General features: G+C 64.2%; 110 protein-coding genes, 5 tRNA genes and 1 pseudogene (1 of these 116 cut by a window edge). 88 read left to right on the forward strand and 28 right to left on the reverse strand.

Annotation, left to right across the window (positions count from 1 at the left end):
* Both prfA and hemA read right to left on the reverse strand, forming a co-directional pair.
* A protein-coding gene (gene prfA, locus ACW7G1_RS04060) for a peptide chain release factor 1 (RefSeq protein ID WP_456978465.1) crosses the window boundary here: on the reverse strand, positions 1–805 show its 5' portion. 281 nt of this gene lie to the left of the window's left edge; the window shows 805 of its 1086 coding nt (coding positions 1–805); its start codon is at positions 803–805; the stop codon falls past the left edge of the window.
* Entirely contained in the window at positions 802–2100 is a 1299-nt protein-coding gene (hemA, locus tag ACW7G1_RS04065; protein WP_456978466.1) for a glutamyl-tRNA reductase, read from the reverse strand. The genes prfA and hemA overlap by 4 nt, the downstream gene beginning before the upstream one ends.
* A 95-nt stretch (positions 2101–2195) precedes the next feature.
* Here hemA and ACW7G1_RS04070 point away from each other — a divergent pair, with 95 nt between their 5' ends.
* The 54 genes and pseudogenes from ACW7G1_RS04070 to ACW7G1_RS04335 all read left to right on the forward strand — a co-directional run bounded on the left by ACW7G1_RS04070 (position 2196) and on the right by ACW7G1_RS04335 (position 44571).
* Positions 2196–3887, forward strand: coding sequence for a tetratricopeptide repeat protein (locus tag ACW7G1_RS04070; protein ID WP_456978467.1), 1692 nt, complete (start codon positions 2196–2198; stop codon positions 3885–3887).
* Complete coding sequence (gene lolB, locus ACW7G1_RS04075; RefSeq protein WP_456978468.1) at positions 3884–4549, forward strand: lipoprotein insertase outer membrane protein LolB; 666 nt, start codon at positions 3884–3886, stop codon at positions 4547–4549. Before ACW7G1_RS04070 ends, lolB begins: the two co-directional genes overlap by 4 nt.
* Positions 4549–5418: pseudogene (ispE, locus tag ACW7G1_RS04080) on the forward strand (4-(cytidine 5'-diphospho)-2-C-methyl-D-erythritol kinase); the annotation flags it as partial. The gene lolB and the pseudogene ispE, both read left to right, overlap by 1 nt.
* 135 nt (positions 5419–5553) lie before the next feature.
* Positions 5554–5630 (forward strand) — tRNA-Gln (locus ACW7G1_RS04085).
* Positions 5631–5672: 42 nt separating this feature from the next.
* Positions 5673–6638: a ribose-phosphate diphosphokinase gene (locus ACW7G1_RS04090; protein ID WP_456978469.1), complete on the forward strand. Its 966-nt coding sequence runs from the start codon at positions 5673–5675 to the stop codon at positions 6636–6638.
* A gap of 115 nt (positions 6639–6753) precedes the next feature.
* The gene (locus ACW7G1_RS04095) at positions 6754–7410 is read left to right on the forward strand and encodes a 50S ribosomal protein L25/general stress protein Ctc (protein ID WP_456978470.1); all 657 of its coding nucleotides are present in this window, start codon (positions 6754–6756) and stop codon (positions 7408–7410) included.
* Between the two features lie 75 nt (positions 7411–7485).
* Complete coding sequence (pth, locus tag ACW7G1_RS04100) at positions 7486–8067, forward strand: aminoacyl-tRNA hydrolase (protein ID WP_456978471.1); 582 nt, start codon at positions 7486–7488, stop codon at positions 8065–8067.
* Positions 8068–8102: 35 nt separating this feature from the next.
* Complete coding sequence (gene ychF / locus ACW7G1_RS04105) at positions 8103–9194, forward strand: redox-regulated ATPase YchF (RefSeq protein WP_456978472.1); 1092 nt, start codon at positions 8103–8105, stop codon at positions 9192–9194.
* Positions 9195–9263: 69 nt separating this feature from the next.
* Positions 9264–9349, forward strand: a tRNA-Tyr gene (locus ACW7G1_RS04110).
* Between the two features lie 62 nt (positions 9350–9411).
* Positions 9412–9485 (forward strand) — tRNA-Gly (locus ACW7G1_RS04115).
* Between the two features lie 35 nt (positions 9486–9520).
* Positions 9521–9596, forward strand: a tRNA-Thr gene (locus ACW7G1_RS04120).
* 45 nt (positions 9597–9641) lie between these two features.
* Positions 9642–10832: an elongation factor Tu gene (gene tuf / locus ACW7G1_RS04125; protein WP_456978473.1), complete on the forward strand. Its 1191-nt coding sequence runs from the start codon at positions 9642–9644 to the stop codon at positions 10830–10832.
* Positions 10833–10939: 107 nt separating this feature from the next.
* Positions 10940–11015 (forward strand) — tRNA-Trp (locus ACW7G1_RS04130).
* Positions 11016–11030: 15 nt separating this feature from the next.
* On the forward strand, positions 11031–11408 hold the full coding sequence (gene secE, locus ACW7G1_RS04135; protein ID WP_456978474.1) for a preprotein translocase subunit SecE: 378 nt from the start codon (positions 11031–11033) through the stop codon (positions 11406–11408).
* Positions 11409–11412: 4 nt separating this feature from the next.
* Positions 11413–12030: a transcription termination/antitermination protein NusG gene (gene nusG, locus ACW7G1_RS04140; protein ID WP_456978475.1), complete on the forward strand. Its 618-nt coding sequence runs from the start codon at positions 11413–11415 to the stop codon at positions 12028–12030.
* A gap of 101 nt (positions 12031–12131) precedes the next feature.
* Complete coding sequence (rplK, locus tag ACW7G1_RS04145) at positions 12132–12560, forward strand: 50S ribosomal protein L11 (protein ID WP_456978476.1); 429 nt, start codon at positions 12132–12134, stop codon at positions 12558–12560.
* Positions 12561–12564: 4 nt separating this feature from the next.
* Entirely contained in the window at positions 12565–13263 is a 699-nt protein-coding gene (rplA, locus tag ACW7G1_RS04150; RefSeq protein WP_456962239.1) for a 50S ribosomal protein L1, read from the forward strand.
* Between the two features lie 360 nt (positions 13264–13623).
* Positions 13624–14148 carry a 50S ribosomal protein L10 gene (gene rplJ, locus ACW7G1_RS04155; protein WP_456978477.1) on the forward strand — a complete coding sequence of 175 codons (525 nt, stop codon included), beginning with the start codon at positions 13624–13626 and terminating at the stop codon, positions 14146–14148.
* An 86-nt stretch (positions 14149–14234) separates the two neighbouring features.
* Complete coding sequence (rplL, locus tag ACW7G1_RS04160) at positions 14235–14609, forward strand: 50S ribosomal protein L7/L12 (protein WP_456962237.1); 375 nt, start codon at positions 14235–14237, stop codon at positions 14607–14609.
* Positions 14610–14891: 282 nt separating this feature from the next.
* On the forward strand, positions 14892–19055 hold the full coding sequence (gene rpoB, locus ACW7G1_RS04165) for a DNA-directed RNA polymerase subunit beta (protein WP_456978843.1): 4164 nt from the start codon (positions 14892–14894) through the stop codon (positions 19053–19055).
* Between the two features lie 96 nt (positions 19056–19151).
* Positions 19152–23381 carry a DNA-directed RNA polymerase subunit beta' gene (gene rpoC / locus ACW7G1_RS04170; RefSeq protein ID WP_456978478.1) on the forward strand — a complete coding sequence of 1410 codons (4230 nt, stop codon included), beginning with the start codon at positions 19152–19154 and terminating at the stop codon, positions 23379–23381.
* 277 nt (positions 23382–23658) lie between these two features.
* Positions 23659–24033 carry a 30S ribosomal protein S12 gene (rpsL, locus tag ACW7G1_RS04175; protein ID WP_036196058.1) on the forward strand — a complete coding sequence of 125 codons (375 nt, stop codon included), beginning with the start codon at positions 23659–23661 and terminating at the stop codon, positions 24031–24033.
* Positions 24034–24045: 12 nt separating this feature from the next.
* On the forward strand, positions 24046–24513 hold the full coding sequence (rpsG, locus tag ACW7G1_RS04180; protein ID WP_456962235.1) for a 30S ribosomal protein S7: 468 nt from the start codon (positions 24046–24048) through the stop codon (positions 24511–24513).
* 142 nt (positions 24514–24655) lie between these two features.
* Positions 24656–26746: an elongation factor G gene (gene fusA, locus ACW7G1_RS04185; protein ID WP_456978479.1), complete on the forward strand. Its 2091-nt coding sequence runs from the start codon at positions 24656–24658 to the stop codon at positions 26744–26746.
* Positions 26747–26815: 69 nt separating this feature from the next.
* Positions 26816–28006 (forward strand): elongation factor Tu, encoded by a 1191-nt coding sequence (gene tuf, locus ACW7G1_RS04190; RefSeq protein ID WP_456978473.1) that lies wholly within the window; start codon positions 26816–26818, stop codon positions 28004–28006.
* Positions 28007–28341: 335 nt separating this feature from the next.
* Positions 28342–28653 (forward strand): 30S ribosomal protein S10, encoded by a 312-nt coding sequence (gene rpsJ / locus ACW7G1_RS04195; protein ID WP_036196039.1) that lies wholly within the window; start codon positions 28342–28344, stop codon positions 28651–28653.
* A gap of 10 nt (positions 28654–28663) precedes the next feature.
* Positions 28664–29320, forward strand: a complete 657-nt coding sequence (gene rplC, locus ACW7G1_RS04200) for a 50S ribosomal protein L3 (protein WP_456978480.1) — start codon at positions 28664–28666, stop codon at positions 29318–29320.
* A complete protein-coding gene (gene rplD, locus ACW7G1_RS04205) occupies positions 29317–29928 on the forward strand; it encodes a 50S ribosomal protein L4 (protein WP_456978481.1) in 612 nt (203 codons plus the stop codon). The genes rplC and rplD overlap by 4 nt, the downstream gene beginning before the upstream one ends.
* Positions 29925–30221: a 50S ribosomal protein L23 gene (rplW, locus tag ACW7G1_RS04210; RefSeq protein WP_036196034.1), complete on the forward strand. Its 297-nt coding sequence runs from the start codon at positions 29925–29927 to the stop codon at positions 30219–30221. Before rplD ends, rplW begins: the two co-directional genes overlap by 4 nt.
* 10 nt (positions 30222–30231) lie before the next feature.
* Complete coding sequence (gene rplB, locus ACW7G1_RS04215; RefSeq protein WP_456962230.1) at positions 30232–31059, forward strand: 50S ribosomal protein L2; 828 nt, start codon at positions 30232–30234, stop codon at positions 31057–31059.
* 6 nt (positions 31060–31065) lie between these two features.
* A complete protein-coding gene (rpsS, locus tag ACW7G1_RS04220) occupies positions 31066–31332 on the forward strand; it encodes a 30S ribosomal protein S19 (RefSeq protein WP_456962229.1) in 267 nt (88 codons plus the stop codon).
* A 10-nt stretch (positions 31333–31342) separates the two neighbouring features.
* Positions 31343–31690, forward strand: coding sequence for a 50S ribosomal protein L22 (rplV, locus tag ACW7G1_RS04225; RefSeq protein ID WP_456962228.1), 348 nt, complete (start codon positions 31343–31345; stop codon positions 31688–31690).
* 2 nt (positions 31691–31692) lie between these two features.
* Positions 31693–32418 (forward strand): 30S ribosomal protein S3, encoded by a 726-nt coding sequence (rpsC, locus tag ACW7G1_RS04230; protein ID WP_456978482.1) that lies wholly within the window; start codon positions 31693–31695, stop codon positions 32416–32418.
* Positions 32419–32424: 6 nt separating this feature from the next.
* A complete protein-coding gene (gene rplP, locus ACW7G1_RS04235) occupies positions 32425–32838 on the forward strand; it encodes a 50S ribosomal protein L16 (protein ID WP_456962226.1) in 414 nt (137 codons plus the stop codon).
* A complete protein-coding gene (rpmC, locus tag ACW7G1_RS04240) occupies positions 32838–33053 on the forward strand; it encodes a 50S ribosomal protein L29 (protein ID WP_456978483.1) in 216 nt (71 codons plus the stop codon). Before rplP ends, rpmC begins: the two co-directional genes overlap by 1 nt.
* Before the next feature lie 9 nt (positions 33054–33062).
* Complete coding sequence (rpsQ, locus tag ACW7G1_RS04245) at positions 33063–33332, forward strand: 30S ribosomal protein S17 (RefSeq protein ID WP_456978484.1); 270 nt, start codon at positions 33063–33065, stop codon at positions 33330–33332.
* A gap of 16 nt (positions 33333–33348) precedes the next feature.
* Positions 33349–33717 (forward strand): 50S ribosomal protein L14, encoded by a 369-nt coding sequence (gene rplN / locus ACW7G1_RS04250; RefSeq protein WP_193985941.1) that lies wholly within the window; start codon positions 33349–33351, stop codon positions 33715–33717.
* A 14-nt stretch (positions 33718–33731) separates the two neighbouring features.
* On the forward strand, positions 33732–34046 hold the full coding sequence (gene rplX / locus ACW7G1_RS04255; RefSeq protein ID WP_456978485.1) for a 50S ribosomal protein L24: 315 nt from the start codon (positions 33732–33734) through the stop codon (positions 34044–34046).
* An 11-nt stretch (positions 34047–34057) separates the two neighbouring features.
* Complete coding sequence (gene rplE, locus ACW7G1_RS04260; RefSeq protein ID WP_456962222.1) at positions 34058–34597, forward strand: 50S ribosomal protein L5; 540 nt, start codon at positions 34058–34060, stop codon at positions 34595–34597.
* A 19-nt stretch (positions 34598–34616) separates the two neighbouring features.
* Positions 34617–34922 (forward strand): 30S ribosomal protein S14, encoded by a 306-nt coding sequence (gene rpsN, locus ACW7G1_RS04265; RefSeq protein ID WP_456962221.1) that lies wholly within the window; start codon positions 34617–34619, stop codon positions 34920–34922.
* 137 nt (positions 34923–35059) lie between these two features.
* The gene (gene rpsH / locus ACW7G1_RS04270; RefSeq protein WP_456978486.1) at positions 35060–35458 is read left to right on the forward strand and encodes a 30S ribosomal protein S8; all 399 of its coding nucleotides are present in this window, start codon (positions 35060–35062) and stop codon (positions 35456–35458) included.
* A 14-nt stretch (positions 35459–35472) separates the two neighbouring features.
* Entirely contained in the window at positions 35473–36000 is a 528-nt protein-coding gene (rplF, locus tag ACW7G1_RS04275; protein WP_456978487.1) for a 50S ribosomal protein L6, read from the forward strand.
* 94 nt (positions 36001–36094) lie between these two features.
* Positions 36095–36448: a 50S ribosomal protein L18 gene (gene rplR, locus ACW7G1_RS04280; RefSeq protein WP_456978488.1), complete on the forward strand. Its 354-nt coding sequence runs from the start codon at positions 36095–36097 to the stop codon at positions 36446–36448.
* A gap of 140 nt (positions 36449–36588) precedes the next feature.
* Complete coding sequence (gene rpsE, locus ACW7G1_RS04285; RefSeq protein ID WP_456962217.1) at positions 36589–37119, forward strand: 30S ribosomal protein S5; 531 nt, start codon at positions 36589–36591, stop codon at positions 37117–37119.
* A complete protein-coding gene (rpmD, locus tag ACW7G1_RS04290) occupies positions 37112–37327 on the forward strand; it encodes a 50S ribosomal protein L30 (RefSeq protein ID WP_456978489.1) in 216 nt (71 codons plus the stop codon). The genes rpsE and rpmD overlap by 8 nt, the downstream gene beginning before the upstream one ends.
* Positions 37327–37770 (forward strand): 50S ribosomal protein L15, encoded by a 444-nt coding sequence (gene rplO, locus ACW7G1_RS04295; RefSeq protein WP_456978844.1) that lies wholly within the window; start codon positions 37327–37329, stop codon positions 37768–37770. The genes rpmD and rplO overlap by 1 nt, the downstream gene beginning before the upstream one ends.
* Positions 37771–37798: 28 nt before the next feature.
* Positions 37799–39133 carry a preprotein translocase subunit SecY gene (gene secY / locus ACW7G1_RS04300; RefSeq protein ID WP_456978845.1) on the forward strand — a complete coding sequence of 445 codons (1335 nt, stop codon included), beginning with the start codon at positions 37799–37801 and terminating at the stop codon, positions 39131–39133.
* 403 nt (positions 39134–39536) lie between these two features.
* Positions 39537–39893, forward strand: a complete 357-nt coding sequence (gene rpsM / locus ACW7G1_RS04305) for a 30S ribosomal protein S13 (protein WP_456962215.1) — start codon at positions 39537–39539, stop codon at positions 39891–39893.
* Between the two features lie 10 nt (positions 39894–39903).
* Positions 39904–40296, forward strand: a complete 393-nt coding sequence (gene rpsK, locus ACW7G1_RS04310) for a 30S ribosomal protein S11 (RefSeq protein WP_456962214.1) — start codon at positions 39904–39906, stop codon at positions 40294–40296.
* A gap of 14 nt (positions 40297–40310) precedes the next feature.
* Positions 40311–40940 carry a 30S ribosomal protein S4 gene (gene rpsD / locus ACW7G1_RS04315; RefSeq protein WP_456978490.1) on the forward strand — a complete coding sequence of 210 codons (630 nt, stop codon included), beginning with the start codon at positions 40311–40313 and terminating at the stop codon, positions 40938–40940.
* Between the two features lie 57 nt (positions 40941–40997).
* Positions 40998–41996, forward strand: coding sequence for a DNA-directed RNA polymerase subunit alpha (locus tag ACW7G1_RS04320; RefSeq protein WP_456978491.1), 999 nt, complete (start codon positions 40998–41000; stop codon positions 41994–41996).
* 15 nt (positions 41997–42011) lie between these two features.
* Positions 42012–42386, forward strand: coding sequence for a 50S ribosomal protein L17 (rplQ, locus tag ACW7G1_RS04325; RefSeq protein WP_036196002.1), 375 nt, complete (start codon positions 42012–42014; stop codon positions 42384–42386).
* Between the two features lie 192 nt (positions 42387–42578).
* On the forward strand, positions 42579–43088 hold the full coding sequence (locus ACW7G1_RS04330) for a disulfide bond formation protein B (RefSeq protein WP_456978492.1): 510 nt from the start codon (positions 42579–42581) through the stop codon (positions 43086–43088).
* Positions 43089–43182: 94 nt separating this feature from the next.
* A complete protein-coding gene (locus ACW7G1_RS04335) occupies positions 43183–44571 on the forward strand; it encodes a class II 3-deoxy-7-phosphoheptulonate synthase (RefSeq protein WP_456978493.1) in 1389 nt (462 codons plus the stop codon).
* A 112-nt stretch (positions 44572–44683) separates the two neighbouring features.
* Here the strand turns inward: ACW7G1_RS04335 and typA are convergent, their stop codons facing one another.
* Positions 44684–46510: a translational GTPase TypA gene (gene typA / locus ACW7G1_RS04340; RefSeq protein WP_456978494.1), complete on the reverse strand. Its 1827-nt coding sequence runs from the start codon at positions 46508–46510 to the stop codon at positions 44684–44686.
* A gap of 148 nt (positions 46511–46658) precedes the next feature.
* Between typA and ACW7G1_RS04345 the strand changes: the two genes are divergently transcribed.
* The 4 genes from ACW7G1_RS04345 to prpC all read left to right on the forward strand — a co-directional run bounded on the left by ACW7G1_RS04345 (position 46659) and on the right by prpC (position 50770).
* Positions 46659–47159 carry a peptidylprolyl isomerase gene (locus ACW7G1_RS04345; protein WP_456978495.1) on the forward strand — a complete coding sequence of 167 codons (501 nt, stop codon included), beginning with the start codon at positions 46659–46661 and terminating at the stop codon, positions 47157–47159.
* A gap of 90 nt (positions 47160–47249) precedes the next feature.
* Complete coding sequence (locus tag ACW7G1_RS04350) at positions 47250–48455, forward strand: aminotransferase class I/II-fold pyridoxal phosphate-dependent enzyme (RefSeq protein ID WP_456978496.1); 1206 nt, start codon at positions 47250–47252, stop codon at positions 48453–48455.
* Between the two features lie 78 nt (positions 48456–48533).
* On the forward strand, positions 48534–49520 hold the full coding sequence (locus ACW7G1_RS04355) for a malate dehydrogenase (protein WP_456978497.1): 987 nt from the start codon (positions 48534–48536) through the stop codon (positions 49518–49520).
* 98 nt (positions 49521–49618) lie between these two features.
* Positions 49619–50770 (forward strand): bifunctional 2-methylcitrate synthase/citrate synthase, encoded by a 1152-nt coding sequence (prpC, locus tag ACW7G1_RS04360; protein ID WP_456978498.1) that lies wholly within the window; start codon positions 49619–49621, stop codon positions 50768–50770.
* Positions 50771–50900: 130 nt separating this feature from the next.
* Here the strand turns inward: prpC and ACW7G1_RS04365 are convergent, their stop codons facing one another.
* The 3 genes from ACW7G1_RS04365 to ACW7G1_RS04375 all read right to left on the reverse strand — a co-directional run bounded on the left by ACW7G1_RS04365 (position 50901) and on the right by ACW7G1_RS04375 (position 54507).
* Complete coding sequence (locus tag ACW7G1_RS04365) at positions 50901–51512, reverse strand: glutathione S-transferase N-terminal domain-containing protein (protein ID WP_456978499.1); 612 nt, start codon at positions 51510–51512, stop codon at positions 50901–50903.
* A 119-nt stretch (positions 51513–51631) separates the two neighbouring features.
* Positions 51632–52090 (reverse strand): cell wall hydrolase, encoded by a 459-nt coding sequence (locus tag ACW7G1_RS04370; protein ID WP_456978500.1) that lies wholly within the window; start codon positions 52088–52090, stop codon positions 51632–51634.
* Positions 52091–52470: 380 nt separating this feature from the next.
* Complete coding sequence (locus ACW7G1_RS04375) at positions 52471–54507, reverse strand: oxidoreductase (protein WP_456978501.1); 2037 nt, start codon at positions 54505–54507, stop codon at positions 52471–52473.
* A 184-nt stretch (positions 54508–54691) separates the two neighbouring features.
* Here ACW7G1_RS04375 and ACW7G1_RS04380 point away from each other — a divergent pair, with 184 nt between their 5' ends.
* From ACW7G1_RS04380 to ACW7G1_RS04395, 4 genes are all read left to right on the forward strand, one after another.
* Entirely contained in the window at positions 54692–56140 is a 1449-nt protein-coding gene (locus ACW7G1_RS04380) for a bifunctional 2-methylcitrate dehydratase/aconitate hydratase (protein WP_456978502.1), read from the forward strand.
* Positions 56141–56321: 181 nt separating this feature from the next.
* A complete protein-coding gene (locus ACW7G1_RS04385) occupies positions 56322–57449 on the forward strand; it encodes an OmpA family protein (protein ID WP_456978503.1) in 1128 nt (375 codons plus the stop codon).
* Positions 57450–57670: 221 nt separating this feature from the next.
* Positions 57671–58759, forward strand: coding sequence for an OmpA family protein (locus ACW7G1_RS04390; protein WP_456978504.1), 1089 nt, complete (start codon positions 57671–57673; stop codon positions 58757–58759).
* A gap of 196 nt (positions 58760–58955) precedes the next feature.
* The gene (locus ACW7G1_RS04395) at positions 58956–59735 is read left to right on the forward strand and encodes a hypothetical protein (RefSeq protein WP_456978505.1); all 780 of its coding nucleotides are present in this window, start codon (positions 58956–58958) and stop codon (positions 59733–59735) included.
* Between the two features lie 76 nt (positions 59736–59811).
* Here ACW7G1_RS04395 and kbl read toward each other — a convergent pair whose 3' ends face one another.
* Together kbl and tdh are read right to left on the reverse strand one after the other, a co-directional pair.
* Positions 59812–61005, reverse strand: coding sequence for a glycine C-acetyltransferase (gene kbl, locus ACW7G1_RS04400; protein ID WP_456978506.1), 1194 nt, complete (start codon positions 61003–61005; stop codon positions 59812–59814).
* A 192-nt stretch (positions 61006–61197) separates the two neighbouring features.
* On the reverse strand, positions 61198–62235 hold the full coding sequence (tdh, locus tag ACW7G1_RS04405; protein WP_456978846.1) for an L-threonine 3-dehydrogenase: 1038 nt from the start codon (positions 62233–62235) through the stop codon (positions 61198–61200).
* A gap of 178 nt (positions 62236–62413) precedes the next feature.
* Between tdh and ACW7G1_RS04410 the strand changes: the two genes are divergently transcribed.
* The 10 genes from ACW7G1_RS04410 to ACW7G1_RS04455 all read left to right on the forward strand — a co-directional run bounded on the left by ACW7G1_RS04410 (position 62414) and on the right by ACW7G1_RS04455 (position 75675).
* The gene (locus ACW7G1_RS04410) at positions 62414–64591 is read left to right on the forward strand and encodes a S46 family peptidase (RefSeq protein ID WP_456978507.1); all 2178 of its coding nucleotides are present in this window, start codon (positions 62414–62416) and stop codon (positions 64589–64591) included.
* A 55-nt stretch (positions 64592–64646) separates the two neighbouring features.
* A complete protein-coding gene (locus ACW7G1_RS04415; protein WP_456978847.1) occupies positions 64647–66794 on the forward strand; it encodes a S46 family peptidase in 2148 nt (715 codons plus the stop codon).
* Between the two features lie 47 nt (positions 66795–66841).
* Positions 66842–69043: a S46 family peptidase gene (locus ACW7G1_RS04420; protein ID WP_456978508.1), complete on the forward strand. Its 2202-nt coding sequence runs from the start codon at positions 66842–66844 to the stop codon at positions 69041–69043.
* Positions 69040–69681, forward strand: a complete 642-nt coding sequence (locus ACW7G1_RS04425) for a histidine phosphatase family protein (RefSeq protein WP_456978509.1) — start codon at positions 69040–69042, stop codon at positions 69679–69681. Before ACW7G1_RS04420 ends, ACW7G1_RS04425 begins: the two co-directional genes overlap by 4 nt.
* A gap of 54 nt (positions 69682–69735) precedes the next feature.
* Complete coding sequence (folC, locus tag ACW7G1_RS04430) at positions 69736–71073, forward strand: bifunctional tetrahydrofolate synthase/dihydrofolate synthase (RefSeq protein ID WP_456978510.1); 1338 nt, start codon at positions 69736–69738, stop codon at positions 71071–71073.
* An 84-nt stretch (positions 71074–71157) separates the two neighbouring features.
* Positions 71158–72165, forward strand: coding sequence for an SPOR domain-containing protein (locus ACW7G1_RS04435; protein ID WP_456978511.1), 1008 nt, complete (start codon positions 71158–71160; stop codon positions 72163–72165).
* Between the two features lie 19 nt (positions 72166–72184).
* Positions 72185–72775 (forward strand): CvpA family protein, encoded by a 591-nt coding sequence (locus tag ACW7G1_RS04440; protein WP_456978512.1) that lies wholly within the window; start codon positions 72185–72187, stop codon positions 72773–72775.
* Between the two features lie 74 nt (positions 72776–72849).
* Positions 72850–74319, forward strand: a complete 1470-nt coding sequence (gene purF / locus ACW7G1_RS04445) for an amidophosphoribosyltransferase (RefSeq protein ID WP_456978513.1) — start codon at positions 72850–72852, stop codon at positions 74317–74319.
* An 8-nt stretch (positions 74320–74327) separates the two neighbouring features.
* Positions 74328–75161 (forward strand): ferritin-like domain-containing protein, encoded by an 834-nt coding sequence (locus ACW7G1_RS04450; protein WP_456978514.1) that lies wholly within the window; start codon positions 74328–74330, stop codon positions 75159–75161.
* Positions 75162–75213: 52 nt separating this feature from the next.
* Positions 75214–75675, forward strand: coding sequence for a COG3650 family protein (locus ACW7G1_RS04455; RefSeq protein ID WP_456978515.1), 462 nt, complete (start codon positions 75214–75216; stop codon positions 75673–75675).
* A gap of 80 nt (positions 75676–75755) precedes the next feature.
* Here the strand turns inward: ACW7G1_RS04455 and lpxH are convergent, their stop codons facing one another.
* A complete protein-coding gene (lpxH, locus tag ACW7G1_RS04460; RefSeq protein WP_456978516.1) occupies positions 75756–76490 on the reverse strand; it encodes a UDP-2,3-diacylglucosamine diphosphatase in 735 nt (244 codons plus the stop codon).
* A gap of 91 nt (positions 76491–76581) precedes the next feature.
* Between lpxH and gltX the strand changes: the two genes are divergently transcribed.
* Positions 76582–77988, forward strand: coding sequence for a glutamate--tRNA ligase (gene gltX / locus ACW7G1_RS04465; protein WP_456978517.1), 1407 nt, complete (start codon positions 76582–76584; stop codon positions 77986–77988).
* A 37-nt stretch (positions 77989–78025) separates the two neighbouring features.
* The gene (locus tag ACW7G1_RS04470) at positions 78026–78514 is read left to right on the forward strand and encodes a transcriptional repressor (protein WP_456978518.1); all 489 of its coding nucleotides are present in this window, start codon (positions 78026–78028) and stop codon (positions 78512–78514) included.
* A gap of 6 nt (positions 78515–78520) precedes the next feature.
* Here ACW7G1_RS04470 and ACW7G1_RS04475 read toward each other — a convergent pair whose 3' ends face one another.
* Positions 78521–80734 (reverse strand): TonB-dependent receptor domain-containing protein, encoded by a 2214-nt coding sequence (locus ACW7G1_RS04475; RefSeq protein ID WP_456978519.1) that lies wholly within the window; start codon positions 80732–80734, stop codon positions 78521–78523.
* A gap of 85 nt (positions 80735–80819) precedes the next feature.
* On the opposite strand from ACW7G1_RS04475, the gene ACW7G1_RS04480 reads away from it, so the two are divergent.
* The 3 genes from ACW7G1_RS04480 (at position 80820) to ACW7G1_RS04490 (ending at position 82425) form a co-directional block, all read left to right on the forward strand.
* The gene (locus ACW7G1_RS04480; protein WP_456978520.1) at positions 80820–81227 is read left to right on the forward strand and encodes a MerC domain-containing protein; all 408 of its coding nucleotides are present in this window, start codon (positions 80820–80822) and stop codon (positions 81225–81227) included.
* A gap of 138 nt (positions 81228–81365) precedes the next feature.
* Positions 81366–81557 (forward strand): 30S ribosomal protein THX, encoded by a 192-nt coding sequence (locus tag ACW7G1_RS04485; protein WP_456962183.1) that lies wholly within the window; start codon positions 81366–81368, stop codon positions 81555–81557.
* A 145-nt stretch (positions 81558–81702) separates the two neighbouring features.
* Positions 81703–82425 (forward strand): hypothetical protein, encoded by a 723-nt coding sequence (locus ACW7G1_RS04490; protein WP_456978521.1) that lies wholly within the window; start codon positions 81703–81705, stop codon positions 82423–82425.
* A gap of 111 nt (positions 82426–82536) precedes the next feature.
* On the opposite strand, the gene ACW7G1_RS04495 is transcribed toward ACW7G1_RS04490, so the two are convergent.
* The 3 genes from ACW7G1_RS04495 to hutI are packed head-to-tail and all read right to left on the reverse strand — an operon-like array spanning position 82537 to position 85581.
* Positions 82537–83286 (reverse strand): ABC transporter ATP-binding protein, encoded by a 750-nt coding sequence (locus ACW7G1_RS04495; RefSeq protein ID WP_456978522.1) that lies wholly within the window; start codon positions 83284–83286, stop codon positions 82537–82539.
* 11 nt (positions 83287–83297) lie between these two features.
* The gene (locus ACW7G1_RS04500) at positions 83298–84332 is read right to left on the reverse strand and encodes a hypothetical protein (protein WP_456978524.1); all 1035 of its coding nucleotides are present in this window, start codon (positions 84330–84332) and stop codon (positions 83298–83300) included.
* Positions 84333–84387: 55 nt separating this feature from the next.
* Positions 84388–85581, reverse strand: a complete 1194-nt coding sequence (gene hutI / locus ACW7G1_RS04505; protein WP_456978848.1) for an imidazolonepropionase — start codon at positions 85579–85581, stop codon at positions 84388–84390.
* A 144-nt stretch (positions 85582–85725) separates the two neighbouring features.
* Here hutI and ACW7G1_RS04510 point away from each other — a divergent pair, with 144 nt between their 5' ends.
* Positions 85726–87072 (forward strand): formimidoylglutamate deiminase, encoded by a 1347-nt coding sequence (locus ACW7G1_RS04510; RefSeq protein ID WP_456978525.1) that lies wholly within the window; start codon positions 85726–85728, stop codon positions 87070–87072.
* Positions 87073–87107: 35 nt separating this feature from the next.
* On the opposite strand, the gene ACW7G1_RS04515 is transcribed toward ACW7G1_RS04510, so the two are convergent.
* The 3 genes from ACW7G1_RS04515 to ACW7G1_RS04525 form a co-directional block, all read right to left on the reverse strand.
* Positions 87108–87611: a methylated-DNA--[protein]-cysteine S-methyltransferase gene (locus ACW7G1_RS04515; protein WP_456978526.1), complete on the reverse strand. Its 504-nt coding sequence runs from the start codon at positions 87609–87611 to the stop codon at positions 87108–87110.
* Complete coding sequence (locus ACW7G1_RS04520; RefSeq protein WP_456978528.1) at positions 87608–89152, reverse strand: AlkA N-terminal domain-containing protein; 1545 nt, start codon at positions 89150–89152, stop codon at positions 87608–87610. The genes ACW7G1_RS04515 and ACW7G1_RS04520 overlap by 4 nt, the downstream gene beginning before the upstream one ends.
* Before the next feature lie 85 nt (positions 89153–89237).
* Positions 89238–90524 (reverse strand): alkaline phosphatase family protein, encoded by a 1287-nt coding sequence (locus ACW7G1_RS04525; protein WP_456978529.1) that lies wholly within the window; start codon positions 90522–90524, stop codon positions 89238–89240.
* Between the two features lie 149 nt (positions 90525–90673).
* Between ACW7G1_RS04525 and ACW7G1_RS04530 the strand changes: the two genes are divergently transcribed.
* The 3 genes from ACW7G1_RS04530 (at position 90674) to ACW7G1_RS04540 (ending at position 93455) form a co-directional block, all read left to right on the forward strand.
* The gene (locus ACW7G1_RS04530; protein ID WP_456978530.1) at positions 90674–91045 is read left to right on the forward strand and encodes a hypothetical protein; all 372 of its coding nucleotides are present in this window, start codon (positions 90674–90676) and stop codon (positions 91043–91045) included.
* Between the two features lie 106 nt (positions 91046–91151).
* On the forward strand, positions 91152–92843 hold the full coding sequence (hutU, locus tag ACW7G1_RS04535; protein ID WP_456978531.1) for a urocanate hydratase: 1692 nt from the start codon (positions 91152–91154) through the stop codon (positions 92841–92843).
* 81 nt (positions 92844–92924) lie between these two features.
* Positions 92925–93455, forward strand: a complete 531-nt coding sequence (locus tag ACW7G1_RS04540; protein ID WP_456978532.1) for a tetratricopeptide repeat protein — start codon at positions 92925–92927, stop codon at positions 93453–93455.
* A gap of 66 nt (positions 93456–93521) precedes the next feature.
* Here the strand turns inward: ACW7G1_RS04540 and ACW7G1_RS04545 are convergent, their stop codons facing one another.
* The 3 genes from ACW7G1_RS04545 to ACW7G1_RS04555 form a co-directional block, all read right to left on the reverse strand.
* Positions 93522–93947, reverse strand: coding sequence for a PepSY domain-containing protein (locus ACW7G1_RS04545; protein WP_456978533.1), 426 nt, complete (start codon positions 93945–93947; stop codon positions 93522–93524).
* 390 nt (positions 93948–94337) lie between these two features.
* Positions 94338–94556, reverse strand: coding sequence for a DUF4287 domain-containing protein (locus ACW7G1_RS04550; RefSeq protein ID WP_456978534.1), 219 nt, complete (start codon positions 94554–94556; stop codon positions 94338–94340).
* Positions 94546–94920, reverse strand: coding sequence for a DUF1428 domain-containing protein (locus tag ACW7G1_RS04555; RefSeq protein ID WP_456978535.1), 375 nt, complete (start codon positions 94918–94920; stop codon positions 94546–94548). The genes ACW7G1_RS04550 and ACW7G1_RS04555 overlap by 11 nt, the downstream gene beginning before the upstream one ends.
* Before the next feature lie 201 nt (positions 94921–95121).
* Between ACW7G1_RS04555 and ACW7G1_RS04560 the strand changes: the two genes are divergently transcribed.
* The gene (locus tag ACW7G1_RS04560) at positions 95122–95829 is read left to right on the forward strand and encodes a glutathione binding-like protein (RefSeq protein WP_456978536.1); all 708 of its coding nucleotides are present in this window, start codon (positions 95122–95124) and stop codon (positions 95827–95829) included.
* 31 nt (positions 95830–95860) lie between these two features.
* On the opposite strand, the gene ACW7G1_RS04565 is transcribed toward ACW7G1_RS04560, so the two are convergent.
* From ACW7G1_RS04565 to ACW7G1_RS04580, 4 genes are read right to left on the reverse strand one after another with little or no spacing between them, the layout of a single operon-like run.
* Positions 95861–96370, reverse strand: a complete 510-nt coding sequence (locus ACW7G1_RS04565) for a DUF2894 domain-containing protein (protein WP_456978537.1) — start codon at positions 96368–96370, stop codon at positions 95861–95863.
* A complete protein-coding gene (locus tag ACW7G1_RS04570) occupies positions 96360–97007 on the reverse strand; it encodes an OmpA family protein (RefSeq protein ID WP_456978538.1) in 648 nt (215 codons plus the stop codon). Before ACW7G1_RS04570 ends, ACW7G1_RS04565 begins: the two co-directional genes overlap by 11 nt.
* Before the next feature lie 5 nt (positions 97008–97012).
* Positions 97013–98641, reverse strand: a complete 1629-nt coding sequence (locus tag ACW7G1_RS04575; RefSeq protein WP_456978539.1) for a DUF802 domain-containing protein — start codon at positions 98639–98641, stop codon at positions 97013–97015.
* Between the two features lie 11 nt (positions 98642–98652).
* Positions 98653–99375 (reverse strand): DUF3348 domain-containing protein, encoded by a 723-nt coding sequence (locus ACW7G1_RS04580; RefSeq protein ID WP_456978540.1) that lies wholly within the window; start codon positions 99373–99375, stop codon positions 98653–98655.
* Between the two features lie 80 nt (positions 99376–99455).
* On the opposite strand from ACW7G1_RS04580, the gene ACW7G1_RS04585 reads away from it, so the two are divergent.
* The gene (locus ACW7G1_RS04585; protein WP_456978541.1) at positions 99456–100535 is read left to right on the forward strand and encodes a DUF2268 domain-containing putative Zn-dependent protease; all 1080 of its coding nucleotides are present in this window, start codon (positions 99456–99458) and stop codon (positions 100533–100535) included.
* A gap of 12 nt (positions 100536–100547) precedes the next feature.
* On the opposite strand, the gene ACW7G1_RS04590 is transcribed toward ACW7G1_RS04585, so the two are convergent.
* The gene (locus ACW7G1_RS04590; RefSeq protein ID WP_456978542.1) at positions 100548–101114 is read right to left on the reverse strand and encodes a DUF1697 domain-containing protein; all 567 of its coding nucleotides are present in this window, start codon (positions 101112–101114) and stop codon (positions 100548–100550) included.
* An 84-nt stretch (positions 101115–101198) separates the two neighbouring features.
* On the opposite strand from ACW7G1_RS04590, the gene ACW7G1_RS04595 reads away from it, so the two are divergent.
* Both ACW7G1_RS04595 and ACW7G1_RS04600 read left to right on the forward strand, forming a co-directional pair.
* A complete protein-coding gene (locus ACW7G1_RS04595) occupies positions 101199–102647 on the forward strand; it encodes a phytoene desaturase family protein (protein ID WP_456978543.1) in 1449 nt (482 codons plus the stop codon).
* Between the two features lie 73 nt (positions 102648–102720).
* Positions 102721–104373: a M28 family metallopeptidase gene (locus ACW7G1_RS04600; protein ID WP_456978544.1), complete on the forward strand. Its 1653-nt coding sequence runs from the start codon at positions 102721–102723 to the stop codon at positions 104371–104373.
* Between the two features lie 63 nt (positions 104374–104436).
* Here the strand turns inward: ACW7G1_RS04600 and ACW7G1_RS04605 are convergent, their stop codons facing one another.
* On the reverse strand, positions 104437–105795 hold the full coding sequence (locus ACW7G1_RS04605) for a Gfo/Idh/MocA family protein (protein ID WP_456978545.1): 1359 nt from the start codon (positions 105793–105795) through the stop codon (positions 104437–104439).
* A 163-nt stretch (positions 105796–105958) separates the two neighbouring features.
* Here ACW7G1_RS04605 and ACW7G1_RS04610 point away from each other — a divergent pair, with 163 nt between their 5' ends.
* Entirely contained in the window at positions 105959–106621 is a 663-nt protein-coding gene (locus ACW7G1_RS04610) for an HAD family hydrolase (RefSeq protein WP_456978546.1), read from the forward strand.
* Between the two features lie 302 nt (positions 106622–106923).
* Here ACW7G1_RS04610 and htpG read toward each other — a convergent pair whose 3' ends face one another.
* Together htpG and upp are read right to left on the reverse strand one after the other, a co-directional pair.
* Entirely contained in the window at positions 106924–108846 is a 1923-nt protein-coding gene (gene htpG, locus ACW7G1_RS04615; RefSeq protein ID WP_456978547.1) for a molecular chaperone HtpG, read from the reverse strand.
* 122 nt (positions 108847–108968) lie between these two features.
* Positions 108969–109604, reverse strand: a complete 636-nt coding sequence (upp, locus tag ACW7G1_RS04620; RefSeq protein ID WP_456978548.1) for a uracil phosphoribosyltransferase — start codon at positions 109602–109604, stop codon at positions 108969–108971.
* Between the two features lie 116 nt (positions 109605–109720).
* Between upp and ACW7G1_RS04625 the strand changes: the two genes are divergently transcribed.
* Positions 109721–111214, forward strand: coding sequence for an amino acid permease (locus ACW7G1_RS04625; RefSeq protein WP_456978549.1), 1494 nt, complete (start codon positions 109721–109723; stop codon positions 111212–111214).
* On the opposite strand, the gene ACW7G1_RS04630 is transcribed toward ACW7G1_RS04625, so the two are convergent.
* Positions 111167–111463 carry a GIY-YIG nuclease family protein gene (locus ACW7G1_RS04630; protein ID WP_456978550.1) on the reverse strand — a complete coding sequence of 99 codons (297 nt, stop codon included), beginning with the start codon at positions 111461–111463 and terminating at the stop codon, positions 111167–111169. The genes ACW7G1_RS04625 and ACW7G1_RS04630 overlap by 48 nt on opposite strands.
* Before the next feature lie 114 nt (positions 111464–111577).
* Between ACW7G1_RS04630 and ACW7G1_RS04635 the strand changes: the two genes are divergently transcribed.
* A complete protein-coding gene (locus ACW7G1_RS04635) occupies positions 111578–112666 on the forward strand; it encodes a hypothetical protein (RefSeq protein ID WP_456978551.1) in 1089 nt (362 codons plus the stop codon).
* Positions 112667–112737 lie beyond the last annotated feature (71 nt).

Raw genomic sequence — 112737 nt, forward strand, 5'->3', positions numbered from 1 at the left:
TGTCGCGGTTGGCGTGCTGGCTGCGCTCGGTCTGGCTTTCCACCACGATGCCGCTGGGCAGATGGGTGATGCGGATTGCCGAATCGGTTTTGTTGACGTGCTGGCCGCCAGCGCCGGAAGAGCGGAAGGTGTCGACCCGCAGGTCGGCCGGGTTGATCTCGATCGGCTCACCTTCGGGTTCCACCGCGATGATCGCGACAGTCGCCGCCGAGGTGTGGATGCGGCCCTGGGACTCGGTCTCGGGTACGCGCTGGACCCGATGGGTGCCCGATTCGAACTTCAGCCTGGAGTAGGCGCCGCGGCCTTCGACCCGGGCGATGACCTCCTTGAAGCCGCCGTGCTCGCCTTGGCTGGCCGATTCGACCTCGACCCGCCAGCCTTGGCGCTCGGCGTAGCGCGAGTACATCCGGAACAGGTCGCCGGCGAAGATCGCCGCTTCGTCGCCGCCGGTGCCGGCGCGGACTTCCAGGTAGAGATCGCCGTCATCGCGCGGGTCTTTCGGGACCAGGTGGGCGAGCAGCTCGGCGTCCAGCTGTTGCAGGCGTTCGGTGGCGGCGGTGATCTCCTCGTCGGCCAACTCGCGCAGTTCCGGGTCGTCACGCATGGCCTGGGCGGCGGCGAGGTCGGCGTTGGCCGCGGTCTCGTTGGCCAGTGCGATGGCAACCGGCTCTAGTTGCGAGAACTCGCGTGAGAGCTGGCGGAAACGCTGGTTGTCGCCGATCACGCCGGGATCGGCGAGCAGGCGCTCCAGCTCCTCGCGCCGTTCGACGAGGGCTTCGAGCTTGCGGCGCAGGCTTGGGGTCATGGGTTCTCGTCGTCTGGGGTGCTGCCGTCGATCGGGAACAGCTTGTCGGTGGCCCGTGCCAGCTCCGTGTCTCCGGTCCAGGCGGCCTCGCGCAAAGCGATGGTTGGGGCATGCAGCAGGCGATTGGTCAGGGTGTGGGCGAGGAAGTCGAGTACCGCGGAGGGTTCCTCGCCGGCAGCCAGCTGCGCTTTGGCTTTCGCCAATGCCTCGGCCCGGACCGCTTCGCCATGAGCGCGCAGGCGCTTGAGCGGTGCGGTACGGGTACGTCCGATCATCGATTCCATGAAGCGGGCGACCTGCACCTCGACGATCGCCTCCGCCTGGTTGGCCGCTTCGCGGCGCCCCTGGCGATTGTCCTCGATCGATCGCTCCAGATCATCGACGGTGTAGAGATAGACATCGCGCAGGCTGGCGACATCGGCAGCGATGTCGCGCGGCACCGCCAGGTCGAGCAGCAGCATCGGTCGATGCTTGCGCGTGGCCAGTGCGGTGGCGACTTGTTCGCGATGCAGGACCGGTTCGCGCGCGGCAGTGGCCGACAACACGATGTCGGCCTCGGACAGGTGCCGGTCCAGCTCCGCCAGCGGCAGGGCGACCCCGCCGTGGCGACTGGCCAGCGCTTGCGCGTGCGCCAGGGTGCGGTTGGCGACCAGCAGCCGCTTGACCTTGGCGTGCACCAGATGGCGCGCGGCCAGCTCGATGGTCTCGCCGGCACCGATCAGCAGCACGGTCGAGTCTTCCAGCGCAGCGAATGATTCCTGTGCCAGGCGCACTGCAGTCGAGGCAACCGACACCGGATTGGCACCTATGCGGGTGTCGGTGCGCGCACGTTTGGCGGTAGTGAAGGTGTGCTGGAACAACCCGTCCAGCCGGGTGCCCAGACTGCCGGCCGCGCGTGCGCTGGCCCAGGCATCCTTCACCTGGCCGAGGATCTGTGGCTCGCCCAGGACCAGTGAATCCAGTCCGGTGGCGACCCGGAACAGGTGCCGGACCGCGTCCGCATCGGCATGCCGGTACAGATAATCGTGCAGCGCATCGCCGGAGCCGCCAAACTCACCAGGACAATTGGCCAGCCAGTTGGCTACGGCTTGGCCATCGTCGGTGCTGACCGCATAGATCTCGGTCCGGTTGCAGGTCGACAGCAACGCGACTTCCTGGACCTGGGGCAGCGCGCGAAGGGACGCAAGCGCCGCCGGCAAGGTCTCAGCCGAAAACGCCACCCGCTCGCGCAGGCTGACCGGCGCGGTCTGGTGGTTGATGCCGAGAACATGCAAATTGGTTGTCGCCGAACTCATTGAAGATGCGTTACCGGTTCAGGTGCTTGCGATAAGCTGCTGGCTGCCGAAGGTCGGTATTCTACCGGCCCCGTGGAACGAGGACCCCGAATCCGATGCCAGCTGCCTTGCGCGCACTCGCCGCCAGTGCCGTCATCGTCGCCTTGCTGGGGCTGGTGGCGCCCGTCGGCCGAGCGTCCGAACCGGTCTTGGCGCCGGTCGATGACCCGGTCGTAGATACGCTGGAGCCCTTGCTGGCCGCCGAGTTTGCACTGCAGGCGGGGAAGCTGGACCAAGCCTCGCATTGGTATCTGGCAGCCGCACTGGCCGCCGATGATGTCGCCTTGACCGAGCGGGCGACCCGCATCGCATTGTTGGCCCGTGACGAGCAAGCGGCCGGTCGCCTGCTGGCACTGTGGCGCGATCAGGGGGCCGAGGGAGTCGACTTGCTGGCCGCCGAAGCGGCCCTGGCGCTGCGTCGAGGCAACGAACGCAGTGCGCGCGGGTACCTGGTTCGACTGCTGGCCACGCCCGGGGATGAGGGCTGGCGCCAGGCGCTGAGCGTGATCGCCGCCGGAGCGCGTGACCCCGAGCAAGCGGCCGAGGTCCTGGAGAAGCTGGTCAGGCAAGGCCGTATTCCCCCCCGTCTGCAAGCCTGGCTGGCGTTTGGTGGGCTTGCCCAGCGGCTTGAACAGCCGGCGCTGGCCAAGCGCATCGTCGCCGAAGTGGTCAAGCGGTTCCCGGGTGAGCCACGGGTGGCGCTATTGCATGCCAGCCAGCTGCGCGAGGCGAACCAGGACGACCAGGCGCGCGACGTGCTGGACTCGGTGGCCGCCCGGGCGGAAGGCGATGCTGACCTGCGGCTGGCGATCGCCTACGAATACGACGCGCTGGGAGATCTCGATGCCGCCGCCGCGACCCTGGCTCGCGGACCACAGGACGACCATACCTACGCGTTGCGTGCTTCGCTGCTCGCGCGCGGTCAGGACAGCGCGGCATTGACCGCGTTGTACGACGAACTGCGCGCCACGGCCAATGCGCCGGATCCGCAGCGGCGCCTGCTGCTGGGCCAGATGGCCGAGTTTCTTGATCGCTTCGATGAGGCGCTGGGCTGGTACCAGGATGTGCCTGGCGGCCCGCAGCGCTGGCCGGCCCGCCTGCGCAGCGCCAAGGTGTTGTATGAGATGGGCCGGGGCGAAGAGGGGTTCAAGCTGCTGCATGAGGTCCAGGCCAATGCACGAGCACCCGATGACATCCGTCGCGACGCCTATCTGCTGGAGGCGTCGTTGCATGACAAAGACCAGGACCCGGTGAGCGAGAAGGACGCATTCTCGCGCGGCCTGGCGGCTTTCCCGGATGACCTGGAGATCCTCTACGCCCGTGCCTTGAGCTGGGAACGCGGTGACGATATCGCCCGTGCCGAGGCCGACCTGCGCAGGATCCTGGTGATCGAGCCGGAATCGGTCGCCGCGTTGAACGCCCTGGGTTACACCCTCGCCGACCGCACCGAGCGCTATCAGGAGGCGCTGGAGCTGATCAATCGAGCGCGTGCAGCCCAACCGGACAACGCGGCGATCATCGACAGCTATGGCTGGGTCCTGTACCGACTGGGTCGGACCGAGGAAGCACTGGGTGAGCTGCGCCAGGCATTCGCATTGCAGAAGGATGCAGAAGTCGCCGCTCACCTGGCCGAGGTGCTGTGGGTGCTGGGCAAGCACGAAGAGGCACGCAAGTATTTCGAGGAAGCGCGTCAGCTGGATCCGGATAACCGCTCCTTGCAGCGGGCCCTCGAGAACACCGGCAAATGAGCCTGCGTCACGGCATTGCATCGTTGCTGATGCTGCTGCTGGCGGCCTGTGTCGCCGCGCCGGTGCGGCCGGACCTTGGCCCGGCACAGCTCGCCGCCGCCGAGGCCGCCCAGCAGGCACGCGAGCAGACGGTGCGTGCGCAGCAGGACTGGTCGTTGACCGGCCGTATCGCGGTGTCCAATGACGGCAAGGGCGGCAGTGGCCGGATCGACTGGACCCAGACCGGACCGCGTTACCACATCGCGCTCAGCGCCCCGGTCACCCGGCAGAGCTGGCATCTATTCGGTGGTGCCGGTGCTGCACGCCTGGAAGGCCTGGAAGGCGGGCCACGAACCGGCCCCGACGCCCGCATGCTGCTGTTGAGTATCACCGGCTGGGACATCCCGGTGGTGGCATTGGCCGAATGGGCGCGCGGTGCCCGGGCGCAGGCGTTGGGCCCCGCACGGATCCAGTACGGCAGCGATGGCCTGCCGTGGCGGATCGAACAGGACGGATGGGCAATCGAGTACGAATGGCCGCAAGCGGGCGCCTCAACCGGCACCGCTGCCCGGCCTTCCCGCGTCGACGCGGTTCGTGGCAATGCACGGGTGAAATTGATCATCGATCAATGGCATCAGGGCGGCACCGATGGCGTGGGCGGCGAGCTGCCGCCGGGGACTTGATGGGCGCCCCTGTGGCCGGTTTGGCGGCGAGCTGGAGCGCATGGCCGGCGCCGGCCAAGCTCAACCTGTTCCTGCGCATCCCGGGTCGCCGCGCGGATGGCTACCATCTGCTGCAAACGGTGTTCCGGTTGCTGGACTGGGGCGATACGGTCCACCTGCGTGTGCGCACTGACGGCCGGATCGTCCGTCACGGGGCATCGGCGGCCGGCGTGGACGAGGCGGATGACCTGGCGGTTATCGCCGCAAAACACCTGCAGGCGCTGGCGGGCACGCGGCTGGGCGCGGACATCCGGGTAGAGAAGAGGATTCCGGTGGGCGGCGGGTTTGGCGGTGGCTCGTCCGATGCGGCCACCGTATTGCTCGCACTGGATCATTTGTGGGATACCGGGCTGGGGCTGGAAAGGCTTGCCGCACTTGGTTTGCGGCTGGGTGCCGACGTGCCGGTGTTCGTGCGCGGCCGCAACGCCTGGGGCGAAGGCGTGGGTGAATTGCTGACGCCGGTCCCGTTGCCCCCCGCGTGGTACCTGCTGGCCGACCCCGGGGTCAGGGTGTCGACTGCCGAACTGTTCCAATCCCCGGAATTGACGCGCGATGCCCGGGCCGCGACAATGTCCGACTTCGTTTCGGGTGTACCGCTCGGGAACGCGTTCGAGCCAGTGCTACGCAGCCGCGAACCAGCCATCGAGGCCATGTTCGCAACGTTGGCGCGTCATGGCTTGCCGCGCTTGACCGGGTCCGGCAGTGGTTGCTTTGTCGAGTTCGCCGACCGCGAACCTGCACAGGCTGCGCTGACGGCGCTGCCATCGGGCATCAAGGCCTGGCTGGCACCGGGTGCGGTACGGTCGCCGTTGCATGTCGCTGTCGAGGCGGCCGCTGGATGCGGTCTGGATACAAGCGGTCTGGATACAAGTGGTCAGATACCAGTACGCAGTTGGCAGGACGAATCGGATACAGCGCGTTAGATAACGAGTCAGATACAACCAGTCACACACAACCAGTTTTACAGGGGCGTCGCCAAGAGGCCCAAGGCACCAGGTTTTGATCCTGGCATTCGTAGGTTCGAATCCTACCGCCCCTGCCAACCCTGAAACACACCCGCCGCAAGGCCGGAGCTACGCGGAACATGTCTGTCCAAACTGATCGCAACTTGCTGGTCTTCTCCGGCAATGCCAACCGCCCCCTGGCCGAGGCGGTCTGCAAGGAGCTGGGTATTCGTCTGGGAAAAGCGCTGGTCAGCAGCTTCTCCGATGGCGAAGTCCAGGTCGAGATCGAGGAGAACGTCCGCCGGCAAGAGGTCTTCGTGATCCAGCCGACCTGCGCGCCCAGCGCGGAGAACCTGGTGGAGCTGCTGGTCCTGATCGATGCGCTCAAACGGGCCTCGGTCAGCAGCGTGACCGCGGTGGTGCCGTATTTCGGCTATGCGCGGCAGGATCGCCGGCCGCGTTCCTCGCGGGTTCCAATCACCGCCAAGGTGGCGGCCAAGATGTTCAACTCGGTAGATTGCGACCGGGTCCTGACGATCGACCTGCACGCCGACCAGATCCAGGGGTTCTTCGACATCCCGGTCGACAATGTCTATGCGTCTCCGCTGCTGCTGGCCGACATCTGGCGTGCGCACGGCACCGACAACCTGATCGTGGTCAGCCCTGATGTGGGCGGCGTGGTCCGAGCCAGGGCCATCGCCAAGCGCCTGGACGATGCCGACCTGGCGATCATCGACAAACGTCGCCCGCGCGCCAACGTCTCCACGGTGATGAACATCATTGGTGACGTCTCCGGCAAGATCTGCGTGCTGGTCGACGATATCGTCGATACCGCCGGTACCTTGTGCGCTGCCGCTGCCGCGCTCAAGGAGCAGGGCGCGGTCAAGGTTGTGGCCTACTGTACCCACGCGGTGCTGTCGGGCCCGGCAATCAGCAACATCCGCAACTCCGAGCTGGACGAACTGGTGGTGACCGATACCATTCCGTTGACCGACGCTGCGCGCGAGTGTGGACGGGTGCGTCAGCTCAGTGTCGCCGAGCTGCTGGCCGAGACGATCCGCCGCATCGCCGGCGGCGAGTCGGTCAGTTCGCTGTACGTCGACTGATCCCATCGTGCAGTCACGGTATCCACCGTGTCTGCCACCAACGCTCACCTGGTCGCGGGTGAGCGTCCCTGCCGCCGCGAGGCGGATCAATGCAAGTCCAAAGTGAGTAAACACAATGTCTGAGCACACCATCAAGGCCACTGGCCGGAGCGTCGAGGGGAAGGGTGCGAGCCGCCGCCTGCGTCGTGCCGGTTCCATCCCGGCCATTATCTATGGCGGCAAGTCCGAGCCAATGCCGGTCCAGCTGGACCAGGAAAAGATCTGGGTCGCCAGCCAGAACGAGTGGTTCTATTCGTCCATCCTGTCGATCGATGTTGACGGCAAGTCCGAGAGCGTGCTGTTGCGCGATATGCAGCGTCACCCGTTCAAGCAGATCATCATGCATCTGGACTTCCTGCGTATCGACGCCAACGAGACCCTGCGTGCACCGGTGCAGTTGCACTTCACCAATGAGGACACCTCACCGGCCGGCAAGGCCGCCGACGTGATCGTGATGAAGGAGCTGACCCAGGTCGAAGTGGTCTGCCTGCCCAAGGATCTGCCGCAGTACATCGAAGTGGACCTGGGTGCGCTGGAGCTGGGCGACATCATCCATCTGTCGCAGGTCAAGTTGCCCGAGGGGATCGAGATCCCGAGCCTGGCGCTGGGTCCCGATTTCGACGTTCCTGTCGTCGTGGCGCGCAAGGGCCGGGTGGAAGTCGAAGAAGTGGTCGAGGACGAGGCCGAAGCGGCCGAAGTGCCGGCGGCCAAGGTCGAGAAGGACCAGGAGTAAGCCTGCGGTTCATCGGGGTGCCGGCTTTTACAAAGCGGTCTGCAGGCGCCCCGGTACGCGGCTTGTTCACCTTCGATGGCCTGTTTGCGCCTCATCGTCGGGCTGGGGAATCCCGGGCCCGAACACCTCCGGACCCGGCACAATGCCGGGTTCTGGTTTGTTGACGCCCTGGCGGCAAAGCTGGGTGTCAGCTTCCGCGTTGATGCCAGGTTGTTCGGCCAGTCCGTGAAGGTCGAGATTGCTGGTGAGCAGGTCTGGCTGTTGAAGCCCGCCACCTACATGAACCTGTCGGGCAAGTCGGTCACCGCAGCGCTGCGCTACTGGAAAATCGAACCCGACCAGGCACTGTTGGTACACGATGACCTGGATCTTCCGCCGGGTACCGCGCGGCTGAAGTTCGATGGCGGCCACGGCGGCCAGAACGGCCTGCGCGACACCATGCGCCTGCTGGGTCACGGGCAATTCCACCGGCTGAGGATGGGCATCGGGCATCCCGGGCACAAGGACCTGGTCACCCCCTGGGTGCTGGGCCGGCCGGGACGCGACGACGAGACGCTGATCCTGCGCGCAATCGATGATGCGATCGAGGTGTTGCCATTGGCGATCAGTGGCGATTTCAACGAGGCCATGAAGCGGCTGCATACGCCGCGCGCCTGAGTTCCACCCCTATCAACGAAAGTGAGTACAGCGTCATGGGCATCAAATGCGGCATCGTTGGTTTGCCTAACGTCGGCAAGTCGACCCTCTTCAATGCCCTGACCAAGGCCGGCATCGCGGCGGCCAACTTCCCGTTCTGCACGATCGAGCCCAACGTTGGCGTAGTGCCGGTGCCCGACCCGCGGCTGAATGCGCTGGCGGAGATCGTGCAGCCACAAAGATGCATCCCGACCGCGGTCGAGTTCGTGGACATCGCCGGTCTGGTTGCCGGAGCGGCCAGCGGGGAAGGGTTGGGCAACAAGTTCCTCGCCCACATCCGCGAGGTCGACGCGATCACCCACGTGGTGCGGTGTTTCGACAACGACGATGTCATCCACGTCAATAACAAAATCGACCCGATCGCCGACGTCGAGACCATCGACACCGAACTGGCGCTGGCCGACCTGGAGAGCGTCGAGAAGGCCTTGCAGCGTGCCGAGCGCACCGCCAAGACCGGCGACAAGGACGCCAAGGTACGGGTCGAGGTGCTGGCGCGGGTACGCGATGGCCTGGATGCCGGCAAGCCGGCCCGTGCGCTGGCGTTGTCCGAAGACGACCAGTTGGCGGTGCGCGACCTGTTCCTGCTGACCCTGAAGCCGGTGATGTACGTCGCCAATGTGCTTGAGGACGGCTTCGAGAACAATCCGCATCTTGATGCCGTTCGCGCACGCGCGGTGGCCGAGGGTGCCGAGGTGGTGCCGGTATCGGCGGCGATCGAAGAGGAGTTGAGCCAGCTCGACGATGCCGATCGCGACGAGTTCCTGACCGACCTGGGCCTGGACGAGCCGGGTTTGAACCGCGTGATCCGGGCCGCCTACAAGCTGCTGGGGTTGCAAACCTATTTCACCGCAGGCGTGAAAGAGGTCCGGGCCTGGACGGTGAAGGCCGGATCCACTGCGCCTCAGGCGGCCGCGGTCATCCATACCGATTTCGAGAAGGGGTTCATCCGCGCCGAAACCATCGGCTACGACGACTTCATCCAGCACCGGGGCGAGGCAGGTGCCCGTGACGCCGGCCGGTTGCGCAAGGAGGGCAAGGAATACCTCGTGCAGGAGGGTGACGTGCTGCACTTCCTGTTCAACGTCTGAATCGTGCAAAGTTTTATCCCGTTTCCCGTTGACATCCGTTCCAGACCCCGCCAGAATTGCGGGCTCTTTGGAGGGATACCCAAGCGGCCAACGGGGGCAGACTGTAAATCTGCTGGCTTACGCCTTCGGTGGTTCGAATCCACCTCCCTCCACCACAAGCAATAAATCGATAGACTTACCATCCGTCGACGCAGTACCCAAGCAGGTTTGGTCCGGCGCGGGAGTAGTTCAATGGTAGAACCTCAGCCTTCCAAGCTGATGGTGCGGGTTCGATCCCCGTCTCCCGCTCCATTGCTGCCGCGACGTTCATCCTGCTGGAACAACTTGCTCACGTAGCTCAGTCGGTAGAGCACCTCCTTGGTAAGGAGGAGGTCACTGGTTCGATTCCAGTCGTGAGCACCATATTTTTCAACGATCCACACCGTCCCATAACGAGAAGCGACAGTCATGGCCAAGGGTAAATTCGAGCGCACCAAGCCGCACGTGAACGTCGGCACGATCGGTCACGTTGACCACGGCAAGACCACGTTGACCGCCGCGCTGACCAAGGTCGGTGCCGAGCGTTTCGGTGGCGAGTTCAGCGCGTACGACGCGATTGACCGCGCCCCGGAAGAGAAGGCGCGCGGCATCACCATCTCGACCTCGCACGTCGAGTACGAATCCCCGAATCGCCACTACGCGCACGTCGATTGCCCGGGACACGCCGACTATGTGAAGAACATGATCACCGGTGCGGCGCAGATGGACGGCGCGATCCTGGTGTGTTCGGCCGCGGACGGCCCGATGCCGCAGACCCGCGAGCACATCCTGCTGGCCCGCCAGGTGGGCGTGCCGTACATCGTGGTCTACCTGAACAAGGCGGACATGGTGGACGACGCCGAGCTGCTTGAGCTGGTGGACATGGAAGTGCGCGAGTTGCTGAGCAAGTACGAGTTCCCAGGCGACGACACCCCGATCGTGATCGGTTCGGCGCTGAAGGCGCTGGAAGGCGACCAGAGCGATATCGGCATTCCGTCGATCATCAAGCTGGTGGACGCGCTGGACAGCTGGATCCCGGAGCCGGTGCGCGACGTGGACAAGGCGTTCCTGATGCCGGTTGAGGACGTGTTCTCGATCTCCGGTCGCGGCACCGTGGTCACCGGTCGTATCGAGCGCGGCATCATCAAGGTCGGCGAAGAGATCGAGATCGTCGGTATCCGTCCGACCGTGAAGACGACGGTGACCGGTGTTGAGATGTTCCGCAAGCTGCTCGACCAGGGCCAGGCGGGCGACAACGCCGGCCTGCTGCTGCGCGGCACCAAGCGTGACGACGTGGAGCGCGGCCAGGTGCTGTGCAAGCCCGGTTCGATCAAGCCGCACACCCAGTTCGAGGGTGAGGTGTACATCCTGAGCAAGGACGAGGGCGGCCGTCACACGCCGTTCTTCAAGGGCTACCGTCCGCAGTTCTACTTCCGCACGACCGACGTGACCGGCGCCTGCGAGCTGCCTGAGGGCGTGGAGATGGTGATGCCGGGCGACAACGTGAAGATGGTGGTCGAGTTGATCAACCCGATCGCGATGGACGAAGGCCTGCGTTTCGCGATCCGTGAAGGTGGCCGTACCGTTGGCGCCGGCGTGGTCGCCAAGATCATCAAGTAACGCAGTACGGCAGGTCGCATTGTTGCGAGCGACCTTGCCGGTACCACAAGCATCAATCCCGGCAGGGCGGCGTCAGCCGCCGTTGCCTTTTTCAGAACCAGTCAAATACGCCAGTAGCTCAATTGGCAGAGCAGCGGTCTCCAAAACCGCAGGTTGGGGGTTCAAGTCCCTCCTGGCGTGCCAAATGCGGAAGGTCGATTGAACAGCAAGGCTGAACAACACAAGTCCGCCGACGCCGGCGATATTCTGAAGTACGTGGTGGCGGTGCTCCTGGTCGTCGCCGGTATCTTTGCGTTCTACTGGTTCGAGCAGTTGCCGGGCGCGTTGCGCGCCTTGTTCGTGGCCGCGGGCCTGGTCGCCGGTGTGGCGGTCTTCCTGAGCAGCCACCTGGGTGGGCAAACCCTGCAGTTCCTCTCGGAGTCGCGCTTCGAGTTGCGCAAGGTGGTCTGGCCAAAGCGCCAGGAAGCAACGCGCACCACGTGGGTGGTGGTTTTGGCAGTCGTGATTCTGAGCCTGATCATGGCCGGGTTCGACGTGGTCATCCAGGCGGCCGTGAAATGGCTACTGGGACGGTGAGGAGATGACACAGGTGCAGACGCCAGGCAACAACGTGGACAACGGCGGCGACGACGCGAACAGCAACAAGCGTTGGTACGTCGTCCACGCCTATTCGGGTTTCGAGAAAACTGTCGCGCAGGCTCTGCGCGACCGGATCGAGCGCGAGGAAATGCAGGATCGCTTTGGCGATGTGCTGGTGCCGACCGAAGAGATCGTGGAGATGCGTGCCGGACAGAAGCGCCGCTCCGAGCGCAAATTCTTCCCGGGTTACGTGTTGGTGCAGATCAAGACGAACGACGAAAGTGGCATTCCGCGGATCGACAGCGAGTGCTGGCATCTGATCAAGGAGACCCCGAAGGTAATGGGTTTCATCGGTGGCACCGCCGACAGGCCGTTACCGATCGCCGATCACGAAGCCGCCGCAATCCTGGACCGGGTGCAGGAAGGCGTCGAGAAGCCGCGGCCGAAGGTGTTGTTCGAAGCCGGGCAGATGGTTCGCGTGGTTGACGGTCCGTTCAATGACTTCAACGGCGTGGTCGAGGAAATCAATTACGAGAAGAGCCGCCTGCGCGTCGCAGTGCTGATCTTCGGTCGCTCGACTCCGGTCGAGCTGGAATTCGCCCAGGTCGAGAAGGCCTGACGGCAACAGATTCGCCGGGACGAGTGGTTCGCCCCGGCAACAACCGCGAGGAGCCCGTGGTCGAAAGACTCACTGGCGTCCGCACTCGCAGGAGCTGAGCAATGGCAAAGAAAGTAGTTGGTTATATCAAGCTGCAGGTCAAGGCCGGTCAGGCCAATCCGTCGCCGCCGGTGGGCCCCGCCCTCGGTCAGCGCGGTCTGAACATCATGGAGTTCTGCAAGGCCTTCAACGCGGCGACGTCGAAGCTGGAGCCGGGACTGCCGACGCCGGTGATCATCACCGCGTACTCGGACCGCACCTTCACCTTCATCACCAAGAGCACCCCGGCCGCCGTGCTGCTCAAGAAGGCGGCTGGCGTCACGCTTGGCTCCAAGCGCCCCAACACCGAGAAGGTCGGCAAGATCAGCCGGGCCCAGCTCGAGGAGATCGCCAAGATGAAGGAGGCTGACCTGACTGCGGCCGACCTGGAAGCGGCGGTTCGTACGATTGCGGGTTCTGCCCGCAGCATGGGTTTGACGGTGGAGGGCTGAGACCATGGCAATGAGCAAGCGCAAGAAAGCAATCAAGGCCGCCATCGAGCCGGGCAAGTCCTACGCCTTTGGTGATGCCATCAAGATCGTCAAGACCGCGACCAAGACCAAGTTCGTCGAGTCCGTCGATGTCGCCGTACGCCTGGGCGTGGATGCCAAGAAGTCCGACCAGCAGGTGCGCGGCTCTACCGTGCTGCCAGCAGGTACCGGCAAGACCGTACGCGTAGCAGTGTTCGCGCCGGCCGGCGCCAAGGCCGACGAGGCACTCGCCGCCGGTGCCGAGGCCGTGGGCATGGATGACCTGGCCGAGAAGATGCAGGCGGGCGACTTGAACTACGACGTGGTCATCGCCACCCCGGACGCGATGCGTGTGGTCGGCAAGCTGGGTCAGCTGCTCGGCCCGCGGGGCCTGATGCCCAACCCGAAGGTCGGCACCGTATCGCCGAACCCGGGCGAGGCGGTCAAGAACGCCAAGGGCGGCCAGGTCCGCTACCGCACCGACAAGGCCGGCATCATCCATTGCACGATTGGCAAGGCCGATTTTGACGATGCTTCGCTCAAGGGCAACCTGGAAGCGCTGTTGATGGACTTGATCAAGGCCAAGCCGGCGACGGCCAAGGGCCACTTCCTGCAGAAAATTTCGGTCAGCTCGACCATGGGCCCCGGCGTTGCCGTGGACCAGGGAACGCTGATCCTGAAGTAACGCAAGAATTTTGAGGGCATCGCCAAGGCTTCGGCCGCGGCGATAGCCGTCAAAGACCGTAGGCGCGGTCAGCGCGTGACGACGACGGGCACGGAAGCTCCTCACTGGCAGGGAATCGCCGTCGTCACCAGCGGGACTGCTTAATCCGGTTTCAGGTGGAGTCGCCGCAAGGACTTCACCGAGCCGGGCCTGCGTAGATGGTTGCCGACCCTCCAGACGTGTTTTTGCAAGTGTTGTCTTGGAAACGGCTACCACCCGGAGTGCCGCTTGCGGCATTCCCGGCATCGGGCCAAACGATGCCGACCGAGGACCGCTCCCGTGCATTTTGTGCGGGACGGAGTTGAAGTACGGAGGAGTGCAATGGCTCTTAATCTGACCCAGAAGCAGGAAGTCGTTGCCGAACTGGCCGAGGTCGCCGGCAAGGCGCACTCGCTGGTCGCCGCGGAGTACGTGGGTCTTACCGTCAGTCAATTGACTGACATGCGCAAGAAGGCCCGTGAGTCGGGCGTGTACTTGAAAGTTGCCAAGAACACGCTGGTCTCCCGAGCAGTGGAAAATACCGGTTATGCCGTCATCGTCGACGAGCTGACCGGCCCGCTGCTGTACGCCTTCTCGCAGGAAGATCCCGGTGCCGCAGGACGTCTGATCAAGGAGTTCGCGAAAGCGAACGACAAGTTGAAGCCGCGCCTGGTGTCGTTGGGCGGGCAGTTGTACCCGGGCTCCCATGTGGATGTCCTGGCGTCACTGCCGACCCGCGACCAAGCGCTGTCGATGCTGCTCAGCGTCATGTCCCAGCCCGCCACCATGCTGGTCCGCTTGCTCAGCGAACCGGCCTCGCAGGTCACCCGCGTCGTCAACGCGGCTGGCCAGGCGAAGGCGGCCTGAGGCTAACAGTTCGGTTTACGTTTTCCAGTCTTGAAACGCAGTACGACAATCAAGTCGTTTCCAATCTAGATAATCGAGGTTTTACAATGTCCCTGTCCAACGAACAGATCATCGAAGCGATCGCTGAAAAGTCCCTCATGGAAGTGATGGAGCTGGTGAAGGCGATGGAAGAGAAGTTCGGCGTGTCCGCCGCTGCCCCCGTGGCCGCTGCCGGTCCGGCCGCGGCTTCTGCCGCCCCGGCGGAAGAGCAGACCGAGTTCACCGTAACCCTGAAGGCCACCGGTGAGAAGAAGGTCGAGGTCATCAAGGTGGTCCGTGCGATCACCGGTCTGGGCTTGAAGGAAGCCAAGGACCTGGTCGAAGGCGCGCCGAAGGATGTGAAGGAAGGCGTGTCGAAGGACGAAGCCGCCAAGCTGAAGAAGGACCTGGAAACAGCTGGCGCCACCGTCGAAGTAAAGTAAGCAGTACTTGCGTCGCCGGGTAACATGGGCGACCAGCCAAGGCTGGGGGCGAAAGCTCCCGGCCTTTGGCCGTTGTTGAGGCATCTGCGATACCAGGTAACGAGTTGGCAGTTGGAAGTAGCGGGAGATGGCGTGCTGGTGCCGGCAATACCAGCGACTTCCCACTGGCAATTTTGCATTGTTTTTGTATCCCCCTACTCACGTATCCCCCAGGCTCGCGGACGCGCGACCCGATGCACACCGAGGCGGTAGCTCACCATGACCACAGCTTCCAAGACGACCATGAGCTCCAAGGTCAACTATTCGTTCACTGAAAAGAAGCGCATCCGCAAGGACTTCGGCAAGAGCCGTTCGATCCTCGAGGTGCCGTTCCTGCTGGCGATCCAGGTCGATTCCTATCGCCGGTTCCTGCAGGAAGACGTGCCCCAGGCCAAGCGCAAGGAGCGCGGCCTGCATGCGGCGCTGAAATCGGTGTTCCCGATCGCCAGCTACAGCGGCAACGCGGCGCTGGAATATGTCGGCTACAAACTGGGTGAGCCCGCGTTCGACGAGCGCGAGTGCCGCCAGCGTGGCATGAGCTACGGCGCCCCGCTGCGCGTGACCGTGCGCCTGGTGATCTACGACCGCGAGTCGTCGACCAAGGCGATCAAGTACGTGAAGGAGCAGGAGGTCTACATGGGCGAGATTCCGCTCATGACCGGCAACGGCACCTTCATCGTCAATGGCACCGAGCGCGTCATCGTCTCCCAGCTGCACCGCAGCCCCGGGGTGTTCTTCGACCATGACCGCGGCAAGACCCACAGCTCGGGCAAGCTGCTCTACAGCGCGCGCGTGATTCCGTACCGCGGCTCGTGGCTGGACTTCGAGTTCGACCCCAAGGACGCGCTGTTCACCCGTATCGATCGTCGCCGCAAGTTGCCGGTGACCATCCTGTTGCGCGCGCTGGGCTACAACGACGAGGAAATGCTGGCCGAGTTCTTCGAGGTCAACACGTTCCACATCGATCCCACCGAGGGCGTCCAGCTGGAGCTGGTTGCCGAGCGCCTGCGCGGCGAGACCCTGGACTTCGACCTGGCCGATGGTGACAAGGTCATCGTCGAGGCCGGCCGCCGCATCACCGCGCGCCACGTCAAGCAACTGGAGGCGTCGGGTATCGATGCACTGGCGGTGCCGGACGAGTACCTGGTTGGCCGGACCCTGTCCCACGACGTGGTCGACACCAGCACCGGCGAGCTGATTGCTGCTGCCAACGACGAGATCACCGAAGAGCAGCTGGAGCTGTTCCGCAAGGGTGGTATCGAGGTGGTCGGCACGATCTGGACCAACGACCTGGATCGCGGCGCGTTCATCTCCAACACGCTGCGGATCGATCCCAGCAAGACCCAGTTGGAGGCATTGGTCGAGATCTACCGGATGATGCGTCCGGGCGAGCCGCCGACCAAGGATGCCGCGCAGAACCTGTTCCACAACCTGTTCTTCACGTTCGACCGCTACGACCTGTCGGCCGTGGGCCGGATGAAGTTCAACCGTCGCATCGGTCGCAAGGAAGTCACCGGCGCCTCGGTGCTGTATGACGCCCGCTACTTCTCGCTGCGCAAGGATGAAGACTCCAAGCGGCTGGCGGCCGAGGTCGGCGAAGGCTCCGACATCCTCGACGTGTTGAAGGTGCTGACCGAGATTCGCAACGGTCGCGGCATCGTCGATGACATCGATCACCTGGGCAACCGCCGCGTACGTTCGGTTGGCGAGATGGCCGAGAACACCTTCCGCGTCGGTCTGGTCCGGGTGGAGCGTGCGGTCAAGGAGCGCCTGTCGATGGCCGAGGCCGATGGCCTGACCCCGCAGGACCTGATCAACGCCAAGCCGGTGGCGGCCGCGGTCAAGGAGTTCTTCGGCTCCTCGCAGCTGTCCCAGTTCATGGATCAGAACAACCCGCTGTCGGAAGTCACCCACAAGCGCCGCGTGTCGGCTCTTGGGCCAGGTGGCCTGACCCGTGAACGCGCCGGCTTCGAGGTGCGCGACGTGCATCCGACCCATTACGGCCGCGTGTGCACCATCGAAACTCCGGAAGGCCCGAACATCGGCCTGATCAACTCGCTGGCGGTATTTGCCCGCACCAACGAGTACGGCTTCCTGGAGACGCCGTACCGCAAGGTGGTGGATGGCAAGGTCACCGACGACGTCGAGTACCTGTCGGCGATCGAGGAGAACGAGTACGTCATCGCCCAGGCCAATGCGCCGCAGGATGACAAGGGCGTGCTGAGCGAGCTGTTCGTCGACTGCCGCTACCAGGGCGAGTCGATGCTCAAGCCGCCCGCCGAGGTCCACTTCATGGACGTCTCGCCAATGCAGACGGTGTCGGTTGCCGCGGCGCTGGTGCCGTTCCTGGAGCACGATGACGCGAACCGCGCACTGATGGGCGCGAACATGCAGCGTCAGGCCGTGCCGACCCTGCGTTCGCAGAAACCGCTGGTGGGTACCGGTATCGAGCGCGCCGTGGCGCGTGACTCGGGCGTTACCGTGAATGCGTTGCGCGGCGGCACGATCGAGCAGATCGATGCGGCGCGCATCGTGGTCAAGGTCAACGAGGACGAGATCAGCAGCGAGACCGATGCCGGTGTCGATATCTACAACCTGATCAAGTACACCCGTTCCAACCAGAACACCTGCATCAACCAGACCCCGCTGGTCAACGTGGGCGATGTGATCGCCCGCGGCGACGTGCTGGCCGATGGTCCCTCGACCGATATCGGCGAGCTGGCCCTGGGCCAGAACATGCTGATCGCGTTCATGCCGTGGAACGGCTACAACTTCGAGGATTCCATCCTGCTGTCGGAGCGGGTGGTGCAGGAGGATCGTTACACCACGATCCACATCGAGGAGCTGACCGCGGTAGCGCGTGACACCAAGTTGGGGCCGGAGGAGATTTCCGCCGATATTCCCAACGTCTCCGAAGAGGCATTGAATCGCCTTGACGAGTCCGGTGTGGTCTACATCGGCGCCGAAGTGCGCGCCGGCGACATCCTGGTCGGCAAGGTCACGCCCAAGGGCGAGAGCCAGCTGACCCCGGAAGAGAAGTTGCTGCGCGCGATCTTTGGCGAGAAGGCCAGCGACGTGAAGGACAGCTCGCTGCGCGTGCCGCCGGGCATGGACGGCAACGTCATCGACGTGCAGGTCTTCACCCGTGACGGCATCGAGAAGGACAAGCGCGCCAAGCAGATCGAGGAGTCCGAGGTTCGCCGGGTCAAGAAGGACTTCGACGACCAGTTCCGGATCCTCGAGGCGGCGATCTACAGCCGTCTGCGCAGTCAGTTGATCGGCAAGGTTGCCAATGGCGGTTCCGGCCTGAAGAAGGGCGAGACCGTGACCAGCCTGGTGCTGGACGGCCTGTCCCGCAAGGACTGGTTCAGCCTGCGCATGAAGGACGAGTCGGCGGTCGAGGCGATCGAGCGCGCGCAGAAGCAGATCGACGTGCACGAGAAGGAATTCGAGCGTCGGTTCGCCGACAAGCGCGCCAAGATCACCCAGGGCGATGACCTCGCACCGGGCGTGCTGAAGATGGTCAAGGTATTCCTGGCAGTGAAGCGCCGGATCCAGCCAGGCGACAAGATGGCCGGCCGCCACGGCAACAAGGGTGTGGTCTCGACCATCGTGCCGGTGCAGGACATGCCATACATGGCCAACGGCGAGACGATCGACATCGTGCTCAACCCGCTGGGCGTACCGAGCCGAATGAACATCGGCCAGGTGCTGGAAGTCCACCTGGGGTGGGCGGCAAAGGGGCTGGGAGAGAAGATCCAGCGGATGCTCGACGCGCAGGCCAAGGTGACCGAGCTGCGCAAGTTCCTCGACGAGATCTACAACCACGACATCAAGCTGCACGGGCAGCGGGTCGATCTCAAGCAGTTCAGTGACCAGGAGCTGATGGCGCTGGCAGGCAACCTGACCGACGGCGTGCCAATGGCGACGCCGGTGTTCGACGGTGCCGAAGAGCTGGAAATCAAGAAGATGCTCGAGCTGGCGGACCTGCCGATCAGCGGTCAGACCACCTTGCATGACGGCCGTACCGGTGAGGCGTTCGACCGCCAGGTCACCGTCGGCTACATGCACATGCTGAAGCTGAACCACCTGGTCGACGACAAGATGCACGCCCGTTCGACCGGTCCGTACTCGCTCGTCACCCAGCAGCCGCTGGGCGGCAAGGCGCAGTTCGGCGGCCAGCGCTTCGGCGAGATGGAAGTCTGGGCACTGGAAGCCTACGGCGCGGCCTACACGCTGCAGGAGATGTTGACGGTGAAGTCCGATGACGTGCAGGGCCGTAACCAGATGTACAAGAACATCGTCGATGGCGAGTACGAAATGGTGGCCGGAATGCCGGAGTCCTTCAACGTGCTGGTGAAGGAAATCCGTTCGCTCGCGATCAACATGGAGCTGGAAGAGAACTGAGAAAAACGGAACGGGAACGCCGCGCACCGCGCGTTCCCCGTTCCGAGTCGGTAATCCCAGCCCCTTGACGATTTACTCCTCCACGGAGAAAGAAAAATGAAAGACCTGCTCAACCTTTTCAACCAGCAGCGTCCGGCGCTCAACTTCGACGCGATCAAGATCGCGTTGGCGTCGCCGGACCTGATCCGTTCGTGGTCCTTCGGTGAGGTCAAGAAGCCCGAGACCATCAACTACCGCACCTTCAAGCCCGAGCGCGACGGCCTGTTCTGCGCCGCGATCTTCGGGCCGGTCAAGGACTACGAGTGCCTGTGCGGCAAGTACAAGCGCATGAAGCACCGTGGCGTGGTGTGCGAGAAGTGCGGCACCGAGGTCACCCTGGCCAAGGTCCGCCGCGAGCGCATGGGCCACATCGACCTGGCGTCGCCGGTCGCGCACATCTGGTTTCTGAAGTCACTGCCCAGCCGCATTGGTTTGATGCTGGACATGACCCTGCGCGACATCGAGCGGATCCTGTACTTCGAGGCGTTCGTCGTCACCGAGCCGGGCCTGACCCCGTTCGAGCGTGGCCAGCTGCTCAACGAAGAGCAGTACATGCAGGCACGCCAGGAGCACAGCGATGACTTCGACGCCGCGATGGGCGCCGAGGCGGTCTACGACCTGCTGCGCACCCTCGACCTGCCGGGCGAGATGGTGCAACTGAAGGAAGACATCGCCGCCACCGGCTCGGAAACCAAGCTCAAGCGCCTGACCAAGCGGGTCAAGCTGGTCGAGGCGTTCCTGGAGTCCGGCAACAAGCCCGAGTGGATGATCATGACGGTGCTGCCGGTGCTGCCGCCGGATCTGCGTCCGCTGGTGCCGCTGGACGGTGGCCGCTTCGCGACCTCCGACCTCAATGATCTGTACCGCCGCGTCATCAACCGCAACAACCGCCTGCGTCGCCTGCTGGAGCTCAATGCGCCGGAAATCATCGTGCGCAACGAGAAGCGCATGCTGCAGGAGTCGGTGGATGCGCTGATGGACAACGGCCGCCGCGGCCGCGCCATCACCGGCACCAACAAGCGCCCGCTGAAGTCGCTGGCCGACATGATCAAGGGCAAGCAGGGCCGGTTCCGCCAGAACCTGCTCGGCAAGCGCGTCGACTACTCCGGTCGTTCCGTCATCGTGGTCGGCCCGTACCTCAAGCTGCACCAGTGCGGCCTGCCGAAGAAGATGGCGCTGGAGCTGTTCAAGCCCTTCATCTTCGCCAAGCTGCAACGCCAGGGCCTGGCCACCACCATCAAGGCGGCCAAGAAGCTGGTCGAGCGCGAAGAGGCCGAGGTCTGGGACATCCTGGAAGAGGTGATCCGCGAGCATCCGGTGCTGTTGAACCGTGCTCCGACCCTGCATCGCCTGGGCATCCAGGCGTTCGAGCCGGTGCTGATCGAAGGCAAGGCAATCCAGCTGCATCCGCTGGTCTGCACCGCGTTCAACGCCGACTTCGATGGTGACCAGATGGCCGTCCACGTGCCGCTCTCGCTGGAAGCCCAGCTGGAAGCGCGTGCGCTGATGATGGCGTCCAACAACATCCTGAGCCCCGCCAACGGCGAGCCGATCATCGTGCCGTCGCAGGACGTCGTGCTGGGCTTGTATTACATGACCCGCGGCCTGGAGAACAAGAAGGGCGAGGGCATGGCGTTCGCCAACGTGTCCGAGGTCAAGCGTGCCTACGACAACCGCGTGGTGGAACTGCACGCCAAGGTCAAGGTGCGCATCACCGAGTCGGTGGTCCAGGAAGACAGCGAGGCCGGTAAAGGCGAGCGCGTGACCAGGACCTCCATCGTCGACACCACCGTCGGCCGGGCGTTGCTGCAGGAAATCCTGCCCGACGGCCTGCCGTTTGCGTTGGCCAACGTCGAGTTGACCAAGAAGAACATCAGCCGCCTGATCAACTCCAGCTATCGCCTGCTGGGCTTGAAGGACACGGTCGTGTTCGCCGACCAGCTGATGTACACCGGCTTTGCCTACGCGACCCGCGCCGGTGTCTCCATCGGCATCGACGACATGCTCATCCCGGATGCCAAGAAGGGAATCCTGGAGGAGGCGGAAACCGAGGTCCTGGAGATCCAGGAGCAGTACCAGTCGGGTCTGGTCACCGCCGGCGAGCGTTACAACAAGGTCGTCGATATCTGGTCGCGCACCAATGAGCGCGTGGCCAAGGCCATGATGGACACGATCGGCACCGAGAAGGTCCAGAATGCGAAGGGCGAAACGATCGACCAGAAGTCGATGAACTCGGTCTACATCATGGCCGACTCCGGTGCGCGTGGTTCGCAGGCGCAGATCCGCCAGCTGGCCGGCATGCGTGGCCTGATGGCCAAGCCTGACGGCTCCATCATCGAGACGCCGATCACCGCGAACTTCCGTGAAGGCCTCAACGTCCTGCAGTACTTCATCTCGACCCACGGTGCACGAAAGGGCCTGGCCGATACCGCGTTGAAGACCGCGAACTCCGGTTACCTGACCCGTCGCCTGGTCGACGTGGCGCAGGACGTGGTGATCACCGAGGACGATTGCGGCACGCTCGATGGCCTGATGATGACCCCGATCGTCGAAGGCGGTGACGTGGTCGAGCCGTTGCGTGACCGTGTACTGGGTCGCGTCGTGGCCGAGGACGTGTTCCTGCCGGGCAATGACGACGATCCGATCGTCACCCGCAACACGCTGCTGGACGAGGCCTGGGTACAGAAGCTCGAAGACGCCAGCGTGCAACTGATCAAGGTGCGTTCAACCATCACCTGCCAGTCCTCGTTCGGTGTATGTGCCAGCTGCTACGGTCGTGACCTCGGTCGCGGACACATCGTCAACCATGGCGAGGCGGTTGGCGTGGTGGCGGCGCAGTCGATTGGTGAGCCGGGTACCCAGCTGACCATGCGTACGTTCCACATTGGTGGTGCGGCATCGCGAGCGGCGGCGATCGACAACGTCACCGTCAAGACCACCGGTTCGATCAAGTTCAACAACCTCAAGCACATCGAGCATGGTGCCGGCCACGTGGTGGCGGTATCACGCTCGGGCGAGTTGTCGGTGCTTGACGTCCACGGCCGTGAGCGCGAGCGTTACAAGCTGCCGTACGGCGCGACCATCGACGTCAAGGATGGCGCGGAAATCAAGGCCGGCCAGCAGGTCGCCCACTGGGACCCGCATAACCATCCGATCGTGTCGGAAGTGGCCGGTTTCGTCCGCTTCGTGGACTTCGTCGACGGCATCACCGTGATCGAGAAGACCGATGAGCTGACCGGCCTGGCGTCGCGCGAGATCACCGATCCGAAGCGACGCGGTTCCGCGTCCAAGGATCTGCGTCCGATCGTGCGCATCGTCGACAAGAATGGCGATGACCTGGTCATTCCCGGTTCCGACCTGCCTGCGCAGTACCAGTTGCCGCCGCGCTCGGTGGTCAACCTGCAGGACGGTGCGCCGGTGGGCGTTGGCGACGTGGTGGCCAAGATCCCGCAGGAAGCGTCCAAGACCCGCGATATCACCGGTGGTCTGCCGCGCGTTGCCGACCTGTTCGAGGCGCGCAAGCCGAAGGATCCGGCAATCCTGGCCGAGCGTTCGGGCATGGTCAGCTTCGGCAAGGAAACCAAGGGCAAGCAGCGCCTGGTGATCACCGATTCGGATGGCACCGAGCACGAGGAGCTGATTCCGAAGTACCGGCAGATCATCGTGTTCGAAGGTGAGCACGTCGAAAAGGGCGAGACCGTAGTGGACGGCGAGCCGACTCCGCAGGATATCCTGCGCTTGCTGGGTGTCGAGCCGCTGGCCGTGTACCTGACCAAGGAGATCCAGGACGTGTACCGTCTGCAGGGCGTGAAGATCAATGACAAGCACATCGAGGTGATCGTCCGGCAGATGCTGCGCAAGGTCGAGATTACCGACCAGGGCGACAGCAAATTCCTGCACGGCGAGCAGGTCGAGCGTCAGCGCTTCGTCGAAGAGCACGCCAAGGTCCTCGCGGCCGACGGGATTGTCCCGCAGTACAACCCGGTCTTGCTGGGTATCACCAAAGCATCGCTGGCGACCGAGTCGTTCATCTCGGCGGCGTCGTTCCAGGAGACCACGCGCGTGCTCACTGAAGCCGCCGTGCGCGGTACCCGTGACAACCTGCGCGGTCTGAAGGAAAACGTGATCGTGGGTCGTTTGATCCCGGCCGGTACCGGATTGGCTTACCACGCGCAGCGCCGCAAGAACGCGTCGGGACTGACCGACTCGGAGATGGAGGCGCTGTCGGCGCCGGTGGCGGCCGAAGCGGCCGCGACCGATGTCGGCGAGGAGTCGAGCGCTTCGTAATACCGTAGTGTCGTGGTGGCTCCCAGGAGCCACCCCAGATCACCAAATGAGGCGCAAGGAGCGCCTCGTGTTGGGCCCAGGGCAGGGCGGGATCAGGAATGTTCGCGGGGCCGGGAGGGTAATTTCCGGCTTCCGCGGTTTCGTGCTGAATGTGTTTGACGGCAACGTTGAACGCAGGCTATACTTTTCGGTCTCGGTAAGTCGAGCGAGCTCGGCTTTCCGTTCGTTTTCACAGAGGCGCGGCATTCTTGGCCGGCCTCTCACCAAAGAGCTCCAGATGGCGACGATCAATCAGCTGGTCCGCAAGCCGCGGCAGGCAGCGACATATAACAGTGCCTCACCGGCGCTCGAGAACTGCCCGCAGCGCCGTGGTGTGTGCACACGTGTGTACACCACCACCCCGAAAAAGCCGAACTCGGCAATGCGCAAGGTGGCCAAGGTGCGCCTGACCAACGGTTACGAGGTCATCTCGTACATCGGCGGCGAGGGGCACAACCTGCAGGAGCACTCCGTGGTACTGATTCGTGGCGGCCGCGTCAAGGATCTGCCAGGTGTCCGTTATCACACCGTGCGCGGTGCGCTCGATGCCGCCGGCGTCGCCAAGCGTCGCCAGCGCCGTTCCAAGTACGGCGCCAAGCGCCCGAAGTCCTGAGGAATTTGACTCATGTCGCGTAAAGGTTCCGCACCGCAGCGCTCGATCCTGCCTGATCCAAAGCATGGCAGCGAGACGATCGCGCGATTCATCAATATGGTCATGTACAGCGGCAAGAAGTCCGTCGCCGAGAGGATCGTCTATGGCGCCATGGACGTGATCGGGGAGAAAAACCCGAACGCGCTGGAAGTGGTGGAAAAGGCGTTGGCCAATATTTCACCGGCGGTCGAGGTCAAGTCGCGCCGTGTTGGTGGTTCCACCTACCAGGTGCCGGTCGAAGTGCGAGCGTCGCGCCGCGTCGCCCTGGCGATGCGCTGGTTGATCGACGCTGCACGCAAGCGCGGCGAGAACACCATGCCGCGCAAGCTCGCTGCAGAATTGCTTGACGCTGCGGAAAGCCGTGGCGGTGCTGTCAAGAAGCGTGAAGAAACCCACCGCATGGCAGAGGCGAACAAGGCGTTCGCACACTACCGCTGGTGATTCGGGAGCCTTGTTGATAACAAGGCATTCGAAAGCAACAAATCCAAGTCCGATGGCAGCCCAGGCTGCCTGAGCGAACCGGGTGCCGCCATCAGGCGGCGTCCGGCCTTCCAGAAATCGTAAACCTAAACGAGAGGGTACCGTGGCTCGCACCACTCCCATCGAACGCTATCGCAATTTCGGCATCATGGCCCACATTGATGCCGGAAAGACCACCACCACCGAACGCATCCTGTTCTATACCGGTGTCAACCATAAGCTTGGCGAAACCCACGAGGGTGCCGCCACCATGGACTGGATGGAGCAGGAGCAGGAACGTGGCATCACGATCACGTCTGCCGCGACGACTGCTTTCTGGAGCGGCATGGACAAGTCCATGCAGCAACATCGGCTGAACATCATCGACACCCCGGGGCACGTCGACTTCACTATCGAGGTGGAGCGTTCGCTCCGCGTGCTCGATGGTGCGGTGTTCGTGCTTTGTGCCGTTGGTGGCGTGCAGCCGCAGTCCGAGACCGTTTGGCGCCAGGCCAACAAGTATTCGGTGCCGCGCCTTGCATTCGTCAACAAGATGGATCGCACCGGTGCCAACTTCAACAAGGTCGTCGGTCAGCTGAAGGCCCGCCTGGGCGCCTATCCGGTGCCGATGCAGGTGCCGGTTGGCGCAGAAGATAGCTTCGACGGCGTGATCGACCTGGTCAAGATGAAGCGCATTCATTGGGACACCGAGTCCCAGGGCACCGTGTTCGAGTACGGCGAGATCCCGGCCGAGCTTCTCGAAGAGGCCACGGCGGCCCGCAGCTTCATGGTCGAGGCTGCCGCCGAGGCCAGCGAAGAGCTGATGGACAAGTACCTCAACGACGGGGAGCTGACCGAGGCCGAGATCATCGCTGGCTTGCGCGAGCGCACCTTGAAGGTGGAAGTGATTCCGGTCTTCTGTGGCACCGCGTTCAAGAACAAGGGCGTCCAGGCGATGCTCGACGGGGTGATCGAGTTGTTGCCCTCGCCAGTCGACGTGCCGCCGGTTCCAGGCATCGATGACGACGAGAAAGAGACGCATCGCGAAGCGTCCGATACCGCGCCGTTCTCAGCGCTCGCCTTCAAGATCATGACCGATCCGTTCGTGGGCTCGCTGACGTTCTTCCGGGTCTATTCGGGCGTGCTCAATTCGGGCGACCAGGTCTACAACCCGGTCAAGTCGAAGAAGGAGCGCGTCGGCCGTATCCTGCAGATGCACTCCAATGATCGCCACGAGATCAAGGAAGTGCGCGCGGGTGATATTGCCGCCGCGGTCGGCCTGAAGGACGTTACCACCGGCGATACGATGTGCGCGATCGATCACATCATCACGCTGGAGCGGATGATCTTCCCGGAGCCGGTCATCTCGATGGCGGTGGAGCCCAAGACCAAGGCCGACCAGGAAAAGATGGGCATGGCGCTGGGCCGTCTGGCGCAGGAGGATCCGACCTTCCGCGTGCATACCGACGAGGAATCCGGCCAGACCATCATCTCCGGCATGGGCGAGTTGCACCTGGACGTCCTTGTGGATCGCATGCGCCGCGAGTTCAACGTCGAAGCCAACGTCGGCAAGCCGCAGGTGGCTTACCGCGAGACCATCCGCAAGGCGGTCAAGGCTGAAGGCAAGTTCGTGCGCCAGTCCGGCGGCAAGGGCCAGTTCGGTCATGTCTGGCTCGAAATCGAGCCCGGCGAGACCGGCAGCGGCTACGTCTTCGAAAACGGCGTGGTGGGTGGCGTGGTGCCGAAGGAGTACATCCCGGCGGTCGACAAGGGCATCCAGGAAGTGATCGCCAACGGCCTGCTGGCCGGTTACCCGATCGTTGACGTCAAGGTGAGGCTGGTTGACGGCTCGTACCACGAGGTCGACTCATCTGAAATGGCGTTCAAGATCGCCGGTTCGATGGGCTTCAAGGAAGGCTTCCACAAGGCCAGTCCGGTGTTGCTGGAGCCGATGATGAAGGTCGAGATCGTGACGCCGGAGGATTACCTCGGCGACGTGATGGGCGATGTCAGTCGGCGCCGCGGCATCCTGCAGGGTCAGGAAGACACTCCGTCGGGCAAGATCATCGACGCGACCTTGCCGCTTGGCGAGATGTTCGGTTATGCGACCAGCCTGCGTTCAATGTCGCAAGGCCGCGCGACCTTCACGATGGAGTTCGATCACTACGCCGTGGCACCGAGCAATATCGCCGAGGCCGTGGTCAATAAAAACTGACGTATTGGCCGGCGCTTGCCGCCGGCCAGCTCCCAACAAGCTCATTAAACGATTTCAGAGGTAACAATCATGGCGAAGGGTAAATTCGAGCGCACCAAGCCGCACGTGAACGTCGGCACGATCGGTCACGTTGACCACGGCAAGACCACGTTGACCGCCGCGCTGACCAAGGTCGGTGCCGAGCGTTTCGGTGGCGAGTTCAGCGCGTACGACGCGATTGACCGCGCCCCGGAAGAGAAGGCGCGCGGCATCACCATCTCGACCTCGCACGTCGAGTACGAATCCCCGAATCGCCACTACGCGCACGTCGATTGCCCGGGACACGCCGACTATGTGAAGAACATGATCACCGGTGCGGCGCAGATGGACGGCGCGATCCTGGTGTGTTCGGCCGCGGACGGCCCGATGCCGCAGACCCGCGAGCACATCCTGCTGGCCCGCCAGGTGGGCGTGCCGTACATCGTGGTCTACCTGAACAAGGCGGACATGGTGGACGACGCCGAGCTGCTTGAGCTGGTGGACATGGAAGTGCGCGAGTTGCTGAGCAAGTACGAGTTCCCAGGCGACGACACCCCGATCGTGATCGGTTCGGCGCTGAAGGCGCTGGAAGGCGACCAGAGCGATATCGGCATTCCGTCGATCATCAAGCTGGTGGACGCGCTGGACAGCTGGATCCCGGAGCCGGTGCGCGACGTGGACAAGGCGTTCCTGATGCCGGTTGAGGACGTGTTCTCGATCTCCGGTCGCGGCACCGTGGTCACCGGTCGTATCGAGCGCGGCATCATCAAGGTCGGCGAAGAGATCGAGATCGTCGGTATCCGTCCGACCGTGAAGACGACGGTGACCGGTGTTGAGATGTTCCGCAAGCTGCTCGACCAGGGCCAGGCGGGCGACAACGCCGGCCTGCTGCTGCGCGGCACCAAGCGTGACGACGTGGAGCGCGGCCAGGTGCTGTGCAAGCCCGGTTCGATCAAGCCGCACACCCAGTTCGAGGGTGAGGTGTACATCCTGAGCAAGGACGAGGGCGGCCGTCACACGCCGTTCTTCAAGGGCTACCGTCCGCAGTTCTACTTCCGCACGACCGACGTGACCGGCGCCTGCGAGCTGCCTGAAGGCGTGGAGATGGTGATGCCGGGCGACAACGTGAAGATGGTGGTCGAGTTGATCAACCCGATCGCGATGGACGAAGGCTTGCGTTTCGCGATCCGTGAAGGTGGCCGTACCGTTGGCGCCGGCGTGGTCGCCAAGATCATCAAGTAAAGCCTGGTACCCAGTAAAGATTTGGTAATACCGCGTCATCCCGCTGGGTCGGGGTGGCGCCTACCGCGAAAAGAGGAGCAGGAAGCACCTCGTGTTCGCCCGACAGGGAAATGTCGCGTGACAAGATCGTTGGCAGTGCCGGATATTCCGGCGCTGCTTGACGGCATCATGGCACGCGCTTTATACTTTTCTGTCTGGCAGGCCGGGAAACCGGCCTGCCTTGCTTTTCCAAGGATTTCCGCCCTCGGATTGTCTACCGCGGGCGGGGTCGTTTCCATCGGGGTTCGGTGCACCTAGCCACCGGCCCGTCGCTCTTTAAACCAAGGAACACCGTCATGGCGGACCAAAAGATCCGGATTCGGCTGAAGGCATACGATCATCGTCTGATCGACCGTTCAGCCAGCGAGATCGTCGAGACGGCAAAGCGGACCGGCGCGCAAGTGCGTGGCCCGATCCCGTTGCCGACCAAGATCGAGCGCTTCACCATTCTTACTTCTCCGCACGTCGACAAGGACGCGCGTGACCAGTACGAGACCCGCACGCACAAGCGCGTGCTCGATATCGTCGACCCCAACGACAAGACCGTGGACGCGCTGATGAAGCTCGAGCTCGCGGCGGGCGTTGACGTACAGATCAAGCTGACCTGAGGACCTGACCATGACGGCGAAGAAATATTCGTTGGGCATCGTCGGCCGCAAGGCCGGCATGAGCCGGTTTTTCACCGAGGATGGCAAGTCCATTCCGGTGACGCTGATCGAAGCGACCCCGAACCGGATCACCCAAATCAAGACCCCCGATACCGATGGCTACAGCGCGGTGCAGGTTACCGTTGGCGTACGCCGTGCGGCGCTGATCAACAAGCCCGCGGCTGGTCACCTGGCCAAGGCCAAGGTCGACGCCGGCCGAGGCTTGTGGGAGTTCCGGGTTGCCGACGACAAGCTCGGTGACTTCAACGTGGGCGGCGAGATCAAGGCCGACATCTTTGAGGTCGGCCAGGTGGTCGATGTCCAGGGCGTGACCAAGGGCAAGGGCTTCCAGGGCACGATCAAACGCTGGAACTTCGCCATGGGCGATGCCACCCACGGTAACTCGCTGTCGCATCGCTCGCCGGGTTCCATCGGCCAGCGCCAGACGCCGGGTCGCGTGTTCCCGGGCAAGAAGATGTCCGGTCACATGGGCTTCGTGCAGCAGAGCACCCAGGGCCTGGAAGTGGTCAAGGTCGACGCCGAGCGCGGCTTGATCGCGATCAAGGGCGCAGTGCCAGGCGCGCCGGGCGGCGATGTGATCGTCCGTCCGACGACCAAGGGAGTATGACGATGGAACTTGCCATCAATAACAGCAGCGAGAAGTTGTCGGTGTCCGACGATATCTTCGGCCGCGAGTTCAGTGAAGACCTGGTCCATCAGGTCGTCGTTGCCTACCGCAACGCCGGTCGCAGCGGTACCAAGGCGCAGAAGACCCGTTCGCAGGTTGCCGGCACCACCAAGAAGTCGAAGAACCAGAAGGGCGGTGGCGCTCGCCACGGCGCGCTGACGGCTCCGATCTTCCGCGGCGGCGGCGTGACCTTTGCGGCCCAGCCGCGAAGCTTCGCGCAGAAGGTCAATCGCAAGATGTACCGTGCCGCAATGGCGTCGATCCTGTCCGAGCTGCATCGCCAGGGCCGGATCACGGTTGTGGAGAAGCTCGAGCTGGACTCGCCGAAGACCTCGGGCATGATCGCGATGCTCAAGGGCCTGGAGGCTGGTCGTCGCCCGTTGCTGGTCACCGAGGATGCCACCGAGAATCTGTACCTCTCGGCGCGCAACTTGCCGTATGTCGAGGTTCGTGACGTGCAGGGCCTGGATCCGGTTGCGCTGGTTGGCGCCGATACGGTCGTGGTCACCACCGAGGCGATCAAGAAGATTCAGGAGTGGCTGGCATGAACGACGCCAAGCTCTACAACGTGATTCGTGCGCCGCGTGTGTCCGAGAAGACCGCGCGCCTGCAGGAAGTTTCCAATCAATACGTCTTCGAAGTGGCGACGACGGCAACCAAGGCTGACATCAAGGTTGCGGTCGAGAAGCTGTTCGACGTCAAGGTCGAGGCGGTCAACGTGCTCAACGTGAAGGGCAAAGCAAAAGCCTTCAAGTTCCGCATGGGCCGTCGCCCCGACTGGCGCAAGGCATACGTGACGCTGGCCGATGGCCAGTCGATCGACGTTATGGCCAAGGCTTGAGGATCGACCCATGGCATTGATGACATTCAAACCCACTTCACCCGGCCGTCGCTCGATGGTTCGGGTGGTGACGCCCGACCTGCACAAGGGTGCGCCGTACGCGCCGTTGCTCGAGAAGAAGAGCAAGACCGGTGGCCGCAACCATCACGGCCGGACCACTACCCGGCATATCGGCGGTGGTCACAAGCAGCACTACCGCATCGTCGATTTCAAGCGCAACAAGGAAGGCATTCCGGCGCGCGTGGAGCGGATCGAGTACGATCCCAACCGCACCGCCCACCTGGCCCTGTTGTGCTATGTCGATGGCGAGCGTCGTTACATCATTGCTCCCAAGGGGCTGAAAGCCGGCGACCAGGTGATTGCGGGTCGTGATGCACCCATCCGCACCGGCAACACACTGCCGCTGAGCAACATCCCGGTGGGTTCCACCGTGCATTGCATCGAGATGAAGCCGGGCAAGGGCGCACAGATTGCACGCGCTGCCGGCGCCGGCGTCCAGCTGGTCGCACGTGAGCAGGGCTACGCCACGTTGCGTCTTCGTTCTGGCGAGATGCGCAAGGTTGCAGTCGATTGCCGGGCCACCATCGGCGAAGTCGGCAACGATGAGCACAGCCTGCAGAAGCTCGGCAAGGCCGGCGCGAAGCGCTGGCGCGGTATCAGGCCGACCGTTCGCGGCGCGGCGATGAACCCGGTGGATCATCCGCACGGTGGTGGTGAGGCCAAGGCTGGCCAGGGCAACCCGCATCCGGTCACCCCATGGGGTGTGCCGACCAAGGGCTACAAGACGCGGCACAACAAGCGTACGCAGCAGTTCATCGTTCGCGATCGCAGGAGCTAATCGGCAATGGCACGTTCACTGAAAAAAGGTCCGTTCGTTGACCACCACCTGATCAAGAAGGTGGAGGCCGCGGCCAACAACAAACGCCCGATCAAGACCTGGTCGCGTCGCTCGATGGTGTTGCCGGAAATGGTGGGTTTCACCATTGCGGTGCACAACGGCCGCAACCACATCCCGGTGCTGGTCAACGAGAACATGGTTGGCCACAAGCTCGGCGAATTCTCCCTGACGCGCACCTTCAAGGGTCACGTCGGCGACAAGAAGAGCCGATAAGGAGATGACCATGGAAGCTAAAGCCATCCTGCGCAGTGCGCGCATCTCCGCCCAGAAGGCCCGGTTGGTTGCCAACCAGGTGCGCGGCCTTACCGCCGAGAGCGCCGTCAACCAGCTCAAGTTCTCGGACAAGAAAGCAGCCGACCTGATCCGCAAGGTTCTGGAGTCTGCGATCGCCAATGCCGAGAACAACCAGGGCGCCGATATCGACGAGCTCAAGGTCACCACCATCATGGTTGACGAGGGTCCGACCCTGAAGCGCTTCATGGCGCGGGCAAAGGGTCGCGGCACCCGCATTCTCAAGCGTACCAGCCACATTACTGTGGTCGTGGGCGCCGGCAAGCAAGGCGGAGTCTGATTATGGGTCACAAAGTTCATCCCACCGGCATCCGCCTGGGTATCTCCAAGGATTGGAATTCCAAGTGGTTTGCCGGCAAGAAGCAGTACGCCGAGTACCTGATCGCCGACCTCAAGGTCCGCGAGATGCTGCGCAAGAAGCTGGCCCAGGCCGGAATTTCGAAGATTCTCATCGAGCGTCCGGCCAACAACGCCCGCGTGACCATCCACACCGCCCGTCCGGGCGTGGTGATCGGCAAGCGTGGTGAGGATATCGACAAGCTGCGCAAGGAAGTCAGCGACATGATGGGCGTCCCGGCGCACATCAACGTCACCGAGGTCCGCAAGCCCGAGCTCGACGCGCAGTTGGTGGCCGAGTCCATCGCGCAGCAGTTGGAGCGTCGCATCATGTTCCGCCGCGCTATGAAGCGTGCGGTTGGCAATGCGATGCGCCTGGGCGCGCTGGGCATCAAGGTCAATGTCGGTGGTCGGCTCAATGGTGCCGAGATCGCGCGTTCGGAGTGGTACCGCGAGGGTCGCGTGCCGCTGCACACCCTGCGCGCCGATATCGACTACGGCTTCGCAGAAGCCAAGACGACGTACGGCATCATTGGCATCAAAGTGTGGGTCTACCGGGGCGAGATCTTTGATTTCTCCCAGGTTGGCCAGGAAAAGCCGGACGACAGTCCGCGCAGTGATCGTGGCGAACGCCGCGACCGTGCGCCCCGTCCGCCGCGCGAACAGAGGTAACGGATCATGTTGCAACCAAAGCGAACCAAGTACCGGAAGGTACACAAAGGCCGCAACGACGGACTGGCATGGAGTGGCAACGCAGTCAGTTTCGGTGAGTACGGACTGAAGTCGACCGCGCACGGCCAGATCACCGCGCGCCAGATCGAGGCCGCACGTCGTTCCATCAGTCGCTACGTCAAGCGTGGCGGCAAGATGTGGATCCGCGTGTTCCCCGACAAGCCGATCACCAAGAAGCCGATCGAAGTGCGTATGGGTAAGGGCAAGGGCAGCGTCGAGTACTGGGTCGCGCTGATCCAGCCCGGACGCGTGATCTACGAGATCGAAGGTGTGGCAGAGGACGTGGCGCGCGAAGCGTTCCGCCTGGCCGCCGCCAAGCTTTCGGTCACCACCACTTTCGTGACGCGGACGGTGCGCTGATGGAACTCAATAAACTGCGAGAGAAGTCGGCTGACGAGCTCAAGGCCCATTTGACGGACCTGCACAAGGAGGGCTTCGCCCTTCGCATGCAGCAGGTCACCGGCCAGCTGACCAAGACCCACGAGACCCGTCGGGTGCGTCGTGAGATTGCCCGCGTCAACACCCTGATTGGGCAGGCTCAAGCGAGCCAGTCCGATTCGGGCGAGAAGAAGTAAGGACCCGCCATGACCGACAACAATACAGAGAAGGCGCTGCGCACGGTCGAAGGACGCGTGGTCAGCAACAAGATGGACAAGACCATCACCGTGCTCGTCGAGCGCCAGGTCAAGCACGCGTTGTACGGCAAGTACATCCGTCGCTCGTCCAAGCTGCACGCACACGACGCGGATAATTCCTGCAACGAGGGCGACGTGGTCCGGATTTCCGAGATTGCGCCGATGTCGAAAACCAAGAACTGGCGACTGGTGGAAATTGTCACCCGTGCGGCCGAATAACGAGGAGGGCTGAACCATGATCCAGATGCAAAGCTATCTCACCGTGGCCGACAACTCCGGTGCCAAAGAAGTGATGTGCATCAAGGTGCTCGGTGGCTCCAAGCGCCGTTACGCCGCGATTGGCGACGTCATCAAGGTGACCGTCAAGGACGCGATCCCGCGGGGCAAGGTCAAGAAGGGCGATGTCTATGATGCCGTCGTGGTGCGTACCCGCAAGGGTGTGCGCCGTCCGGATGGCTCATTGATCCGCTTCGACGGCAATGCCGCGGTCCTGCTGAACAACAAGCAGGAGCCGATTGGCACCCGTATCTTCGGGCCCGTGACCCGTGAACTGCGTTCCGAGAAGTTCATGAAGATCGTCTCGCTCGCCCCAGAAGTGCTCTGAGCGGAGGAATTGACATGAACCGTATCAAGAAGGGCGATCAAGTAATCGTCACTGCCGGCAAGGACAAGGGCAAGAAAGGTGATGTGGTGCGAGTGGCAGGGGACAAGGTCCTGGTGTCCAACGTCAACATCATCAAGCGCCACACCAAGCCGAATCCGCAAGCCGGCCAGGCTGGCGGCGTGATCGAGCGTGAGGCGCCGATCCATATTTCCAACGTCATGCTGTTCAACCCGGCTTCCGGCAAGGGTGAGCGCATCGGTATCAAGGTGCTGGAGGATGGACGCAAATTGCGTGTGTTCCGCTCCAGCGGTGAGGCGGTCGACGCCTGAGGAATGCTGAAATGACACGGCTTGAAAAATTTTACAAAGAAGAAGTGGTGCCGTCGCTGACCGAGAAGTTCGGTTACACGAACCCGATGCAGGTTCCGCGCGTCTCCAAGATCACCCTGAACATGGGTGTCGGCGAGGCGGCCACCAACAAGAAAGTGCTCGAAAATGCCGTCGCCGACATGGCGAAGATCTGCGGGCAGAAGCCGATCGTGACCAACAGCCGCGTGTCCGTGGCTTCGTTCAAGATCCGCGACGGCTGGCCGATCGGCTGCAAGGTCACCTTGCGCCGGGCCAAGATGTTCGAGTTCCTGGATCGCCTGATCAACGTCTCGCTGCCGCGCGTGCGCGATTTCCGTGGTGTGTCGGCCAAGTCTTTCGATGGCCGCGGCAACTACAACATGGGCGTCAAGGAGCAGATCATCTTCCCGGAAATCGATTACGACCAGGTTGATGCGCTGCGCGGCATGGACATCGCGATCACCACGACCGCGAACACCGATGCCGAAGCCCGCGCACTGCTGGAAGCGTTCCGCTTCCCGTTTCGTACCTAACTGATTCGAGGATCCACACATGGCAAAGACCTCCATGGTCAACCGCGACATCAAGCGGGCCAAGCTGGCCGCGAAGTACGCGGTCAAGCGCGAAGAGCTGAAGAAGATCATCTCCAGCGTCAGCGCTACGTACGAAGAAAAGGAAGAGGCAGTGGTCAAGCTGCAGAAGCTGCCACGCGACTCGTCCCCCAGCCGGCAGCGCAACCGCTGTGCCCTGACCGGGCGCTCGCGCGGCGTCTATGCAAAGTTCGGCCTGGGTCGCAACAAACTGCGTGAAGCCACCATGCGCGGAGACGTGCCGGGGCTTCGCAAGGCCAGCTGGTAATTGATTGTCAAACGGGGCCGATAAGTCTGCTAGACTTACCGGCTCCAAAAGTTCCACGCGTCACGGCGGTCCAGCCGCGGCGTCACAACTGAATTCGCAATTGAGCGGATATCGGTGCACTCATCAGGTAATTACACATGAGCATGACTGATCCCATCGCCGATATGTTCGTCCGCATCAGGAATGCGGCGGCGGTCGGCAAGCCCACGGTGAAGATGCCGTCGTCCAACATCAAGCTGGCCATCGCCAAGGTCTTGAAGGACGAGGGTTACATCCTGGCTGCCAACGTCAGCGACATCGGCGGCGGCAAGAACGAGTTGCAGATCGAGCTGAAGTACTACGAAGGCAAGCCGGTGATCGAGCAGCTCAAGCGCTTCTCCCGCTCCGGGCTACGCCAGTACCGCGGCAAGGACGACTTGCCCCGGGTCCTGAATGGCCTTGGCGTGTCCATCATCTCCACCTCGAAAGGCATCATGACCGACACCCAGGCGCGCCAGCAGGGCGTCGGCGGTGAAGTCCTGTGCTTCGTGGCTTAAGGGAGTAACGAACCATGTCCCGAATTGCCAAGAAGCCAATTGCCCTTCCCAAAGGTGTTGAGCTCAACGTCCAGTCTGACAGTGTCACCGTCAAGGGGCCCAAGGGCTCGTTGTCGATGGCCAAGCCGACCGATATCGAGATCAAGATCGAAGACGGCCACGCGCTGCTCTCAACCCAGGATGTCGAGCGTATCGCGCTGACCGGTACCCTGCGGTCGATCATTGCCAACATGGTGCAAGGTGTCTCCGAAGGCTTTGAGCGCAAGCTTGAGCTGGTCGGCGTTGGCTACCGCGCCGCGATGCAGGGAAAAAACCTGAGCCTGTCGCTTGGTTTCTCACATCCGGTAACGTTTGTCTCCCCCGACGGCATTACCATCACCACCCCGACCCAGACCGAAGTTCTGGTGCAGGGCGCTGACAAGCAACGCGTCGGTGAAGTGGCGGCCAAGATTCGCGGTTTCCGTCCGCCGGAGCCCTACAAGGGCAAGGGCGTGAAGTACGCCGGGGAAACCATCATTCGCAAGGAAGCCAAGAAGGCGTAAGTTCGCCGCGGACCCGTCCGCAAGTACCCGGTCATTCGTGGCAGGGCTTCTGAACAAAATCGCTCCCTTGGTAGTTTTTCGAGAACCCAGACTAATGAACAAGAATACTGCCCGCCTGCGTCGTGCCAAGTCGACCCGAAGCCACATCCGCAAGCTCGGCGTGCCTCGCCTGTCGGTGCTGCGTACCGGCCAGCACATGTACGCCCAGGTCTTTACCGCCGACGGTTCCGCGGTCCTGGCTGCGGCCTCGACCACCCAGGTCGCGGTTCGTGAGGGCTTGAAAGGCCTGAAGAATGCCGAAGCCGCCGCCAAGGTGGGTCAGGCGATTGCCGCCGCCGCCAAGGCTGCGGGTATCGAGAAGGTCGCCTTTGACCGCTCGGGCTATCGCTATCACGGCCGCATCAAGGCGTTGGCTGACGCCGCGCGCGAAGGTGGACTGCAGTTCTGATACGGCCCGCCCGTAACACTCCTGCCGACGCGGGTTGCGTCGGGCGTGCCGGCGGGTTTCCGTTGTCACGCACAGCCGGATCGACTCAACAACGATAAGCGGCCACGCCGCAAATTATTTTCCATTTTCAGGAATCAAACATGGCTAACGAACGTGATTCGCGCGGACGCGGCAGGCGCGAAGAAATAGACGACGGAATGATCGAGAAGTTGATCACGGTCAACCGCGTCAGCAAGACTGTAAAGGGTGGCCGCCAGTTCACCTTCACCGCATTGACGGTCGTCGGTGACGGCGCTGGCAAGGTCGGCTTCGGTTACGGCAAGGCCCGTGAAGTGCCCATGGCGATCCAGAAATCGATGGAATATGCCCGCAAGGACATGAAGCACGTCGACCTCAACAATGGCACCTTGTGGCATTCGGTGAAGTCCGGCCACGGAGCGGCTCGGGTCTACATGCAGCCCGCTTCGGAAGGTACCGGGGTAATCGCCGGTGGCGCGATGCGCGCCGTGCTCGAGGCGGTCGGGGTGAAAGACGTGTTGGCCAAGGCCATTGGTTCCCGCAACCCGATCAACCTGGTTCGCGCGACGCTGATCGGTCTCGGCCAGATGCATTCGCCCGCCAAGATCGCGGCAAAGCGCGGCAAGAAGGTCGAGGATCTGCAACATGGTTAAGTCGACTGATAACAAAACCGATGCGCCCAAGGGCGGTACCGTCAAGGTGCGCCTGGTCAAGGGACTGCGCGGGACCCAGGGACGCCATCGCCTTTCGGTGAAGGCGCTCGGGCTGCGCAAGATCAATGACATGCGCGAACTGAAGGACAGTCCCCAGGTCCGTGGCCTGATCAACACGGTCCATTACCTGGTCCGGGTCGAGGAGTAATCATCATGCGTCTCAATACACTATCGCCCGCAGAGGGTGCCCGCGAAGACCGCAAGCGCGTCGGGCGCGGTATCGGTTCGGGCCTGGGCAAGACCGCAGGCCGCGGCCACAAGGGTTCCTTCGCGCGTTCGGGTAAAGGCAAGATCCGGGCCGGTTTCGAAGGCGGCCAGATGCCAATGCATATCCGGTTGCCGAAGGTCGGTTTCCGTAGCAAGACCAAGAACGACACCGCCGAAGTGATGCTGTACCAGCTCGATCAGCTGGAGGCCGGCGATATCGATTTCGCGACCTTGCGTGCGGCCAAGCTGGTGCCGAGCACTGCCAAGCGGGCCAAGTTGGTCCTGAAGGGCGAAGTGGCCAAGAAGTTCGTATTCAAGGGTGTGCTCGCCACTGCCGGTGCCAAGGCTGCGGTCGAAGCGGCCGGCGGCAAGGTCGAGGAGTAAGTCGGGCATGGCGCGCAGCAGTAACGCGATGAGCGGCGTAGGCGGAGGGCTCGGGAAGTTCACCGAGCTTCGCCAGCGTCTGATGTTCGTGGTTGGTGCACTGCTGGTGTATCGCGTCGGCTGCTACATTCCCGTGCCCGGGGTCAACCCGGAAGCCATGCTGCGCCTGATGGAAACCCAGGAAGGCACCATCGTCGACATGTTCAACATGTTCTCCGGTGGCGCGTTGGAACGCTTCAGCCTGTTTGCGCTGAACGTGATGCCGTACATCTCGGCGTCCATCATCATGCAGTTGATGGTGCAGATACTGCCCAGCCTGAAAGCGATCCAGAAAGAGGGCGAATCAGGTCGGCGCAAGATCACCCAATGGTCGCGGCTGGGTGCAATCCCGCTGGCGGTTTTCCAGGCTTGGGGCATCGCCACTGCATTGCAGGCCGGAGGTGCGAGCCAGGGTATCCCGGTGGTCTACAGCCCCGGCGCTGGATTTGTGCTGACGGCGGTGATTTCCCTGACGGCCGGCACCATGTTCCTGATGTGGGTGGGCGAACAGGTGACCGAGCGTGGCATCGGCAACGGTGTTTCGCTGATCATCTTCGCCGGTATCGTCGCCGGGTTGCCTTCGGCCGTACTGAACATGTTCGAGCAGGTCCGCAACGGCGAGATGGGTACGCTGACCGCAATGTCGGTGGCCGCCATCGTGCTGGGCGTGACCTACTTCGTGGTGTTCGTGGAGAGCGGGCAACGTCGGATCACGGTTAATTATGCGAGGCGCCAGGGTGGCCGCAACGCATACATGAACCAGTCCTCATTCCTGCCGCTCAAGCTCAACATGTCCGGCGTCATCCCGCCGATTTTTGCCTCCAGCATCGTGATGTTCCCGGCGACCGCGGCCACCTGGTTCAGCCAGGGTGATTCCTCGTCGTTCATGCTCAAGGTCAGTCAGTGGCTGAACCCGGGTGAACCGTTGCATCTGTTGATCTATGGTGGCCTGATCGCGGGCTTTACGTTCTTCTATACTGCGCTCGTCTTCAACTCGCAGGAAACCGCTGACAACCTCAAGAAGTCGGGCGCCCTGATTCCTGGCATTCGGCCCGGCAAGGCGACTGCCGACTATGTTGACGGGGTCTTGACGCGGCTGACCGCGGCCGGCGCGGCGTATCTGGTGCTGGTCTGTTTGTTGCCGGAGTTGATGCGCGCGAAAATGGGGATATCCTTCTATTTTGGCGGTACCTCGTTGCTCATCGTTGTGGTGGTGGTAATGGACTTCATCTCGCAGATCCAGGCGCACTTGATGTCACACCAGTACGAGAGCTTGCTCAAGAAGGCAAATCTAAAGGGATCCAAGAGCGGCCTCGCCCGCTGATGGCTCCCTGGTCGTCCGGCACGGTGCCGGATGCCCGAGGCGACAAGGCGACCGGATTCAATGTCCGGATCGCTGATACAGGTAACACGGAGCACGGGGCTATCACACCCCGGTTCCAGCAGGGCGACTCGTGCGGTGTCTCGCGCGCGAGTGGGTTCGGACCGATCTGCGCGCCAGAGTAGCGCGCGGTGTCGGGGAGGGCGGCTTGACACCGCGCGCCTCGGCAGTTCGAACTCGTCGCCGGAGCATGGGCACACTCCCCATGCCGTCGCAACGCAACGCTTCGGCGTGGCGGGGCTTCCTATTAACCCGAGACCTTGATAAAATTTCCGATTCACTTTTTCAGTGAACCTCTCTACCGGGTTGTCAGGATCCGGTTGCCAAACCAGTTGGAGATCGCGTTATGGCGCGTATTGCGGGCGTCAACCTGCCTGCCCAGAAGCACGTCTGGGTCGGGTTGCAAAGCATTTACGGCATTGGCCGTACTCGTTCCAAGCAAGTGTGTGATTCAGCCGGCGTTACCGCGTCGACCAAGATCCGCGACTTGTCCGAGCCCGAGGTCGAGCGTTTGCGCGGCGAAATCGGCAAGTTCGTCGTCGAGGGTGATCTGCGTCGCGAGATCGGCATGTCGATCAAGCGCCTGATGGACCTGAGCTGCTACCGCGGCCTGCGGCATCGCCGTGGCCTGCCGCTGCGTGGCCAGCGCACCAAAACCAACGCACGTACCCGGAAGGGTCCGCGTCGGGCCATCAGGAAGTAAGGGGTAGATCATGGCCAAGCCAACCGCTACGAAAACGAAGAAGAAGATCAAGCGCGTCGTCACCGACGGCATCGCCCACGTCCACGCTTCGTTCAACAACACCATCATCACGATCACCGACCGCCAGGGCAATGCATTGTCGTGGGCGACTTCGGGCGGCGCGGGCTTCCGCGGTTCGCGCAAGTCGACCCCGTTTGCCGCCCAGGTGGCCGCCGAGAAGGCCGGCCGCGCTGCGCTGGACTACGGCGTCAAGTCGCTGGAAGTGCGCATCAAGGGCCCGGGTCCGGGTCGGGAGTCCGCCGTTCGTTCGCTGAACAACGTCGGCTACAAGATCATCAACATCATCGACGTGACGCCAATTCCGCACAACGGTTGCCGCCCGCCGAAAAAGCGTCGCGTCTGAGGAGCTGAAGAAGAATGGCTCGTTATATTGGTCCTACCTGCAAGCTCGCCCGTCGCGAAGGCGTCGACCTCGGTCTGAAGTCGCCGTCACGTGCACTCGATTCCAAGTGCAAGCTTGAGCAGAAGCCCGGTCAACATGGCGCGACGCTTCGTCGCGGCAAGATGTCCGATTACGCAAACCAGCTCCGTGAAAAGCAGAAGGTCAAGCGCGTTTATGGCTTGCTGGAACGCCAGTTCCGGAACTACTACAAGAAGGCTGCGGCCAAGCGGGGCAACACGGGTGAAATCCTGTTGCAGCTCCTCGAGACCCGCCTGGACAACGTCGTGTACCGCATGGGGTTTGCAGTGACCCGCCCGGCGGCTCGCCAGCTGGTCTCGCACCGCGGCGTTACCGTCAACGGCAAGTCGGTCAACCTGCCGTCCTACCAGATCAAGGCAGGCGATGCGGTGGCGCTGTCAGAGCGCGCGCAGAAGCAGTTGCGCGTGCAGGAGTCGCTGACCGTGTCGCAGCAGATGGACCTGTCGCCAGCCTGGATCGAGGTGGACGGCAAGAAGTTCACCGGCGTGTTCAAGGCGGTACCGGATCGTGCCGATCTGCCTGCCGACATCAACGAAGCGCTGATCATCGAGCTGTACTCGAAGTAATTCATCTGTTCTTGAGCTGCGGGCCCCAGGCCCCAGGCTCACAGGAGACTCCACAACATGACGGTTACCGCCAATCAGGTACTGCGCCCACGCGGTCCCCAGATCGAAAGCCTTTCTGGCAACCGCGCCAAGGTCGTCATTGAACCGCTCGAGCGGGGCTATGGCCACACCCTGGGCAACGCGTTGCGCCGCGTGCTGCTGTCGTCGATTCCGGGTTTTGCCATCACCGAAGTCGCGATCGAAGGCGTGCTGCACGAGTACACCACGGTCGAGGGGTTGCAGGAGGATGTACTTGAAGTCCTGCTCAACCTCAAGGACGTCGCCGTCCGCATGCACACTGGCGAATCGGCGACCCTGTCGCTGAACAGCCAGGGTCCAGGTGTCGTGACCGCGGCCGACATCAAGACCGACCACAACGTCGAGGTCATCAACGGCGACCACGTGATCGCCCACTTGACCAAGGACGCGTCGCTCAAGATGGAAATCAAGGTCGAACGCGGCTATGGCTACCAGCCGGCGACTGCGCGTCGCCGTCCGGACGAGGAGACCCGCACGATCGGTCTTCTGATGCTGGATGCGAGTTTCAGCCCGATTCGTCGCGTCGCCTATTCGGTCGAAGCTGCCCGGGTCGAGCAGCGTACCGATCTGGACAAGCTGATCCTGGACATCGAGACCAACGGCACGATCGACGCCGAGGAAGCCGTTCGCACGGCCGCCGAGATCCTGAGCGACCAGTTGTCGGTGTTTGGTGATTTCACCCAGCGCGAACGCGGTGCTCCGAAGACGGCTCCCACTGGCATCGATCCGGTCCTGTTGCGTCCTATCGACGACCTGGAACTCACCGTGCGTTCGGCCAACTGCCTCAAGGCCGAGAGTATTTACTACGTCGGCGACTTGATCCAGAAGACCGAAGTCGAATTGCTGAAGACGCCGAACCTTGGCAAGAAGTCGCTCACCGAGATCAAGGAAGTGCTTGCCCAGCGCGGCCTGTCGCTCGGTATGAAGCTCGAAAACTGGCCGCCAGCGGGTATCGCCTCGCACGGCATGATGGGCTAAACAGGAAACAAGACCATGCGCCACCAGAAATCAGGACGCAAGTTCAACCGTACCAGTGCCCATCGCGATGCGATGTTCACCAATATGGCCGCGTCGCTCATCAAGCACGGAGCGATCCGTACCACCTTGCCAAAGGCCAAGGAGCTGCGCCGCGTAGCGGAGCCGCTGATCACCCTGGCCAAGACCGATGGGGTGGCCAACCGCCGCCTTGCGTTCTCGCGCTTGCGTGACAAGGAAGCGGTCGGCACGTTGTTTGTCGAGCTGGGCCCGCGTTACAACGCGCGTCCAGGCGGCTACCTGCGCATCCTCAAGTGCGGGTTCCGCGCTGGCGACAACGCGCCGATGGCTTACGTTGAACTGGTCGATCGCCCGCAAGCAGTCGCGGAGTAATCGACCGGAGAATCGATGGGTGGCCTTCGCCGCCCTATCGATGACGTGAATACCCCGGCCTGCTGCCGGGGTTTTTGCGTTCAGCAGATATCACCGACGGTCGGCGTGCCACAGGGCTTTTTCGACCGTGCAGGTCGCGCTGGCGTGGATTGCACGTTGCATGGCGGCTGCAAATCCGTATTGTGTCGATCCATGACTATACCAACCACGTCCGTTTCGAAGTTCCGCCTCCGCTTCCTGCTCGGCTTTGTTGCTTGCGCCGGGCTGATCGGTTACGCGCTGTATACGCAGTTCCATGGTGGCTTGCTGCCGTGTCCCCTGTGCATCTTCCAGCGCGTCGCATTTGCTGCCCTGGGCCTGGTATTTATGGTTGGCGGCCTGCATGCGCCGGGTGGCGCCTTCGGGCGGCGCGCGTATGGCGTAATCGCGCTGGTGGTGGCAGGGGTGGGGATCGCGATCGCGGGTAATCACGTACGCCTGCAGCACCTGCCTGCCGATCAGGTGCCGGCGTGCGGCCCTGGCCTGGACTACATGCTCGAGGCAATGCCGATCAGCGGTGTCGTGCGTCGGGTAATGACCGGATCGGGAGAGTGCGCAGAGGTCGACTGGACGCTGCTCGGTTTGTCGATGCCAACCTGGAGTTTGATCGCATTCGTGGCGCTTGCACTGTGGGCGGTGTTTGTCGGCTTTCGGCGTTGGTGATGGATCGCCGGACGGCTGTTGGCTATGCGCATTGCAACCCGCGTCGTCGACGTGGATGATGCAATGCTGCCCTGCAATATAGCTGTCTGAGCCAATGCCGAGTCCCGACCGTAATATCCACCCCGTCAACTTGCCAGCCGACTGGACCCCTGCATCCTGGCGTGGGATGAAAGCGTTGCAGCAGCCGCGTTATGACGATGCCGACGAGCTGGCCGGTGTGCTGCAGGAATTGCGTGCGCTGCCGCCACTGGTAACGTCCTGGGAGATCCTCGCGCTCAAACAGCAAGTTGCCGATGCACAGGAGGGTAAATGCTTTCTGCTGCAGGGAGGTGATTGCGCCGAGACCTTCGATGCCTGCTCCTCCGAGGTGATTTCCAATCGGCTCAAGGTGCTGTTGCAGATGAGCCTGGTGCTGGTGCACGGGCTGCGAAAACCCGTGGTGCGCGTCGGGCGGTTTGCGGGGCAATACGCCAAGCCACGGTCGGCCGATACCGAAACCATCGACGGGGTGACCGTGCCCAGCTACCGCGGTGACATGGTCAACGCACCGGAATTCAATGCCGCCGCCCGGCGCCCCGATCCCCGCCGCATGGTCAAGGCGCATGCGCGCTCGGCGATGACGATGAATTTCGTGCGTGCGTTGATAGATGGCGGTTTTGCCGACCTGCGGCACCCTGAGTACTGGAATCTCGACTGGGTGGGGCATTCGCCTTTGGCGAACGAGTATCGACAAATGGTCGATTCGATCGGCGGTGCGGTGCGTTTCATGGAAACGCTGTCCGGCGGTTCGGTAAGGAACCTGGAGCGGGTCGATTTTTACACCTCGCACGAAGCGTTGTTGTTGCCGTATGAGGAGTCAGTGACCCGGCAGGTGCCGCGGCATTGGGGCTGGTTCAACCTCGGTACCCATTTCCCGTGGATCGGCATGCGTACCGCAGCGGTCGATGGCGCCCACGTCGAGTACTTCCGCGGCATCCGCAACCCGATCGCGCTGAAGGTCGGGCCGTCGACTACCCCGGACCAGTTGTTGCGGGTCATCGATGTGCTGAACCCCGAGAACGAGGCCGGCAAACTCACCCTGATCCACCGGATGGGCGCGGCGAATATTGCCGATAGCCTGCCGCCGCTGCTGGACACGATTCGACGGGATGGACGACGGGTGTTATGGGTTTGCGATCCGATGCACGGCAATACCGAAGCGACCACGAACGGCTACAAGACCCGCCGTTTTGCGAACATCGGCAGCGAGCTGGAGCGGGCGTTCGACTTGCATGCTGCCGCGGGCACGCGTTTGGGCGGCGTGCACCTGGAGCTTACCGGCGAGGATGTCACCGAGTGCATGGGCGGCGCACGTGATCTGACCGAGGTAGACCTGGAGCGTGCCTATCGCTCTACCGTCGATCCGCGCCTGAATTACGAGCAGGCGCTGGAAGTGGCGATGCTGATCGTGCGCAAGCAGGCGCGGTTGACCGCGGCAGGCTAGGCGCCTCGCCCCGACCCGTTCGGAACCATCATCACCAAAAAAGCCGCCCGGATTGGGCGGCTTTTTCATCGGCCCGGCACGAGAATGCCGGGCCGTACCGTGCACGGATGGGTCAGCCGCGGCTCGCGCGCTTGCGGTCGTTCTCGGTCAGATGCTTTTTGCGCAGGCGGATCTCCATCGGCGTGACTTCCACCAACTCATCGTCCTCGATGAAATCCAATGCCTGTTCCAGCGTGTACTTGATCGCGGGTGTCAGCTTGATTGCATCATCCTTGCCCGAGGCGCGCATGTTGGTCAGCGGCTTGGTCTTGATGGCATTGACCGTGAGGTCGTTGTCCTTGGAGTGGATGCCGATCAGCTGGCCTTCGTATACGTTGTCGCCTTCTGCAGCGAACAGTTTGCCGCGCTCTTCCAGCGGCCCCAGCGAGTAGGCAGGAGTGGCACCGGCGGAATTGGAGATCATCACGCCGTTGGAGCGCTTGGCGATCGCACCGACCGCGCGCGGACCGTAATGATCGAACACATGGAACAGCAGGCCGGTGCCCTGGGTCAGCGTCTTGAACTCATTCTGGAAGCCGATCAGGCCACGGGCGGGGATCATGTAATCGAGCCGCACGCGCCCCTTGCCGTCGGATTCCATGTTTTTCAGCTGGCCCTTGCGGATGCCCAGTTTCTCCATGACGCCGCCCTGGTGCTGCTCCTCGATGTCGACCACGAGTTGCTCGACCGGCTCCATCGTCTGGCCATCGATTTCCTTGATGATGACTTCCGGGCGCGACACCGCCAGCTCGAAGCCCTCGCGGCGCATGGTCTCGATCAGGACCGACAGGTGCAGCTCGCCGCGACCGGAGACGAGGAACTTGTCCGGGTCCGAGCCTTCCTCGACCTTCAGCGCGACGTTGTGCAGGGTCTCGCGCTCCAGCCGTTCACGGATCTGGCGGCTGGTGATGAACTTGCCGCCACTGAAGTCCTTGCGACCGGCAAACGGCGAGTTGTTGACCTGGAAGGTCATGCTGATGGTCGGCTCGTCCACGGTCAGCGCGGGCAGGGCTTCCGGCGCGTCCACCGCGCACAGGGTGTCGGAAATGCTCAGGCCCTGGACGCCTGAAATGGCGATGATGTCACCGGCCTCGGCTTCCTCGACCTCGACCCGCTCCAGACCCATGAACCCGAGCACCTGCAGTACCTTGCCCTGGCGCTTCTTGCCTTCCCGGTCAATGACGGTGATCGGCATGTTGGTGTGGACCTTGCCGCGCTGGATGCGCCCGACGCCGATCAGACCGACGAAGTTGTTGTAGTCCAGCTGGCTGATGAGCATCTGGAACGGGCCGTCCGGATCGACCTGAGGCGGCGAGACGTGCTGCATGATCGCCTCGTACAGCGGGGTCATGTCGCCGCTGCGAACGCTGTCGTCGAGCCCGGCATAACCATGCAGCGCCGAGGCATACACGATCGGGAAGTCGAGCTGCTCGTTGGTGGCGCCGAGTTTGTCGAACAGGTCGAACACCTGGTCGATGACCCAGTCCGGACGCGCGCCGGGGCGGTCGATCTTGTTGACCACCACGATCGGTTTGAAACCCATCGCGAAGGCTTTCTGGGTCACGAAGCGGGTCTGCGGCATCGGTCCGTCCATCGCATCGACCAGGATCAGCACCGAGTCGACCATCGACAGCACGCGCTCGACCTCGCCGCCGAAGTCGGCGTGTCCCGGGGTGTCGACGATGTTGATGCGGTTGCCATTCCAGGTGATGGCGGTGTTCTTGGACAGGATCGTGATACCACGTTCCTTTTCCTGATCGTTGCTGTCCATCACGCGCTCGGCGAGCATGGTGCGTTCGGAGAACGTGCCGGACTGCTTGAGCAGGCAATCGACGAGGGTGGTCTTGCCGTGGTCGACGTGGGCGACGATGGCGATATTGCGCAGGCGTTCGATGGACATGGGGACGGGCGCCAAGGGCGCTTCTTTCGATAGGGAAGTCGACCAGTATATCCCTATGCAATGGATGCGCGAGGATTGATTGAGCGTGGGTTAAACTTGGCGGTCTGGCGTTCACCTAGACACGCCCCCACAGATTCCGGAGTGATCCATGACCCTGACCGCCACCTTTGATACCGAACGCGGCCCGATCCGCGTCGAGCTTGCCGCCGACAAGGCGCCGCTGACGGTTGCGAATTTCGTCAACCTGGCCAAGCGCGGTTATTACGACGGCCTGAATTTCCACCGCGTCCTGAACGACTTCATGGTCCAGGGCGGCTGCCCGCAAGGCACCGGTACCGGTGGCCCGGGTTACCGCTTCGAGGACGAGGCCAGCAACGGCCTGGGTCACGAGCGCGGCGTGTTGTCGATGGCCAACGCGGGTCCGGGCACCAATGGCAGCCAGTTCTTCATCACCCACGTGCCGTGCCCATGGCTGGACGGCAAGCACACCGTGTTCGGCAAGGTGCTCGAGGGCCTGGACATCGTGGACAGCGTCAAGCAGGGCGACAAGATCAACGCGGTCACGCTTGAAGGCGATGTTGATGCCGCGCTGGCCGCCAAGGCCGACCGTGTCGCGGACTGGAACAAGACCCTGGACGCCAACGCGTAAGCAGGCGGCAAACCGATGGCGTGACGCCCGCGGCGGACCCTCCGTCGCTGGCGTCCACCGCATGATCCGATTTTTTACGAGGTTGTTGCGATGCCCCAGTTTGCCCGCCGTATTGGTCGCGCCCGGCCCAGTGCGATCATGCAGGTCTCGGAGAAAGCCAAGCGCTTGAAAGCCGAAGGCCGCGATATCATCAGCTTCTCGATTGGCGTGCCGAACTTCCTGCCAGGTGAGCATGTCTACCAGGCCGCCCGCGATTCGCTGGCAAGCGACAGCGGCCAGTACGGCAGCAATCGGGGCTCGGATGCCTTGCTGGATGCGTTTCTCGCGCACATCGGCAAGATCGGATTGACCGGCTATACCCGTTCCAATCTCGGCGTCGGCATCGGTGCCAAACAGGTGCTGTACAACCTGGCCGAGGCGCTGCTCGACGAGGGCGACACGATCGCCTTCGCTGTGCCGTACTGGACCAGCTACCTGGACATTGCGCAGATCGTCAATGCCAAGGTCGAACTGCTGCCGTGCCCGCCGGAGCAGGACTACAAGCTCACCCCCGGGCAACTGGAAGCCGCGCTGGAAAAGAAGCCGCGGGTCTTCCTGTTCAATAATCCGTCCAACCCCACCGGCATGGTGTACGGCCAGGACGAGATCTCGGCGCTGGCCGATGTGCTGGTGCGTTATCCCGACACCTGGGTCATCACCGATGACATCTACAACCGGATGGTGTTTGACGGGCTGGGCTACCACAACTTCGTCCACGCCCGTCCCGAATTGCGCGACCGGGTGATCTTCGTCGACTCGCTGTCCAAGACCTACGGCATGCCGGGCTGGCGGGTCGGCCTGTTGGCCGGACCCGAGTCGGTCGCCAAGGCGGTGGCGACGCTCAATTCCAACCACATCACCAGCATCCCCGAGGCGGCCCAGGTCGCGGCGATCGCGGCATTCACCGGTCCGCAGGACGTGCCGGAAGCCAAGTGCAAGGAGTTCCAGGCCAAGCGCGACCAGGTGATGCAGGCGCTGGATGCGATTCCGGGGTTGGTGTGTCCGCGCCCGCAAGGGGCGTTCTATGCGTTCCCGGACGTCAGCGTGGCGTTTGGCAAGACCCATGCGCCCAGCGGCCTGAAAGTCGATGATGACCTGTCGTTGTGCAGCGCGCTGCTGGAGGCCAAGGGCGTGGCCTGCGTGCCCGGGTCGGCGTTCGGTGAGCCGCGTGCCATGCGTATCAGTTACACCTGTCCGACGCCGCAGTTGGCGCCGGGTTTGCAGCGTATCCAGGAGTTTTTTGCCGAATTGCGCTGAGCCGCAGGGTGGGCCGTGGCCCACCATCTCCCACGCGGTGGGCCAAGGCCCGCCCACGATGCATTGAGGATCCAAACCATGAAACAACCCGTCCGCGTTGCCGTTACCGGTGCTGCCGGCCAGATCGGCTATTCCCTGCTGTTCCGCATTGCCTCCGGTGAGATGCTCGGCAAGGACCAGCCGGTCATCCTGCAGATGCTCGAGTTGCCGATGGAGAAGGCCCAGGCCGCGCTGAAGGGCGTGATGATGGAGCTGGAAGACTGTGCGTTCCCACTGTTGGCCGGCATGGTTGGCACCGATGACGCCGAGGTCGCGTTCAAGGATGCCGACATCGCGCTGCTGGTCGGCGCGCGTCCGCGCGGGCCCGGCATGGAGCGCAAGGACCTGCTGTTGGAGAACGCGAAGATCTTCACCGCCCAGGGCGCGGCGTTGAACAAGGTCGCCAGTCGCGACGTCAAGGTGTTGGTGGTCGGCAACCCGGCCAACACCAACGCCTATATCGCGATGAAGTCGGCGCCCGACCTGAAGCCGAAGAACTTCACTGCGATGCTGCGGCTGGACCACAACCGCGCGCTGTCGCAACTGGCCAGCAAGGCCGGTGTGTCGGTTGGCGATATCGAGAAGTTCACCGTCTGGGGCAACCACAGTTCGACCATGTACCCCGATTACCGCTTCGCCACCGTCAATGGCGCGTCGCTGCAGGACAAGATCAATGATGCCGACTGGAATGCCGACACCTTCATCCCGGTGGTGGCCAAGCGCGGCGCGGCGATCATCGAGGCGCGTGGCCTGTCATCGGCAGCCTCGGCGGCCAATGCAGCCATCTGCCACATCCGCGATTGGGTGCTGGGCAGCGATGGCGCCTGGGTGACGATGGGCGTGCCCTCCGATGGCAGCTACGGCATCCCCGAAGGCGTTATCTACGGCGTCCCGGTGACTACCAAGGCTGGCGAGTACACGCGGGTCGAAGGTCTGGAAATCGATGCCTTCAGTCGCCAGCGGATGGACAAGACCCTGGCCGAGCTCGAGGAAGAGCGGGCCGGCGTCGCCCACTTGCTGGGCTGAGCGCGCCACACCTGATGCGCAACGGGACCGGCACAAGCCGCGGGTCGTAATCATGCCGCCACTTCCAACCGGAAGGGGCGGCTACAAGAGGAACCGAGATGAGCGAGAACACCAACACCTTGCCAAAGCCGAAGAAGTCCGTGGCGCTGAGCGGCACTGCCGCCGGCAACACCGCGCTATGCACCGTTGGCCGCAGCGGCAACGACCTGCATTACCGGGGTTACGACATCAAGGATCTGGCGACCAGATCGACCTTCGAGGAAGTCGCCCACCTGCTGGTGCATGGCGCGTTGCCGACCACCGCCCAGCTGGCCGCCTACAAGACCAAGCTGCAGCGCCTGCGCGGCTTGCCGGCGCTGGTTACCGAAGCGCTGGAGCTGGTCCCCGCCAACGCCCACCCGATGGACGTGCTGCGTACCGGCTGCTCGATGCTCGGTACGGTATTGCCCGAGCGCGACACCCACGCAGCGTCCGAGGCGCGTGATATCGCCGACCGGCTGATCGCCAGTTTCGGTTCGATGCTGCTGTACTGGTGGCAGTTCACCCACAACGGCCGCCGGATTGACGTGGAGACCGGGGACGACTCGGTTGCCGGGCACTTCCTGCACCTGCTGCACGGCGCGCCGCCAAGCGCGCTGCACGCTGACGCGCTGGACAAGTCGCTGGTGCTGTATGCCGAGCACGAGTTCAATGCCTCCACGTTCGCCGGCCGCGTGATTGCCGGTACCGGCTCGGACATGTATTCATGCCTGACCGGTGCGATTGGTGCGTTGCGTGGTCCCAAACACGGTGGCGCGAACGAGGTGGCGATGGACATCATCTCGCGCTACGCCACCGCCGACGAGGCCGAGGCGGATATCCGCGCGCGGGTGGAACGCAAGGAGATCGTGATCGGCTTCGGCCACCCGGTCTACACCGTCGGCGATCCACGCAACCCGATCATCAAGGAGATCTCGCGCCAGTTGTGCGCCGAAGGTGGCAACCAGATCCTGTTCGACGTGTCCGAGCGCATCGAGAACCTGATGATGGACACCAAGAAGATGTTCCCGAATCTGGATTGGTACAGCGCGTCGGCGTACCACATGCTGGGCATCCCGACCGCGATGTTCACGCCGTTGTTCGTGATCGCCCGCACCACCGGCTGGAGCGCGCATGTGATCGAGCAGCGTGAGGACGGCAAGATCATTCGTCCCAGCGCGAACTACGTCGGGCCGGAGGATCGCGACTACGTGGAGATCAGCCAGCGCTGAGGGTTGTTGTGCAGTGCCCCGGCCAGTGCCTCGGCATGAAGCGTTACACGTGAAATGGAAACGCCGCGCAACCGCGCGGCGTTTCTGCTTCTGACCAGTCCAGGTTGGCAGCCAGTCCGGTCGGCTCAGCTCAGCTCAGCCCTTCGGCCTTGAGCGCCGCCTGTACGCCGGCATCGGCTTCCATCCGCGACTTGAATGCCGTCAGATTGTCCAGGCCTGACAGGTCAATGCCAAGTCCGTCGGCCCAGCGCAGGGTGATGTACAGATACGGGTCGGCGAAGCTGCGGAAACCCGTCAACCACTGCTTGCCGTCGAGCTGCGTATCGGCGCGCTCGAACAAGCCGCGCAGCCGCTTCTTCGCGGCGTCCTTGACGGCATCGTGCTGGCTGGCGTCCGCGTGGAACGCGCCTGGACTGAACAGCGGCACGAAGGCGGGGTGCAGGTCCGCATTGACAAACGCCAGCCAGCGAGTCGCCTGGGCACGCTGCCGGGCACTGCCATCGCCGGCCAAGCCGGCATCGGGGTAGCGATCGGCGATGTAGCCCATGATGGCTGCATTCTGGGTCAGCTGGAAATCACCCTCGACCAGAGCGGGTACGGCGCCGACCGGGTTGATCGCCCGGTATTCCGGCGACTTCATCGCTTCGGCGGTCATTACCTGGAATTCGAATGGCTGGCCGGTCCATTGCAGCGCAATGTGGTCGGCGGTAGAGCAGGCACCGGGCTTGGTATAGAGCTTCATGCGATCTCCGGAGTGGGAATAGGCGAAAGACGGACCGATGCCGTGGCACCGCCCCGTCTGTTGATTATCCGCCGTCGATCGTAATCCTGCGTTACCGGCCGCCCGCGAACCGGGCGCCGTCAGGAGCCCTGTGGGGCCAGGTTCTGTACCTTCAGGAAGGTGTGGTCACCGATGGTGGCGACCTGGTATGCATTGCGCCAGTTTGGGCTGGCGATCGCGAGCGCGGCAAAATGGCTTGCCCCGGGTACGATCTCGCGGCGCTCGCCGGCCGGCAACGCCCAGTTGCGCTGTGCTTCCAGTGCAATGGTGACCGACTCGGCCCAGGCCTCTGTATTGCTCAGGCGCATGTTGGGTGACACCAGGGAGGGCGCGAACTGCTTACGCGCAGTCACCACCTCGCACACACTGTCGCCCCAGATGCCGCTGTCGCGACGGCGCAATGCCACTTCGGCGACCGCCTGCTGTCCCTGGATCGACTGATCACGGGCTTCCAGGTACAAGGTGGTGCTCAAGCACAGCGAGTCTGCGCTTTGGGGTGACAGTACCGAGGCCAACCACAAAATCCAGGCCAGTTTCATGACGAACTCCTTGCTCCGTTGCGCCGACGTGCCTTGTCCACCGCGGTAAGGCGGAGGCATGGGCATCGCTGGCATCGCGTACTGGGGAGGCTGCGGCTCTCTGGCGCGCTTTGCCCCTTCACCTGACCTCGCTGAGTGCGGGCCGGCGTGGGTGTCACCTGCGTGGTGACTCGAAAGTTGCGGCAAGGTAGCGGTCATAATTTAAATCCAGCCTGAACAGCTATCCCCGTTCAGCTTGGAAAAATCATGATTCAGTCACGCAGGAATTGTCCAGAACCAGCACCAGCGACGTTCTGCGAGCGAATGCGGTCGTTGTCGCCAGGGGTCCTGTTCAGCTTTGTCACTTATGACAGCCGGCAGCAAAGCGACGTAAATGCGCGCTAAAAGGATGCGGCCAGCCGGCTTCCCTGTTCAATCGCCCGCTTGGCGTCCAGTTCGACGGCGCGGTCCGCGCCACCGATTACGTGCACCCGGCCTGGATGGCCGATCAACTGCGCTTGCAAAGGCTTGAAGGGCTCTTGTCCCGCGCACACCACGACCTGATCGACCACCAAGGTCTGCTCGACATTGCCGACGCGGATCCGCAGGCCCTGATCATCGACCCCGAGGTATTCCACCGCGTCGAGCATCTGGACGTGCTTGGTCTTCAGTGTGGCCCGATGGATCCAGCCGGTGGTCTTGCCGAGGCGGGCGCCCAACTTGCCGGGACTGCGTTGCAATAGCCATACCTCGCGCGCAGCGGGTTCCGGCTGCGCGCGGACAAGACCGCCCCGATTGTCGGTGTAGGCCAGGTCGACACCCCATTCGTCTCGCCAACGCGTCGGATTCAAGCTCGGAGATTCACCTTGGTGGATCAGGAATTCGGCAACATCAAAGCCGATGCCGCCGGCACCGATGATCGCGACCTTGCGTCCCACCGTCACGTGGCCACCCAGCACCTCCAGGTAGCTGACAACCTTGGGATGCCCGGCACCGGGGAAGTCCACTTTTCGCGGGACCACGCCGGTGGCCAGCACGACGTGGTCGAAACCGGCCAGCGCTTCCGCGTCAACATGCGTCTGCAAACGCAACGCCACGCCGGTCAGCTCGATCTGGCGCCCGTAGTAACGCAATGTCTCGTGGAATTCCTCCTTGCCCGGAATCTGCTTGGCGAGGTTGAACTGGCCGCCGATCTCGCTGGCGGCATCAAACAAGGTCACCTGGTGTCCACGCTGGGCGGCGATCGTCGCGCATGCCAGGCCAGCAGGACCGGCGCCGACCACGGCGATCTTCCTGGCCGCGGTGGTCGATGGATAATTCAACTCGGTCTCCGCGCAGGCCCGTGGGTTGACCAGGCAGCTCGCGCGCTGGTTGGCGAATACATGATCCAGACACGCCTGGTTGCAGGCGATACAGGTATTGATCTCGTTACCGCGTCGGGCCTGCGCCTTCGCCACCCATTGCGGGTCGGCCAGCAGCGGACGCGCCATCGACACCATGTCAGCCTCGCCGGCGGCAAGAATATGTTCGGCGGTTTCGGGCATGTTGATCCGGTTGGTGGTCACCAGTGGCACTGCGACCTCGGGCTTCAGGCGAGCGGTGATGCCGGCGAACGCGCCGCGTGGCACCGAGGTGGCGATCGTCGGCACCCGCGCCTCGTGCCAGCCGATGCCGGTGTTGATGAGTGTCGCGCCCGCAGCCTCGACCGCGCGTGCCTGGGCGACAACCTCGTCCCAGGCCAGTCCGCCGTCAACCAGGTCGATCATCGACAGCCGGTAGATCAGGATGAAGTCCGGTCCGCAGGCCTCACGGATACGGCGCACGATCTCCACCGCGAAACGCATCCGCCGCGCTGCATCACCGCCGAACGCATCGTCGCGCCGGTTGGTGCGCGGCGCGGTGAACTGGTTGAGCAGGTAGCCTTCCGAGCCCATCACCTCGACGCCGTCATAACCCGCATCGCGGGCGAGCCGGGCGGTGTCGACGAACGCGTCGATCTGGCGCTCGACCGCGCGGGCCGACAACGCGCGCGGAGTGAACGGGTTGATCGGCGACTTGATCCGCGACGGCGCCACCTGCAGCGGGTGGTAGCCGTAGCGGCCGGCGTGCAGGATCTGCAGGCAGATGCGGCTGCCATGGGCGTGCACGGCATCGGTTACCTGGCGGTGCTTGCGCGCCTGCCACGACCAGCCCAGCGTCCCGCCGAACGGCTTGAGCCAGCCGACGATGTTGGGCGAGAAGCCGCCGGTGACGATCAGTCCGACCCCGCCGGCGGCGCGCTCGGCAAAGTAGGCGGCGAGCTTCGGGAAGTCGCGCGCCCGGTCCTCCAACCCGGTGTGCATCGATCCCATCAGCACCCGGTTCGGCAGGGTGCAGAACCCCAGGTCGAGCGGCGTGAACAGGTGGGGGTAGAGCGGGTGCGGATCGGTGGGCAACATGGGAATACGTCGGCGTATGGATGCATCACGATGCCGGGAAAGCCGGTGCCCGGCAAGCCGCCGGAAGAGGCCGCGATTGCTCTGAGCCGGGAAAGACCGCATGGACGCACGGCAAAGGTCCATGCAAGCCGCGGCCATGCCGATCTGGCAAAATGGGCGGGTTCCCCAGATCGGATCCGTTTGCATGACTCAGCACGACATCCGTTCCACCGTCCGACCGACCCCCGACCAGCCGATGCTCGACATCGCCGAGTACGTCACCGGTTACCGGGTCGATTCCACCGAGGCCTATGACACCGCGCGTTACATGCTGCTGGACTCGTTGGCCTGCGCCGCACTGGCGATGGACCACGAGGAGTGCGTGAAGCACCTCGGGCCGCTGGTGCCTGGCGGGCAGATGAAGGGCGGCGCCCGGGTGCCCTATACCTCCCATGAGCTCGACCCGGTCCAGGCCGCCTACAACATCGGCGTGCAGATCCGCTGGCTCGACTTCAACGACACCTGGTTGGCCGCCGAGTGGGGCCACCCGTCCGACAACCTGGGCGCGATCCTCGGCGTCGCCGATTACCTGGGCCGCAAGGCCGAGGCCGAAGGTGGCAAGGCACTGACGGTCAAGGACGTGCTGGGTTACGCGATCAAGGCACACGAGATCCAGGGTGGCTACGCGATCAAGAACTCGTTCAACCGGGTCGGCCTGGACCACGTGATCCTGGTTCGCCTGGCCTCGACCGCGGTGGCCACCAGGATGCTTGGCGGTGACAAGGAAGCGATCTGGACCGCGGTTTCACACAGCTGGATCGACAACGGCATGCTGCGCACCTACCGCCACGCGCCCAATACCGGACCGCGCAAGAGCTGGGCTGCCGGGGATGCCTGCCGTCGCGCCGTCACCCACGCGCTGAACGCAGTGAAGGGCGTGGTCGGCTACCCAAGCGCGCTGAGCGTGCCGACGTGGGGTTTCTTTGACATTGCCTTCGAGGGCAAGCAGTTCGAGTTCGAGCGCCCGTTCGGCAGCTACGTGATGGAGAACGTGCTGTTCAAGATCAGCTTCCCGGCCGAATTCCACGCCCAGACCGCGGTCGAGTGCGCGATGAAGCTGCACGACCAGGTCAAGGACCGTATCGACGACATCGAGCGCATCGAGTTGCAGACCCAGGAAGCCGGGGTGCGGATCATCGACAAGACCGGCCCGCTGCACAACTATGCCGACCGCGACCATTGCCTGCAGTACATGGTGGCCGTGCCATTGATCTTCGGCCGCCTGGTCGCCGACGACTACAGCGATGCGGTGGCCGCTGATCCGCGTATCGATGCGTTGCGCGCGAAGATGGTGGTCAGCGAGAACGAGCAGTTCACCAGGGACTACTTCGACCCGGCCAAGCGCTATATCGGCAACGCGGTGCAGGTGTTCTTCAAGGATGGCAGCAGTACCGAGAAGGTCTCGATCGACTTCCCGATCGGCCATCGCAAGCGTCGCGATGAAGGCATTCCGGTGTTGATGAAGAAGTTCGAGGCGGCCGTGCGCGGCAAGTTGCCAGCGGCGAACGCCGACCGCCTGGTGGCATTGGCGGCAGCGCCCGATGAGCTGGAAGCAATGCCAATCACCGAGCTGATGGCGTTGTTCGCTAGCTGAATAGCGGCTGAGGAAGATAGGCCGTCTGCGGAACTTGGGCGGATGTTAGGCGTTTGTTAACACCCCCTTCACGTGGCCGAACTTAACCTCCCCTCGATGGCGTCATACCGGCTGCCGTCTTGAACGGTACGGAATCACGCAGAAGCGGTTTCCTGATTAGAACCAATACGGAGATACCCCAATGAATAAGAAACTTCTCTGCGCCGCCTTGCTCGGTGGCTTGACTATTGCTGGCGCGGCCAACGCGCAAGACTTTGATGATCGCTGGTACCTCACCGGCTCGGCGGGCATGAATATCCAGGACAGCAATCGGGATACCGCCAACGCCCCATTTGCAGCGATCGGTGTCGGCAAGTACCTGAATCCCAACTGGTCGATAGACGGCGAGCTGAACTACCAGAACCCGAATGTCGAGCGCAACCAGGACTTGAACTGGAGCCAGTACGGCATCTCGTTCGACGTGCGCCGCCACTTCCTGGCAGAAGGCCGCAACTGGAACCCGTACGTCGTGATGGGCCTGGGCTACCAGCGCTCCGAGGAGGAGTACGCGCCGCAGGACGTGGGTAGCAACAGCCCCAACGGTCCTTTCGAGCGCGAAGATGGCCACGTAGCCGGTAAGCTCGGTTTTGGTGCGCAGGGTGACGTCGGCCGGGTGAAGATCCGCACCGAGTTGGCTTACCGCATTGATGCCGACGACGACAGCATTGGCGCATTCATGACCGACGACGCGCCGCGTGACGACGGTGCTGACTGGTTCGGCGACGTGTTGGCCTCTGTTGGCGTAGTCGTGCCGCTGGGTCCGGAACCGGTTGCAGCGGTTGCCCCGGCGCCGGTTGCCCCGAGCTGCGCGGACCTGGATGACGACGGTGACGGCGTCAACAACTGCGACGACAAGTGCCCGGATTCGCAGGCTGGCCAGACCATTGGTCCGGACGGTTGCCCGGTGCCGGTCTCGATCGACCTGAAGGGCGTGAACTTCGACTTCGACAAGTCGACCCTGCGTCCGGACGCGGTTGCGATCCTGAGCGAGGCGGTGCAGATCCTGCAGCGTTACCCCGACCTGAAGGTCGAGGTTGCCGGTCATACCGACTCCAAGGGTACCGACGCGTACAACCAGTCGCTGTCGGAGCGTCGCGCCACTGCGGTGTACGACTACCTGAGCAGCAATGGTGTCGACGCCTCGCGCATGGTGGGCCCGAACGGTTACGGCGAGAGCCGCCCGATCGCGCCGAACACCAACCCGGACGGTTCGGATAATCCGGAAGGTCGTGCGCAGAACCGCCGCACCGAGTTGAACGTGCAGAACTAAGCACGTAACAGCTGCAGGTGGCGCTTTGCACCACCGATGTGACACGCGAAGCCCGGCCAAGTGCCGGGCTTCGCTTTTCCCGGTTGTGTTAATAAAGCGTCATGGGTGTGTATCATCAGGCGCCAGCGGTGCGACCAGCCTGCCGGTGTGCACTGCCGTTCCACCGGTTCGGGCGAGAGCTCGACAAATTCCCCTGTAGTCTTTAGTAAGGAGTGTGAGTTATGAAGATTCGCCTGTTGAGCACGGCGTTGCTTGCCGGCCTGGCGTTTGCCTCGGCAGCAAATGCGCAGGATTTCGATGATCGCTGGTACTTGACTGGATCGACCGGGTTCAATCTCCAGGACACCAACCGTGGCACGAACGATGCCCCGTTCGTGACGCTGGGCGTGGGCAAGTTTGTCAGCCCCACTTGGTCGGTTGATGGTGAGTTGAACTACCAGAATCCCAATTTCGACGCCAACCAGGACATGAACTGGAGCCAGTACGGCATTTCGCTTGACCTGCGTCGTCACTTCCTGGCGGAAGGTCGCAACTGGAACCCGTATGCCTTGTTTGGCCTGGGTTACCAGCGCGCGGAAGAAGAGTACGACAACTTCCCCAGTGCGAACTCGCCCGGTGAGCGCAAAGACGGCAACCTCGCGGCAAAGGTCGGCTTCGGTCTCCAGGGCGACGTGGGTCGCGTCGGCGTGCGTACCGAACTGGCCTACCGTGCCGATTTCGACGATCAGAGCGTGGCAGCACCCAATGAAGACTGGTTTGGCGACCTGCTGGCCTCTGTTGGCGTAGTCGTGCCGCTGGGTCCGGAACCGGTTGCAGCGGTTGCCCCGGCGCCGGTTGCCCCGAGCTGCGCGGACCTGGATGACGACGGTGACGGCGTCAACAACTGCGACGACAAGTGCCCGGATTCGCAGGCTGGCCAGACCATTGGTCCGGACGGTTGCCCGGTGCCGGTCTCGATCGACCTGAAGGGCGTGAACTTCGACTTCGACAAGTCGACCCTGCGTCCGGACGCGGTTGCGATCCTGAGCGAGGCGGTGCAGATCCTGCAGCGTTACCCCGACCTGAAGGTCGAGGTTGCCGGTCATACCGACTCCAAGGGTACCGACGCGTACAACCAGTCGCTGTCGGAGCGTCGCGCCACTGCGGTGTACGACTACCTGAGCAGCAATGGTGTCGACGCCTCGCGCATGGTGGGCCCGAACGGTTACGGCGAGAGCCGCCCGATCGCGCCGAACACCAACCCGGACGGTTCGGATAATCCGGAAGGTCGTGCGCAGAACCGCCGCACCGAGTTGAACGTGCAGAACTAAGCACGTAACAGCTGCAGGTGGCGCTTTGCACCACCGATGTGACACGCGAAGCCCGGTCAAGTGCCGGGCTTCGCTTTTCCCGATGACGTGTTTCCGATGTGCCGTGGTTGGTTGTCCGCGTTGAAGTGCACGCTTACACTGAGGCGCGTCCTGCGGGGTGCGTCCGGAGCCCCCGGTTATCCCAAGGAGATGAGTCATGTTGCGTGTTGCCGTCGTAATAGCGTTGTTGTCGTCCGCCGGCTTGGCGCACGGGCAGGATTCCATTGCCTGTGGGGCTCTGGTCGCGCCACAGGCGATGTCGGCGCAGCCGACCGTGATTGCACCGGTAATCGCCGAGTTCGGTGCGCCGCGTCACCAGTTGGGCGCGCCGACGGGGGTGTTGTCCGAAGCTTTGGGTGAATCGCTGGCGGTCGACCAGGTGCTGTTCCGCCTCCAGGTCGAGCGTTGCGGCGTTGTCGCCAGCGTGGCTCCGGCCCCGGCGCCGTTGAGTCCGCCTCTCGCCGAAACCGGATCCGCAATTGGTGTTGACGCGCCGGTCGCCACCGTCGTCCCGGCCGCCACCGACACCGCAATGCCGACGGCAACCGATCCGGCTGCCTATAAACCCCGCACCGAGTTCGACAATACGCCGTGGCGGTTCAACATGAACCAGAACGGGGAGCAGATGACAGCGGACGCCTTTGCGGCGTGGATGGAGTCCAAGGGCGTGCGCGTGGCCAAGGGCGCGGCACCCAAACCGGTGGCGGCAGTGCCGGTCAGCGGTGTTGCGGTGGATGGCTCGATCGTGGTGCCCGCCGGAGAAGCTTCTGCAGTGACGGCGCCCGAAACGGCAGCTTCCGAAGTAACCGATGCCAGCGCGACGCCAGCCGAAGCGCCCACCACTGAAACGGCGGTACCCGAAACGACATCGCCCGACGCCTCAACGTCGCCAGTTGAAGCGCCGACAAAGGCGGTTGAACCGGACGAGGGCGGTTAACCGTCGGAGTAATTCAAGCAACAGGCTTCACACTCGACAACGGCCGCTCATGCGGCCGTTGTTGCATTCGTCGGGATCAACCCTTGATGACGCCCAGCTCGCGACCGATGCCTGTGAAGGCGGCAATGGCCCGATCCAGGTGTTCGCGTGTATGCGCCGCGCTGATCTGGGTGCGGATGCGTGCCTTTCCCTGCGGTACCACCGGGAAGAAGAACCCGATCGCATAAATACCTTCTTCCAACAAGCGCTCGGCGAATTTCTGCGCCAGCGGGGCATCGTGCAACATGACCGGGACGATCGGGTGGGTGCCGGGTTGGATTTCGAAACCGGCGCTGTTCATCTGCTCGCGGAAGTACACGGTATTCGCGGCCAGTTGCTCGCGCAGGTCGCCGGCGGCATCCAGCATCTCGAACGCCTTGATGCCGGCGGCAACCACGTGCGGCGGCAACGAGTTGGAGAACAGGTACGGCCGCGAACGCTGGCGCAGCAGTTCGATGACCTCCTTTTTCGCCGTAGTGAACCCGCCCACCGCGCCGCCCATGGCCTTGCCCAGGGTGCCGGTGAAGATGTCGATCTTGTCCAGCACGCCCTTGACCTCGGCCGAGCCGCGGCCGGTGGCACCAAGGAAGCCGGTCGCGTGGCATTCGTCGATGTGCACCAGCGCCCCGTATTTTTCCGCTAGCGCGCAGATCTCGTCCAGCGGCGCGATGAAGCCATCCATCGAGAACACGCCATCAGTGGTAATCAGCGTGGTCTTGCAGCCGGCGGCATCGGCCGCCTGCAGCTGCTTTTCCAGATCGGCCATGTCGCAGTTGGCGTAACGGAAGCGCTGCGCCTTGCACAAGCGCACGCCATCGATGATAGAGGCATGGTTGAGGCTGTCGGAGATGACCGCGTCATCGGGCCCCAGCAACGGTTCAAACAGACCGCCGTTGGCATCGAAGCACGCCGCGTAGAGGATGGTGTCCTCGGCCCTGAAGAACGTGGCGATGGTCTGCTCGAGCTGCTTGTGCAGGTCCTGGGTTCCGCAGATGAAGCGCACCGAGGCCATGCCGAAGCCGTGGCTGTCCAACGCGTCCTTCGCGGCCTGGATCAGGTCCGGATGGTCGGCCAGGCCAAGGTAGTTGTTCGCGCAGAAGTTCAATACCGTCCGGCCATCGGCCAGCGTGATCTCGGCCGATTGCGGGCCGGTAATGATGCGTTCGGCCTTGAACAGGCCCTGCTCGCGGATTTCGTCGAGGGTGTCTGTGTAACGATCGGTCAAAGACATGGATGTCTCCGTTTTTGTAGGAGCGGCTTCAGCCGCGATGAGGTGTCGGGACAGGTCGCGGAAGCCGCAGAGACGAGCTGTGTCGCGGCCGTCCATGGCGCAGCGGAGCAGGCTTCGGATCGTCCGGCCCGGCCATCCTTGGCCGGGCTTTCGCGGACGCGTCAGATGCCGATAGGGCATCTGCCAAACGCGTCAGCTCACCCAGCTGAGCACGATCTTGCCGGATTTGCCGGCTTCCATCAGGTCGAAGCCCTGCTGGAACTCGTCCACCGGCAACTGGTGGGTCAAGGCCTTGCCGAGCGGGAAGCCGCCGAGCACCAGCTGGGTCATCTTGTACCAGGTCTCGTACATCTTCCGGCCGTACATGCCGTGCAGGGTGAGGCCCTTGAAGATGATCTTGTCCCAGTCCGCGCCGGCGCCCTGGGGCATGATGCCAAGCATCGCGATCTTGCCGCCGTGGTACATGCAATCGAGCATGTCGTTGAACGCGCGCGGGTTGCCGCTCATCTCCAGGCCGACATCGAAACCCTCCATGTGAAGGTCTTTCATCACGTCCTTGAGTGAAGTGTTGGCGACGTTGACCACGCGCGTCGCACCCATGTCGGCTGCAAGCTTCAGCCGGTAGTCGTTGACGTCGGTGACCACCACGTTGCGCGCGCCGATATGCTTGCAGATGCCGGCGGCAATGATGCCGATCGGGCCGGCGCCGGTGATCAGCACGTCCTCGCCGACGACGTCAAACTCCAGCGCGCAGTGCGCGGCGTTGCCGTAGGGGTCGAAGAACGCAGCCAGCTCGCTCGGTATCTGGTCCGGGATCGGCCACAGGTTGGTGGCCGGCATCACGATGTATTCGGCGAATGCGCCGTTGCGGTTCACGCCGATGCCGACGGTGTTGGGGCACAGGTGCTGGCGGCCGCCTCGGCAATTGCGGCAATGGCCGCAGACGATGTGGCCCTCGGCCGAGACGCGCTGGCCGACCTTGTACCCGGTCACGCCGGGGCCGACCTCGACGATCCGCCCGACGAATTCGTGGCCGATCACCAAGCCGGGCTTGATCGTGCGCTGGCTCCACTCGTCCCACAGGTAGATGTGCAGGTCGGTGCCGCAGATCGCGGTTTTCTCGACCTTGATCAGCACCTCGTTGGCGCCGGCTTCCGGCACCGGTACCTCCTCCATCCAGATGCCTTTGGTGGCTTCGCGCTTGACCAGCGCCCTCATGGTTTGCGGGATCGGGCGCTGGGTGGGTTGGGCTGCGATAGAGGGCATTTCGGACCTGGCGGAGTCTGACGAGTGAGGCGCCAATTGTACCGCTGCGGTGTTATTCATCCGTGGCGTGACCGTTGGCGGTTGCCGACAGCGGCCTGCTTTGCCTATGGTCAACGGTTCGACCATGAATACCGGGGCCAACATGAACCTTCGAATATTGCCCGTGGCGCTGATTGTCGCGTTCGCGTCCACTGCCGCAGTTGCCGACGAGGGCATGTGGCAACCCAGGCAAATGCCCGAGCTGGCCGCGCAGCTGAAAGCGCGCGGATTGCAGATGGACCCCGCTGCGCTGTCCAACCTGGCCGGCAAGCCGCTCAACGCGGTCATCAGCCTGGGCGGTTGCACCGCGAGTTTCGTCTCGCCCCAGGGTTTGGTGGTGACCAACCATCATTGCGGCTACGGCGCGATCCAGTACAACTCCACCCCCGAGCGCGACCTGCTGGCCAACGGCTTTGTTGCCGGGACCCTGGCCGAGGAGCTGCCCGCCGAGCCCAATGCGCGCATCTACGTCACCCAGGACATCCGCGACGTGACCGACCAGGTCACCGCCGATCTGGAGGGTCTGGACGGCAAGGCACGTTTCGACACCATCGAGGCGCGCAACAAGGCATTGGTGGCCGAGTGCGAGCAACCCGGTGGCCTGCGCTGCAACGTCTACAACTTCAATGGCGGCCTGCAGTTCTCGCTGATCCGGCAGCTGGAGATCCGCGACGTGCGGCTGGTGTATGCCCCACCGGATTCGATCGGCAAGTTCGGTGGTGACGAGGACAACTTCGAATGGCCGCGCCACACCGGTGACTGGAGCTTCCTGCGTGCCTATGTGGGTGCCGATGGCAAGCCGGCGGCGTACTCGAAGGACAACGTGCCGTACCAGCCCGAGAGCTGGCTGACGGTGTCGCAACAGCCGTTGCTCGAAGGTGATTACGTGATGGTGACCGGCTATCCGGGGTCCACCGATCGCTACCGGCTTCCGGGTGAGGTGCGCGAGGCGATCGAATGGCGCTACCCGACGATGATCGCCTACTTCGGCGACTACCTCGCGGCGATTGAGCGCAACACCAAGGGCGACAAGGCGGCGGCATTGAAGTACGCCTCCACGGTGGCGGGCGTCAACAACGTGCTCAAGCTGTATCAGGGAAACCTGGACGGGTTTGCCCAGATGGACGATCCGGTCGGGTTGAAGCAGGCCCGCGAGCAGGCACTGGAGGCCTGGCTGGCCGAACGCGGCGCGCAAGGCAAGGCCCCCTTGGCGGCCATCGACGCGTTGGAGAAAGAGCTGGCCGGCGCGCGGGCGACCCGGGACCGTGATTTGTGGTTCGACAGTGCGGTTGGCGGTGGGCTGGGCGGGGTGGCCGTGAGCCTCTATCGCAACGCGATCGAGCAAGCCAAGCCTGACGCCGAGCGCCGTGTCGGCTACCAGGACCGTGATGCGCCACGTATCGCCGGCCGCCTGACCGCGTTCGACAAGCGCTATGACCCCAAGGTCGACAAGGCCTTGATGGCGCTGCGCCTGACACGGTATGCCGAGCGCGTGCCGGCGGTGCAGCGGGTACCGGAGCTGGACCAGTGGCTGGGCATCGGCGCCGATGACAAGACCATTGCCGGCCTCGATGCCAAGCTGGACACCTTGTACGCAAGCTCCACGCTCGACGATGTTGACGCACGCCTGAAGTGGCTGGAGGCCGACAAGGCCGCCATTGAAGCTTCCGATGATGCGGCGCTGGATTTTGCGGTGGCGATGATGCCGGCGTTGCTGCGGATGGAGGCCGCCGACGAAGCACTCAGCGGCCGGGTCTCGGCGCTGCGACCGCAATACATGCAGGCGATGATCGATTTCAACCAGTCCCAGGGCACGCCGGTCTACCCGGACGCGAACAGCTCGTTGCGGATCACCTTTGGCACGGTGCGCGGCTATTCCCCGCGTGATGGCGTCGAGATGATCCCGTTCACCACCCTGGATGGCATCGTCGCCAAGACCACCGGCGAGGAGCCGTTCATCACCCCGCAGGCCGAGCTGGATGCGATTGCCGCAGGCAAGGGTGCGCAGTACCGGATGGAATCGCTGGGTGACGTGCCGGTCAACTTCCTCAGCGACGTGGACACCACCGGCGGCAACTCCGGTTCGCCCACGCTCAACGCCAATGGCGAATTGGTGGGCCTGCTGTTTGATGGCAACTACGAAAGCCTCAGCGCCGGCTGGATCTTCAACCCGGAGCTGACCCGTTCGATCCACGTCGACACGCGCTACATGCGCTGGGTGATGGACGAGGTCGACCACGCCGACCGCCTGCTGGAAGAAATGGGGTTGCCACATGACTGATCATTGCCGGGTGGGATGCGGGCCATCCCCGCGCGTCGGCTCGGCCGGCAAGTCGATGCGGCTGGCGTTGCTGGCCGCGGTCGCGGCATCGTGCGCGACTGTCGCCCATGCCGACGAGGGCATGTGGTTGCCGTCGCAACTGCCGCAGATCGCCACCCAACTGCGCGATGCCGGCTTTGAAGGCGACCCGGCGGCGTTGGCCGACCTGACCCGGCCGCCGATGAGCGCGGTGGTCAAGGTCGGTGGCGGCACCGGTGCCTTCGTGTCCGCGGATGGCTTGCTGCTGACCAACCACCATGTTGCGTTCGGCGTGATCCAGTACAACGCCAGCGCCGAGCGTGACCTGATCGAGGAGGGCTTCATCGCCGCCGACCGTGCCGGCGAGCTGCCGGCCAGTCCGGACTTCCGGGTCCGGGTGACGACCGGCTTCGACAAGATCACCGACCGTATCGTGGCCAATGCGAAGGGCAAGCAGGGACGTGCCTACTTTGATGCGATCGACGCGGCCGAGAAGGCGGTCGTGGCCGAGTGCGAGCAGGTAGCGGGTAACCGGTGCAGCGTCGCCAACATGCATTACGGCGCCGATTTCTACCTGATCACCCAGTTGGAACTGCGCGACGTGCGGCTGGTCTATGCGCCGCCCGATGCGATTGGCGGGTTTGGCGGGGAGGTCGACAATTTCATGTGGCCACGCCACAGCGGAGACTTCACCTTGCTGCGGGCCTATGTGGGTCCCGACGGTCACCCGGCCGCCTACTCGACCGACAACGTGCCTTTCACGCCGCCGGCCCACCTGCAGGTCGCGACCGAGCCCGTCGTCGCCGGCGACTTTGCGATGCTGGCCGGTTACCCGGGCCGGACCTACCGGCACCGGATGGCGTCGGAGTTCGAAAGTCAGGTCGAATGGCAGCTGCCGTCGCGGGTCGCTCTGTACGATGGACTGATCACGACCATCGAGGCGGCCATCGGCGGCGACGCCGACGCCAGGGTGCGTTACGCATCGACGCTGGCTGGCCTGGAGAACGGTCTCAAGCGTGCCCAGGGTGAACTGGACGGTCTGGCCGTGAGCAACGCGGTCGCCGTGCGCCGTGCCGACCAGCAGGCCATGCTGGATTGGCTTGACACCCAGCCGGATGCGGCGGCGACCCGGGCCGACATCGTGGCAGCGCAAGCGGTCCTGGACGAAGCCCGGGACGTGCGTGAGCGCGACCAGCTGTTGAGCACGATCATCCGGCGGACCCAGTTGCTCGATTCCGCCGTGACCTTGCAGCGACTCGCCCTGGAACGTGGCAAGCCTGACCCGCAGCGCGAGTCGGGCTACCAGCAACGCGACGAAGCCTTGATCGAAGGCGGACTGAAGCAAGTCCAGCGCCGTTATGTGGAGTCGGTGGAAAAGGCGGTCCTGGCGGACCTTCTGGCCCAGTACAACGCGTTGCCTGCGCAACACGTGGCCGAGTTCGACGCGGTGTTTGGCACCACGCCGGACGCGGTCAACGCCAGCCTCGACGCCATGTATGCCGGTTCCGGACTGGATCAGGAAGCTGCGCGGCTGGAGTGGTTCCATGCCGATCCGGCCACGGTGGCCGCGGCGGATGATCCCTTGCTGCAAGTCGCCGCGGCACTGATGCCGGCGATCATGCGCATGGAAGCCGAAGACAAGGCCCGCGCCGGCGAGTTGCTGCGCCTGCGTCCGGCCTACATGCGCGCGCTGATTGCCTATCGCCAGTCACGCGGCGAGGCGGTGTATCCCGATGCCAACTCCACCTTGCGGGTGAGCTACGGCCAGGTCAGCACGATGGAGCCACGTGATGGCGTGCGCTACCTGCCGTTGACGACGGTCGACGGCATCGTGGAGAAACACACCGGGCAGGCCCCGTTCGATGCGCCGGCGCCACTGCTGGAGGCGATCGCCGAGGGCGACTTCGGCAGCGCCATGGATCCGCAGCTGGGCACCCAGACGGTCAACTTCATGACCAACCTGGACACGACCGGAGGCAACTCCGGCTCACCGATACTGGATGCGCGCGGGCAGTTGATCGGCTTGCACTTCGACAGCAACTGGGAAGCGGTCAGTGCCAGCTGGATGTTCGATCCCCGCTACAAACGGGCGATCCACGTCGACCTGCGTTACATGCGGTGGTTGTTGGCCAAGGTCTACCCCGCGCCGCATTTGCTGGAAGAGATGAATTTGCCACGGGGCTAGACTTGGTATCGATTGCTGGATTTTCTATTTTTCTTCGGAGTGGGCGGATGCGTTATTCGGTGTTGGCCGCAGCGATTGCGCTGGCGGCGGTGGTGGGGTCGGCGACGGCCGGTGAGGGGATGTGGGTGCCGCAGCAATTGCCGCAGATCTCCGATGCGTTGCAGAAAGCGGGCCTGGAGTTGCCACCGGAGCAGTTGGCGAACCTGACCGGCGACCCGATGGGCGCGGTGGTATCGCTGGGCGGCTGCACCGCCAGCTTCGTGTCGCCGCAAGGGCTGGTGGTGACCAATCACCATTGCGCCTATGGCGCGATCCAGCTCAACTCGACGCCGGAAAACAACCTGATCCAGGACGGGTTCAATGCTGCAACCCCGGCCCAGGAGTTGTCCGCAGGACCCAACGCGCGCATCTATGCGCTTGATTCGATTCAGGAGGTCACCGCCCAGGTCCAGGCCGCGATTGACGCCGCTCCTGACGCGCTTGGTCGCGCCCAGGCGCTGGAGAACACCCAGAAGCAACTGGTTGCCGAGTGCGAGTCCGATCCGGGCTTTCGCTGCCAGTTCTACAGTTTCTCCGGCGGCAACAGCTACCGGTTGTTCAAGAACCTGGAGATCAAGGACGTGCGGCTGGTGTACGCGCCGCCCAACAGCATCGGCAGTTTCGGTGGCGACGTGGACAACTGGATGTGGCCGCGCCATACCGGTGATTTCTCGTTCTACCGCGCCTATGTCGGCAAGGACGGCAAGCCGGCGGCGTATTCGCAGGACAACGTGCCCTACCAGCCGCCGCACTGGCTGAAGTTCGCCAGCCAGCCATTGCAGATCGGTGACTTCGTGATGGTGGCCGGCTATCCGGGACGTACCGCCCGCTATGCCTTGGCCGAGGAGTTTGACCAGACCGCGCAGTGGACGTATCCGACCGTCAAGGCGCACTACCAGGCGCTGGTGGATCTGGTCGATGCGGCCGGTGCACGCGACGAAGCCATCAAGGTCAAGTACGCCAGCACCATCCGTGGCTGGCAGAACACCATGAAGAATTACGGCGGCCAGTTGGAAGGTTTCGAACGGATCGATGCCAGCAAGACCAAGCACGCCGAGGAGGCGGCGGTACTGGATTGGCTTCGCGGACAAGGTGCCGAAGGCGAGGGCGCGCTGGCGGCACACGCGACCTTGCTGGAGCTGAACGATGCCGACAATGCCACCCGCGGCCGCGACCTGGTGTTTGGTCAGTTGCGCCGCACCGGAGTGATTGGCGCCGCGGTGGGCCTGTACCGGTTTGCGATCGAGGCCGACAAGCCCGACGCCGAGCGCGAGGCCGGCTATCAGCAGCGCGACCTGGTGAGGTTTGAGGGCTCGCTGGAGCAGATGGAGCGCCGCTACGACGCCGGCATGGATCGCCAGTTGCAGCAGTACTGGCTGCGCGAATATGTCGACTTGCCGCCGGCGCAACATATCGCCGCGCTGGACGCGTGGCTGGGCGGCAATGACGAGGCGGCGGTACAAGCGGCACTGGACCGGCTGGCAAAGACCAAACTGGGCGACCTGGACACGCGCCTGGCGTTGGTGAAGGCCGACCGCGCCACTATCGAGGCAAGTGACGACCCGGCCTTGCAGCTGGCGGTGGCGGTCATGCCGGCAATACTGGCCAGCGAGAAGCAGGCCGAGACCCGTGATGGCGATGCGCTGTTGGCGCGACCGGCGTACCTGCAGGCGGTGGCCGACTACAAGGCGGCCCAGGGCGAATCGGTATATCCGGATGCGAACTCATCGCTGCGCATCACCTTCGGCAACGTGCAGGGCTACACCAAGCCCGATGGCACCCGCCTGCCGCCGTTCACGACCCTGGAACAGGTGGCCGCCAAGGCTACCGGTGTGGAGCCGTTCAATGCCCCGCAGGCGCAGCTCGATGCGATCGCGGCGAAGAACCATGGCGGTCTGGCCAGTGACGAGCTTGGTACGGTGCCGGTCAACTTCATGGCTGACCTCGACATCACTGGTGGCAATTCCGGCTCGCCGGTAATGGACGCGCGCGGTGAGTTGGTCGGTTTGGTGTTCGACATGAACTGGGAGAGCGTCAGCTCCAACTGGGTGTTCGATCCGGCCATGACCCGGGTGATCGCCGTCGACGGCCGCTATCTGCGCTGGATCATGCAGGAAGTATTCCCGGCGCCACAGGTATTGCAGGAACTGGGCGTGCCCGAGCAGGTAGTGGACAAAGTAGTGGACAAAGTGGTCAACCAGACGCCATGAAGATCCTGCTTGCCCGCCACGGGGAAACGCGCTGGAACGCGGAAGGCCGCTACCAAGGTCAGGCCGATATTCCCCTGTCGGAGATCGGGGAGAGCCAGGCCCGCGCGTTGGGCGAGCGGCTGCGCGAGGTGTCCATCACCCGCGCGGTGGCCTCGCCGTTGTCACGCGCCCGGCGCACCGCCGAGTTGGCGCTCGGTGATCGCACCGGGATGTTGGCGATCGACCCGGACTTCAGCGAGATCGCTCACGGGACCTGGGAAGGATTGCTGGCCAGCGAGATCGGCGAGCGTGATCCCGACCGGTTACGGGCATGGCGGGACGCCCCGCACGAGGTGCTGATGCCGCAGGGCGAGTCACTGCAGCACGTATTCGACCGCGCCTGGCGTGCGCTGCTCCGCGCGGGCGATGGCCTGGGCGACGACGACACCCTGTTGGTGGTCGCCCACGATGCGGTCAATCGGGTCCTGCTATGCCACGTGCTGGCCATTCCGCTGCGCCGGCTATGGGGTTTTCGCCAGGCACCGACCACGTTGAACCTGCTGGAAGGTCCGGATATCGAACATCTCGACGTGGTCCGCCTGAACGATTGCAGCCACCACACCGCGCTGTTCGGCGAGGCCGTGCATCGCGCGCTGTAAGCGCGGATCATGTCCATCCCGGGCCATGCCCACCCCGTCTTGCGACCCGCGGCAATGAACCTGACCCAATGGCTCGAGCGGATCGAGCGTCTGCATCCCAAGTCGATCGACATGGGCCTGGAGCGTGTGCAGCAGGTTGCCGGCCAGTTGGGTCTGGGGCGGCCAGCGCGCGAGGTCATCACCGTGGGCGGCACCAACGGCAAGGGCTCGACCGTTGCATTCATCGAGGCGATTGCACGCGCCGCGGACTGGAAGGTAGGTAGCTACACGTCACCGCACCTGTGGCGCTACAACGAGCGGGTACGCATCGACGGAGCCTTGGCCAGCGATGCCGACATCGTCGCGGCGTTCGAGGCGATCGAGGCCGCCCGTGGCGAGGTATTGCTGACGTATTTCGAGTACGGCACGTTGGCAGCGCTGTGGCTGTTCGAGCGAGCCGGGCTGGACCTGGCGATCCTCGAGGTGGGCCTGGGCGGACGGCTGGATGCGACCAACATCGTCGACCCCGACGTGGCGGTCATCACCACCGTGGACCTGGACCACCAGGACTACCTGGGCAATGACCGCGAGACGATCGGCCGCGAGAAGGCCGGGATTGCCCGCGGATGGAAACCGCTGGTGCTGGGCGATGACGATCCACCGTCCAGCGTGCTGCGCCACGCGTATGCGATCGGCGCCTCGACGATCCGGATCGGTTGCGACTTTTTCGTTGACGTCGCCAGCACTGATCCGGCTGATGATGATGCTGCAGTCGATGCGGCTGATGCCGACACCGTGCCGCCCGGGCATTGGCGCTGGCGCGAAGTGGGCTGTCGAATCGACTTGCCATTGCCGCGGATGGCGGCCGCGGTGCAACTGCGCAATGCGGCCGTCGCGATCGCAGCGTTGCGCGCGCTGGAGTCGCCGCCATCGGCGGCCGCGATGATCCGTGGCGTGGAAACCGCAGACCTTCCCGGCCGCCTGCAACGTTTTGAACGCGACGGCGTGGAGCTGGTGGTCGATGTCGGCCACAACCCGCAGGCAGCGCGCGAGCTGGCCGGGTGGTTGCGCGCCGCGCCGCTGGCGGCCGCCGCCGCCACCCACGCGGTGTATGCCGCGTTGGCCGACAAGGACGTGATTGCGGTGGTCGGGGCATTGGCCGAAGTGATTGATCACTGGCACTTGGCCGGGCTGGTCGAGCAGGCTCCACGCGGGATCGCGGTGGAGGATTTCGCCGCGCGCCTGGTGGGCACCGAGGCCGCCTCGGGCAGCCGCCACGCCAGTGTTCCGGACGCTATTTCCGCCGCTCGCAACCAGGCACGAGCGGGTGACCGGATACTGATATTCGGTTCGTTCCATACCGCAGCGGCGGCGTTGGCCGCCTTGGACCCGACCGCCACCGCACCAGTCTGAACACCACCGGCCAACGCGCACGGCTGCCTGGCGGCACACGCGTATAATCGGCCGGGCTCTTCACTTCGTTGCTTGCGAGATCCGATGGAACCTGCCTTGAAACAGCGCCTGATCGGCGCCGCCGTGCTGGTCGCGATCGCCGTAATCTTTCTGCCGATGCTGATCAAGGGCCCGGCGCCAGAGAGCGGCGTGTCCGATGTTCCGCTGGAGATGCCGAATGCGCCCGAGGGCGAGTTCGAAACCCGCGAGCTGCCGTTGGTCACGCCCGCGGCTGCCGATGGTTCCAGCGTGACCGGGCTGGGTGCCCGTCCGGTGGACCCTGCCGATGGCGGCAACTTGCCGACGGTGGATACCCGGGCGCCAGATACCGGGCCCGCTGACAGCGGCACCGTCGATGCCGCACCGGCCGCGAACGGTAATTACGCCGTCAGCTTTGGCAGCTATGCCAGCGCTGGCGACGCCAAGCGGGTTGTAGAGGCGCTGCGCAACGCACAGCTGCCGGGCTACCAGGAGACCACGACCACCGGTGATCGCACGCTGTACCGGGTGCGAGTCGGACCGTACCAGTCACGCGCCGCCGCCGAGGCTGGCCGCCTGGGTGCCTCGCGTGTGCGTGACGACGTCGGCTCCAAAGTGGTCGTATTGAACGCCGATGCCGCCGAAGCGGAAAAAAAGCCGATCGCCGCGACCGGGCCAGTTGCTTCGAAGCCGGCGCCACCGCCGGCTGAAGAACCTATCCCGGTAGACAGCAAACCCGCCGCCAAGCCTGCTTCACCTGAACCGGCTGCGACAAAACCGGTTGCCGCCGCCAAGCCCGCAGATCCTACCCCCGCAGATCCCACCCCAGCCGCCAGCGCGGTGGGCTTTGCCGTCCAGTTGGGGGCATTTGCCAGCCACGCGGATGCCACCAAGTTGCGTGATCGCGCGCGCGCGCTGGGTTTGAGTGCCTTTGTCGAAACCGTCACCACCGACAAGGGCCCGTTGAACCGGGTACAGGTCGGACCGGTGGCCGATCGCGCCGCGGCCGAGAAGCTCAGGGCGCAGGCGGCAGCCAAGCTGGGCATCACCGGTTTCGTCCATTCACACCCGTGAGGGCTGAGTGGTTGCTGCGATGAGTCCAATCGACTGGGTGTTGCTGGCAATTGTTGGCGTGTCCGCGCTATTGGGCCTGATGCGGGGCCTGATTGGCGTATTGGCGTCGCTGGCGGCGTGGGTGCTGGCGGGTTGGGCGGCATTCCAGTTCGGCGCGCAAGTCGCGTTGATGTTGGCTCGCGATGGTGAACCAGGCGCTGGCCACTTGTTTGCCGGCTATGCGCTGGCGTTCATCGTGGTGTTGCTGGTGGTTGGACTGGTGGGCTGGGCGGTGCGCAAAATGATCCATTCCGTCGGCCTGTCGGGACCGGACCGGATGCTGGGCCTGCTGCTGGGCATCGCGCGCGGGGCGTTTATCGCTTGCGCGCTGCTGCTGCTGCTCGGGCTGACCGAGTTGCCCCGCGAGAAGTCGTGGCAGGATTCCCAGCTGGTGCCGGTGTTCGTGCCGGGCGCGCAAATGATGCAGGCCTGGTTGCCGCAATGGGTCGCCAGCCAGGTGGACCTGCGCGGCGATTCGGACGCGCCGGCATTGATTTCCCCGGACCGGATGCAGGCACTGCCGGCGCTGCCAACGCCGGTCTTGCCTGGACCGGCGGACGACCCGGGATAATTCAGGGCAACCTTTCGCTCTCGCCAGAACTTCTGTCTTTCGCAACAAAACCCCAGCAACCAGGACTCACAGCCATGTGCGGCATTATCGGAATCGTCGGCCACAACGACGTCGCGGCTCAGCTTTACGACGGACTGATGGTGCTCCAGCATCGTGGCCAGGACGCGGCCGGCATCGCCGTCGCCGATGGCCGGCACCTTCGGTTGCGCAAGGGCAGCGGGCTGGTCAGCGACGTGCTCGACGACGTCTCGATGCGACGCCTGGTCGGTCACGTCGGCATCGGCCATTGCCGCTACCCGACCGCGGGAAGCGAGGGGGATGACGAAGCCCAGCCTTTCTACGTCAATTCCCCTTATGGCATCGCGCTGGCGCATAACGGCAACCTGATCAATGCCGATGACCTGCGCCGGGAGGTCTTCCAGCAGGACCGCCGCAACGTCAACACCGAGTCCGACTCGGAAGTGTTGTTGAACGTGTTTGCGCATGAGCTGGGTAACGGCGAGGCGCCCTCACCGGAAACCGCGTTCAAGGCGGTCACCGGGGTGTACCGGCGTTGCGTCGGTGGATACGCGGTGGTCGCGGTCGTGCTGGGCTTGGGGCTGGTGGCCTTCCGCGACCCCAACGGCATCCGGCCACTGGTGCTGGGCAAACGCACCGGCGTCAATGGCGATGAGTACGCGGTGGCGTCCGAGTCGGTGGCGTTCGACCTGACCGGTTTCCAGCGGGTGCGCGACGTGTTGCCCGGCGAAGCGGTGGTGATCACCGCTGACGGCGCACTGCATGCCCGTCAATGCGTGGCCCCCGGCGTGCATACGCCGTGCATCTTCGAGTACGTGTATTTCGCCCGGCCCGACTCGATGATCGACGACATTTCGGTGCACAAGGCACGGATGCGGATGGGCCAGAAGCTGGGCGAGAAGATCCTGCGCCTGCGACCGGACCATGACATCGACACGGTAATACCGATCCCCGATTCCTCCCGTGACGCGGCGTTGGAAGTGGCCAACGTGATGGGGGTGAAGTACCGCGAAGGCTTCATCAAGAACCGTTACGTCGGCCGTACCTTCATCATGCCGGGTCAGGAGCAGCGTGCCAGGTCGGTGCGCCGCAAGCTCAACCCGATCCCGCTGGAGTTCCGCAACCGGGTTGTGTTGCTGGTCGACGATTCGATCGTGCGTGGTACCACCTCGCGCCAGATCGTCCAGATGGCGCGGGACGCGGGTGCGCGCAAGGTCTACCTGGCTTCGGCAGCGCCGCCGGTGCGCCACCCCAATATCTACGGCATCGACATGCCGACTCGCGAGGAGCTGATCGCCCATCAGCGCTCCGAGGACGAGATCCAAAAACTGCTGGGCTGTGACTGGTTGATTTACCAGGACCTGGCCGATCTTGAGGACGCGGTTTCGGGGCCGAAGCACCGGCTGGAAAATTTCGACTCCTCGTGCTTCGACGGCGACTACGTGACCGGCACCGAGGCCGACTATTTCGAGCGGGTCAAACGCCTGCGCTCGGATGAGGCGAAGACCACGCGCCGGGCTTCGTGACCGCTAGCGTGGCCTCGCACGACCTGTTCCAGGCGGCGCGTGGCTGCCTGGATGCGGCCACGGCGCACGACAAGGTCGCCGCGACCGTGGCGGCAGGCGAAGCCTTTCGGTGTGGGACGTTGCTGATTCCGTCATCGCCGCCGCCGCCAATGCCGATCGGCATGCCCGGACGCCCGGTGCGGCCGGCGCTGGTGTCGCCGCGCCAGTTGCCCAAACGCGGCTTCGGCACGGACGCGGGGCGCGCGGCATTCATCCATGCCATCGCGCACATCGAGTTCAATGCCATCGATCTGGCATGGGACGCGGTGTATCGGTTCCGCGGACTGCCGCCGGCGTTCTACGCGGACTGGGTCGGCGTGGCGGTGGACGAGGCGCGGCATTTCACGCTGCTGCGCAATCGCCTGCAGGAGCTGGGTTACGACTACGGCGACTTCGACGCCCACAACGGCTTGTGGGAAATGGCAGTGAAGACCGCGCATGACGGCCTGACCCGGATGGCGTTGGTGCCGCGGGTGCTGGAGGCGCGGGGGCTGGACGTGACCCCGGGCATGATCGACAAGCTGCGCGGGCTGGGTGACCACGCCACCGTTGCCATCCTGGAGGTGATCCTGCGCGAAGAGGTCGCCCACGTGGCCGCCGGCTCGCGCTGGTTCCGCTGGTATTGCGCGCGCGCCGGAGTCGCACCGGCACCGAAGTTCCGCCAGCTGCTGAGTGAATATGCCCGCGATGTCCTGTACGGGCCGTTCAACCTGCAGGCGCGCAGCGAGGCGGGATTTGACGAGGAAGAGTTGGCGATGTTGCTGGACGCGGTGGAAAACCGGGCCGCAGTCACTGGGCGTTGATCGGGACCTGCTAGTTTCCGGGGTCACTCTGGCTGACCAACGGAAACCCTCCATGATGAAGATTCGCCCGCTGTTGTTGCTGTCGATCTCCGCCTGCACGGCGGCCGCCCTGCTGGGCTGCCAACCTCAATCGCCGACCCCGACGGACACCACGCCGGCCGCCGACAGCTCCGCGGATGCCGCCATCGACGCGCCGGCGGTGAATGAACCAGACCAGCCGATCACCCGGTTGCACGCACATGGCAACGAGCCATTCTGGTCGGTAAAGGTCGATGGCGACACGCTGATCTACACCACGCCCGAGATGCAACCGGGCAAGCAGCTGACCGCTGAGCGCAGTGACCACGCCACAGGTGTCACCTTCAACGGTACCGACGGTGGCAAGGCCTTCGTCCTGGACGTCACGGGCGGGCAGTGCCAGGACTCGATGTCGGGTGAGATGTTCGAATACACGTCCACGTTCCGCTACGACGGCAGGGAATTGACCGGCTGCGCAGGCGCAACTTCCGAATGACCCGTGACGCCGATGCCGTCCCATTGTGCTGAGGCGTCGGCCCTGGTTTCGTAGCCGTGTTCAGTGTCCTGGTTCTGGGGCTATCCCAGCGATTCCAGCGCATGGCCTTCGCGGGTCACGCGCAGCACCGAACCCTGTTCGTACCAGTCGCCCAGCACGATCCGCTCGCAGGCGCGGCCGGCAACTTCGCTTGAATGCACCGCCGGCCGATGGGTGTGACCGTGGATCATCGTGTCGATGCCGAAGCGGGTGAAGGTTTCCGCGACCGTCGCCGGCGCGACGTCGGTGATGGTCTCCATCGTCCCTTCCGACTTCAGCCCCGACTGGTGCGCCTTGCTGGCCGCTCGCGCCTGCTGCGCGAATGCCAGGCGGGCAGGCAATGGCTGGGACAGGAATTGCGCCTGCCATGCCGGGTTGCGGGTCTGGGCGCGGAACTGCTGGTAGGCGAGATCATCGGTGCACAGGGTGTCCCCGTGCAGCAGCAGGGTGGGGCGGCCATACAGCACCACCACGCTGGGGTCGGGCAGGATCGCCATCCCGGCGCGACGGGCATAGTCGTTGCCAAGCAGGAAATCGCGATTGCCATGCATGAATGCCACCGGGGTTCCCGCCGCGCTTACCGCGTGCAGCTCGCGGGCGACGAAGGAGCCGGTATCGGACGGGTCGTCGTCACCGACCCAGGCTTCAAACAGGTCGCCAAGGATATACAGCGCATCCGCGCCGGCGGCTTGCTCGCGCAGGAAACGGCCGAACAGCTCGGTGATCTGCGGGCGCTCGGCGTCGAGGTGGAGATCGGAGATGAAGAGCGTGGTCATTGGGGCATTGTAGGGGGCGAAACCGTCCGTCCCGCACGGTCGGCAGCGGCAGCGGCTAAAATCGACGGACTTCCCCCTGGAGTTGTCCCGCATGAGCTGCCGCACCCGCTTCGCCCCCAGCCCGACTGGTTACCTGCACATCGGTGGGGCACGTACCGCGTTGTACTGCTGGCTGGAGGCGCGTCGTCGCGGTGGCGAGTTCATCCTGCGGATCGAGGACACCGATCGCGAACGCAGCACCCAAGAGGCAATCGACGCCATCCTGCAGGCGATGCAATGGCTGGGACTGGATTTTGATGAAGGTCCGATCTACCAGACCCATCGGCTTGAGCGCTATCGCGAGGTGGCCGAGCAACTGGTCGCCTCCGGTCACGCGTATTACGCCTACGAGACCAAGGCCGAGCTGGAGGCCATGCGCGAGGCCCTGGTTGCCGCCAATGAGAAGCCGCGCTACAACGGCGCCTACCGCGACCAGGACGCGGGCTACCGCGAGGATCCCAACCGGGTAATCCGCTTCAGGAATCCGCGCGATGGCGTGGTCGCCTGGGACGACAAGGTCAAGGGCCGGATCGAGATCAGCAACACCGAGCTGGATGACCTGGTGATCTTCAGACCGGGCGGCTACGCGACCTACAACTTCGCCGTCGTGGTCGATGACCTCGACATGGGCATCACCGATGTCGTCCGCGGCGACGACCACGTCAACAACACCCCGCGCCAGATCAACATCTACCAGGCCCTGGGTGCGACCGTGCCGCACTTCGCACACCTGCCGATGATCCTGGATCCGGAAGGCGCCAAGCTGTCCAAGCGCACCGGCGCGGCGGATGTCATCGAGTATCGCGACGCCGGCTACCTGCCGCACGCGTTGCTCAACTACCTGGCGCGCCTGGGCTGGTCGCACGGCGACCAGGAGATCTTCTCGATCGACGAGATGAAGTCGCTGTTCGATCTAAAGGATGTCCACTCCAAGCCCGCACGGCTGGATCCGGCCAAGCTTGGCTGGCTCAACCAGCAGTATCTCAAGAGCGACGACCCGGTGGCCGTCGGCAGGCACCTGCAATGGCATTTGCAGCAGCAGGGACTTGACCTGGACAAGGGCCCGGCGGCGGCCGATATCGTGGTGGCCCTGCGTGACCGCGTGCAAACCCTGAAGGAGATGGCCGGGCGGGCCGCGGTCTGGTTTGGTCCGCTGCTCGAATACGACGAAGCCGCAGTTGCAAAACACCTCAAGCCGGCGGCACGTGCACCGCTTGCCGGTGCGCGGGAACGGCTCGCGGCGTTGCCGGAATGGACCGCCGACAATGTTGGCGTCGCCCTGCACGAGACCGCCACCGCATTGGAACTGGGCATGGGCAAAGTTGCCCAGCCGCTACGGGTGGCGATCACCGGCACCCAGGTCAGCCCGGATATCTCGCACACGGTGTACCTGGCCGGACAGGTCGAGGCACTGAAGCGGATCGATGCGGCGCTTGATAAAGTGGCGGTCGAGACCTAGATCATGCAACAACGAAAGGTCATATGAGGTCCTGGCCATGACCCGCGCCCCTGCCTGCACCGATCCGAAACACCACGTCCACGATGGCGATGCCTTCGTGCGCGAGGTCGAGCGTGTCTGCGCGCAACGCAACCTGCGGTTGACGCCGCTGCGGGCCAGCGCGTTGCGCCTGATCGCCGACGCCGGCCGGCCCATGAAGGCCTATGAGCTGCTCGACCAGATGAAGGCGACCCATGACGCCGCCGCACCGCCGACGGTCTATCGTGCGCTGGACTTCCTGTTCGAGCACGGCTTCATCCACAAGCTGTCCTCGATCAACGCCTTTGTCGGCTGCCACCACCCCGGCGGCGAGCAGCACGCGGTGCCATTCCTGATCTGCGACAACTGCCAGTCCGCCACCGAACTGGAAGACGATTCCATCGTGGAGGCATTGGAGAAGCGCGCCCGTGCCCTGGGCTTCCTGCCCCGCGCACAGACCCTGGAAGTCCACGGCCTGTGCGCCCAGTGCGCCAGGGAAGCGGCGTAGCTGCGCTCAGAAGAACGCGCGCACGCCAAACGCGATGCCGCGGCCGGGCAGCGGTGACAGGTCCTTCAGGAACGAGGTATGCGGGCGCGCTTCCTCGTCTAGCAGGTTGCTGCCGTCCAGGAAGATCTCCCATGCGTTGCCATGCGCGGTGTCCACGTGCCAGGCCAGGTGCGCGTCGACCAGGGTGTAGCCCGGCGTGGCAGTTTCATCCGTCGCCACATGGTCCTGCTTCATATAACGCACGGCACCCACGGAGGCGCGCCATGCATCGTGGTTCCAGCTCAGCTCGCTGCCGACGCGAGCCGGGGCGATGCGCGGCAGGTTGCCGTCCAGTGCGATCCGGGCAGCGTGACGGTGGGTGTGTTCGCCGTGAAATACGCGCAGATCGACATCGCGGCTGCCGCCTTCGTCCAGCTCGCCGCGCACGATGTCGCCAAACACGCGAAGGTCCCATGCACCGCTGGCGTTGTCGGCCAGCATGACCGTCGCTTCGGCCTCCATGCCGTGGAAGCGCGCATCGGCCTGGTTCCACAGGTGGACGGTGGTGCCACCATCGGTCAGCGTCGCGCCCGGATCGCGCAACGACTCCAGCGTGCTCAGGTAGATGAAGTCGTCGTACTTGATTGTGTAGGCGGCCATGCCCAACTGCACGCGTTCGCCGTGCCAGCGGAAGCCGAGCTCGAGCCGGTTCGCGGTTTCCACCTCCAGGTTGTGATCGCCGATCTCGATCGTGCCGGTCGCCACGTGCAAGCCGTTGGAGTAGAGCTCCTCGGCGGTTGGTACGCGTTGCGCGCGATCCAGGCCCAGCGACAGGTGGAACGTGTCGTTGACCTCCCACTTCACCGCAGCCGACGCGCTTTGGGCCTCGAACTTACGAGAGGTTCGCCGTTGCGGCGCCAAGGCCTGCGCGGCGGAATCAATCCGGTTGCGGTCGTGGCGGGCACCAAGCTCCAGCTTGACCGGGCCGAAGTTGCGCTCGCCGATCCAGAACAGGCCGGTGTCGCGACCCTCGGTGGCCGGCACGAATGCCTCCGCGCCTACCGCGTTGAAGTCGCGCTCCGACAGCTGCACTCCGAACGCGCCACGCCATGCGCCCCATGGCTTGTGTACCACCTCCAGGCGTGCTTCCTTGCTGGTGTTGTCGAATACCGTGCCGACATCGTGGCCTTCGAATTCGGTATGGGTGTACTCGGTATCGGCGAACTTCAGCCGCAACGACTCGAACACGCCGACGTCGTCCAGGCCGGCACGCAGCTCCGAGCGGCGCTGGTCCATGACGATGCGGACGGCGTCTTCGCCGTGCTCATCTTCGTCATGCGCGTGGCCATGATCGTGGTCATGACCGTCATCGCCACCATGGGAATGGCCCGGCACGCCGTAGCGCGTGTTGAACAACGAGTGGCCGATACCGATGAAGCCGCGCTCACCGATCCATGACACGCCCAATGCGCCGCTGTCAGTACGTACGGCGCTGTTGGGCAGGGTGCCGGCAGTGGACGGGTCCGGGATTTCGCCTTCCTCGGCGAGATGGCGCGCACTTTCGGGGAAACCGGGAATGTCGTAGTCGCCGGTCTCGCGATGCAGCGCGTCGACATGAAACACCAGATTTCCCGATGCCGACGTGCCATCCAGCCGCAGCATCCCGGTCTTCTCGTCGTTGACGCTGCCGGCGCGCAGTTCGGCGCGGCCCTGCAGCGGTGCGGTGGTGACCGTTTCGGGGATGCGGCCGTCGATCACATTGACCGCCCCGCCGATGGCGCCGCTACCGTAAAGCAGGGTGGAAGGGCCTTTCAGGACTTCGATCTGCTCGGCGAGGAATGGCTCGATACTGACGGCATGATCGGCACTGAGGGTCGACACATCGCCAGCGCCAAGCCCATCACTGAGGACCTGGACCCGGGCGCCATCGAAGCCGCGGATGATCGGCCGGCCGACGCCGGGCCCAAAGTAGGACGACTGCACGCCTGGGAGCTTGTTCACCGTTTCCCCCAAAGAGTTGGCCTTGGCGGCATCGAGTCGCTCACCGGCCAATATCTCCACGGGGTGAACCAGATCCTCGGCAGTGGCGGGCAGCAGGTTGGCGCGCACTTTCACGGCGGTCAGGTCGGTCGGCTGGTGGTCGTGGGCGGGCACGCTTGGCGGCTCGGCGGCGAACGCTGGCAGGGCGATGGCCAGTGCGGCAACCAGTGGCAAATGACGAGGAAATGAGCGTTTGGGCATAAGAATCGGCTACAGTGGCGTGGACGGGGATCCGTAATGTTATATTATAACAATACGAACTCATCCCCCATAGGTCACGGTCCCCATGTCTCCACAAACCCGCCGCATTCTCGATCGCCTCGGCGCTTACGGCTCAATCCTGTGTGCCATCCATTGCGCACTGTTGCCTGTGGTGATCGCCTTGTTGCCCGCGTTGGGGCTGATCAGCATGGGCAACGACCGCTTTGAACAGGCATTCGTGGTCTTTGCAACATTGTTGGGGCTGTTCAGCCTGATCCAGGGTTATCGACGCCATGGCGTCGTCCGTGCGTTGGGGTTGTTGATCCCCGGCTTGCTGGTGCTGTGGCTGGCGGTGTTGTACGCGCCGCTGCACCACAGCCTGGTCCCGCACGCGATCGCAATGACCTTTGGCGGTACCCTGGTCGGGTTGGCACATGTGGCCAATCTGCGGCTGAACCACGGTCACGTCCACGACGCCAGCTGCGCGCATTGACGGTTCGCTGGCGATAATCGGCGTGTTACCCTACGCAGCTTCCCGCGCCACGTGCGGCCCTGGTGCTCCACGCCGGCGCCCGCGCCTCATGGGCGGGTTTATCGCTAGTTTTCCATCTATACATCCGGGAGCAACATCATGGGCAAGGGCGACCGTAAAACCGCCAAGGGCAAGCGCTTCAACTCCAGCTACGGCAACTCCCGCTCGGCCGTAACCAAGGCCACCGGCACCGCCGCCGCGCCAGTGGTGAAGAAGTCCGCTGCCAGCAAGGCTGTCAGCAAGGCCGCAACGAAGAAAGTCGTGGCCAAGAAGACCGTCTCCAAGGAGTAAGCATCGGCGTATTGCCGTTGTGACTGAAAAGCCCCGCATTGCGGGGCTTTTTCATGGCACGGCACCGGACCCATGACGATATACACGGGAAGCCACGGACACCGAGGGGTTAGGTTCGGTGGACGTCAAACGGAACGCAGACCCCATGTCGAATGCCAGCCAGAAGTACCTCGCCATCTATTCCGGTGTACTCACCGTAGCCTTCGGTGCCATCGTGCTCAGCGGTGCCACTTCGATCCGCAGCGAGAAGTTCGACGTGATCGACGTGCAGCGCATCAACGTGCGCGAACCCGATGGAACGCTGCGAATGACGATCTCGAATATGGACCGGTTCCCGGGGCTGTTCATTGATGGAAAACAGTATCCGCATGAGCGCGAGGTCGCCGGAATGCTGTTCTTCAACGATGAAGGCACCGAGAACGGTGGACTGGTCTTTGCGGGAAGCAAGGACGCCGATGGCGAGGTCAGTCACGGTGTCCACCTGAGCATGGACCAGTACGAACAGGACCAGGTAGTCACGCTCAACAACATCGAATCGGGTGGACGCCGGCGCAGCGGATTGACCGTGAGCGATCGTCCCGACCGCCCGCTCCTGCAAGACATCAAGGCGCGCGCGATGCTGGACGCAATGCCCGAGGCCGAGCGCGAGGCGCTGATGAACGAGCGTCGAGCCGACAATTACTACGGTGCCAACCGCCTGTTCGCGGGCCGCAATGGTGACCAGGAGTCGGTGCTTAACCTCATGGACGCGTCTGGCAATACTCGACTGCGCCTGAAGGTGGCGCCGAACGGCGGCGCCTCGATCGAATTCCTGGATGCCGAAGGCAAGGTCACCGGGTCGGTCACGCCGGAGACGCTGCGGGACTGAATGACGGCGGTGACCGTGTATCAAGCCAATAAGCATCGGCGTATTGCCGTTGTGACTGAAAAGCCCCGCATTGCGGGGCTTTTTCATGGCTGGGTAGTGGCTGGCGAGGGCTCATGCAAGTGCCGCCACCATCGCCTGCTCCAGGGACTGGGCCGGATCGTTGCGGATTGCCGCCAAGGCGTGACCGTCCCAATCGCAATGCAGACGGCCGTCCACCAGCAGCACGGCGCGGTCGATGAAACGCTCGGCGACATCCAGTGAGTGAGTTGCCAGCAGTACGGTCGTACCGTGTTCGCGGGTCAGCTTTTGCAGGTGCAGCTTGAGTGTCCAAGCACTTGGCGGGTCCAGTCCGTTCAGCGGTTCATCCAGCACCAGCAAGGGCGGTTCGCCGAGCAGGCCCAGGGTGATGCCGAGCTTCTGCCGGGTTCCCAGCGAGTACTGACCAATGGGACGGTCGAGCACCGGCGATAGCTTGAGTGCGTCGGCGAGCAGCATGCTTGCGACCGGAATGCCGTCCAGTCCACGCGCACCGGAGAACAGCCGCAGGGCTTCGCGGCCGGTCAATAACGTCGGCAGAAGGGTCGGGTCGACCGCGAAGCCGAGCCGCGACTTCGCACGTCGAGGGTCAAGGGCCATGTCGATGCCGTCGACCAGCACCTGGCCGGTAGTCGGTGCCTGCGCGCCGACCAGACATTGCAGCAAGGTGCTCTTGCCCGAGCCATTGGGGCCAATCAAGGCCACGAACTCGCCGCATGGAAGCTGCAGGTTGATGTCGTGCAGGACTGGCTGGCGCGGATGGTAACCAAAGTACAGCCGATTGAGCTGCAGGGCCTGCGACCGGTCGGAGGGCGTGCTTGTCATCGTGTATGGAGTCATCGTGTATGGATTCTCGAATCCAGGAACAATCGCCACGCCGCCGGTAGCGCGGGAATGGCCACCAATACGACCAACACCGACCAGCCGACCAGCAAGGCCCACGAGTGCGCTGCCCCGGAAACCAGCACGCCGCATGTCGACGCACACGCACAGGCGAACAGTGGATAACGCCGCGTCGCGCGACGTTGGCGCGATGGACCTGCGGGGGTTGCGCGCAACAAGGTGCCGGCCGACGCCGCAATCCGAACCGATGCACGCAGCACCAGTCCAAGCCAGGTGGCGGATAACGCGAATACCAGCAGTCCCAACAGGACCAGCGGTGATCCTCCCACGGGGAGCAACAGCAATGCCGCGCATACCGGCATCGCGCTTGCGCCGGTCCGCCAGCGGAGCCGCACCTCGCGCCGCTGCCAGTCGGACAGGTGTGGCAACTGACGGTCCTGCAACCACTCGGTGTTGAAAAATGCCCGGCGGGTACGGACATGGACGTGAACGAACCCGGCAATGGCCGCGCGTGGTCGACGTAGCACTACGACCAGCGCCGCCGCGGCGCCAACGATGGCCGCCAGTGCGGCGCTGCAGCTGACGAAGCCGATATCGCCATGCGCACCCAGCGCGCTGAGCGCGCCCACGGCCAACGCAAGAGCCAGCAAGTAGAAGGCCGTAACGGTGCCGGCGACGATGCACAGCGTAATCACCCGGCTGCGGGGGTCGATGGGCATGGCCGCCCACCATCCGTCGCGTAGTTGCGCGGCAACCGCCTGCAGTCGCATGTTGACCAGCACGTAGCTGCCGATGCCGACGATCGATGCGCACAGCAGCGGCCAGTTCAGCAGTGGCGTCAACAGAGACTGGCTTGCGGCGGCAAAAGAGGTGTCGTTGGCGCGGGACCAGCCGGCGCCCAGCGCGGTGGCAAACCCCAGTCCCAACCCGATCAGCGCTACTGGTACCCACACCGACGCCAGCCGGCGGCGCAGGACGATCGCGGATTCGGCAAACCAGGGGTGCCACGGAGGGATCAGGGACGACATGCGGGCTTGGATCACAGGGAACCGGGCGGCTTGGAAAGCGACTCGAGTCCGCCGGTCACGTCAGTCGTATCCCGCCGACATGGACCGCTTGCGCCAGATCACCACCCAGCCAGTAGCCCAGCTCGGAAGGATGGTTGATCCGCCATTGCACGAAGTCCCCCCGGGCGCCGACTTCCAGCACGCCGCGATCGTGCAGGCCCAAGGCGCGCGCCGCGTGCACGGTGGCGCCGCGTAGTGCCTGCTCCGGTGTCAACCGGAAGTGGGTACAGGCCAGCTGCATCGCCTGGCGCAGCGACATCAGCGGCGAGGTGCCGGGGTTGCAGTCGGTGGCGACGGCCATGGCCACGCCGTGTTCGCGAAGGGCATCCAGCGGGGGCAGGGTGGTTTCGCGTAGTACATGGAACGCGCCCGGCAGCAGCACTGCGACTGCCCCGGCATCCGCCATCGCACGGATGCCGGCGTCACTGCTGTGTTCGATATGGTCGGCCGACAGGCCACCGAACTCGGCCACCAGTCCGGCACCGCCCAGGTCGCTCAGCTGGTCGGCGTGCAGCTTGACCGGCAGGCCGAGCGCGCTCGCAGCCTTGAACACGCGGCGAGTCTGTTCCGGGTTGAAACCGATGCCTTCGCAGAATGCATCGACCGCGTCGACCAGTCCCTCGGCGTGCAGCTGCGGCATCCACTCGATCACCGCGTCGATGTAGTCATCGCCGCGGCCCTCGAACTCCGGGGGCAATGCATGCGCGGCGAGATAGGTGGTGCGCACGGTGATGCCCAGGGTGTCGCCGATCTGCCGGGCGACCCGCAGCATCTTGCGTTCGTTGTCGAAGTCCAGCCCGTAGCCGGACTTGATCTCCACGGTGGTCGCGCCATCGGCCAGCAACGCACGCGCGCGCGGCAATGATTGTCGTAGCAGCTCGGCTTCGTCAGCCGCTCGCACCGCGCGCACGGTGGACAGGATGCCGCCGCCTGCCTGGGCGATCTCCTGATAGCTGGCACCCTGCAGGCGCAACTCGAACTCGCGCGCGCGGTCACCGGCAAACACCAGGTGGGTGTGGCAATCGACCAGGCCGGGGGTGATCCAGCCATCGGCCTGGACGACCTCCCGGGCCAGCATCGATGGCTCGCCTGGCAGCTCGCTGCGCGCACCGGCATAGGTGATGAGACCGTCCTTCCAACCCAGTGCGCCGTCGGTGATCTCGCCGTAACCGGTGTCGCCCATCAAGGTCGCCAACGAGGCGCCAATCATCAGCCCATCCCATCGGGAGTCGGAGTCGGCGTGGTCATCGGGGCAGGGGCGTGCGTGCGGCGTCGCGTGATGTGTGCTCATGGCCCCATTGTAAAGAGACCGCCAGCGGTCGCCAGATCCGTGTCGACGCGCCACAATCGGGGCATGAGAACGATTCCAAACGCCAGGATCTGGCACCCCGATGGTTGGCGGGATGGCGTCAAACTCGACGTCGACATACACGGCCACATCACCCGCAGGCAACACGGCGGTACCACCGACCAGCGCGTGTTGCCGGGAGTTGCCAACCTGCATTCGCATGCGTTCCAGCGCGCGATGGCGGGCATGGCCGAGCGTCAGACCAACCCTGACGACTCGTTCTGGACCTGGCGCGAGGCGATGTATCGCTTCGCCGGCCGCTTCACGCCCGAAGCGCTGCACGCGGTGGCGGCGCAGTTGTACAGCGAGATGCTGGAAGCGGGCTACACCACCGTTTGCGAGTTCCACTACCTGCACCACGCGCCCGATGGCAAGCCCTATGCGGACCCTGCGGCGATGTCACATGCGTTGATCGCTGCCGCGCACGACGTGGGCATCCGCATGACCCTGCTGCCAGTGCTGTACATGACCGGTGGCTTTGACGGACGCGCACTCGACGCACGGCAGAAGCGGTTTGGCCACGACGTGGAAAGCTACCTGCGACTGCTGGACACCCTGCGTACCGAGCAGAACTCCATGCTGAAGGTCGGCTGCGCGTTGCACAGCCTGCGCGCGGTGCCGGAGCAGGCGATGAAAGAGGTCATCGCGGCATTGCCGGGTGACAGCCGCATCCACATCCATATTGCCGAGCAGACCGCGGAGGTCGATGAGTGCCTGCAGGTGCGCGGCGCGCGGCCGGTGCAATGGCTGCTCGACCATGCAGGCGTCGACCGGCGCTGGACCCTGGTGCATGCGACCCACCTGGACGACGCCGAGTTGGCCGGCATCGCCGAATCGGGCGCCACCGTTGCACTGTGTCCGACCACCGAGGCGAACCTCGGCGACGGGCTGTTCCGGCTGGCCGACTACATCGATGCCGGAGGCCGTTGGGGCATCGGGTCGGACTCCAACATCTCGGTATCGCCGGTCGAGGAACTGCGCTGGCTGGAGTACGGCCAGAGGTTGTCCACCCGGCGGCGCAATATCGCCGTGACCAGCGCGTCCCCGAGCGTGGGTGAAACCCTGGTGCATGGCGCGGTCGCCAGCGCCGCCGACTCGACCGGCCATGCGATCGGTCGCCTGGCCGAGGGTGAGTTTGCCGACGCGGTGGTGCTGGATGTCGGCGCGCCGCAATTTATCGGTGCCCGGGACGAGGACGCGATTGATCGATGGGTGTTTGCCGGCAACCGCCCGCTGGTGCGCGAGACCTGGGTGGACGGCCGATGCGTGGTCGAGAACGGTCGCCACTTCCATGCCGACGCCATCCTTTCGCATTGCCGGAGCGAAATCGAGCGGATGCTCGCCGACAATTAGCCGACTGGTCGAGCAAGTCGATCGAACAAGTCGGGTCAGGCGGAGGCAAACAGGTCGACGCGTGGCAGCACCCCCTCCAACTCAAGCAGGAATTGCTTGGTCGGCAGGCCGCCGCCGAAGCCGGTCAGGCTGCCGTCAGCGCCGATCACACGGTGGCAGGGCAGCACGATCGGCAGCGGGTTGCGGCCGTTGGCGCCGCCGACGGCACGCATGGCCGTTGGCCGGCCGACGCGGCCGGCGAGTTGCGCATAGCTGACGGTCTCGCCATAGGGAATCGTCGCCAGGGTGAACCAGACTTCACGTTGGAATTCCGTGCCACGCGGTGCCAGCGGCAGGTCGAAGCGCTCGCGTTCGCCGCGGAAGTACTCGTCCAGTTGCGCATGCGTTGCGTCGAGTACCGCATGCTCGCCTTCCGTCCAATCGTCGGTGCGCTTGATGTGATGGCGCGATTGCTGGAACTCGACCAGTCGCAGGCCGTCGTCGTCGGCGGCCAGCAGCAGCGGGCCGACCGGACTGTCGATAGTGGTGTAGGTGGTCATGGGAGGGCTCCGGGTTCGGGCACGGTGTCGCGCCACAGGTGGATCACCGAGTACGCGCGCCAGGGACGCCACGCCTCGGCGCGCGCGAGCAGGTTGCGGGCGGTCAGCGGCGTCGCGTCATCGCTGGCCACGCGGCGCAGGATCAGGTCCTCGGCGGGGAACGCATCGGGGTGGCCGAGCGCACGCATCGCGATGTAGTGCGCGGTCCACGGCCCGATGCCCGGCAACGCGACCCAGCGTGCGACGAAATCCTCCAGCGTGCGTTCGGGGCGGAAGTCAACCCGGCCATCGAGCAGCGCGCGGGCCAGGTTGCGGATCGTTTCAGCCCGTGCACGGGTAACGCCGATCGTAGACAGGTCGGCATCGGCCAATGCTTCGGCGGTCGGGAAAACGTGCTCCAGACCCGGCGCGAACGGCGCGTCCAGCGGCTGCCCGTACCGGTGCGCCAATCGCGTGGCCAGCGTGCGTGCCGCGGCCACGCTGACCTGCTGGCCGAGCACCGCGCGCACCGCGATCTCGAAGCCGTCCCAGCCGCTGGGCAGACGCAGGCCGGGACGTTTTTGCAGCAATGGCCGCAGCTTCGGATCGGCCGACAAGGTGGCGGCAATGGTCTGCGGGTCGGCGTCCAGATCGAACATCCGCCGCAGTCGCGCGACGATCGACAGCAGCCGCGTCGAACCGACGCCGTGGACCTGCAGTCGCAGCGCGTGGGCGCCACCCGGCCAGGCGCTGATCCGCAGCCAGCCCGGCGGCGCCAGAGGGGTGTCGTCGGGCGGCGCGATCACCCGTGCATAACTGTTGCCATCGACCACTTCCACGCCGGGCAGCGCGCGGGTGCCAAGGAACGCCAGCATCGACGCGAAATCGTAGGGCGGGCGGTAGCCCAGCCGCAAGGTCAGTACCTGGTTGTCATTGTGGTTGTCGTTGTCACGCGGAAGCTTACGCAGCTCGCGTGGCGCCATCCGGTAAGCCTCGCGGAACGTGGTGTTGAAGCGGCGCAGACTGCCGAACCCAGCCGCCATCGCGACTTCGGTGACCGGCAGCGTGGTTTCGGTCAACAGCTGTTTGGCGAACAACAGCCGCCGGGTGGCGTGCACCCCAAGCGGCGCGGCGCCCAGATGCTCGACAAACAAACGCCGCAGTTGCCGCTCGCCCAGACCGACGCGGTCGGCCAGCGTCGCCAGCGGCGCATCGGCCAGCGCGCCCTGCTCGATCAGCCTGAGCGCGCGTGCCACCGTCGCATCGCCACGGTTCCAGCCGTCGTCACCGGGGGATAATTCCGGCCGGCAGCGCAGGCAGGGCCGGAACCCGGCGGATTCCGCCGCCGCGGCACTGCGGTAATAGTTCACGTTTTCGCGCTTGGGGACCGGCGCCGGGCATACCGGGCGGCAATAGATCCCGGTGCTGGTGACGGCGGTGAAGAACAGTCCGTCGAAACGCGCGTCGCGGCTCAGTCGCGCCTGCTCGCAGACCCGCACGTCAGGCGTGCCTGGCGCTTCGGCGATGGCGGTGGGGATTACGTCAGCATTTGGCGAGGACATGGGTGCAGGCTAGCACCGGAACCGGCCGCAGACTCGCCGGATTCGGACATCAATGATGCCGCGACATCCGCCTCCCCGCATCGGTTTACTTCGGCGCCGGCGCGGCCACCTTCAACGTGCTCATCGCGTCGTCATCGCCGTCATTTGCCGCCGGCTCCAGGCCGACCAGCTTCATCAGCAGCGGGTACACGTCGACGTTGTCGAACGCGGGCACCTTGGCGTGTTCGCGGAATGCTGGGCCGTGGGCGATGAAGATCGCCCGCATCGATGGCAGTGCCGGGTCGAATCCGTGAGAGCCGCGGGTGTCCGTCTGCGGGCGGTTGGCGATCCATTCGCGTCGACGCGCATCCCACCCTTCGTCCATCTGGCACACGATCGCCGGTATCCGTGGGTGGGTGCCGTAGTGCCAGCGCGCCGGCAGCTCGGCCTTGCGCCAGCACTGGTAATGATCGTGCTCCTTCAACAACCGGGCCTCGGCCATCGCGGTGCGACCGGGCAATGGTGCGAAACCAACCGACTGGCCCGCAGACACCATCTTCGCGTCGTCCGGGTCCACCATGTCCTCGATCGCCACGTGATGGTCCGGTGCCACCGCCGCCATGCCATGGTCGGATACCACCACAAGATTCACCTGCGACGCCTGGCCGCGCGCGGCCAGGCCGTCCAGTAATCGACCGATCGCCGCGTCGACATCGCTGATCGCTGCACGCACTTCCGGCGAGTCCGGCCCGTGCCCGTGGCCGGCGCTGTCCACGGCTTCGAAATACAGCGTGACAAAACGGGGCCGGCTGGATGCCGGCTTCGCCAGCCAGCCCAGCACCGTGTCAACGCGCACGTCCATCGCCAGGTCCCCGTCGAACGGCAACCATTGCGTCGCCTGGACGCCGGTGATGGCCGCCTCGCTACCGGGCCAGAACAACGTTGCCGCCGGCAGCCCGGCGTTCTCGGCCGCGACCCACACCGGCTCGCCGTCTTCCCACCAGCGTCCATCGCTGACCGCTTCCCGATTGCCGAGGCTGAAATCCCCCAGCGCGGCATCGTGCATGGTGTTGTGGACAATGCCGTGATGATCCGGACGCAGGCCGGTGACGATGGAGTAATGGTTGGGGAAGGTAAGGCTGGGGTAGGACGGGGTCATCCATTCCGCCTGCACGCCTTCGCCTGCCAGCCGGGTCAGGTTCGGGGTGATGCCCAGATCCAGGTAATCAGCGCGGAAACCGTCGATCGAGACCAGTACGACCGTGGCTGGCGGAGCGATGGCCGGGTCATCGGGACGCGTGGCCTGCGAGCCGGGGAACGTGCCGCAAGCCACCAGTGACAGGGCAGAAAGAGTGAGCAGGACGGCCCGTGCCGTCGATTTGATCGAATGCATGAGTCAATCCTAGCGACGCGATGTTGCAACTCGAAGTGCCGAAAGGCTGAAAACCCCATGAATACGGGTCGTGCCATAACCGCATACACAACACGGCGGGCGTAGGGTAAAGGCTGATTCAGCCCCTCCAGCAACCTCGTGGTGACGTCATGAAAATCCTGGCCCTGAGTGTATTGATCGCCCTGCCGGTCTGCGTCGCACAGGCCGGCGAGCCGGTCCCTGCCAGCGCTCAAGCCGTGGCGGCGCAGGCCGAAGTGAGCGAGCGTGATGCCCGCCACAATTGCATGCGTTATACCGGCAGCCATATTGTCCAGAGCAGAACCGAGCGTGCGAAGCGCGTAGCGCGTGCCGATGACACAGATGCAGATCACGAGCAGATGGATCATAAGCGCGTCGCCTCGCTGGAGCCGGAGGATTGCGTGAATGCCAATGGCCGCGTCTATAGCCGCTCCGACCTGAGCCGCACCGGTGAGGTGGATCTTGCCGATGCACTGCGCAAGCTCGACCCCGCCATCCGCTGACCCCGGCACGCAGAAAAACGGACTTCGTTACTCGGCGCCAGCGCCCGGCCGCCTGTCGGGTGCGGTGCGATAATGGGACTTTCCGTCTTCGTACAGGAAGTTGCCGATGTCCACCCCCGCTGCTCACACACGTGTCGACCCCAGCCGTGTCATCCGTGCCCCGCGTGGCAATCAGCTCAACTGCAAGTCGTGGCTGACCGAAGCCCCGTACCGGATGCTGCAGAACAACCTGGACGCGGAGGTCGCCGAGAACCCGACCGAGCTGGTGGTCTACGGCGGCATCGGCCGCGCCGCGCGCGACTGGGAGTCGTACGACGCGATTTTGGAATCGCTGCGGAACCTCGAAGACGACGAGACCCTGCTGGTGCAATCCGGCAAGCCGGTCGGCATCTTCCGCACCCACCCCGACGCCCCGCGCGTGCTGATCGCCAACTCCAATCTCGTCCCGCACTGGGCCACCTGGGAGCACTTCAACGAGCTCGATAAGAAGGGCCTGATGATGTACGGCCAGATGACCGCTGGCAGCTGGATCTACATCGGCAGCCAGGGCATCGTCCAGGGCACCTACGAGACGTTCGTGGAGATGGGTCGCCAACATTACGGCGGCGATCTCAAGGGTAAGTGGATCCTGACCGCCGGCCTGGGCGGCATGGGCGGCGCGCAGCCGCTGGCGGCCAGTCTGGCCGGCGCCTGCAGCCTCAACATCGAGTGCCAGCAGAGCCGCATCGACATGCGCCTGAAGACCCGCTACGTCGACGAGCAGGCGAGCGACCTGGATGACGCGCTGGCCCGTATCGCCAAGTACACCGCCGCCGGCGAAGCCAAGTCGATTGCGTTGCTGGGCAACGCCGCGGAGATCCTGCCGCAGCTGATTGAGCGCGGCGTGCGCCCCGACGCCGTCACCGACCAGACCAGCGCCCACGACCCCGTGCACGGCTACCTGCCGATTGGCTGGAGCGTGGAGCAGTGGCTCACCGGGCAGAAGCAGCACCCCGAGAAAGTTCGCGACGCCGCCAAGCAATCCATGCGTGTCCACGTCGAAGCGATGCTCGCATTCGAGAAGATGGGTATCCCGACCTTCGACTACGGCAACAACATCCGCCAGATGGCGTTCGACGAAGGCTGCAGCAACGCCTTCGACTTCCCCGGCTTCGTTCCCGCCTACGTGCGCCCGCTGTTCTGCAAGGGCATCGGCCCGTTCCGCTGGGTGGCGCTGTCCGGCGACCCCGAGGACATCTACAAGACCGACGCCAAGGTCAAGGAACTGATCCCCGACGACGCCCACCTGCACAACTGGCTGGACATGGCCCGCGACCGGATCGACTTCCAGGGCCTGCCCGCGCGCATCTGCTGGGTCGGCCTTGGCCTGCGCGACAAGCTCGGCCTGGCGTTCAACGAGATGGTGCGCAACGGCGAGCTGAAAGCACCGGTGGTGATTGGCCGCGACCACCTCGACAGCGGCTCCGTCGCCAGCCCCAACCGCGAGACCGAGTCGATGATGGACGGCAGCGACGCCGTGTCCGACTGGCCACTGCTCAACGCCATGCTCAACGTCGCCGGCGGCGCGACCTGGGTCAGCCTGCACCACGGCGGTGGCGTCGGCATGGGCTACAGCCAGCACAGCGGCATCGTCATCGTCTGCGACGGCACCGAGGCCGCCGACAAGCGCATCGCGCGCGTGTTGTGGAACGACCCGGCCACCGGCGTGATGCGGCATGCGGATGCGGGTTATCAGATCGCGAAGGCGTGTGCGAAAGAGCAGGGGTTGAAGCTGCCGATGCTCGGCCGGGAGGATTAAGCCGCAACCCGCTCCAGTACGATGATGCCGTTGCACTCATTGCGCCCACGGGGCGCTGTCATCACATCAGGGGGAAGGGGAATGAAGAAGTGGATCGTAGCGGCCTCGGTGGCCGTGGTTTTTGTCATGGGCATGGGCGTGGGTTACGGCGCGAAACGCGAGCCAGCGCCGGCGGACTACCACGACAAGGATGCACGTGAAGCGGCGCATACGCTGCTCGACATCGCCCTCGCGCAGGCAGGCGAGAACGGCAGCTGGGAGCGCATCGGGGTGGGCCGGGTTTATTACCTCGGCGGGTTCAAGGCAGAAGGGCAGGCGATCTTCGACGCGCTGCTGACTGGCAAGCACGAGGACAGCGACGTGTTCCGTATCGCCCGCGTCTACCAGGAAGCAGGCGAGTGGGAGAAAGCACGGCCGCTGTTCGACCGCTACCTGCTCGACAACCCGAAGGACGAGAAGGACCTGGCCGAAGTCGGCACCTACTACCTGCTCGAGGGTGACCGCGCGACGGCGGAGCAGTTGTTCGACCGCTCGTACGCGATCGAGCGCAAAGAGCTGTGGGCCACGCTCGATATCGCCGGCGCCTACCTGGGGGTTGCACCTCAACACTGATCGGGCGACCCGGGGCTGTCGACTTCCGACAGCCCCGCCGTCACTTCCTGGGGTTTCCCACGTGCGTCAATCCTTCGCGGTGCCGATGACCTCGCCGGTGGCCGGATCGATCTTGAGTTCGACATCCATACCCTGCGGATCGTCGGCCTCGGCATTCCAGATGCCGTCTTCGTAGTCGACGTCATGCACGTTGACGTAGCCGGCCGCCGCGAGCTGCGCGCGCACGTCGGCTTCGCTCATTTGCGCGACCTGGGTGTCAGGGTAGATTTTGCCGGTCGCGGGGTCGATCCGCACCTCCGTCCGGTTGCCGTCGGCGCTGCGCGCATCGGCCTTCCATACGCCATCTTCGAACTCCACGTCATTGACCTTGGTGTAACCCTCGGCCGTGAGCTGCGCGCGTACGTCCTGCTCGGTCAGCGCGTCCTGTGCGATCGCAGCGGTGGATGCGCAGGCGGCGGCCAGCGCCAAGGTCAGAACAGTGAGCTTTTTCATACATCCTCCGGGCTAGTGGAATCACCGGTTGAGCATTCACGCGCGCGGATCAATCCGAGGTGAAGGTCCTGGGCAGTCGATGCGCCCGATTCATCTTCAAGCCGGGGTCTACGTACCGGTCATGCTTGACTGCGTAACGTAGTACGGAGGCCAACCGGACGCACTTCGAGGTCGGGCACAAAGTACGCCAGACCATCGATGAGCTGGGCGGCACCATGCGGAACAGCTGCCGGCGCCCGACAGCAGCATCGGGCAACTGGCATCAGCGAAGAAGAAGCAGCTGAAGAAGCCATAGATCATCCGCCCACCGTCGGATGGCATCGGATTGGTCCTCGGGGCCGGGGTGGCGCTAAAAATGGCTGGCGATGCCGGTGTTCCGGGTATCGCTGCTCAGGCTTGTTGGCCGTGGGCACGATGATAGGCAACAAGCGCATTGGCGTGCCCATGGCCCATCTCGTGCTCCGACTTGAGAAGGGCGACCATTTCGCCGTGCTTCTTGCCTTTCATCGCATCCACCACCGCCAGCCAGTGACTGATGGGTTTGCCATAGTTCTTCTCTATGGACGGAAAGTAGGACGCGGGGCCTTTTACCTTTTGATCATCTGGCATTTTCGGATCCACCCAGCTCTACAACGGGTTGGAACCCGCCATAGATCATCCGCGCGCCGTCGAACGGCATCGGGTTGGTCTCTGGATCCATCCGCGGGTCTTTCATCATCTTCTCCATGCCAGCGTCGCGGGTCGGTTTGTCGGGCCATTCGATCCAGGAGAAGACGATCGTCTCGTCTTCCTTGCCCTGCACCGCGCGCTGGAAGTCGGTCTGCTTGCCGGCCGGGACGTCGTCGCCCCAGCACTCGACCACGCGGGTGGCGCCGTATTCCATGAACACCGAATCGCCGGTTTTGGCGTGGTCGATGAATTTCTGCTTGTTCGCGGTCGGAACCGCGATGACGAAGCCGTCGATGTAGGACATGTCGTGTCTCCTTCTTTGCGGGGGGTGTCGTGAAACGACGAACGACGGGGCGGGAAATCGACACCCGTCAGTACCGGCAGGCCACTTTGCCGGATCGTCATGCCGACGCAGACATGGCGACGGTCCGTTCCATCCGGGGCTGTGCCAATCCCGACCGATCGTCCTAAGCTGGGCCATTCCATACATTGACCAGGAGCCGCCGTGCCCGACCTGTCCGCCTTCCCGATCACCCGCCGTTGGCCGGCGCAACATCCCGAGCGCATCCAGCTTTACTCGCTCAATACGCCCAACGGGGTGAAGGCCTCGATCATGCTCGAGGAGACCGGGCTGCCGTACGAGCCGCATCTGGTCGACATCATGCAGGACGAGAGCCACACGCCCGGGTTCCTGTCGCTCAATCCCAACGGCAAGATCCCCGCGATCATCGATCCGGACGGGCCGGGCGGGCAGCCGCTGGGATTGTTCGAGTCCGGTGCGATCCTGCTGTACCTGGCCGACAAGACCGGCCGCTTCATCCCGGCCGATCCGGCGCAGCGTTGGGAAACCATCCAGTGGGTGTTCTTCCAGATGGCGTCGATCGGGCCGATGTTCGGCCAGCTCGGGTTCTTCAACAAGTTCGGCGGCAAGGACATCGAGGATCCGCGTCCGAAGCAGCGCTACGTCGACGAGTCCAAACGCCTGCTGGGCGTGCTCGATGCGCGGCTCGACGGCCGTACGTGGCTGATGGGTGACGACTACACCATCGCCGACATCGCCACCCTGGGCTGGGTGAACAACCTGATCACGTTCTACGAGGCGCGCGAGCTGGTCGGCTATGACGGCTTTGCCCATGTCGATGCCTGGTTGCAGCGTGGACTGGCGCGCCCGGCCGTCCAGCGTGGGCTTGCGATCCCGTCGCGCGGGGAATAAAGCCGGTCTGAGCGGCGATGCCGGACCGTCCCTAGGTGCGCCGGGGTTTCGTGCGTTTGCGCGGGCGCGTCTTGCCGCTGCGGGCGGGGGTGGGTGGTTCCAGCACGCCATCCTCCTGCAGCTGCTCCATCCATGACAGCGCATCGACGTAGCCGATGAAGTGCTGCAGATAGCCCGGTGAGGCGTCGTGCATCAGGCGCATCGCGCGGTGTAGCAGGGCGCTGGAATGCAGTGGGCCGGCATCCTCGGGGACCGCAGCCAGGGATCGGCGCAGTTGGCTGTCGGTGCGGACGCGATTCCACAGTTGCTGGAACTCGGCCAATGCCGGTAGCGCTGCGTGGGTCGGCGGTGCCGGGGCTGCCGCGTGGTCCGGGTGGGGAAGCGGTTCGGCGGGTCCGCGAGTCGCGTCGATATGGTCGAGCAATGCGCGCAGCGGGCTGGGTGCCGGGACGTCGGCGCTTTCTCCCGGGCCCGCGTGGTCGGCACCCTGCTCGCGCCGGGCGTTGAGCTGCGGGCGGACGTCGGTCGCCTTATCCGGCATCGGGCGCGGAGCTCGTGTTGGACCGGGGAATCGGGGCGATTTCCACGCGGCGGTTCCTCGCCCGCCCGGCTTCGTCGGCGTTGGAGCTGACCGGTTGCTCGGCCCCGAATGCGGCGGCGAACACCGAGGAGGCCGGTACGCCATCGGCGATCAGGCTGCGGGTGACGGTCATGGCACGCGCGGCGGACAGTTCCAGGTTGTCGGCGAAGCGGCGGTTGCTGCCCAGCACCGGCCGGTCATCGGTGAAGCCGCTCACCATCAGGATCTCATCGCGCGATTGCAGGTAGTCCGACAGCGGCGCGGCAATACTCCGCAGGATGTCGCGGCCTTTGGGCTGGAGCTGGTCGGAGTTGAGCGCGAACAGCACGCTGCCGCTGATCCCGATGCGGCCGTTGATGACGGTGACACGACCGGTAGCCAACGGTGCGGCAAGGGCCTGCTCCAGGGTCTTTAGCCGTTGCGCTTCGGCCTGGCGTTGCCTGACCGCTTCGTCCAGCTGGTTGGACAGCTGCAGCTGCACGCCGATGACGCCGGCCAGGATCAGCACGAAGGCACCCAGCAGCACCGCCATCAGGTCGCCAAACGCGGCCCAGGTGGTCGAGGTGGATTCGTCATCCAGTTCGATCTCGTCGCTCATCCGGTTTACGCCTCGGCTGCTGTGCGCGAGGTGGCGAGGTGTTGCAGCTCGCCGATGATCTGCTTCTGCGACAGCAGGCTCAGGTCGACCACCTCCCGCGCCTGGGCGACGTAGTAGGCCAGTTGCTCGTCGCTGCGGCTCATCGACTTGTCGAGTGCGGTCTCGATGTGCTGCAGGCGCTCGGCCAGGGCGTCGGTCGACGTGCCGAACACCTGCACTGCTGCGCCGAAGGCATCGCCGAGGCTGGCCACTTCGACCGCCCCGGCGCTGACATGCGCCGCCGCGGTGGACTGCTCGGTGGAGGCGTGGTTGACGGCATTCAGCAGCGTTTCAAGCGAGCCCAGCAGACGGGTGCGCTCTTCGACCATGACGCCGAACGCGTCGGTCCATTGCGCCAGCCGGTGCTGGTCGCGCGACTCCATCTGCGTTTGCAGCTGTGCATGTGCCTGCTGCAGGACGTGGACGAGCGCGCCGGCACGATCATCGAAGTTTGTCGCGGCAGTGGCGAGCGCCTGCTCGTTGCGAGCCGCAAGCTGTTCATTGAGGGTTTGCTGGCGTGCCAGCGTGCCGCCCAGATCTGCGACGAGGGTGTTGTTGGCTTGCCGCTGCTCGGCCACGGCGGCGGTCCAGTGCTCGGCGACGGCGCTGGTCACTGTCTCGATGCCGGTCGACAGCCCGTCCAGTTGCTGCTGTACCGCTTGGCTGACCTGGGTGTGCAGCGATGCGGTTTCGCGCGCGAGGCCGGCCATCGTGGTCGTCACCACCGGTTGCAGCGCGGCAACGACGGCTTGGGCGTTGTCGCTGACGCCGGTCTTCAGGGTCTGCTCCAGCGAGGCGGCCAGGCGCTCATGGGACGCCTCGGCGCGGGCGTGGAATTCCTGTTGCTGGGTGGCCAGCCGTTCGCTGGCGGTGAGGTTGTGCTGCTCAAGGCTGGTCATCATCGACTGCAGCCGGTCGACCAGCGTCGGCATCAAGGCGGTCTGTTGTTGCAGCAGTTGGAAAGCTTCGTCACGCCGCCAGGCTTGTGAGTGCGGGCGCAGGGTGGTCGCGACTTCCACGTCGAGCTGCTGCACCGCTTGCAGCCGTTCGCGCCGGCACAACGCGGACAGCAGGCCGAGCATGGCCGAGCTGGCCACGCCGGCGATCGAGGTGCCGAACGCAAAGGCCAGGCCCTTTACCGGTGCGCCGAGGGAGCCACGGATCGCCGCCAGATCGCTCGCGCTTTCCAGCGCCAGGCCAGTGCCGCGCAGGGTCGCCATCATGCCCATCAGCGTGCCAAGCATGCCCAGCAGCACCAGCAGGCCGACCAGATACGGTGTCAACGCCGGGCCCGGCAGCGGCACGCGCTCACCTTCAATCCGCAACCGCACCGCATTGCGCAGGCTCGGGTGGAGACGGCCGAGCCAGTCGCCAAGGTCGGAGACGGCGCTGCCGGCGTCTGCCACCGCGCGTGTCAGCGTGGCGCTGGCGTGGCGGTAGCGATGCAACTCCAGCGCGCCGGCGAGGTAGCAGGCGCCGATCATCATCGTGACGCCGACCCCGAGCAGGTTGGAGCCGACATAACCCGCGCCGATCCAGCCCACAGCGAGCAGACCAAGCAGGAACACGACAAACAGAAGGGCATTTTTGGGCATTGGGGTTCCAGCTATCGGGTGCGAAGCGCTGCAAGCAGGCCTTCAACAGGGTGAAAACGCAGTTCCAGTTCGGCCAGCAGCAGGCCCTGCATGTCCTTGTGGAACCTCTCCAGCCAGGCGCCGGGCTGGACGGCACTGCTGACCGCGGAGGCTTCCGGGTCGGCCAACGGGCTCTGGCCGGCCGCGTGCAGGCGGAAAAAGTGTTGTCCCAGCAGGGCCGGCACGGTGGCCAGCAAGGTGTTCTCGCGTGGGCTCAAGGTCTGCTCCATGACCGCATCGACTTCCGCGAGCCGGGCCAGATCGACCGTCTCGTGCGTGAGCCGGTCGCGCAGCTGGCCGCGCAGGCGACCGGTCGCCGCCTGCATCGTCCGCTGCATGTCGAGATAACGGCCGCCAACGGCGGTGTAATCCACCAACGCATCGTCCACGCCGGAACCGGATGCGCCCGTGTCGACCGCAGCCGATGCCTGGTCAATGGCCTTCACCAGCGCGGTGCGAACGCGCGTGCATTCGCTTGCCTCGCTGCCGTCAAAATCCGGCACCTCGGTAGCGGCGGCGGGAACCCGGCCATCCAGTGCCCGGGACAGGCCAACCGCGCGGTTCCAGTCGATCCATTGACTCAATCGATCCGACAACGTGTGCCTGGACGGCTGGATGTCGGCATCGGTGAGACGGACCAACAGGCGGATGAATGCCGGGCCGGGAACGGGCGTCCGTGGCGGTGCCTTGGCCATGTTTTGCTGCGGCATATTCGCTGCGGCATGACCGCTTCGGAAAACGGGTAATTTTACATGCTTCCAGCACGGAGCCAGGAATGAACAGGTTCTCCGGTACCGGCGGGTTTCACGTGGCAGGCAACGGTGCCGGTATCCTGCTCGGCTCGATCATGACTCAGGAGGATTTGATGGGCCAGCCAGCAATCGTGTCTCCGGTGAGCACACCGCGGCACAGGGTGAAGTCAGGTGTGTTGGCGGTGCTGCTGGCGGCGGGATTGCCGCTGCCTGCGCTTTCGGGGGAGGCTGGATCGGGCGATAGCCCGGCCGAGGTGCACAGCGACGACGTCACCCGCTTTTTCCAGACATTCGATGCAGCCCACGGCAAGCCCGATGCCGAGGCGTTGCGACGCGGGTACCTGGACGTGGGCAGCGACGCGTTGCGCGACTTCAATGACATCCGGATCGGGTCGATGGAGCGATTGGCCCAGGCCATTGTCGACAAGCCGGCGCTGTTCGACAAAGCCCGCACCTGCGCGACGCGCTTGCCGGAGATAAGCAGTCGGGTGGTCGGCGCTTTGGCAGAGCTGGGGACGGTATTGCCGTCGGCAAGTTTCCCACCGGTTACCGTCTTGGTTGGTCGTGGCACCACCGGCGGCGTCACCACGCCGGCGGGAGTGGTCATCGGGCTGGAGACGTTGTGCAATGCCGATTGGATGCAGACCGATATCGGCGACCGGTTCGTGCATCTGATCGCGCATGAGTATGTGCACGTGCAGCAACACGGCGCCGCGGTTGAGGTTGCCGAGCCCACGCTGCTGTATCAGGTGCTGCTGGAGGGTGGGGCGGAATATGTTGGCGAGTTGATCTCCGGGCAGGTGGCCAATGCCCACCTGCAGAGCTGGGCGCGTGATCGCGAATGCACGCTTGGGCGCGAGTTCCTCGCCGACAAGGACGGTGTCGAGATGTCGCGCTGGCTCTATAACGGTCCTGGCGACGACAACCGGCGGGGCGACCTGGGGTACTGGATCGGCCATCGGATCGCCCGCGCGTACGTCACTGCTGCAGATGACCGGAAGCAGGCCATCGTCGAGCTGCTCGATGTACGTCCGGAGACCGCCGCTGCGTTGTTCGAAGCGAGCGGTTGGCAGCCTGAGTGCGACTCTGCGGTAGCCGGGTGACCGGCGCCGGGTTCACTTCTTGAACCGTTCACTGGAACCGTTCACTGGCCCCGCCCATGGCGCGCCCAGGGACGATCCCGCTATCCCAACTAGCTTGCCTATGGTGTTCATGTTTCGCGCCGTACCGGTTTTCGCGGCAGGAATCTTCAGCTTCGAATCTGCCATGCCGTCACCGTAGTGCACGTAGATCTCGCGCTTGCCGAGCGCGAGATCGTCGCTGTTGCGTCCGCTGACCTGGTCCAGCGAATCGGCGGGCGGTGCCTTGTCGAGGAAGATCGCCACCGTGCGGTTGGGTGCGGCGTTGGGGAATGGGTTGGCGGCCAACACCGCCGCCATCTCGGCGCCGGTGCGCAATGCCACGCCGATTGGTTTTCCGGCATGGCGCTGCAGGCTCGCCTCCAGCGTTTTCTTCGCCTGCGAGGCCGTTGATGCGGTGTCAAACACCACATTGCCGCTGGCGATGTAGGTGCGTACGTTCTCGAACCCGGCGTCCTCGCACAGGGTGCGCAGTTCGGTCATCGGCAGCTTGCCGGTGCCGCCGACGTTGACGGCGCGCAGGAGGGCGACGTAGGTATTCACGCACGCAGCATAACTGCCCTTCACGCTATCGTGGCTTGGGCCGCTATTCTCGTTCCACGGCGGGATAACCATCAGGAATGGCCCATGAGCGCAACAAGACCCATTGGCATCGTCGGCGGCGGCGTGGCCGGGCTTGCGACAGGCATTGCATTGCTGCGCCGGGGCCTGCCGGTGACGATATACGAAGCTGCCGATCGCCCGGGCGGGTGCTGCACGACCACCGAACTCAGCGGCTACACGTTCAACGACGGCGCGATATACGTGGCGGTGCCCGAGATACTCGATCATGGCTTCCAGCGGCTCGGCCTGGATCGTAAGGCGCTGCTGCCACTGCGCCAGATCACCGCGATGCAGACCACGACGGTGCCGGACGGTACGACGGTGTCCTTCGCGCATGGGTTGGAGTTGCGAATCGATGGGACCGGTGGGCCCGAACGCACGGCCGCCGGGGCGCGCGAACTGGAAGCGCTGGTCGCGCGCTGGGAGCCGATGCTGCGGCTGATCGCCGACGAGTTGGTGGTGCAACCGTTCTCCCTGGTGCGATTGCTGCGCAAGGGTTGGCGCGAGCTGCCGAAGCTGCGCGGCACCGTGGGTTCGCAACTGGAGAAGATGGTCGATGATCCCGCTCTGCGAGCCGCACTCGGCGGCATCTCGCTGTACACCGGGCTGCCGCCCGCGCAGACGCCGGCGATGCAGATGATCGGACTGGTCGGGATGCTGACCGATCGGTTCTGGTTGCCCGAGGGCGGCATGGGCAGGATTCCCGACGTGCTCGCCGATACCTTCGTGGGCCTCGGTGGCCAGTTGCGCGTCGGGGCGCGTGTCGAGCGCATCGTGGTGAAAGACGGGCGCGTGCGCGGCATCGACGTGGTGGGACAGGGTCGCTTCGAGCACGATGCCGTGGTGTCGACCACCAGTGGCATGACGACGGCGACCACGCTGCTCGATCCCGATTGCGTACCCAACGGCATGCGGCGCAAGACCGAAAACGCGCCGTTGTCGCAGCGGGCCTTGTCGTTGCAACTTGGCCTGACGAACGTCATCAACGTGCCCAGCCACTTCATGTATCGGCTGCCTTGGCTGCAGGATCAGCAGCAGGCGTTGGTACCAGTAACGGGTGTGCCGCAATGGCTGAGTTACACCGTGCCCACGGTCACCATGCCCGAGCTCGCGCCGCCCGGCGGCAGCATCATCGAGCTGTATCCGACCATCGACCAGACGCTGCCGGTCGCGGAGTGGAACGACGAACGCGCCGCTTCGATCGCCGATGCCGCGATCGAGGCGCTGTCGCGCTTGCATCCCATCGACATTGCGGTGAAGCGCGTGCGCAGTCCGGCTGATTTCCGCCATCGCATGCATCTGTACGAAGGTGCGATCTACGGACTGTCGCCCGGGGCTGATGCGGGTGCGCAGTTTCCGCATCGCACCGCAATTGCGGGGCTGTTCCAGGCAGGTCAAACCACCTGGCCCGGCTTCGGCGTGGCGACGTCATTGATGAGCGGCGTGCTTGCAGCCGAAGCGCTTGCCGGATGATGGGCTCAGGGATAAACCCAAAGCAACCAGTGCTAGCATCAGCCGGTCAACCGCCTCCGCACAGGTAGCTACCTTGAAACGATTGCTCCTTTCCGCGCTTGTCCTGCCCGCGTGCTCGTTCGCATTTGCCGCGGACCTGCCGACATTCAATCCGCAACAACTGTCGGATGAAGTGAAAGCTTTCTCTTCCGACGCGTTCGAGGGTCGGGGACCCGCGACTCCGGCGGAAGCCAGGACCGTCGACTACATCGTCAACGGGATGAAAGCGGCCGGCCTTGAGCCCGGCGGCGACCTGAAGGACGGCGCACGCGCGTGGACCCAGGCGGTGCCGCTGGCACGCAGCAATATCGTTGGCGTACCAACGCTGACGCTGACCGTGGACGGCAAAGCGCGTGCACTGACCCAGGGCGAGGAAATCGCGATCCGCGCACCGATGGATGGCTCCATCTCCGTTGACGTCAAGGACGCGCCGCTGGTGTTTGTCGGCTATGGCGTCAGCGCGCCGGAGCGCGACTGGGACGATTACAAGGGCCTGGATCTGCACGGCAAGATTGCGGTGGTGCTGGTCAACGACCCGGACTTCGAGACCGGCGAGGGCGACTTTGGTGGCCCGGCGATGACCTACTACGGCCGCTGGACCTACAAGTATGAAGAGGCCGCGCGGCGCGGTGCCGTCGGCATGCTGGTGGTGCATGAGACGGCGCCGGCGTCCTACGGCTGGGACACGGTCAAGAACTCCAATACCAACACCATGTTCGATATCGTGCGCGACCAGCCGGCGGAAGCGCATGTCCAACTGGAAGGCTGGATTCAGCACGACCTCGCGGTCGAGATGTTCGATCAGGCGGGGCTGGACTTCGCCGAGCTGAAAAAACAGGCGCAGACGCGCGCGTTCCAGCCGGTGGCGCTGGAGGGCGAAAGCCTGTCGGCCAACTTCAAGGTCGACTCCGAAGTCATCACCTCGCAGAACGTGGTCGGCCGCCTCGAGGGCAGCAAATACCCCGGCCAAACCGTGATGTACAGCGCGCACTGGGACCACCTGGGCGTCGGTGAGCCCGATGCCACCGGTGACCGCATCTACAACGGCGCGGTGGACAACGCTACCGGCGTGGTCGCCTTGATTGCATTGGCGCGCGCTTTTACCGAAGCACCGCAGCCTGAGCGTTCGGTCGTGTTCCTGGCCGTGACCGCCGAGGAAAAAGGCCTGCTGGGGTCAGAGTATTACGCCGCCAACCCGCTCTATCCATTGGCCACTACCGCAGGTGTGTTGAATACCGATGCGCTGAGCCCGCACGGCCCGTCACGCAACTTCACCATCTCGGGCAACGCCAAGCTGGGTTTGCTGGATGCCATGGTCAAAGACGCCAAGGCGTTTGACATGGTCTATACGCCCGATCCCAAGCCCGAGGCCGGTTACTTCTTCCGCTCCGATCACTTCTCGTTTGCCAAGCGTGGTGTGCCGGCGGTGTCGTTCGGCGCGGGCAACGACCTGATCGACGGCGGCGTAGAGGCAGGCAAGGCATTCGAAGACCAATACACGAGCCAGCACTATCACCAGCCATCCGACGAATGGCAGGCCGACTGGCCCTTCACCGGCATGGCGCGCGACCTGCAGTTGTTGTACGTGGTGGGCAGCGACCTGGCCAACTCGCAACAATGGCCGGACTGGAGCAAGGATTCCGAGTTTCGCGGCGTCCGTGACGAGACGGCCACGCAGCGGAAATAAAATCCGTGTCAGCCCTTTCCCGATTGCCGCGCGCGGGTTGGCGTGGCAATCGGGGGAGTGAAGTCAGTAACCGGTATCCAGCGCGAAGATCGGTTTGCGGTTCTTCCACCGGCCCTCGGTGAAGTCCGGGAAGTCGAGGGTCTCGAAGTTCCCGGCAATCGATTGCTCCGACAATGGGGTGATCGCGCTCCAGGTGACGGCGTCGTAGATGTCGATCGGCATCGCGTCGCCGGCTTTCAAAGCCTCCACGAAGCCGTTGAGTACGAACCAGTCCATCCCGCCGTGTCCCGCGCCAGCCGCGGTCTCGGCATATTTCTTCCACAGTGGATGGTCGTACTTGCGGAACCATTCCTGGGCGTCGTCCCATTTGTGTGGTGGGCTTTTGCCCTCGATGTGGACGCCGTTGTTGACGTCCATCCACAATCCTTCGGTGCCCTGCACCCGGAAGCCGAGCGAGTAGGGACGCGGTAGCGAGACGTCCAGTTGCAACACGATGGTCTCGCCGTTCTCGCAGGCGATCTGGGTGGTGACCACGTCGCCACGGGCGAACTCGAGTGTTGCGTTGGGATGGTTTGGGCCGGCCTTGTCGACGATGTAGTCGTGCAGGCCACGGGCCTTGCTGGCGAACGAGTTGATCCGGGTAAACCGGTTGCCACGATTGATATTGGCAAAGTGCGCGCACGGCCCGATGCCATGGCTGGGATACAGGTCGCCGTTGCGGTCGATCGAATGCTGCGTCCGCCAACGCGCCTCCGACCAGCCCTTGTCGCCGTACTCCACGCCACTGTCGTACGGCTCGTCGGGGTTGCCGGAGTTGAAACCCACCCCGCGCAGGTCGTGCTGGTAGCCGCCCTGCAGATGGACGATCTCGCCGAACACGCCCTGGCGAGCCATGTTGAGCGCCGCCATCACATCGCGGCGGTAGCAGACGTTCTCCAGCAGCATGTAGGGCGTGCCGGTTTTCTGCTGGGTGCGCAGCACGTCCCAGTGCTCCTGCAGGGTGATGCCGGCGACCACCTCGCAGCCGACTGGTATTTTTGCCTGCATCGCGTCGATCGCCATGGGCGCGTGCCACTCCCAGGGTGTGGCGATGATCACACCGTCCAGGTCATCCATCTCCAGCAGCCCGCGGTAGGCATGCACATCGCCGTCGGCGCCAAAGGTCTTCGGCTTCGGCTTGCCCGCCTTCTCGATTGCCGCAACGGCGCGGCCCAGCATGATCGGCTCGATATCACACAACGCCACCAGATCGACATCATTGCGTCCCAGCAACGAACCCATCAGGCTCTGGCCGCGCAAGCCGGTACCGATCATGCCCAGCCGCAGTTTTCTGCGCGGCCGGGCAAAGGCGGGCGTCCAGACCCCGGCAGCAGCCAGGGTGCCGCCGGCGATGCCGGTAATCAGGAATTCGCGACGTTTCATGCTTTGGGTACCGTTTTTTGGTGCGGTCGACAATATAGCTTGTCGACACCCTCGTGAAATTGGCCTCCATCCGTAAAGCCGGAGCTGCTGCCACGCCTGGATGGCGAGCAGACACCATGTTTACGGGTACCCGGGCAGGGTGGTGGAAACACAGGTGAGCCCCATGCTGAAGTCCGAACCTCCCAGCGATGTCGTATTTCTGCTGGACGTCGACAATACCCTGCTCGATAACGACGGCTTCAAGGCCGATCTTGACGCACGCTTGGTGCGTGACTTCGGGGCCGACGACGCCGCTCGCTACTGGTCGCTTTACGACAGCGTCCGCGAGGATCTTGGCTATGCCGATTACCTCGTGACCTTGCAGGCCTTCCGTGAGGGTCTGGACGCGGATCCGGACCTGCTGCAGATGTCGGACTTCCTGCTTGAGTACCCGTTTGCGCAGCGCCTTTACCCCGAAGCGCTGGAGGTGGTCAGGCATCTGCACACGCTCGGCACGCCGGTGGTGCTGTCCGATGGCGACGTGGTGTTCCAGCCGCGCAAGGTCCAGCGTTCGGGCCTGTGGGACGCCTTGGACGGTCGGGTGCTGATCTACCTGCACAAACAGCACATGCTCGATGCGGTGCAACGCCGGTTTCCGGCGCGCCATTACGTGATGGTCGATGACAAGCCGCGACTGCTGGCCGAGATGAAGCAGGTCATGGGTGCGCGCCTGACCACGGTGTTTGTCCGCCAGGGCCATTACGCCGATGAAGCGATCGGAAAGACCTTCGTGCCGCCACCCGATATCGTGATTGATCGGATCGGCGAGCTTGTCGGCGCCCCATGAAAAACCCGCCGGAGGCCGGCGGGTTTGGAGGTCGCTGGATCCCCGCTTTCGCGGGGATGACGGGGGTCATCTCGGGGATGGACGTGGGTCATCTCGGGGATGACGGGGTCATTTCGGGGGTGACGGGTCATTTCGGGGGTGACGGGTCATTTCGGGGGTGACGGGTCATTTCGGGGGTGACGGGTCATTTCGGGGATGACGGGTCATTTCGGGGATGACGGGTCATCTCGGGGATGACGGGGCCATTTCGGGGGTGACGGGTCATCTCGGGGATGACGGTGGGTCGTTTCTCGGGATGTTGGTCAGCCCAGCAACACCCGGTTCATCCGTTGCACGAATGCGGCAGGATCAGGCAGCGGGGCGCCGGCGGCGATCTCGGCCTGCTCCAGCAGCAGCGTAGCCAGGTCCTGCGCCTTGGCATCGTCGGTTTCCGCCTCGACCCGCTTGAGCAGCTCGTGCTGCGGATTGATCTCCAGCGTCGGCTTGCTTTCGGGCAGTTCCTGGCCGGCTTCGCGCATCAGCCGGGCGAAATGCGGGGCCATGTCGTAGTCGGCCAACGCCAGGCAGGAAGGCGAGTCGGTGAGACGGGCGGACACGCGCACGTCGCTGACGCGGTCGCCCAGCAGGGTCTTGAGCCTGGCCACCAGCGGTTCGGCGGATTTGACGGCCGCGTCCTGCCTGGCCTTGTCATCCTCGTCCAGCGGCAACTCGCCCTTGGCGACGTTCTGCAACTTCTTGCCGTCGTACTCGTGCAGCGAGCCGAGCATCCACTCGTCGATGCGGTCGGACATCAACAGCACTTCGACGCCCTTGGCCTTGAATGCTTCCAGCTGCGGGCTGCCGAATGCGGCAGCATGGCTCTCCGCGGTGATGTACCAGATGGTGTCCTGGTTGGCGGTCGGGTTGTCGGCCATGCGGGCGATGTAATCATCCAGCGAGACCGTCTGTTGGTTGCCCTCGGCCTTGGTGGAAGCGAAACGCAGCAGCTTGGCGATGCGCTCGCGGTTGCCGACGTCCTCGCCGATGCCTTCCTTGAGCGTGTTGCCAAAGGCCTTGTAGAAAGTGGTGAACTTATCGGGCTCGTTGCGCGCCAGCGATTCGATCAGGTCCAGCACACGCTTCACGCAGTTGGCCTTGATGCGCTCCAGCTGGCGGTTGTGCTGCAGCAACTCGCGGCTGACGTTGAGCGGCAGGTCGTCGGCATCGATCACCCCGCGCACGAAACGCAGGTAATTGGGCAGCAGCTCCTCGGCGGCGTCCATCACGAACACGCGCTTGATGTAGAGCTTCAGCCCCTTGCGCTCGTCGCGCCCGCCCATCATCAGGTCGAACGGAGGCTGCGACGGCAGGTACAGCAAGGTGGTGAAGCTTTGGTTGCCTTCGACGCGGTTGTGCGACCACGCCAACGCATCATTGAAGTCGTGGCCGAGCGACTTGTAGAAGCCCTGGTATTCCTCGTCGGAGATTTCCGACTTGGGCTTGGTCCACAGCGCGGAGGCGGCGTTTACGGTTTCCCATTCGTCGGCTGCCGTGGCGTCCTCGTTCTTGTCGTCGTCGCTTTCGTCCTGGTCGGCAACTTCCCTGGGCATCCGGATCGGGAAGGCGACGTGGTCGGAATAGCGGTTGATCAGCGAGCGCAGCTTCCAGTCGGCGAGGAACTCGTCCTCATCGGCCTTCAGGTGCAGGATTACCGTGGTGCCACGCTCGGCCAGTTCGACCGGTTCCAGGGTGTATTCACCTTTGCCGTCGCTCTCCCACTTCACTCCTTCGCTTGCCGGCGCGTCGGCGCGACGGGTCAGCACGCTGACCTTGTCGGCGACCACGAAGGCCGAATAGAAGCCCACGCCAAACTGACCGATCAAACGGGCGTCGGCCTTCTGCTCGTTCCCCATCGCGGCCAGGAAGCGGCGCGTGCCGGAGCTGGCAATAGTGCCGATGTTGGCCACGACTTCATCGCGGCTCATGCCGATGCCGTTGTCGCGGATGGTGATGGTGCGGGCGTCCTTGTCACAGCTGACGTCGATATGCAGTTCGCCATCGCCGGCGGTCATCTCCGGGTGGGCGATCGCCTCGAACCGCAGCTTGTCGCAGGCATCGGAGGCGTTGGAGATCAACTCGCGCAGGAAAATTTCCTTGTGCGAATACAGCGAGTGCGTGACCAGGTGCAGGACCTGGGCGACTTCGGCTTCAAATTGGCGGGTTTCTGTTTCAGTGCTTGCGTTCATGCGTATGAGTCCGATCCTGCGAATAGGTGTGGAGTCCAGGCATCGGAAATGGGTGTTGCCGGTGGGATTTCAACCTGGGCAAACCGACCACGTTTGTCGGGAGTACCGTTTGGCGACGGTTCTCAGTCCGCGCGGGTGCCGAAGATCTTGTCGCCTGCATCGCCCAGCCCCGGCAGGATATAGCCGCGCTCGTTGAGGCGATCGTCGATCGAGGCGGTGTAGATTTCCAGGTCCGGATGTGCCGTCTCGACCGCGCGCAGGCCTTCGGGTGCGGCGACCAGAAACAGACCCTTGATCCGGGTGGCGCCAGCGGCCTTGAGCATGTCGACGGTGGCGATCAGCGTGCCGCCGGTTGCCAGCATCGGGTCGAGGATCAGCGCAGTGCGATCGGACATGTTGCCGACCAGTTTCTCGTAATAGGTGACCGCGCCCAGGGTCTGCTCATCGCGTTGCAGGCCGACCACGCTGACCTTGGCCGCCGGGATCATTTCCAACACGCCCGGCAACATCCCGATGCCGGCGCGCAGGATCGGCACCAGGGTGATCTTGCGGCCCTTGATCCGGCGTACCCGGATCGGGACTCCGGCCCATCCTTCCACTTCGACCGACTCGGTTTCCAGGTCGGCCGTCGCTTCGTAGGTCAGCAGGGTAGCGACCTCGGACGACAGCTCGCGGAACGACTTGGTGCTGTTGTCGGCGCGACGCAGCAGTCCGAGTTTATGTTGCACCAGCGGATGATGGACTTCGACAATTTTCATTGGCCCAAGTGTGCCATGGCCTTGGTCACTTTCGTCCCGGGTGAAAATCGCTATAGGCTGGTTCGTTGCCAATCGGCGGCCGTCGCGGCCGGTCGGCCCCAACCAGGATCCCGTGCATGAGTCTGTTCCGTACCAAATCCATCGAGCAATCCATGGCCGATGCGGCCGAGCCAGGCCACCAGCTCAAGCGCTCGCTGAGCACCTGGGACCTGATGATCCTGGGTGTGGCAGTGGCGGTTGGTGCGGGCATCTTCTCGGTCGGCGCGCGCGCGGCAGGCAGCTTCGCGGGGCCGGCGGTGACGCTGTCGTTCGTACTTGCGGCCGTGACCTGTGCGCTGGCGATCATGTGTTACGCGGAGTTCGCCTCCACCATCCCGGTCGCGGGCAGTGCCTACACCTATACCTACGCCACCATGGGCGAGTTGTTGGCGTGGATTATCGGCTGGGATCTGATCCTGGAGTTGCTGACCGCCGGCGCGGTGATCGCCAAGTACTGGGGCATTTACCTGAGCACGGTGTTCGACCTGTTCGATGTGCACATACCCACGACCATCGACGTATTTGGGCTGGGAATGGATTGGGGGCCCTTGTTCATCGTCGGGGTATTCACCGCATTGCTGATCCAGGGCACCCAGTTGTCGGCACGGGTCAACAACGTGTTCACCCTGATCAAGGTCGGCATCGTGCTGTTCGTCATCGTGGTCGGTTTCACGTACCTGAAAATGGAGAATTTCACCCCGTTCGTGCCGCCGGCAGTCCCAACCGGTGGAGGTGATTCGGATGTGTGGTCGCAATCGCTGGTGTCATGGGTCACGGGCGCGGCGCCGGCCCAGTACGGTGTTGCCGGCGTGCTGTCGGGGGCGGCGCTGGTGTTCTTCGCCTTCATCGGCTTTGACGTCGTCGCCACCTCGGCCGAGGAGGTCAAGGACCCGCAGAAGACCTTGCCGCGTGGCATCTTCGGCGGACTGGCGCTGGTGAGTGTGCTGTACATCCTGGTATCGCTGGCGCTGACAGGAATGGTGCCGTACACGGTACTGGCGGCGGCGGAGAACCCATCGCTGGCCACCGCGTTCGTTGCCGTCGGCGCCGAGTGGGCGGCGCAGGTGATCTCGGTGGGGATCCTGGTCGGGTTGACCACGGTGATCATGGTGTTGTTGCTGGGCCTGTCGCGCGTGCTGCTGGCGATGAGTCGCGACGGGTTGTTGCCGCGCTGGCTCGCCGTGACCTCCGACAAGCGCCATACACCGGTGCGCCTGCAGCTGATCAGCGGCGCGGCGGTCGCGTTGCTTGCGGGCTTCACCAACGTGGAAATACTGGAAGAGATGATCAACATCGGCACCCTGTCCGCGTTCGTGCTGGTCAGCGTCGGAGTGGTGGTGTTGCGCCATAAACGCCCCGATCTGACCCGCGGCTACAAGGTGCCGTTCTCACCCGTGCTGCCCATCGTCGCGGCGCTGCTGTGCGCTTACCTGATGCTCAACCTGACCACGTTGACCTGGGTGCGGTTCGTGGTCTGGCTGGCGGTTGGCTTTGCCATCTACTTCCTCTACGGGCGGCGCCATTCACGGGTCGGCATGCGTGCGAGAGGGGAGATCGGGCGCGCCGGATAGGCTTGCCTCGCCGCATAACGCGCGTTTGCGGGCGGCGCTGAGTTGCTTGATGGCGTATTCGGCGCGGCTCGCGCTGCTGCGGTCGGGGTGCTCGAACCGGGCCATCAGCCGCACCGGAGGGTGCGCGCGGGTATAGCGCGCGCCTTTGCCCGCCAGATGCTGGGCATAACGACGCTCCACATCAATGGCGATGCCGGTATACAGGCTGCCGTCGCGGCACTCGATCAGGTAGACATACCAGCAGGTCATCGGCGCAGTGTAACGAGGACGGCCGATGAGCGAAAAATGTTCATCCGGCGTTGAGCCGCGTGCATCCCATGCACCCTAAACTGGGCCTCCATCCTGACTGTCGGTTTTTCGTGCATGTCCAAGCCCCGGTGCCTCGCCGCGATCTGCGTGACGTTGTTATTGGCGGCCTGCAACCTGCAGGCGCCGGTCGACGCCACCGCGCCGGTCACCGAGACCCGCGCAGATGCCGCCGTGGAACCGCCGGGCGGAGCGGTATCGGATGCGACGATCGCCGTACCGGTGGCGCCGGAGCGGACCAGTGAGCGGGTGGAAACCGACTGGCAGCCAATGGCATTGACCGCCGGTGAAGCGTGGATCAGTTGCGACTCGGATTATGCCGATGGCGAAGGCCAGCCTTTGCTCTCGCTGGGCTATTCGGTAATGCGCAGGTCGCTGGCCCGGTGCAGCGATCCCGGGCTGTTGCGGTTGCGCTACCAAGGCAAGATATCCGGTGAATTCACCGCCCTGATCGAACGTGTGGTGGAGCTTGCCGACACCCTGGGTATCGACAAGCGCATCCTCGACATCGATTCCACCGGTGGCCAGATCGAGCAGGCAATCCGCGTCGGCGACCTGATTGGTGGCTCGGGCTGGACGGTCTGGGTGCGCGAGGACGCTGTCTGTCACAGCTCTTGCGTGCTGGTGCTGGCGGCCGGGGACATGCGGATGATTGCCGGCAAGGTCGGGATACACCGGATGATCCGGATCGGGTCAAAAGCCACCTCACGCGCCGAGCTGCAGCAGGAGCTGGAAGAAGTCCACGCCCAGGTGCGCGAATACCTGCAGCGGAACGGGGTGGCGTTTGCCGTCGCGGACCTGATGATGACCGTCCCCAACCGTCGCTTGCGCCTGCTGACCGATGACGAGTTGGACCTGTACGGATTGAACGGCCTGAACGCGGTGGAGGATGACCTGCAGCGCATCCAGTTGACCCGCCAGTGCGGCGAAGCGTTCGTCCAGCGCAAGGATGCGTTTTACCGGGCTTTCGAACGTGAATGCCAGGCTCCCGGTGGGGAGGTGGGGGTGATGGGCGAGTGTGCCCAGCAATTGCGCCACCGCTTCGGCTTCCCGGACAGCGAATGCCCGACGCAGAGCCCGTTGTCCGAATACGACTCGGCGCTGGAAATGCCCGACGGCGTGCTCAACGGCAATCCGACGTCATAACCAATACAGCCGACTAACACAACCGCCACATTGCGTTAATACCCGTTGCCCCATCTTCCAAGTTGCGGCTT

This window comes from Lysobacter sp. A378, assembly GCF_054052125.1.

Coding starts and splice junctions, on each gene's coding strand:
- ACW7G1_RS04580 (WP_456978540.1), bottom strand. CDS start 99,375: ATGGCCAAGGCACCGCCACGGACGCCCGTTCCCGGCCCGGCATTCATC.
- ACW7G1_RS04510 (WP_456978525.1), top strand. CDS start 85,726: ATGAGAACGATTCCAAACGCCAGGATCTGGCACCCCGATGGTTGGCGG.
- rplN (WP_193985941.1), top strand. CDS start 33,349: ATGATCCAGATGCAAAGCTATCTCACCGTGGCCGACAACTCCGGTGCC.
- rpsC (WP_456978482.1), top strand. CDS start 31,693: ATGGGTCACAAAGTTCATCCCACCGGCATCCGCCTGGGTATCTCCAAG.
- hutU (WP_456978531.1), top strand. CDS start 91,152: ATGTCCACCCCCGCTGCTCACACACGTGTCGACCCCAGCCGTGTCATC.
- rplV (WP_456962228.1), top strand. CDS start 31,343: ATGGAAGCTAAAGCCATCCTGCGCAGTGCGCGCATCTCCGCCCAGAAG.
- ACW7G1_RS04545 (WP_456978533.1), bottom strand. CDS start 93,947: ATGAAAAAGCTCACTGTTCTGACCTTGGCGCTGGCCGCCGCCTGCGCA.
- ACW7G1_RS04345 (WP_456978495.1), top strand. CDS start 46,659: ATGACCCTGACCGCCACCTTTGATACCGAACGCGGCCCGATCCGCGTC.
- rpmD (WP_456978489.1), top strand. CDS start 37,112: ATGGTTAAGTCGACTGATAACAAAACCGATGCGCCCAAGGGCGGTACC.
- rplJ (WP_456978477.1), top strand. CDS start 13,624: ATGGCTCTTAATCTGACCCAGAAGCAGGAAGTCGTTGCCGAACTGGCC.
- htpG (WP_456978547.1), bottom strand. CDS start 108,846: ATGAACGCAAGCACTGAAACAGAAACCCGCCAATTTGAAGCCGAAGTC.
- ACW7G1_RS04425 (WP_456978509.1), top strand. CDS start 69,040: ATGAAGATCCTGCTTGCCCGCCACGGGGAAACGCGCTGGAACGCGGAA.
- ACW7G1_RS04385 (WP_456978503.1), top strand. CDS start 56,322: ATGAATAAGAAACTTCTCTGCGCCGCCTTGCTCGGTGGCTTGACTATT.
- ACW7G1_RS04470 (WP_456978518.1), top strand. CDS start 78,026: ATGACCCGCGCCCCTGCCTGCACCGATCCGAAACACCACGTCCACGAT.
- folC (WP_456978510.1), top strand. CDS start 69,736: ATGAACCTGACCCAATGGCTCGAGCGGATCGAGCGTCTGCATCCCAAG.
- lolB (WP_456978468.1), top strand. CDS start 3,884: ATGAGCCTGCGTCACGGCATTGCATCGTTGCTGATGCTGCTGCTGGCG.
- rplB (WP_456962230.1), top strand. CDS start 30,232: ATGGCATTGATGACATTCAAACCCACTTCACCCGGCCGTCGCTCGATG.
- rplD (WP_456978481.1), top strand. CDS start 29,317: ATGACGATGGAACTTGCCATCAATAACAGCAGCGAGAAGTTGTCGGTG.
- ACW7G1_RS04630 (WP_456978550.1), bottom strand. CDS start 111,463: ATGACCTGCTGGTATGTCTACCTGATCGAGTGCCGCGACGGCAGCCTG.
- ACW7G1_RS04395 (WP_456978505.1), top strand. CDS start 58,956: ATGTTGCGTGTTGCCGTCGTAATAGCGTTGTTGTCGTCCGCCGGCTTG.
- ACW7G1_RS04420 (WP_456978508.1), top strand. CDS start 66,842: ATGCGTTATTCGGTGTTGGCCGCAGCGATTGCGCTGGCGGCGGTGGTG.
- tuf (WP_456978473.1), top strand. CDS start 9,642: ATGGCCAAGGGTAAATTCGAGCGCACCAAGCCGCACGTGAACGTCGGC.
- ACW7G1_RS04555 (WP_456978535.1), bottom strand. CDS start 94,920: ATGTCCTACATCGACGGCTTCGTCATCGCGGTTCCGACCGCGAACAAG.
- ychF (WP_456978472.1), top strand. CDS start 8,103: ATGGGCATCAAATGCGGCATCGTTGGTTTGCCTAACGTCGGCAAGTCG.
- ACW7G1_RS04515 (WP_456978526.1), bottom strand. CDS start 87,611: ATGACCACCTACACCACTATCGACAGTCCGGTCGGCCCGCTGCTGCTG.
- ACW7G1_RS04625 (WP_456978549.1), top strand. CDS start 109,721: ATGAGTCTGTTCCGTACCAAATCCATCGAGCAATCCATGGCCGATGCG.
- ACW7G1_RS04495 (WP_456978522.1), bottom strand. CDS start 83,286: ATGACAAGCACGCCCTCCGACCGGTCGCAGGCCCTGCAGCTCAATCGG.
- ACW7G1_RS04490 (WP_456978521.1), top strand. CDS start 81,703: ATGTCGAATGCCAGCCAGAAGTACCTCGCCATCTATTCCGGTGTACTC.
- rpsN (WP_456962221.1), top strand. CDS start 34,617: ATGGCAAAGACCTCCATGGTCAACCGCGACATCAAGCGGGCCAAGCTG.
- ACW7G1_RS04605 (WP_456978545.1), bottom strand. CDS start 105,795: ATGAAACGTCGCGAATTCCTGATTACCGGCATCGCCGGCGGCACCCTG.
- ACW7G1_RS04410 (WP_456978507.1), top strand. CDS start 62,414: ATGAACCTTCGAATATTGCCCGTGGCGCTGATTGTCGCGTTCGCGTCC.
- rpoC (WP_456978478.1), top strand. CDS start 19,152: ATGAAAGACCTGCTCAACCTTTTCAACCAGCAGCGTCCGGCGCTCAAC.
- rplQ (WP_036196002.1), top strand. CDS start 42,012: ATGCGCCACCAGAAATCAGGACGCAAGTTCAACCGTACCAGTGCCCAT.
- gltX (WP_456978517.1), top strand. CDS start 76,582: ATGAGCTGCCGCACCCGCTTCGCCCCCAGCCCGACTGGTTACCTGCAC.
- rplK (WP_456978476.1), top strand. CDS start 12,132: ATGGCAAAGAAAGTAGTTGGTTATATCAAGCTGCAGGTCAAGGCCGGT.
- ACW7G1_RS04570 (WP_456978538.1), bottom strand. CDS start 97,007: ATGAGCGACGAGATCGAACTGGATGACGAATCCACCTCGACCACCTGG.
- ACW7G1_RS04330 (WP_456978492.1), top strand. CDS start 42,579: ATGACTATACCAACCACGTCCGTTTCGAAGTTCCGCCTCCGCTTCCTG.
- rpsM (WP_456962215.1), top strand. CDS start 39,537: ATGGCGCGTATTGCGGGCGTCAACCTGCCTGCCCAGAAGCACGTCTGG.
- ACW7G1_RS04540 (WP_456978532.1), top strand. CDS start 92,925: ATGAAGAAGTGGATCGTAGCGGCCTCGGTGGCCGTGGTTTTTGTCATG.
- rplL (WP_456962237.1), top strand. CDS start 14,235: ATGTCCCTGTCCAACGAACAGATCATCGAAGCGATCGCTGAAAAGTCC.
- ACW7G1_RS04480 (WP_456978520.1), top strand. CDS start 80,820: ATGTCTCCACAAACCCGCCGCATTCTCGATCGCCTCGGCGCTTACGGC.
- rpsL (WP_036196058.1), top strand. CDS start 23,659: ATGGCGACGATCAATCAGCTGGTCCGCAAGCCGCGGCAGGCAGCGACA.
- secY (WP_456978845.1), top strand. CDS start 37,799: ATGAGCGGCGTAGGCGGAGGGCTCGGGAAGTTCACCGAGCTTCGCCAG.
- ACW7G1_RS04355 (WP_456978497.1), top strand. CDS start 48,534: ATGAAACAACCCGTCCGCGTTGCCGTTACCGGTGCTGCCGGCCAGATC.
- ACW7G1_RS04370 (WP_456978500.1), bottom strand. CDS start 52,090: ATGAAACTGGCCTGGATTTTGTGGTTGGCCTCGGTACTGTCACCCCAA.
- ACW7G1_RS04525 (WP_456978529.1), bottom strand. CDS start 90,524: ATGCATTCGATCAAATCGACGGCACGGGCCGTCCTGCTCACTCTTTCT.
- ACW7G1_RS04575 (WP_456978539.1), bottom strand. CDS start 98,641: ATGCCCAAAAATGCCCTTCTGTTTGTCGTGTTCCTGCTTGGTCTGCTC.
- rpsJ (WP_036196039.1), top strand. CDS start 28,342: ATGGCGGACCAAAAGATCCGGATTCGGCTGAAGGCATACGATCATCGT.
- ACW7G1_RS04375 (WP_456978501.1), bottom strand. CDS start 54,507: ATGTTGCCCACCGATCCGCACCCGCTCTACCCCCACCTGTTCACGCCG.
- ACW7G1_RS04380 (WP_456978502.1), top strand. CDS start 54,692: ATGACTCAGCACGACATCCGTTCCACCGTCCGACCGACCCCCGACCAG.
- ACW7G1_RS04415 (WP_456978847.1), top strand. CDS start 64,647: ATGCGGCTGGCGTTGCTGGCCGCGGTCGCGGCATCGTGCGCGACTGTC.
- rplX (WP_456978485.1), top strand. CDS start 33,732: ATGAACCGTATCAAGAAGGGCGATCAAGTAATCGTCACTGCCGGCAAG.
- ACW7G1_RS04500 (WP_456978524.1), bottom strand. CDS start 84,332: ATGTCGTCCCTGATCCCTCCGTGGCACCCCTGGTTTGCCGAATCCGCG.
- ACW7G1_RS04530 (WP_456978530.1), top strand. CDS start 90,674: ATGAAAATCCTGGCCCTGAGTGTATTGATCGCCCTGCCGGTCTGCGTC.
- rpsE (WP_456962217.1), top strand. CDS start 36,589: ATGGCTAACGAACGTGATTCGCGCGGACGCGGCAGGCGCGAAGAAATA.
- ACW7G1_RS04455 (WP_456978515.1), top strand. CDS start 75,214: ATGATGAAGATTCGCCCGCTGTTGTTGCTGTCGATCTCCGCCTGCACG.
- ACW7G1_RS04390 (WP_456978504.1), top strand. CDS start 57,671: ATGAAGATTCGCCTGTTGAGCACGGCGTTGCTTGCCGGCCTGGCGTTT.
- lpxH (WP_456978516.1), bottom strand. CDS start 76,490: ATGACCACGCTCTTCATCTCCGATCTCCACCTCGACGCCGAGCGCCCG.
- ACW7G1_RS04475 (WP_456978519.1), bottom strand. CDS start 80,734: ATGCCCAAACGCTCATTTCCTCGTCATTTGCCACTGGTTGCCGCACTG.
- kbl (WP_456978506.1), bottom strand. CDS start 61,005: ATGTCTTTGACCGATCGTTACACAGACACCCTCGACGAAATCCGCGAG.
- rplE (WP_456962222.1), top strand. CDS start 34,058: ATGACACGGCTTGAAAAATTTTACAAAGAAGAAGTGGTGCCGTCGCTG.
- hemA (WP_456978466.1), bottom strand. CDS start 2,100: ATGAGTTCGGCGACAACCAATTTGCATGTTCTCGGCATCAACCACCAG.
- ACW7G1_RS04350 (WP_456978496.1), top strand. CDS start 47,250: ATGCCCCAGTTTGCCCGCCGTATTGGTCGCGCCCGGCCCAGTGCGATC.
- prpC (WP_456978498.1), top strand. CDS start 49,619: ATGAGCGAGAACACCAACACCTTGCCAAAGCCGAAGAAGTCCGTGGCG.
- rpmC (WP_456978483.1), top strand. CDS start 32,838: ATGGAACTCAATAAACTGCGAGAGAAGTCGGCTGACGAGCTCAAGGCC.
- ACW7G1_RS04520 (WP_456978528.1), bottom strand. CDS start 89,152: ATGTCCTCGCCAAATGCTGACGTAATCCCCACCGCCATCGCCGAAGCG.
- pth (WP_456978471.1), top strand. CDS start 7,486: ATGGCCTGTTTGCGCCTCATCGTCGGGCTGGGGAATCCCGGGCCCGAA.
- ACW7G1_RS04070 (WP_456978467.1), top strand. CDS start 2,196: ATGCCAGCTGCCTTGCGCGCACTCGCCGCCAGTGCCGTCATCGTCGCC.
- rplF (WP_456978487.1), top strand. CDS start 35,473: ATGTCCCGAATTGCCAAGAAGCCAATTGCCCTTCCCAAAGGTGTTGAG.
- ACW7G1_RS04090 (WP_456978469.1), top strand. CDS start 5,673: ATGTCTGTCCAAACTGATCGCAACTTGCTGGTCTTCTCCGGCAATGCC.
- ACW7G1_RS04635 (WP_456978551.1), top strand. CDS start 111,578: ATGTCCAAGCCCCGGTGCCTCGCCGCGATCTGCGTGACGTTGTTATTG.
- rplR (WP_456978488.1), top strand. CDS start 36,095: ATGAACAAGAATACTGCCCGCCTGCGTCGTGCCAAGTCGACCCGAAGC.
- purF (WP_456978513.1), top strand. CDS start 72,850: ATGTGCGGCATTATCGGAATCGTCGGCCACAACGACGTCGCGGCTCAG.
- ACW7G1_RS04320 (WP_456978491.1), top strand. CDS start 40,998: ATGACGGTTACCGCCAATCAGGTACTGCGCCCACGCGGTCCCCAGATC.
- tuf (WP_456978473.1), top strand. CDS start 26,816: ATGGCGAAGGGTAAATTCGAGCGCACCAAGCCGCACGTGAACGTCGGC.
- rplP (WP_456962226.1), top strand. CDS start 32,425: ATGTTGCAACCAAAGCGAACCAAGTACCGGAAGGTACACAAAGGCCGC.
- hutI (WP_456978848.1), bottom strand. CDS start 85,581: ATGATTGGCGCCTCGTTGGCGACCTTGATGGGCGACACCGGTTACGGC.
- ACW7G1_RS04595 (WP_456978543.1), top strand. CDS start 101,199: ATGAGCGCAACAAGACCCATTGGCATCGTCGGCGGCGGCGTGGCCGGG.
- rpoB (WP_456978843.1), top strand. CDS start 14,892: ATGAGCTCCAAGGTCAACTATTCGTTCACTGAAAAGAAGCGCATCCGC.
- ACW7G1_RS04550 (WP_456978534.1), bottom strand. CDS start 94,556: ATGCCAGATGATCAAAAGGTAAAAGGCCCCGCGTCCTACTTTCCGTCC.
- ACW7G1_RS04485 (WP_456962183.1), top strand. CDS start 81,366: ATGGGCAAGGGCGACCGTAAAACCGCCAAGGGCAAGCGCTTCAACTCC.
- ACW7G1_RS04565 (WP_456978537.1), bottom strand. CDS start 96,370: ATGCCGGATAAGGCGACCGACGTCCGCCCGCAGCTCAACGCCCGGCGC.
- ACW7G1_RS04435 (WP_456978511.1), top strand. CDS start 71,158: ATGGAACCTGCCTTGAAACAGCGCCTGATCGGCGCCGCCGTGCTGGTC.
- rpsG (WP_456962235.1), top strand. CDS start 24,046: ATGTCGCGTAAAGGTTCCGCACCGCAGCGCTCGATCCTGCCTGATCCA.
- rpsH (WP_456978486.1), top strand. CDS start 35,060: ATGAGCATGACTGATCCCATCGCCGATATGTTCGTCCGCATCAGGAAT.
- rpsS (WP_456962229.1), top strand. CDS start 31,066: ATGGCACGTTCACTGAAAAAAGGTCCGTTCGTTGACCACCACCTGATC.
- ACW7G1_RS04335 (WP_456978493.1), top strand. CDS start 43,183: ATGCCGAGTCCCGACCGTAATATCCACCCCGTCAACTTGCCAGCCGAC.
- rpsK (WP_456962214.1), top strand. CDS start 39,904: ATGGCCAAGCCAACCGCTACGAAAACGAAGAAGAAGATCAAGCGCGTC.
- rpsD (WP_456978490.1), top strand. CDS start 40,311: ATGGCTCGTTATATTGGTCCTACCTGCAAGCTCGCCCGTCGCGAAGGC.
- ACW7G1_RS04585 (WP_456978541.1), top strand. CDS start 99,456: ATGAACAGGTTCTCCGGTACCGGCGGGTTTCACGTGGCAGGCAACGGT.
- rplW (WP_036196034.1), top strand. CDS start 29,925: ATGAACGACGCCAAGCTCTACAACGTGATTCGTGCGCCGCGTGTGTCC.
- rplA (WP_456962239.1), top strand. CDS start 12,565: ATGGCAATGAGCAAGCGCAAGAAAGCAATCAAGGCCGCCATCGAGCCG.
- rpsQ (WP_456978484.1), top strand. CDS start 33,063: ATGACCGACAACAATACAGAGAAGGCGCTGCGCACGGTCGAAGGACGC.
- ACW7G1_RS04095 (WP_456978470.1), top strand. CDS start 6,754: ATGTCTGAGCACACCATCAAGGCCACTGGCCGGAGCGTCGAGGGGAAG.
- ACW7G1_RS04610 (WP_456978546.1), top strand. CDS start 105,959: ATGCTGAAGTCCGAACCTCCCAGCGATGTCGTATTTCTGCTGGACGTC.
- nusG (WP_456978475.1), top strand. CDS start 11,413: ATGACACAGGTGCAGACGCCAGGCAACAACGTGGACAACGGCGGCGAC.
- ACW7G1_RS04365 (WP_456978499.1), bottom strand. CDS start 51,512: ATGAAGCTCTATACCAAGCCCGGTGCCTGCTCTACCGCCGACCACATT.
- rplC (WP_456978480.1), top strand. CDS start 28,664: ATGACGGCGAAGAAATATTCGTTGGGCATCGTCGGCCGCAAGGCCGGC.
- ACW7G1_RS04440 (WP_456978512.1), top strand. CDS start 72,185: ATGAGTCCAATCGACTGGGTGTTGCTGGCAATTGTTGGCGTGTCCGCG.
- upp (WP_456978548.1), bottom strand. CDS start 109,604: ATGAAAATTGTCGAAGTCCATCATCCGCTGGTGCAACATAAACTCGGA.
- typA (WP_456978494.1), bottom strand. CDS start 46,510: ATGTCCATCGAACGCCTGCGCAATATCGCCATCGTCGCCCACGTCGAC.